Genomic DNA, 109870 nt, shown 5'->3' with positions numbered 1-109870 from the left:
GGCAGCTCCCTGATGCCGGGTTCGACCGGCGTATAGGTCCACTGGAAGTCGTCCACCCACAACGGATCGCCACCCGCGCGCTTGTTGGCACTGGCACCGATGGTCATGAAGGCCGCACCCGGCGGTACCGTGGCGGTGACCGAGGACTTGTGCCAGGCACCACCGGAACCGCTGTCCACCACATTGCCCGACGACCAGGACGAGCCCAGGCCACCCGGCAGCATGTTGCCGGCGGCGTCGTACCACACGATCAGCACTTGCGCGGAGGCATCGCCGGCATCGGAGGCGCCTTGCTGCACCATCACGCTGGCAGTGACGCTCTTGCCCGGCACGACCGGCACGCGCTGCTGGTTGGTGATGCTCTTGGGGCCGCTGTTGGAACCATTGAACTGCGCGCTGAAGGTGCCGGTAAAAGCATCGCCGTTAGAGCCTTCCCGACCAATCGTCCAGCCTTCGCCCAGGTCCCAGTTGGTGCTGCCCTGCTCCATGCCGGCATTGACCGGCGCCGGGTTGGGGATAGGACCGATGGTCCACTGGAAATCGTCCATCCATAGCGAATTGGCGTTGACGCGTTTGTTGGCGCTGCCGCCGATGGACATGGAGACTGCGCCCGGCGGCACGGTCGTGGTCACCTGCGATTTGCCCCACCCGCCATCTGAGCCACTACTGATGAGGTTTCCGGAGCTCCACGATTTGCCCTCACCGCCTGGCAGCATGTTGCCCGCAGCGTCGTACCAGATCACCAACACGCGTGCCGTTGCGGCGCCAGCACTTGAAGCACCTTGCTGGACCATCGCGCTGGCAGTAATCGTCCGACCCGCCGTTACTTCAACCCGCTTGTTATTGGTGATGCTTTGCGGTCCCTTGTTGGAGCCCTTGAACTCGGCACCCCACGTACCGGTGGTTGCGGCACCGCCAACGCCCCGCTGGCTGATGACCCAGCCTTCGCCTGACGTCCAGCCGCGATTGCCATCCTCGAAGCTCGCATTGGACGGCTGCTCGCCCGCTGGATTGAAGGCACTGCCCATTTCGACCAAGCGGCGGTTGCCCACCGCATCGTAGGAATAGCGCACGTCCAGCAGACGGCGCTGCGCAACCAGATCGTCCTGGGTCACACGCTCGATGCGATTGTGCGCGTCGTAGCTGGTGCGTGTGGAGACCTGCAACAACTGATTGTTGGCGTCGTAGCTGGTAGTTTCTTCCAGCGTGCGGTTGCCGTTAGCGTCGTATTCGTAACGGGTGGCATTGACCCTTCGCATACCGGTGGCAGGGTCGCGAGAGGTGCTTGGCTCTTCGACACGTGCAACAAGACCGTCAGCGTTGTAGAAGTAGCTGCGCTGGCTTTCTATGTAATTGGGCGCAGGTGGTTCCGGCTCACCGGGATCACCGGGAAACTCAGGTTCCTGTTCCATCTGCGCAGAGCCGCCTGCTGCCCTAAAAAACTCTCTTGGCCTATCGCTGATCGACACCGACAGTAGCTGGCCCGAGTTCCAATCGTACGTATAGTCGTAATCCAGCCCGCTCAGATCATTGTGGTCGATGACGCGATTGAACGCGTCGTACTCCCAGGTCTTCTCATCGACGTAGACCTGCTGGCCATCACGATCGATCTTCCAGTCCCAACCCTCTTGGCCGGTCTCACGATTAGCGCGTGCAAGTGCGTTGCGCTCCAGAATCTTGTTGCCGCGCAAGTCGTAGGCGTATTCCATCACCACGCCGGTAGCGCTCTCCGAGCGGATCATCCGGCCCTGACTATCGTAGGAGGCCTTGGCGACCTTGCCATTGCTGTCGATGCTGACCAGGCGATTGCCGTCCTGGTCCAGTACATAACGCTCCATCTCCTGCCAGCTGCGGCTGCCATCGGCTTTATTGCCATTGTCTGCCCACACCGATACCACCCGGCCCGCAGCATCCACCTGCTTGAGCGTCAGGGTGCCATCTGCGTCGGACGACAACGTCTGGCGACCCAGCGCGTCGTAGCGATAACGCTTGATGCCGCCGGTGGCATCTTCTTCACTCGTCATCCGGCCGCGGATGTCGTAGGCATAACGACGGCCGTTGCCGTTGGCATCCCGCGTTCCCACCAGCTGGCCCATAGCGTCGTAGAACCAGCGCATCACCGGGCGCTCAAACGTGGTCACGCCGCTGGCAGAAACCACCTTGACCTCCGGTGCAGTCTGCGAGATCAGCTGATTGGCGTCGTTGTATGCAAATGAAGTTTCATTGCCCTTGGGATCCCTTACCCAGGTCTGGTTGCCCCAGCGGTCGTAAGTGTGCTGCGTAACCGTGTCAGTCGCGTTGCCGTCCTGGCCATACGCCATACGCGTGCGCCTGACCACTCGGCCAAGGAGATCAAGCTCAAGCGAGTTCTGTACATACCAGCCATTCCAGGACTCGCCGTTGGAGCCACCAACCTGATGCGACTCGGAGATCTGGCGATTGCCAGAGTCGTAAGTAAAGTTTCGCTCTATGCCGTCGGCATTCGTCCGAATAACGTTGCCGTGGTTATCGTATTGGTAGTGGATCGTTTGATCCACCTCGGCGCCGGTCGTAAGGGTATCTTTAACCTCGATCTCGCCAAACGCGTTGTAGATCACGCGCTCGCTGGCCTCGACTACCTCGCCCATGCTTTGGTTGTTGGCGAAGCTCTCGCGGAATGACTGTTTGCCTAACTGGCGACCGATGTGGTCATAACTGTAGCGCGTGCTGAACCATGCCCACTCGCCAAGCTCGGCCGCCGCCTTCCAGGTGTAACTAAACTTGCCGCTCTCGGACTGCGAGAACGTTGCATAGTTGACCTTGCGTCGCTCTTCCAGAACACGGTCGGCTGCATCGAACGTACGCGTCAGCTCGTTGCCGAGCACATCGCGCTGCCAGACATTGCGGCCCTGCCAATCGTAGCGGAAGGTTTGGGTGACCCAATTTGTACCGTCGGCGCCACTTGATTGCTCGACCAGGTTGCCGAACGCGTCATAGCGCATGGTCGTGGTGGGAACGACCGTCTGATACAACTTGGCATCGTCGATCCCGGCGAAATCACCGCTCGCCAGCAAGCCCGTCGCAGCGGCGCTTACGACAGCACGGTCGCCTTCACGTGTGGCTACCATGCGACCGAGCGCATCGTAAGCCATGTTGACGGTCTGGTTACTAATGCGCGATTGGGTTAAACGACCTTCGGCGTCGTAGATGTAGGTGTTGGTAAGCGGACCGACACTTGCGGCACCGAATCTATCCTGTGCGCGGCGCGTCACCGTCTCGGACGTCTTGCGTCCCAAAGCGTCGTAGACATAAGTCGTACTGCGATCTCTGTCCGAAAGCTGGACTCCACTCAGATCTTCAGGGTCGGCCTCGATTATCGGATTGGCATACTCCGTCTGCTTGGCAAGTTGACCCGTCGCCGTGTACTCGTAGGTCGTGACGTAGCCTTCCGGATCCGTCCTCATTACTTCACGGCCATTGTCGTCGTACACGTGGTACGTCATCGCATAGGTGCCGTAGCCGAGGTCGGTATAGCGGCCCCAGTGATCCCGATCCAGCAGAACAGCTTCTCTCTTAAGATTCCCAAAAGCATCGTAATAGAACGTCGTGCGTGACGTCGCGTTCCAATTCAGATCCTCCTCGACAGGCTCCTGACCCCAGAACGTGGCCTGCACTTCACCGGATGCTCTTGTCAGTGTTGGCTGTACAACAGGAATCGTGCCGACGCTTGATTTACGGCCGGCCCGATCATAGAACGTATAAATCGTGCGATCGTCGCTTGAATTCATCCAGTGCAGATAACGGCCAATGGATTCCGGATTTGGGTCCGGCATATCGGTCGATATGTCTGCCTTGTAGGCATGACGCGTGAGTCGCGATTGATCTCCGAAAGCATTGTATCCGTAGCTAATGACATAGCCTTCCGAATCTACATCGTAGGCCAGCCTCCCCTGCGTGTCGTAGGACTTATAACTGTATCTTCCACGAACATCCTTCTGCATGACCGCATTGCCGAAGGCATCATAGGTAATCTCGACGGTGGCACTATCGCCAGACGCCACCAGTTCACCATTGGCATTCAAACGACCTGCATCCGGGAAGATAGTGCGGACCTGATGGCCGCGATTGTCGTACTCGTAGCGCGTGACACGCGGGTGGCCACCATCGGCATCCTCGATCATCGAGGTGACATTGCCCTGCGCATCGTAGGTGTACCGCGTGACGAGGCTACGCTGCACGCTGGTCACAGTTCCGGATGCATCAGTCGTAGCGACTGCGACCGAGGGGCTGAATTGGGCAGTCTTGTTGCCGGCAGCGTCGTAGGTGTAGTTCCATGCCGCGCCATTGCGATCCTGGTGACGAATCACACGCCCTGCGCCGTCATAACTGAAGAACTCGACCTTGCCCAAGCGATCAGCTTGTGAGATCACACGGCCAGCAGCATCGTAGCGGAACGATCCACCTTGATAGTTAGTGGCATTGGCGACGCCGGCCTCGACCTCAGCCAACGTGGCCGGCGCGGTAGCCAGCAAGGTTGCATAGCTGCGCTTGTCGATCACGCGCCCCATCGCATCGTACTTTTGCTCAGTGACCGCACCACCGGCGTCGATGGCAAAGCGTTGCCTGCCTGCCGCGTCGTAGTAATAGTCGCGACGACGGATCAGGCTATCTCGGTTTTCTGATGGCCTGAGCTCGGCCAGCTCTCTTTCCAGCAGCTGCACGACGCTTAATCCAAGCCTGCCAAGCTCGCCTGGGGACTGGATGCCTATACCATAAACAGTTTCAGACGATAGCTCGCCTGTAGCCGTATAAGAATAAGACTTTACCGAAATCCTTCCATTGTCTCGATAACCAAATCGATATTCACTAATCGTCTGGAGCTCATAAGTGACGCGACCAGCTCCATCGCGAATATAGCCAACTTCGCGATAGTCGTAATCCTGTGAATTCGCAATACCGAGCTTCTGCAGCCAACTTAAATCATCGGCTTCAAAATTACCAGCATCCAGCCTTTGTCGTACGTTTTGATCCCAATTATCACTTCTATACTGATCCAGATCTATTCTCTGTGAATAATCTCTGCGGCCAGAAAGAAGCCCAGAAGAGTTGTAGAAGAATTCTGTAACGACACCAGACCCATCCACTGTCGCAGCAAGTGCACCGCTGAGATAATAGGCCTTCCACTGTACAAGGTCTCGACTTTCATCCATATCCACCGGCAGCGCGTCCAGGCTCGACTCGCCTCGCTCGAGTGCCAGCCTTGTGCTCCCATCAAGGACTATCGGCAGTGCATGCCGAGTCGTTTTAACCTGGCGACCCTTCGCATCATAGGTGTACGAGGTGGCAGCACCTGCGCCATCGATCGTGAGCGAAACTTGCCCGGCCGCATTGAAGACCATGTATTGCTGCTGGTCCAGCGCATCGTTACGTACAACAAGCGCCTGCAGTTGTGCGCTTGTCGCCTGCAGTGTCGTGCTGCTCAACGCGATCGGCGCAACATACGTCCGGGTTGCCACGATGCGGCCCGCCACATCGTAGCGGCTCTCGGTGACAGCGCCGACACCATCGATCTGGAATCGCAACCGATTGGCTTCGTCGTAGGTGTAGCGCGTCAGGCTGCCGCTGGCGTCCTGACGTGCGACAAGATTGCTGTTGGCATCGTAGGTATAGGTCGTCGTCAACGCGAGCTTGGTCGGGTCGACAACCTCTCTAACGCGTCTGCCGGCGGCGTCGTAGGTATACAAGGTGGTCCGTGCCGCGGTCGTGCCTGCAGCCTCGACGATGGAGATCTGCCGGCCGAGTTCGTCCCACGCGTAGGTGGTCTTGATCGCAAGACCACCCGGATCGACGATCGATTCCAGCAATTGACCTGAAAGGTCGTAGCGGAAATCGGTGACCGTTCCCCTGGCATCCACCACGCGCAGCTGGCGCCCAAGCGCATCGTAGGTGTAGCGGGTGGAAGGACTACTCGCCAGGATCTCGTAAGCGCCTGTCTCTGGATTGTAGCCCCAGTTCGGTTCGATGCTCGCGGTCTGTCTGCCAGCATCGTCATAGACGTAGTTGAAGAGTTGCCCAGTTTCATTGCTGGAGATAAGTCGCCCAGCATCGTCATACTGGCGGTTCTTGTTGACTGCACCGTCTCTCCAGAACACTAGCCTGCCGTTTGCGTCGTATTCGTAACTCGCCGGCTTGGCTCCTTCTACTTGCCGCAGCTCACCGAACTTGGTGTAACGCGATCGAGTCACCACACCCAATGTGGAAGTTGTTTTTACTTCCAACTCCGCATCGTCGTAGCTGAAACGTGTGGTATTTCCGGTTGCGTCGCTGATTTCCAACGCACGTGCGAATGCGTCATAACGGGTGGCCGTGGTCTCGTCGCGCCCTTCCACACGGCGCGAAGTTTGAATGAGCCGTCCGTTGTTGTCGTAGGCAAACGTGCTGACGCCCCCGCGTGTATCGGTCTGGCTGACCGTGCGCCCGAAAGCATCGTAGCGAACGCTCTGAGTCAGATTGAGCCGTCGTGTCCCTGCGTCCTGTACGGTCTGCAACTGCAAGCCGCGACGATCGTAGCTGTAGGTCGTGACCGTGCCGCGTTGCGTACCGGCGGCACGTTCGAGTCGTTCGACCTCACCGAACACGTTATACGTCTGCAGTCTACGAACGCCGAGCGTATCGGTGGCAGTTATCACCTGCCCGTTCGCGTTGTAGGTGAATTGCTGGCGTGCGTCGTTTGCGGCTATGAAAGACAAGGTGCCAAGCGCGTCCTGCAGGCTCTGACGGCTATCGGGCACCGCCAGCTGCAAACGGCCGACGTAACGGATCTGCTCGGTCTGGTCACCAAAGACGTTATAACGCCATTCGGTGACTTCAGCTTGCGCGTTCTTGACGCCTTCCGCGCTGGACATGCCCTGCGCGCTGTAGCGTAGACGCCCTTCGGCGTCATGGATGAACCAGGTCGCCACTCCATTGGGGTTCGTACTGCGAATCATGCGCCCCAACGCGTCGTATTCGTAGCGCGTCGCGTAGCGGGCGATCAGCGCCTGCCGCTCTTCGTTGCTTTCGGCCCAGCGCACTTCCTCCGAACCGGCGCCATCCAACTCGGCAACCAACTCGCCGAAGGTGTTGTAAAAACGGGTGTTCTCCCGCGCAACGGAATTCTCGCCCCATTGATCTACGTAACGATCTTCGCTGACGCGATGGATCATTCGTCCAGCGGAGTCGTAGACGTAACGCGTCACCAATCCACTGGTGGAAACCTCTGTTTCCAGCTGACCCAATCCATTGAACTGACGGCGCTGCTGGCGGTAGGCGGATTCGTCGGCCACCGCAGCAACCTGCTGGCGAATGCTCGCCCAGTCGCCTTCGCGTGCCGATGCGGCAACTTGCTTGTAGTACGACAAGGTGGCACGGCTGTTGCCATCCTCGTCGAACACGTATTCGGTGACGTAGCCTTCCGGATCGAGCTGGCCGACCAGATTGCCGCGCCGGTCGTAGAACAAGCGCGTGGTTTGGTCCGCGTCTGCCGCAGCTGGACGCAGCTGCTGCAGCGTACCGACTGCCCGCAGCGTGGATGTGGTCGCGGTTGCGTAGGCCGTGGTGCGGATCAGCCGGCCAGCCTTGTCGTAGCCGCGTTCGACCAGGAAGCCTTCTGCATCCAGGGTCGCTGTGAGCAGGCCCGAGCCATCGTAAAAGTTACGTGTGACCCGTGCAGTGGCCCCAGTGCCGATAGTGGCGGTGATCAGGCGCCCGGCGCCATCGTACGCATAGCGAGTCACCGTACCGACTGCACTGGTTTCGGTCAGTACCCGGCCGGCGTCGTCGTAGCTACGTCGGGTGACACGATCGTTGGCGCTGTCTGTCTGCAGCCCGATCTGCGAGACCAGGGTGGGGACCACTGCTCCGTCTACCAGCCAGTTGGCGGTCGTGACGCGATTTGCATACGTCGTGGTGGCGATTACTCGATCTGCGCCGTCGTAGCTGTAGCCGATGACAGTACCCGTGGCATCGACCTGCGCCGCTAGTCGGCCCTTTTCGTCGTAGAACTGATAGACGCGCCCACCCAATGCGTCTTCGGATGCGCGCAGCAGGCCTGCAGCGTCATAGACGTAGCGTTGCGTGCGGGCGGAGCCAACGGCCGTGGGGTCTTCCAACGTCGTCGTCGTGGTCCGCCCAGCGCTGTCTCGCACCTGGATCTGCGTGGCGCCCGCAGTCTGCGTGATAGCGATGCGTCCCACGCTATCCAGATACTGGTACGTGGTTGTGCGGGTTGGCGGCGGGGCGACTGGCGGATCGACTGGATCTGTAGGATCTGTAGGATCTGTAGGATCTGTGGGATCAACTGGGTCTGTGGGATCCGTGGGATCGACAGGGTCTACAGGGTCTACAGGGTCAATCGGAGCAGGCGAGCCAGCGCCCGCCCCAGGGCTCTGCACAACGCCCAGCAAGCGGCCCATGCCATCGTAGGAATAGTCCACGATCTCGCTCAGCACCGGCGCTTCGACGGTGCCGCGCACGGTGGCCTTGCGCAACAGCAACCCCTGCCCGTCGTAGGTCGACACTGTCGTGAGCGTAGACTGATCGCGCACGCCCGCACCGCTGGCGTCGACTTGCGCGAAGGCAATCGTCAAGGCAAGACGTCCATTGGGGTCGTAGCTGTATTCGACCAGCGAACTGTCTGCCAGTAACGGCGCAGACCAGGACTGCAAGGCAGCTTCGGTATAGGTCGTGCCGGCGTAGCCTGCATTCGCAAAACTGCGCGTGTTGGCCAACTGGCCGACGCCTGTGCCGCTGCTCGCATACTCCAATGCGCTCACACGGCCTTCGGCATCGACGACATAACGCAGGCGATTCTGGCTGTCGTAGACGTAGCGTGTCCGTAGCGCGCCCGCTACCGGAGGCTCTGCCGTACTGAAATTGGTAGTCCCGGCGAGATAGCGGGTTTCGGAAAGCAACTGGTTTTGCGCTGAATACGCGCGAACGGTGACCTCACCTGCCTTGTTGGTCTGACGGAGCAGATTGCCGCTGCCATCGTAAACATAGGTGAGCTGACTCAGTACTACGCTACCGCGCGCTTGCGTGGTCGAGAGCAGGTTGCCCGCAGCGTCATAGGTGTAACTGGTCACATCGCGCTGACCGCTGATCGGCGGGGCGAGAACTTCCAGCAATTGGCCTGCGGTGTCGAACCGATAGCTCCACGTGCGACCAGCCGCATCGGTTACATCGGTCTGCCGCGGGTTAGCCACGTACGCAAACGTGTATGTCTGCGCTTGCGCTCCTTCGCCATATGCGACGCTGGCGAGGCGACCATCGCTCTGATAGCCGTAGCGGGTAACGGTGCCATCACTCTGACGCACCGACGCGATACGCAAACTGGTCGCGTCGACGTAGCTGTATTCGGTACGAAAGAGCAGGCCATCATTGGCCGCGCGGTCAGCAGTATTCCAGACGTTGTCTGTGTCGTCCTCGGGGGTGAGATCAGTGACCACGGCGGTCAACCGCCCCTGGGCGTCGTATTCATAGGCAATCTGGTGCTGGATAACGCCTATCTGGCGTGTGCCGACCGAGGCGAGCCGGCCCTGCGCATCGTAGGAGAACACGATTGCATCGCCACTGCTGCTGCCGTCGGCCTGGACGACTGCGCCAACGCGACCATCGACGTTGTAGATCACGTCGAACGCTGCGGACGCACCTCCGTCCGTCGTTCCGCCAATGATGCGAAGTAGTCGCCCTTGTGCGATTGCATCGGCATGATCGGCGAAAACTTCCTGGCGACGCGTACTGCCCTCTGTCAGGGTCCAGGTCTTGGACTCGGCATCCCAGGACAGGGTGTCGTGGGCACCTGCGCCGGCGGTGGAGAGGTAGCCGCCGGTAGCGGTGTTGTACTGGAATTCGCTAGTGCTGCCGTCACCTTGTTGCAAGCGCACACGCGAGCCGGCGGTATTGAGCGTACCGACTAGACTGACCTTGCGTTCGAACCCTGTCAGCCAGCCGTCGGCTCCGACATCCGACAACTGCCCCAGGCTGTTATAGGTGCGGTTTAATCCGACCGACAGGCCGCGGAAGTTCAAGTGTTCGTCAGCGGCCTGGAGTACCAGGTTGCCCTGCGCCACGTTGACGTATTGACGGTCGCGTCCTTGACCTAGCGAGGCGGTACCACCGGTTGTCGCCCCGAGGGCAGCCAGAGAGCTATCGAACAGCCCCAGCCCATTGCCCGTAAACACTGCCACCATGCCCTTAGCTCCTAATGGATTGTCGGTCGGCGTTCTTCCGCCGTTACTCCCATACAATCCCGGGGCACAGAAATAAGTTTAGGGCTGGTGCCGATTTATCCTTGTAATCGCTGAGGCAACGGCGAAGACCCATTCATGCCCGCCGCCCAGCGCTCGAAGGACGCGACGACCGCATCGAGCGACACGGCGTCCATTCCATTGGCCTCCACGCACAAACTATTGTCCCAGTAAGGACCGGCCTCGCTCAGTCGGGTTCGACCATGCAATCCGATGACAGGCACACGCATTGCGTCGCAGAAATACAGCTGACCACTGTCTACGGTCACCACGAGTCCGGGACGTCGAAGCAAGGCCGGCCAATTCTCCGGCGTGTCCATCCCCACCAGATTGGCGTGCGAATCGCCTGCAATGTAATCAGCCAATGCCTGCGACTGAGGCGGACCAGATACCGCAACGGAAAACCCGCTATCTGCGATGTAGCCCGCAAGGGCACGCCAGCGCTCGGGGGCCCAGCGCTTCGGTGCAAAGTCCGCCCAAGGGCTCAACATGACCCACGGCCCTCCCGGCATCAGATGCGAGATCCACGGCCCATCATCGGTAGGAATGTCCATCCTGACGGGCTTTGCATCCTCGGACAGGCTTTGAAGCCAGACGTTGGTGGGATGTACGTTCGCTCGCCAATGTGGCTTGAGTACGCGGCCGCCATCAACGTGAAACCGAAATTGAATCGGCAGTCGTCGCAGCGCGCGGTAGTAGGTCGGGCGCAGCCCGACGACCGCGACGGGTGATTGCTGGAGCGCAGCACCAATTGCCGGGAGTGCCATCAATAAGTCACCGGTGTGCGCACCCTCCATCGGGAAGACAATGGCATCAGACGACTCTCGCGCAAGGGGCGGTCCGGCGGCAGCGCGGTCATTCATGCCACCTCACCCCTTACGCTGCAACGAGCGAACCAAGCCGGCAAACTGCTGGGCATCCGGATCAGCCGCATGCAGTGCCGCTTCGATCCGCTGCAGGATAGCGCTCCACTCCGGATGCTCACGGAAGGTTTGCCCAAATTCCCATAGCAACACCTGCCGTATCAGAATGGGCCGCACGCGACGCACCGCCGCCAAGTCATCACTGGGAACCTCACGCACGAGTTCAACGAGTTGTCGTTCCAGCTGCGCGGTCGTCTTGGCATGACTGGCACCGGCCACTTCTGCACTGCGAGTGGCTGAACCAACAGAAGCGACCCTCCCGCGCCCACGCACCGTATCGCCACGGATCGCAGCGATCAGTGCGGCAGTGGGCGAGAGAGAACCTAGCTCCATGTATCAGTTGTAGCGGCTGTAGTTGGACAGCAGCATGGATGCACCGGCTAGCGAATCACCGACATCCGACTGCAAGGGCTCAGGTGCGTGCCCGTCATCGGACAATTTGATCACCAAGGCCTGCATATCCGCTTGCAGAGCAGCGAGCGGCTGCTCCCTTGCCAATCCCGTCCGCAACTGTGAGATCGCCAGAGCGACCTGCTGATTTGCAATGGAGATCAGGCCATCGGCGTAACTGCCGATCGCGTTATCGGTGAACTCCGATAGCGGCAGAAGCGTTTGAATTGCCTCGCTGTTGCGTGAAGTGACAAGCAGCAGCTGACCCAACTGAAAACGCGCCATGATCAACTCTGGAGACAATTGCAACGCATGCTTGAATGCTTGTTCAGCGAGAGTCATCTCCCCTGACTGCGCGTGCTGCGCGCCCAACAGGTAATGCGCCTCAGCGCAGTTGGGGGCTTGATCAAGCAGCATGTTGAGCAACGCGACAGATTTCGCGTCATCGGCGTCAAGCATCGACTGAGCCGCCCGCGCAAGAAGTTCGCCTGTGTCCTGCTTTGTCATGATGTTCCCGCAGTCGAAGTATGGGTCTTGGGTATGCCTATCCCATCAAGGCGTAAAGAGTTTAGCTCTGGCGGAATGCCGTTTGAGAGACAAACCTTCATCACAGTTCAATTGCGACTAATACGCACAAGCGTTGACCACAAGAAAGCGCAGCTGAATCTGGCGCGATGATTCATTCACTGCTCAGTCCAAAATTCATGTCGCGTTCCATCGAATAACGGAGAATTTACATCTCGGCAGCGAACGGCATTCGCCTCAGCGCCGGCCCAAACCATAAGTACAGGTATTGATCATGAAGACTTCACTGCTGGCCCTCGGCCTCCTCGCAGCCCTGCCGTTTGCGGCCTCCGCTGCTGAAAACCTCTCCTACAATTTTGTCGAAGGCGACTACGTGCGCACTCCGACCGAAGGTCGCGATGCAGATGGTTGGGGCCTGAAGGCTTCTTACGCCGTTGCTCCGAATTTCCACGTGTTCGGCGATTACAGCAAGCAGAACGCTGACGACAACGACAGCGTGTTCGAAAGCTCCAACTCCGACTTCCAGCAGTGGGGCGTCGGTGTCGGTTACAACCACGAGATCGCCACCAGCACCGACTTCGTTGCTCGCGTTGCTTACCGCAAGCTGGACCTGGACAGCCCGAACATCAGCTTCGACGGCTACAGCGTAGAAGCCGGTCTGCGTAACGCGTTCGGCGAGCACTTCGAAGTCTATGCCCTGGCTGGCTACGAAGACTTCTCCAAGAAGCGCGGCATCGACATCGGCGACAACTTCTACGGCCGCCTTGGCGCCCAGGTGAAGTTGAACCAGAACTGGGGCATCAACGGCGACATCCGTATGGATGGCGACGGCAACAAGGAATGGTCGGTTGGTCCGCGCTTCAGCTGGTAAGCCGTACGTTTGACTGCAACGCGACTCTCTCTCCCGCGTTGCATTGGAAGCCCGGTCCCCCGACCGGGCTTCTTTCTTTTGCGCGATTGGTCGATGGCGACGCAGCGTCGCGTGGTTGTTTCGCACACGTGCGCACGCAGCGCTTCTGGACGAAGCACTGGAGTCGCCTCGCACTCGAGTTACCGCGAAGCAGTGATGCGTCTGATATGCACCAACAAAAAGCCCGGCAGTGCCGGGCTTTTTGTTGTCTTCGTTGCATCACGCGATACGCATTGCCGCCCGATCAGGTGAACAACGCCTGCGGATACTCGGGCTTGCGCTCGCGCGCCAGCAGTTCCTTCAACGCTGCTTCCGGTGTGATTTCGCCATGCAGCACCGCGCGTACGGCATTGGAGATTGGCAACTCGATACCGTGCTGTTCGGCCTGGCGCATGACTTCGTCTGCAGTCTGCACCGACTCGACCACCTGGCCGATCTCGCGGATCGCATCGTTCAAGCTCTGCCCGCGCCCCAGCGCCAACCCCAGCCGCCGGTTACGCGACAGATCGCCGGTGCAGGTGAGCACCAGATCGCCCAACCCGGCCAACCCCATCAACGTTTCCGGGCGCGCACCGATCACTGCAGCCAGGCGCAACATCTCGTTCAAGCCGCGCGTGATCAGACCCGCACGCGCGTTGAGGCCAAGCTGCATGCCGTCGGCAACACCAGTGGCCACGGCCAGCACGTTTTTCATTGCGCCACCCAGCTCGGCGCCCACCATGTCATCGCCGGTGTAGGCGCGGAAGGTGGGGCCGTGCATCGCATCGGCCACGACTTGGGCAAACGCCGCATCGTCGCCGTGCACGGTGACGGCAGTAGGCAAGCCGAGGGTGACTTCCTTGGCGAAGGACGGCCCGGTCACCACGGCCAGCGCAACGCTGGGACCGAGCAGATCGCGCGCCACTTCATGCAGAAAGCGCCCGGAACCGGGTTCGAAGCCCTTGGTCGCCCATGCCACCCCGGCGTTGACCGGACGCAACGGAGCGATCAAACGAATCGTTTCGGTGAATGCATGCGAGGGCACCACGACCAGAATCCAGCTTGCATCGGCCATGGCGGCCTGCAGGTCGGTGGTGACGCGCAACGTCTCCGGCAACGGAATGCCCGGCAGATAACGCACGTTCTCGTGGGTGCGATCGATGGCATCCACCATCGCCGCATCGCGTCCCCAGAGCACGGTCGAGTGACCGTGTCTGGCGAGAAGCGCGGCCAGGGCCGTGCCCCAGGAACCGGCGCCGAGAACGGCGATCTTGTGGGTCGAATCGCTCATCGGCGCAGACAGTGCTTAGGCGTTGCCAGCCGGCTCGGAATCGGCCAGCGAGGTGCCTTCGCCCTGCGACCGCTGACGCAGGGTTTCTGCGTACAGGGCTTCGAAGTTGATCGGCTGCAGGTAGAACGGCGGGAAGCCGCCGGCCTGGATCAGATCGCTGACCAGGGTGCGCACGTACGGGAACAGGATGTTCGGGCACTGCGTGCCCAGCAGTACGTCGATCGCCTGCGGCTCCAGGCCGACCAGGCCAAACACGCCGGCCTGCTGCACTTCGGCCACGTAGGCGGTCTTGCCACCGGCGGTGCAGGTCAGGGTCACGGCCAACACGACTTCGAAGGCGTTGTCGTTGAGGCGCTGGACCTTCTGATTGAGGTTCAGCTGCAGCTCGGGCTGGTTGGCGTCATTGAAGACGGCCGGCGCGTTCGGCGATTCGAAAGAAACGTCCTTGACGTAAATCTTTTCGATGGTGAAAGCGGGGCCAGCAGCGGCGTCGGCCGGCGCAGCGGCGCCGTTGAGGATTTCGTCGGACATTCCTAACTCCAAAAGCGGTTCGGTGGATGCAGCATTGAGTGATGCAGACGTGAAAACGCGAGTATCTCACGCAAGCAATGGGGGCTTGCGAGCTGCCGCACAAGGCGGATCAGCGGCCCTTGATCAGTGGCAATTCGGCCATTTGCCAGGCAGCGACGCCACCTTCGAGCCAGTACACCTTCTCGAAGCCGGCTTTCTTCAGCGTCTTGGCCGCACCTGCAGAGGTGTTGCCGCTACGGCAGACCACCACCACCGGCGATGCCTTGGCGTTGGCAAGCAGCTTGCTGGCCGGGTCGAACTTGGCCAGGGCCACGTTGCGGCTGCCGGCGATGTGGCCCTTTTCGAAATCGGCGGTGGGCGACAGGTCGATCACCAGCGCGTCTTCGCTGTTGATCAAACGGGTCAGCTCGGCCGGCTTGAGTGCGCGATACCCGCGGAACAGGCGCGCAACCTCGGTGACGATCAGGGCGATGGTCAGGCCCACCAGGGCCAGCGACAACATGGGGTTGCGGCCGACAAAGGCCTGCAGCTCTTCGAAATTCACGGGGTCAGGGTCAGTCGAGCGGGCGGGAATTGTCGCACAGCTGGCACGCGCGACGGCCAGCGAGGCAGCAGCCGGGCTACTGGCCCTTCCACAGATCGGGCAGGCCGCTGGCCAGCCACCAGCGCTTTTGTTCGGGATTCCAGTGCCAGATCTCGATGCTGCGCACCAGCCGTTCGGCCTGGGTATTGCGGTTGATCACGCGCAGCTCGACCTCACGGCGCAGGTCGCCATTGGGCTCTTCGCCCACGCGCAACTCGCGGTAGCCGGAAATCTGCACCTGCTCATAGCGTGAGCGTTCCAGGTCGCTGAGCGGATGGGCCTGGGCGTAGGTCGGTTCGACAAACCCCTGCGCGGCATCGAAATCGCTCCAGCGCACCGCCGCCGTATAGGCAGCCTGGGTGGTTTCCAGCGCGCGCCCCTGGGCGCGACTGCCGGCAGTGGCCACCCCGCTCAGCATCGCCAGCCCCAGCAGGACGACTGCTCCCATCAGTGCACGCATACGTATTCCCCCCTTGATCCAGCCAGCATCCTACCGTTTTGGAAACGCCACGAAGCGCCCGCTCAACGTGGCCGCCGCTGCGCCCGAGCCCAGCGCGATCTGCGCGCGCATGCCGATACGGGCCTTGCCGCGCTGACGGAAGGTCGCCAGAAAGGCGTCCCAGCCACCCAATTCGGCGGGCTCGGCATCGGCCACCAGGTCTTCGTACACCGGCGCGACATAGCGCAGCTGGCTGTCGGCGACATACACGTCGGCTTCGTGGCCGGCCAATTGCAGTTGCAGCGTCAGCCACCCCCAGCTGGCCAGCGTCATCAACGAGGCCAGGCTGCCGCCGAACGCATTGGCCTTGTCGTTGACGTTGGCCTGCAACGGCGCGCGCAGGCGCAGCGCCCCATCGTGCAAGCCATCCACGGCAATGCCCATCGACAACACCGGCGGCATGGCGATGAACTGCTGCTGCAGCGACTGCAGGGCGGAGACGAGCGTGCACGAAGGAGTCATTGGAAAGGCTGGCAGACGACGAAGGGCGGCATCATGCCGCAATGTCCGGCGAGCGTCTTGTGCATGTGGATGACATGCGGTACCGCATGGTGAACGCGTGCAGCATCAGGCTGTTGCACGCCTTGGTTTTCCGTCAACAAGCCGGCAAGCACGTCGGCATCAAGCGCTGTGGACTGTGCATGCAATTGCGGCGTGCGAGCGCGCAAGTGCGAGACCTGCGATCAGCCCATGGCGCCACGGTGGCGATCGCCGTTTTACGGCGCGAACACGACCTTGCGATAGCCCTGCGCCACGCGCAGCAGCGTCGTCGCCTTGGCCTTCCAGTGCGCGCTGCGTTGCTTTTGCGCCCGTGTCAGCGGCGCATCGATGGTGCTGGTGAACACGATCTGCTCCGGCGCTGCGTGGAAGAACTTGTCCTGGATACAGGCTGCCGGCGACAGCTGATAGGTGGACAGCTGCTGCGCCACCGGCGATTCGTTCCAGCCGAACAAAAAGATATCGGCCATGGTGTGCCAGCGCGCGTCGGCGGCCAGCAGCAGTCGCGCCGCCTCGCGGCTGATGATCAGCGCGCCGGCGCACACCGGCCAGCAATGCTGGTAGGTCGATGGGCGCACCAGGCGCAGCTGGCGCCCGGCAATGTCGGCGACCTTGGCATCGAGCTTGATCCGGTTGTAGGACGGCTCCAGGCGCACGATGCTGCTGCCCGACGGGAGCCACTCGGTGCTGCGCAACAGCGCTGGCAGCGCATCGGACAGGTGCATGTCGTCTTCGAAGATGGCGGTGTACGCAGCGTCGGACTCGGCCGCGATACGCCAGGCCGCCTGATGGCTCAGGAAGCAGCCGATGTTGGACGCGGTCCATTGGCGCGGGCCGGTGCTGAACGCATCGCCGGAGTTTTCCAACGGGCGCTCACGCACGAAGTCGGCGATCTGCTCCGGCGTGAGCGTGGCGCCGTCGATGGCGGGGAGGCGCTCGAACGGGATCCCCAATGCCTGAAACCGCGCCGCCATGGCCTGCAGGCGATCGCCGCTGCGCTGCATGTTGATGAGGTAGGACTTGATCACGGTGCCACTCCAGCTCGATTGTCGTGGCGGATCGTGAGCGGACGCGCTGATTGGATCACCCCCGAGTACGAGGTTGTGGCCGCATAAACGCAGGTATCCCGCCGAGCGGGCACGCGTGGCCCGGCAAGGTGCGAGAAGGGTGAGCGACGAAAACGACCGCTCGCGACCACCACACGGGCGCGGCTGGTGCCCGGAATCGGCACGCCCCAATCCTCCGATAAGGTTTCTGTGCCCTGCCCCCCCTGACAGCGGCTCGCGCCGTGCTTGTTGGCCGCTCTGCATCGTCGTGCGCGCCAACGCAGCACGCGCACCACCCCGAGACGGCATGGCTCTCGCATAATCGCCAGATGACCCGCCCTCCCCCGCTCGCCGATCCCTGGACCCTGCTCTCGCTGCGTCCCAGCGGCGAGCACGCGCCATTGCGGCGGGCGGTGGCACGGTATGGCGGGCGGCTGCTTGCCCTGTCGCCGTGGCGCCTGCAGACCAACGACACCGCGCAGGCGCGCGCCGCCTTGCAGCGCGCGCTGGAGGCGCCCATCGCGGTGTTCACCAGCCCGGCAGCCGTGCGCGCCGCGCATCAGCTGCGGCCCTTGCAGCGGCCGGTGCAGGCGCAGTGGGTCAGCGTGGGCGAAGGCACCGCGCGTGCGCTGCACGCCTGTGGCATCGACGCGGTTGTGCGCCCTGCGCGCATGGACAGCGAAGGCCTGCTCGCCTTGCCGCTGTTCGCAGCGCCGTTGCAGAGCGTCGGCCTGATCACCGCGCCGGGTGGACGCGGCATGTTGGCGCCTGCGCTGGAACACCGCGGTGCGCGCATCCTGCGTGCCGATGTGTATCAACGCGTGCCGCTGCGCTTGCGCCCGTCGGCGCTGCACGCCTTGACCGACGCACTGCCGCGCAGCGTCCTGGCCATGAGCAGTGCCGAGGCGCTGACGCTGGTGCTGCAGCAGTTGCCCACCGCGCTGAGCGAGGCGGTGCGGCAACGCCCGCTGGTTGCCTCCAGCGAACGTCTGTGCGACGCCGCGCAAACGGCAGGCTTCTGCAACGTCGTCCGCGCGGCAGGTCCATTGCCGGAGCAACTGGTCGCTGCCGCTGCAGCGATCGTGACACCATCGCGACCTTGCTGAACTGCGAACTCAAGCACAGCTTGCGGCGCTCTGCCGGCGCACGCCATGCTGTGCCAGATGACTGCGGCGCCTGCGCCGGTCGTGACCGCCCGAGGATGTCCGAATGACCGAAATGCCCGCCACCACGCGACGGTTTCCCTGGGCCTGGCTGCTGCTTGTGCTGGCCATTGCCGCCGTGGGCGTGGCGCTGTTTCTCGGCTGGCGTGCGTGGCAGAGCTATCACGACGCGCAACTGCAGGCCGCGCAGGCGCAGCAGCAACGCTGGGACGGCACCCAGCAATTGCTGGAAACACTGCGCCGCGATCAACGCCTGGCCAATGAGCGCCTGCAGGATGCGGCCGCCACCAATCGCGTGCTGCGCGATGAAATGCTGGGCCTGAGCCAGCGCAGCGCCTTGCTCGAAGACACCGTGCAAAAGCTTGCCGACCCGAACCGGCATGGCGCACAGGCGCTGCGGCTGGATGAAGTGGAACTGTTGCTGCGGCTCGGACAGCAGCGGCTGAGCATTGCCGGCGACGCCGATGGCGCCCGTCGCGCCTACGCGCTGGCCAACGGCGCACTCAACGGGATCGACGATCCGGGCTATCTCAATCTGCGTCAGGCACTGGTGCAGGAGCGCGATGCGCTGGACCGCCTCGGCGCCGGCCCGCAGGCCCAGGCGGCGCAGGCGCTCGATCGGTTGGCCATCGATCTGCAGCGCCTGCCGGAACAATCCGCACAAACCACCGAAGCGGCGCGGCCGTGGTGGCAAAAAGTGCTCGCACCGCTGGTGGACATTCGCCCCAGCCGTGGCGATGCCTTGCTGACCGCCGGCGACCGCAACGCCGCCAGCGATGCCTTGCAGATCGAAATCAGCCTCGCCCGCGCCGCTGCAGAACGTGGCGATCCGCAAGGCTTTGCACAATCGCTGCGCCGCGTGGAGACCTGGACCACCCGGTTGTGGCCGGACTCGCCGCAACGCCGTCAGATGCGTGCGCACCTGCGCACGCTGCAACAAGCGCCACTGCGTCCGCGACTGCCGGAACTGGGCACCACCCTGCTGCAACTGCAGGCCATGCGTGAAGGGAGATCCACCCAATGAAAGTGTTGCGTACCGTCTTGATCCTGTTAGTTGCCGTGGCACTGGGCGTGCTCGGTGCGCAGTGGTTGTCGCATCAGAACAGCTACGACCTGGGTAACGTGGTGGTCAGCGTAGGTGGCAACGACTACCGCGCCGCAATGCCGCAGGCGGTGCTGATCCTAATCATCGCGCTGCTGGTGATCTGGCTGCTGTGGACGCTCATCAGCCTGCCGTTCCGCGTATGGGGCAAGTACCGCCGCAAGAAGGGCCGCGCGCGCCTGATCGAAGGCCTGCGCGCCGCCGACCACGGCCAGTGGCAACGCGCCGAGCGCCTGCTGGTCACTGCCAGCGAAGACGACGAGGTCAGCGGCATTGCGCTCGCCAGCGCGGTGCGCGTGGCCGATGCACGCGGCGACGAGGCATCGGCCACTGCGCTCGCACAGCAGTTGGCCGAGCGCGATCCCACCGCGTACGCGCTGTTGCAGGGTGAGCGACATCTGGCGCGGCAACGGCCGGTCGAGGCGATCAACGCGCTCGATGCTGCCAATGCCCAACCGCTGCCGGCACGCGGCCTGTTGCTGCGCACGCATGCGCTGACCCAGATCGGCCGGGCCGATGAAGCCTACGGCCAGCTCGGTGCCTTGCGTCAGCAAGCGGTGCTGGCACCGGAGGCTTACAGCGCGCTGGAGGCCACACTGGCCGAACAGACCCTGTTGCAGGCCGGCGATGCCAATGCGCTGGCCGAGCGCTGGGAGGCACTGCCCAAGCCGCTGCGCACCTACCCGGCCGTGGTCGGTGCATACGCGCAACGTGCCGCGGTGCTGCATTGGGACGATGCCGCCGTACACAGCCTGGAACAGGCGCTGGATACGCAATGGGACGAATCGCTGGTGCGCCTGTACGGCGTGCTGCCGCTGGAAAAATACGATTCGCGTCGGGCCAGTGCGCAGCGCTGGCTGACCCAGTCTCCGGACAGCCCGGGCCTGCTGTTGACGCTGGCGCGGCTGGCACGCCATCAGCAGCAGTGGTCGCAGGCCGAAGAGTTCCTGCACCGCGCGCTTGCCAATGGCGCCGGCAGCGAGGCCTGGGAAGAGTTGGGCCATGGATTTGCCGCCGCCGGCGACCTGCTCTCTGCGCAGCATTGCTACGCCAATGCATTGCGCGCCGCACGCGGCGAGCCGGTGCATGAAGGCATGCCGCAGCAGTCGCTGCGCGGGCCGATCGTGTCAGCAAGTCCGGCGCCTGCGGCCGACCCACTCGCACCGGACGATCGCATTCTGTAATCGCTGCGGTTGTTCGATCTTGCAGCGGCGCACCCCACAGGTGCGCCGCGTTGCATCAACGCTGGCGCGATGCCTGTGGCGGTGGCGGCAAATCGCTCAGGAATGCATCGCAGGCACCCAGATACCGTGCCTGCGCATGGTCGACCTGCGTCGGCGACAACACGCGCGAGCCCAGGCGGCCGATCAACAACATCGCCGCCATCACGCCGGCACCGATCACACAGCGGAACTGGCTATCGATCAACAGCCCGCACATCAGCAACGCCAACACCGATGCCATCGCCACCGCGACGTAGCGGGCGCGGCGGCGCTCGTGTTGCGCGCACAAGGTGAGCACGTGCGTGCTGCGTTTGCGTAGCGCAATGGCCAGGATCACGTACGGCAGCACGCCCAGCAGCAGCGCGGCGTAGATCACCGGGTGGTGCCAATGAAAGATGTAGCGACGTGGCGGCATGTCGGCCGGCGCATTGCACTTGACGCACCGCGGCGGCAGATTGGCGCCCGCCGTACACACCAGCACATCGCCCTCGCGCCACATATCGCCGTTCGCCGGCGGCAGAGACAGGCTGGGCGGCTCGCGAAACGCGTCATTCGACATCCATGCGTCCTTGCTGGCTGAGGATCTGGGATTGGGGATTGGGGAGTAGAGATTCGCAAAAACAGGATTCCGCTTCTGATGTTGCCAATCCCTAATCGCGAATGCCAAATCCCACGCTGCGCAGCAGCGTCAACGCTCGACGATCGCCACCACGCCCATGCCGCCGGCGGTGCAGATCGAAATCAGCGCGCGGCCGCCGCCGCGTTCTTCCAGTTGCTTGGCGGCGGTGGCCACCACGCGCGCGCCGGTGGCGGCGAACGGGTGGCCGGTGGCCAGCGACGAACCCAGCGGGTTGATCTTGTCCGGGTCGATGCGACCCAGCGGTGCGTCCAGCCCCAGACGCGTGCGGCAGTAATCCTCGCTCTCCCACGCGCGCAGCGTGCACAGCACCTGCGCGGCAAAGGCTTCGTGGATTTCGTAGATGTCGAAGTCCTGCAGGGTCAGGCCCTGGCGCGCCAGCATCTGCGGTACCGCGATGGTCGGCGCCATCAGCAGGCCTTCACCATGCACGAAATCCACTGCCGCCACCTGCGCATCGCGCAGATACGCCATCGGCGTGTGGCCATGCGCCAGCGCCCAGGCCTCGCTGGACAGCAGCACTGCGGCGGCGCCATCGGTCAGCGGGGTGGAATTGGCGGCAGTCAAGGTGCCACGGCCGGAGGTCTTGTCGAACGCCGGGCGCAAGGTCGCCAGCTTTTCCAGCGAGGTGTCGGCGCGCAGGATGTTGTCGCGCGAGACCCCTCGGAACGGGGCGATCAGCGAATCGAAGAAGCCGCGCTCATACGCAGCCGCCAGCTTGTGGTGCGAGGCCACTGCCCATTCGTCTTGCGAATCGCGCGAGATGTTCCACTCCTTGGCCATGTCCTCGCAGTGGGCGCCCATGCTCTTGCCGGTGCGCGGCTCGGCCACACCGGGGAAGTCCGGCTTGAGTTCGCTCAACTTGAAGCCGCGCAGCAACGCCTTGAGTTTGTCGCCGGTGGCCTTGGCGCGGTTGGCGGCCATCAGGCGTGCGCGCAATTTCTTGCCATAGACGATCGGCACTTCGGAGGTGGTGTCCGAGCCGCCGCCAATGCCCGAATCGATCTGCCCCAGCGCGATCTTGTTGGCGATGGTGATCACCGAATCCAGGCTGGTGCCGCAGGCGCGCTGCAAGGTGATGCCCGGCGTCAGCGGCGACAGACCCGACGACAGCGCAGCCTCGCGGGCCAGGTTCCAGTCCGAGGAGTGCTTGATCACCGCCCCCATCGCTACTTCGCCCAATTGCTGCCCATGCAGGCCGAAGCGCTCGACCAGCGCGCCCAGCGTGCGCACCGACATGCCCAGGTTGCCCACGTCCGCGTAAGCGGTGTTCTGACGACAGAACGGGATACGAACGCCGCCCAGAATGGCGACGGGACGGGCTGCGGGCATCGGTTGACCTGGCATGGAGGACTCGGGGACATGGCCTGCACAGGGCCGGCAGGCATAATGGCCGCAGTGTAGCTTCGACCCCGTGATGGGCCAACCGCGAATCATGAGCAAGACCGAACACGGTGTGACCGCCATGGGTGTGATGGCGCTGGAATTGACGGGCGGCACCGCCCCCGAGCGCGGCGCCCTGGCGCCCGAGCAGGCCGGCATGCTGGCCGAACGCATCGGCCGCGACCTGGCGCAATGGATCCCTGAGATCCGCGCGCTGGAACTGAGCGTGGCGATGGCGCATTTCGACCCGGCCGAAGTGCTGCGGCCGGGCTGGCCGCTGCATCGCCGGCTGGAGGAACTGCATGCCCGCGCGCCGGGCCGCGACCAGGGCCCGCGGGTGCTGGCCTTCGGTGCCGATGCGCAGGGCGAGATTCCCTTGCCGTTCCAGGCCGATGCCCAGTTGACAGGTGGCGGCCTGCGCGTCCTGCCGTTCCTGCTGTCGGGCGACCCTGACATCGTGGCGAGCGTGGCCGATGCGATGGAAGAAGTGCTGCTGGCCCAGGGCATGGCCCAGGCCGACACCGCGCTGCTGGCGCAGGAAAGCTTCGGCGCGCGCATCGAGCACGCCCGCTATCTCACCGCGCACGATCTGGCGGCAATGATTTCGATGCAGTACGACAACCAGGGCCTGGCACCGCTGTGGCCGCTGATCGAAGCCGCCCTGCTCGCCCCCGACAGCGAAGAATGGCTGCAGCAATCGCCCGAGCCGGTGTTGCGCTACGTCGATGGCGAAGTGCGCATCGCATTGTTCGACCCGGCCGGCTGGTGCGATTACTACACGCACGACCGCGAGAATTGCGAGCGCCTGCGCGGCGTCTATGAGCAATTCCTCTCGCGTCAGCGGCAGATGGCTGCCGTACTGGAAGCGCACGGATTGCCGGTGCTGTATGTGCATGTGGAGCCGGGTCAGGACCCGCGCCAGGGCTTGTCTGCATAAGCGAGACGCGTCGGTGTCCGCCGCGCCTGCCTTGCAGGGCGTGTTGGAGACCGGCGTGTATGCGCTAGACCTGAAGCGTGCCTGCACGTTTTATACGCGTGTACCTGGCCTGCACCCGATGCACGCATGCCAGCATACGCGATTGCGCCGAGGCAAGTGTTGCTCCTGATTCTTGTAGGGAAGTACCTCGAACACGGCTACATGACCCGGTGGGACGATTCCCCCGCACAACAGTAGCGGATGCGCGCACTATCACTGGCGATCGCTAGCGATGCACTGACCGGTTGGGAAGCGCCTTTGCAGGCATGCGACGCGCAGACCGAAGGCCGCACGCGGTGGCCGGCAACGTATTTACTTCCGCGATACCGATGCGCACTTGCTGGGTGGCGACTCAGAGTCTTTGGCCAAATTACTGAGCGCGGTCGACAAAGCCACTCACAGCAACACGCACCGCTCGTGCTCGGATCGGCTCATGATTCATACGCGCTGATTACGACTGCGCCATCTACCCAGCTGAAGATTACTTGCTACGGATTGGCTGCCCCGAGCGCGTATGCGTGCATACGGTCGGCAGCGCAGCAGTTGGCGCACTGATGCGTCAACTGCAGTATTTAGCGCTCTATCGATGCACGGTCCAACCATGCACGCTCCGCTCTGAGCAACGTTGCCGCGTCGTAGCAGCATCAGCGTCTGCAAGACCATGAGCGGGATGCCGCCTTCGCGTTGCCAACACACCATTCTGACCGGCGAGATAACGCGCCGACGCCTGACACATAGCTGCTTACCGCGGCCGTTGTGCATTACAGAACAAAAGACGCGACGGCCATCGAATGCCGCCGCGTCCATGCGCTTACTTGGTTGCAGCCTGCGCGTTGTCGGTGGTGATCACGCCGCAGGCCAGACGGCCGCCGGCATTGCCGGTGGGCTGGGTTTTGTAGTCGTCGGCATCGGCGTGCACGATCACCGCGTGACCTGCGATGTCGAACTGATCGGCCTTGCCCAGGTTGACGTTGCTGGAAACCGGGCCGTCGATGCTGGCATTGCCCTGCGCATCGGACTTGATGTTGGGCATGTCGCCGCCGTGATGCGGGTCGGCACTGACGTTGCCGTGATCGGACTGGGCCGGGTTGAAATGGCCGCCGGCGCTGCTGCCGTCCGGGGCGCTGCAATCGCCCTTTTCGTGGATATGGAAGCCGTGTTCGGTGTTGGGCGTGAGCCCACTGAGTTGGCCGGTCACGCGCAGCACGCCATCGACGGTCTTGAAGGTCACCGTGCCTTTGACGTCATTGCCCTTGGTCGGCTTGAGCTCGGCGGTGGCCGTGGTGGTGGCGGCCGCCCCGGTCACCATGGCGGCGGCATGCTCGCCACTGTGCGCCGCGTCGGCCGGGGTGCTGGCCGTCGGTGCGGGGGTGGGCTCGGCCGGTGCGGGCTCGTCGCGCTTACACGCGGTCAACACCAGGGCGGTCGCCAAGAACAGGGTTGTGGGAAGAATGCGCATGGGAAAGCTCCTGTAGAGACCGCAGCTGCGGCCATTGATGCCCCAACTCAGGGCTGCGAAGGGGGTGTGCGCCACTGGGTGACGCGAATGACGCCGCAGGCCAGGCGTGCACCCGCATTGCCGCTGGGCTGGCTGCGATAGTCGTCGGCGTCGGCATGCACGATCAGCGCCTTGCCGATCACATCGCTGGGCGCGCCATCGCCCAGGCTGATGCCGGCCAGGATCATGTCCAGATGCGCGACGCCCTCGGCGTCGGCACGCAGGTTGTCCATATCGCCTAGATGATGGGTGCCGCTGCCGGCGCGGCCGTGCGAGGCGCCGGTCGGATTGAAATGCGCGCCCGCACTGCTGGCATCGGCCGCGCTGCAATCGCCGCGTTCGTGCACGTGGAAACCGGCCACGCCACCTGGGCGCAGGCCACCGACCGTGCCGGTGATGCGGATGCCCTGCAGCGCCGGCACCAGCACGACCCGGCCGCTGACCAGGCTGCCCGATGCCGAAGCCAGCGCGGCTTCGGCCTGCTGCACCGGACGCGCGGGCACCACGCGCGCCGCTGGCGGCGGTGGCGGGGGAGGCGGCGGCGTGCTGCTGCAGGCGGCCAGCGCCAGAGCGGTAAGGGCAACGATCGTGGACGACCGATAACGCATCGAGCTGTTCTCCTGATCAGGCTGGAAACCTATGCGGGCGCATGTTCACGTGTCATGAAATGCGTCTGGGGCAGCGCAGGAGTTTACGGGGTTGGTGTGGATGGTCGGGTTGTCTGCACGCCCGCTGTGCGGGGAGCCTTGCGCTGCTTCGACGATGGCCTAGGCCGATCAGGGGCCACCACGGGTTCATCGCTGGCCAGGGGGATGCGGTGTCATGTGGATGGTGAAACACGTGCAGTGAGGGTGCTCGATGTGTGGTGATGCGCGTCAATCTCGTTGCGTGCTCGTTGCGTGCACTACGTGATTCACGCGTTTCGTGCGCGAGCTGATTCAAAGGAGCGACGCAGGCGGCTGCACTTTTATCGGCTTGGGTGCCCTCACCCCACCCCCCACTCCGCTCCACGCGCCGCGCAAGCCGTGCCTTCTCGCCCCGCAGGCGGGAGAGGGGCTTCATCGCAGCAATCAGCAGGATTCACCGCAGTGCTCGAGGCATTTCATCGCAATGATCGGCAGGGCTCGCCGCAGCGATCACCTGCCTGCCTTCTCCCGCTTGCGGGGGAAGGTGCCCGAAGGGCGGATGGGGGCAGCGTTCGCCGCCGAGTGACCAGAACCCTTGCGCTCACGTAAGCGCAAAAACGCCCAAGCAACCACCCAAGCACGATCCCGACCCCGCCCGGCCTAGCCGCCGGACTGCTCAGCGGCGCTTGCGGCCCGGGCCGAGTTTGCGGGTGACGGTGTTGCGGCCCAGGCCGAGGCGTGCGGCAGCTTCGGCACGGCGGCCCTGGGTGAGTTGCAGGGCGGCTTCGAGCAGGGTCTTGTCCAGGCGTTCGCGCGCTTCGGCGTGTACGCCCTGGGCGCCTTCGCTGAGGCGTTGCGCGGCCCAGCTGGACAGCATGTCGTCCCATTGCCCGACGCTGCTACGGCCGGTGCGCTGGCGGCCGCGCGCCAGCGCTGCATCCACGTCGACCACATCGATGATGTCGGCGGTGGCCAGGGCGGCCAGGCGCCAGCAGACGTTTTCCAGTTCGCGTACGTTGCCGGGCCAGTCGTATTGGCGCAGGTCTTCCAGTGCGGCCGACGATAGCCGCTTGGGCAGCATGTCGAGCTTGCGGCCGGCCATGGCCAGGAAATTTTCCGCCAGTTGCGCGATGTCGCCGCGACGCTCGCGCAGCGGTGGCAGCTGCAGGCGCACCACATCCAGGCGATGCAGCAAATCGGCACGGAAGCGGCCTTGTTCGACCAACGCTTCCAGATCCTGGTGGGTGGCGGCGATCACGCGTACATCGACACGGATCAACTCGCGCCCACCGACGCGAAAGAATTCGTTCTCTGCCAGCACGCGCAGCAGGCGCGTCTGCAACGGCAGCGGCATGTCGCCGATTTCGTCCAGAAACAAGGTGCCGCCATCGGCTTGTTCGAAGCGGCCGATGTGCCGTTTGGTGGCGCCGGTGAAGGCGCCGGTTTCGTGGCCGAACAACTCGCTTTCCAGCAACTCGGCAGGAATGGCGGCGGTGTTGAGCGCGACGAAGGGTTTGCGTGCGCGCGGCGATTCGTTGTGCAGCGCGCGCGCGACCAACTCCTTGCCGGTGCCGGTTTCGCCGTTGATCAGCACCGACAACGGCGCTTGTGCCAGCCGGCCGATCGCGCGGAACAAGGCCTGCATCGCCGGGGTGTCGCCGATCAGCGCGGCCGAGCCTTCAGCCAGCGGGGTGCCAATGATCTTGTCGACACCGGCATCGGCGTCGGGCAGCGCGCGTGCGGCCAGCGCCACCGCATCGTCCAGATCGAACGGCTTGGACAGGAACTCGTGCGCACCACCGCGAAAGGCGCCGGCGGTGCTGGCGACATCGGTATAGGCCGACATCACGATCACCGGCAGCTGCGGGTGCTTGGATTTGAGCTTGTCGAGCAGGCTCAGGCCGTCTTCGCCGGGCATGCGCACGTCGGTGAACAACAGGTCCGGCATCGGTCGCATCGACAGCGCCTGCAGCGCCGCGGCGGCGCTGTCGAAGCCATCCACCGCGTAACCGGCATCGCGCAAGGCCGTGGACAGCACGAAGCGGACCGAACGGTCGTCGTCGACCACCCAGATGTGGTGGGATGCGGCGGCGGCCTCAGCCATGCAGATGCTCCTTGTCGTGATCGCCGACCAGCTCGGGCAGCAGCAGTGTGAAAACGGTATGGCCCGGACGCGAGCGGTAGGTCAGGGTGCCGTGGTGCTCGCGCGAGACCTGCTGGGCCAGCGCCAGTCCCAGCCCGCTGCCCTCGGCACGGCCGCTGACCAGCGGCAGGAACAGGTGCTCGGCCAGTTCTTCCGGCACGCCGCCGCCGTCGTCGATGATTTCCAGCCGCAGCGACATCGCGTGCACGCGGTCGCGGATGCGCTGGCCGTGCTCGACGCGGGTACGCAGGGTGACGCGGGTGGCGCCAGCCTGAAACGCGTTACGGACCAGATTCCAGACCGCCTGGGTGAGCCGGTCCACATCGCCCAGGATGTCGGGAATGCTGGGGTCGTAATCGCGCTGCACCTGCACCGACCAGCCGCCCTCGGCTTCGGCCAGGCGCAGCACGCGTTCGAGCACCACGTGGATGTTGAGGCCCTCGTGCGGGCGCAGCGGCGACGGCGAGAGCAGGCGTTCGAGCAAGGTGTTGAGGCGTTCGATTTCGGTGCCGATCAGCTCGATCAGCTCGCGCTCGTCTTCATCGCGGCCTGCCGAGCGGCGCGCCAGCAATTGCGCGGCGCCCTTCAAGCCGGCCAGCGGGTTACGCAATTCGTGCGCCAGGCCCTTGAGCGCGGCGCTCAAGGCATTGGGCAACGCGTGGGTGGGGTCCAGCGCGGGGAATTCGTCGACCGGGTGCGTTTCCAACAGCCAGCCGCCGTCGTCCAGCCGCGACAGCCAGCCTTCGGCAAAGCGTGGCGCGTCGTTGGGCAGACCCAGCGCCAGCCGATGCAGGCGCAGCACATCGCGTTCGTCGTTGAGCAGGAAGCGCGCGAGTGCGTCGCCCTGCACTTCCAGTGCAGCCAGCGGCTGGTCGACCAGCCGCCGCGCGCTGACGCCGAGCCAGCGCGCGAATGCCGGGTTAACCCCGAGTACGCGGCCGTCGCGGTCGGCCCAGGCCACCGGGGTGCCCAGGCTGTCGAGCGACGGTGTGGAGGTCGTCATCCGCATTGCACCAATTTAGTGCAAACAGCATCGGCGTGCGCGAATGGCGCGCCGAACGCAGCCTGCATCGAAGCATCTGAGGCCGGGTGGCAGTGGAATGCACCGACCCGGCGCGCATCCGCGCCGACGGTGACGGGCGTGAGGCTGGTCATGCAGGCACCTCGGCAATGGATCCGCGCCGGCAGCGGCCGCGGTAGAAACCGACCCGGCGCGGGCAGCGCCGGCCGGGTCGTTGCGCCACCCGCGGAGATCTCGCCGCGGGTGTGCATGCTCAGGACTCGTATGCGGCTTCGCCGTGCGAGGTGATGTCCAGCCCCTCGCGCTCGGCTTCTTCGGTGACACGCAGGCCGAAGACCAGCTTGGCGACCAGGAATCCGACCACCGACACCACGCCGATCCACACCACGGTGATGCCCACGCCCAGGGCCTGGATACCGACCTGATGCAGCATGTCGTAATCGCCGCCCTTCTGGCCGCCCAGCGAGGCCGCCGAGAACACGCCGGTCAGGATCGCGCCGATGATGCCGCCCAGGCCATGCACGCCGAACACGTCCAGGCTGTCGTCGGCACCCAGCAGGCGCTTCAGACCGGTGACGCCCCACACGCACAGCACGCCAGCCGCCAGGCCGATCACGATGGCGCCGAACGGACCCACGGTGCCGCAGGCCGGGGTGATGCCGACCAGACCGGCAACCATGCCCGACGCCACACCCAGGGCGGACGACTTGCCCTTGATGATCTTCTCGGTGAGCGACCAGCCCAGGATGGCGGCCGCGGTGGCCAGCAAGGTGTTGAGGAAGGCCAGCGCCGCACCGGCATTGGCTTCCAGGTTGGAGCCGGCATTGAAGCCGAACCAGCCCACCCACAGCAGCGAGGCGCCAACGAAGGTCAGGGTCACGTTGTGCGGCTTTATCGCCTCACGTCCCAACCCGGCGCGCTTGCCGACGAAGTAGGCACCCACCAGACCGGCGATACCGGCATTGATGTGCACCACGGTGCCGCCGGCAAAATCCAGCGCGCCCAGCCCGAACAGATAGCCACCGGTCGCCCAGACCATGTGCGCCAGCGGCAGATAGCCGAAGGTGAACCAGATCACCGAGAACAGCAGCACCGCGGCGAACTTGGCGCGTTCGGCAAAGGCACCGACGATCAGCGCGCCGGTGATGCCGGCAAAGGTCGCCTGGAAGCCGATAAACACGTATTCCGGCAGGCTCACACCCTTGGTGAAGGTGGCCGACAGGCTCTCGATGGTCACGCCCTTGAGCAGCGCCTTGTCCAGATTGCCGATCCACGGGCCTTCGCCGGAAAACGCCAGGCTGTAGCCGTAGAGCACCCACAGGATGGTCAGCAGCGAGAACACCGTTGCGACCTGGATCAGCACCGACAACACGTTCTTGGCGCGCACCATGCCGCCGTAGAACAACGCCAGGCCCGGCACCACCATCAGCAACACCAGCAGCGTGGAGGTCAGCATCCAGGCGACGTCGCCCTTGTCGACCACCGGCGCGACTTCGGCGGCAGCGGCCGGCGCGGCGGCCGGCTGCGCAGACGGCAGCGGTTCGGTGGTGACCGGTTCGGTCGGCAACGGGGTGACCTGCGGGGTGGATTGCGCCTGGGCGCTGCCCATGCCGCCCACCACCAGCGCGCTGAACAGCATCAGCATGCACACGCTGTAGAACCGGGCTTTCCACCCGGCAAAAAGAGCTGTCTTCATACGACCTCCAGAGGTGGGGGACTCAGAGCGCATCGGCGCCGATTTCGCCGGTGCGGATCCGCACCACTTGCTCGATCGCAGTCACAAAGATCTTGCCGTCGCCGATCTTGCCGGTGCCGGCCGCGTTCTGGATCGCCTCGACCACAGCGTCCAGCCGATCGTCGGTCACCACCGTCTCGATCTTGATCTTGGGCAAAAAGTCCACGACGTACTCGGCGCCGCGATACAGCTCGGTGTGGCCTTTCTGACGCCCGAAGCCCTTGACCTCGGTGACGGTGATACCCGACACGCCAGCGGCGGACAGGGCCTCGCGGACCTCGTCGAGCTTGAACGGCCGGATGATGGCGGTGATCAATTTCATGCGCATACCCCGAAAGGTGGAAGGAACCGGCCGGCATTGCGCCGCCCGGCGGTGTCAGTCACCTGGATGCCAACCCCGGCATCCAATCGTTCGCGGATCGCGCAGACCCCGACGGATGCCATGCATCCGCCTCGTGGGAGAGGTCAGGCCCGCGCGCCGCGAACTGTGTGCTCTCTCGTACCCCTCGGCTCCATGGCGGTGCCAGGGAGCCATCGAACATGTGCGGCGATGGCGGAGGTGGGAGGGGGGGCCTCCGCCATCACCGCGGTGGAACTCAGTTGCCGTAGTACAGCTGGTATTCCAGCGGATGCGTTGCCGCACGGAACTTGGTGACTTCCTGCATCTTCAGCGCGATGTAGCCGTCGATGAAGTCGTCGCTCATCACGCCACCGGCCTTGAGGAACTCGCGGTCCTTGTCCAGCGCTTCCAGTGCCTGATCCAGGCTGGAGCAGACCTGCGGGATCAACTTCTCTTCTTCCGGCGGCAGGTCGTACAGATCCTTGTCGCTCGGAGCGCCCGGGTCGATCTGGTTCTTGATGCCGTCCAGGCCGGCCATCATCAGCGCGGTGAAGGTCAGGTAGCCGGACTGCAACGGATCGGGGAAGCGCATTTCGATACGGCGCGCCTTGGGGTTGGTGACCCACGGAATGCGGCACGAGGCCGAGCGATTCCGCGCCGAATAAGCCAGCATCACCGGCGCTTCGTAACCCGGCACGAGACGCTTGTAACTGTTGGTGCCGGAGTTGGCGAATGCATTGATCGCGCGGGCGTGCTTGAAGATGCCGCCGATGTACCACAGCGCCATCTGCGACAGGCCGCCGTAGCCGTCGCCGGCGAACAGGTTGGTGCCGCCCTTGGTCAGCGACTGGTGCACGTGCATGCCGGAGCCGTTGTCGCCGACGATCGGCTTGGGCATGAAGGTGGCGGTCTTGCCGTTGCGGTAAGCGACGTTCTTGATGATGTACTTCATCGTCAGCAGTTCGTCGGCCTTCTGCACCAGCGAGCTGAACTTGGTGCCGATCTCGCACTGGCCGGCGGTGGCCACTTCGTGATGGTGCACTTCGGTTTCGATACCGACCTGTTCCAGCGTCTTGATCATTTCCGCACGCAGGTCGTGCAGCGTATCGGTCGGCGGCACCGGGAAGTAGCCACCCTTCACGCCCGGACGATAGCCGCTGTTGCCGCCGTCATACTTGGCGCCGGTGTTCCAGGCGGCCTCTTCGGAACCCACCTGGAAGAAGGTGTGGCCCATGTCGTTGGCGAAGCGGACCGAATCGAAGATGAAGAATTCCGGCTCAGGGCCGAAGAAGGCCTGGTCGGCGGTGCCGGAGGACTTCAGGTAGGCCTCGGCGCGCTTTGCGATGCCGCGCGGGTCGCGCTCATAGCTCTGCATAGTGGCCGGATCGAGGATGTCGCAGGTCAGCACGATGGTCGGATCGGCGAAGAACGGATCCAGATACGCGGTGCCGGCGTCGGGCAGCAACACCATGTCCGACTCGTTGATGCCCTTCCAACCCGCGATCGAGCTGCCATCGAACATCTTGCCTTCTTCGAACAACGCCGGCTCGATGATATTGGCCGGAAAGGTGATGTGCTGCTGTACACCACGCATATCGACGAAGCGCAGGTCGACAAACTCGACCTTGTTGTCCTTGATCAGCTTTTCAACGTTTTCCACGGACATCGGAAGAAACCTCGGATTGGAGTGAAGTGGATCGTGGGCGGTACTACAGCAGGGACCATGCCAAACCACCGACGTTCACAAGTCGTTGATTTTGCTCGCATCACTTGAGACCGCTACACGTGCGATAGCACCTTATTGGTGCTATCTCTATTGATGGTGCACCGATATGGTGCATGTCGCAATGCACTATCCTGACGCCTCCCCCAATCCTCCCCTCTCGTCCGATGTCCGATCTGATTTCCGCCCTGCTCTTGGGCATTCTCGAAGGCTTGACTGAATTTCTGCCGATCTCCAGCACCGGCCACCTATTGATCGCCGAACAATGGCTCGGACGCCGTTCTGACTTCTTCAATATCGTCATCCAGGCCGGCGCGATCCTGGCCATCTGCCTGGCGTTGCGGCAGAAGCTGTGGAGCCTGGCCACCGGGCTGGGCGAGCGTGCCAACCGCGACTATGTGCTCAAGATCGGCGTGGCCTTCATGGTCACTGCCGTGGTCGGGTTGATCGTGCGCAAGGCCGGTTGGCAGTTGCCGGAAACCGTGCATCCGGTGGCCTGGGCGCTGCTGATCGGCGGCCTGTGGATGCTGGTGGCCGAGCACTTTGCCGGCAAGTTGCCGGAGCGCGACGTGGTGACCTGGAAAGTCGCCATCGCCGTGGGCCTGGCGCAGGTGGTGGCCGGCGTGTTCCCCGGCACCTCGCGCTCGGCCTCGGCGATCTTCCTGGCCATGTTGCTGGGCCTGAGCAAGCGCTCGGCGGCAGCGGACTTCGTGTTCATGGTCGGCATTCCGACCATGTTCGCGGCCAGCGGTTACGCGCTGTTGGAGATGTACAAGGAAGGCGGATTCGGCAGCGAGAACTGGACCGATGTGGCAGTGGCCTTCGTGGCAGCGACCATCACCGGTTTTGTGGTGGTGAAGTGGCTGCTGGGCTACATCAAGAAGCACCGCTTCACGGTGTTTGCGGTGTACCGCATCGTGCTCGGCGCGGCCCTGCTGTTGTGGTTGCCGGCCGCGGCCTGAGCCGCCAAGCGCGCAGGCCCTGCCCGTCGCCGATTGTTACCGGCCTGCCACCGGCGGGCCGGCAGCAGTTGTCGCTGGCGCCCCGTCCAAGCCGCCCTGCCGGCGGCGGGCGGCGATCACTCGCCAAGGCAACCGATGGCGCGTTTGTGCAGACGCGCATCGGCGGCACGTTGCCGGGCAGTGACGCCGGTCATTGCCCTGGCCGCACGCTGGCGGTATCACTGAGGCCTTGACCACCGGGAGCCGCCGATGCGTGCCGTGTTCTTTGCGCCAGCCCTGCTGGCGGCAGGCGTGACGGCCTGCGGCTCGGGCGCGACCCCCGCTGTGCCCGGTGCCGACGGTTCCGGATCGGGCGCGACTGCCGCTTCGACCGCAGCGACAACCCCCGTCAGCGACAACGCGCCATTGCGGGCCGCCCTGCAAGCACAACACTGGCAGCTGCAGCAGGCCAGCGATGCGCACGGCACCGCCCTGCGCAGCCTGTTTGTGGCCGGTAGCGCGCCGTTGCAGCTGGATTTCGGCGATCAACGCATCCAGGTCAGCCAGACCTGCAACGCGCTGGGCGCTAATTACAGCGTGGCCGCGGCACAGCTGCAGATCGGCCGGGTGGTATCGAGCAAACGTCTGTGCGCGCAGCCGCAAAAGATGACGCAGGAACGCGCTGCCAGCGAGCTGTTGTCCGGCCGTTTTGCGGTGGTGCTGGACACGGCGCAAGCCGCACCGCGGCTGACCCTGACCCGCAGCGACGGCACCCGCCTGTTGTTCGCCGGCGCGCCCACGGCAGATACCCGCTACGGCGGGCCCGGGCAGACGCTGTTGATCGAAGTGGCGGCCGATACGGTGCCATGCGCCTCCGACCCGTCGCGCGCCTGCCTGCAGTTGCGCGAGCGCGCCGATGGACAGCCTGCGACCGCGTCCTGGCAAACCTTCGACGGCAGGATCGAAGGCTTCGAACACGAAGCCGGCATCCGCACCCTGCTGCGCGTCACCCGCTATCCGGCTGCGGCCGAGACGGACGGTGCGCCGGTGTATGTGCTGGATCAGATGATTGAGGCGAGCGGCTAGCGCGGTGGGTTGGGAATTGGGAATTGGGAATTGGGAATCGGAAATCGGAAATCGTCGCGCGTTGCACGATTGCTGATGCGATTGGCGCATCGACAGCGTTGACGCGCTCTGCGCTGCAACGCGACTGACGGTTGGCCAGCTGAGTGCCGTCACAGCAGCGGCCCGGTCATCGTCGCCTGGTGCAGCCGCTATGCCGGATTCGCTCTTTGGCTTCTGCGTCGCACGGCATCAAGACTCGGTAGTCGGCACCCCGGCCCTCCGCAAAGAACTTACGGGCTGAGCACATCCGCGCGTACCACGCGTGTGTGGGGATCGGCTTCCATCCAGGATGATGCTCAGCCGCCACTCAACGCATGCATCAGATCAATGCGCGTTTTTGTGGCGCTTGACGGGCATCTACGCACCTCTTCCCGGAGCGCTCTGCTACGACGGAAATCGATCTTTGCGCGCTTCCATGCGGGCCTTGAGCAGCCGCACGCCGGCCGGATCGCCCGGACACAACGTGCGGATGCGGCGCTTGCAGCTTCCTTGATGGTCGGTACCGCGATGACCGCACGGCCTGGCGGCCATGCGGTCGTGCCGATCTGCGCTCAGCGCAGCGACGGGTTCAGCGTGTAAGTGCCGTGCAGCGTAGCTTCGGCCAGAACGTGACCCTGGATGGCCGACAGCACATCGGCTGCAGTGAAGGTGGCGGGCAGACTGAGCGTGGCCACATCCAGCGCGAACACGCGGAAGAAATAGCGGTGCAGGCGCAGGTCGTTGAACGGCGGATACGGGCCGTCATAGCCCAGATAGTCGCCGGCCATGTCGGGGTTGCCGGCAAACCATTGGGTATAGGAGTTCAGGCCCTGGCGTGCGCCGGCCGGGCCGGCCGGCTGCTGCTTGCCCTTGGCCACAAAGCCGTCGCTGCAGCTGCCTGCCACGATCTCGTGCACGTCGGCGGGAATATCGGCCATCGCCCAATGCACGAAATCGGCGCGTGGCTGCTCGACCGGGATCTGCACATCCTCGCGCCCCACCGTTTCCGGCACCGTCGGCACATCCGGGTCCAGACACAGCAGCGCGAACGAACGCGTTCCTGTCGGAACATCGCTCCAGGCCAGGTGCGGGTTGCGGTTGGGCGCGAAGCCGTCCGGTGTGCCGGCGGCAAATTCCACCGCGATGGGCTTGCCGTTTTCGATGCTGTTGCTGGTCAGACGCATGCAAAGTCTCCGTGGATCGAAGCCCTCAGCCTGCCTGGATTGGCACGGCAGCGGAAGCGGTCGCAATGGAACCTTGTGTGGCGCGGTTGGGTGCATGCGTTGCGAAACAGTTGACCGTGCAGCGAGTCGTGCGGCCTGGGCTAGCACTGCCGGCCACCCGCATGTCACTCCACTGCCGCGGATCGCATGCATCGTTGATCGCGCACATGTGATCTGTAGCCCGCCGTCCACGCGCACCGCGACATCCGGACATTCGTAGGAGCGGACCTGGCCGCGACAGGCTTCACCGGTATCGGTAACGCCTCATCGCGGCCGGGTCCGCTCCTACGACAGCACTGCGGCTTGGAGATGTAAGCGGCAGGCGGTGTGCTGGTCAGTGCTCAAGATCTTCCGTCGATGCCATGGCGAGCGGCGCGGCCGCGGCGAGCACCACACCAGCCGTACCTATGTCACCGCTATAGCGCGGATCGCTGCCATCGTTATCCGTAGCCCGCTTTATCTGCCGCCCGCGTCCACGCGCACCGCGACATCCGGACATCCGGACATCCGTAGGAGCGGACCTGGCCGCGATGGGCTTCACCGGTATCGGTAACGCCTCGTCGCGGCCGGGTCCGCTCCTACGACAGCACTACGGCTGCGAGATGTAAGCGGCAGGTGGTGCGCTGGTCAGTGCTCAAGATCCTCCGTCGATGCCATGGCGAGCGGCGCGGCCGCGGCGAGCACCACACCAGCCATACCTATGGCACCGCTACTGTCACCGCTACAGCGCGGATCGCTGCCATCGTTATCCGTAGCCCGCTTTATCCGCCGCCCGCGTCCACGCGCACCGCGACATCCGGACATCCGTAGGAGCGGACCTGGCCGCGATGGGCTTCACCGGTATCGGTAACGCCTCATCGCGGCCGGGTCCGCTCCTACGACAGCACTGTGGCTGCGGGATGTAAGCGGCAGGCGGTGTGTCAGTCCTGCGGATACCCGAAGCGCACTGCGATCAAGGTGAGCAGGTCGAACTGGGCGCCGAGTACGCCGCGATAACTGCGCCAGCGACCGGACGCCAGGCGTGCCGGGCCGCGCGGTTCGACCAGCGGGAAGTTCAGTCCGAACGCCTGCTCCAGCGCCGTGGAAATGCCCTGCGGGTCGCTTTCGATGCCATCCAGGCGGATGATCCGGTGCGGGTACAGATCGCGTTCGTGCAGCACGGCCAGCTGTTCCAGCGCCGCCAACAACCAGTCGGTGGCCTGCTGCGGCGACTGCACGGCCAGCGGCGCGGATGCGCCGGCCGAGAGCCAGTCCAGCAGCATGTCGCGCGGGTCGCGCAGCGCGATTGCCAGGCGCCCCTCGGGCAGATGCGGGCGTAGCGCGGTGAGCAGGGTGTTGTCCCACCACAGCAGCCAGTCGATGACATTGCCATCGTCGATGCCGCGGCGCAGCAGCTGCGCTTTCCAGCCTTCCACCAAGGCCATCGGTGCCAGTTCGCCGGATGCCAATTGCTCGACGCTGCGGTAGCTCTGCAACGCATCGGACGGCGGCGTGGCGCCGTAACGGTCGCCGCGCACCAGCGGGGTGGCGGCGTCCATCACCGCGATCAGGCGTTCGACATGCGAGCCCGGGGTGCCCCAGACAAACAGCGGACGCGCGGTAACGGTGTCGGGAATGCTGCCCAACGCCGGCCACTGCATCGGCTGTTTGGCAGCCTGCGGCGGCAACGGCAGGCGGTGTTGGGCCTGTTCGCGATGGAACTGCATCCAGGTGGCCAACGCGGCGTCGGGCTGGCCGGCGCGGTCTTGCACATTACCCAACCACGGCCGCAGCACGGTCTGCTGCGGTGCGGGCAACGACTCGATCAAGGATTCGACACAGGCGATCGCCGCCGGCGGGTCGCGCTCCAGCAGCGCTTCGACGATGCGCTGTTCGCCGCTGATGCGGCCCGGCTCCACCGCCACGATCTGCCGCGCCACCATTTCCGCGTCCTCGGCGTGGCCCTGCATGTCGTGCACGCGCATCAACGCTTCCAGCGCGGGGAGGTGCTCGGGCATGCCCAGCAGCCAGCGCTCGATCACCGCCTGCGCCTGCGGCCCGCCGACCGGCTCCACCGCCAGCCGCGCCAGCCATAGATCGTGCGCATTGCTGGAGGTGGCCAGCGCCGCATCCAGGGTGTCGCGCGCATCGTCCACCGCGCCCAGACGCTCCCAGGCGGTGAGCAAGGCATGCAAGGTGCGGCGGTCGGCCGGCCAGTGGGCCAGCGCCAGGCGCAGATGCGCGGCCGCCTGATCGGGGCGACCGGCCTGCAATTCCATCTCGCCGGCCAGCCGGCGCATCGCCGGGATGTCGCCATCGGGCTGGGCCAGCACGCCCTGCATCGCAGTCAGCGCATCGTCCAGGCGGCCCTGGCGCTGGGCCAGCTGGGCGATGAAGGCGCGCAGCGCGGTGCCCGGCGGATTGAGCTCCACCACGCGCTCGAACGCGCGCTCGGCAAACGCAAAATGTTCCTTCTGCAGATACGCAAAGCCCAGCGCGAACATCACCCGTGGGTCGTCCGGCAGCTGCTCGGCGGCGCGCGTCAGCAGCGACAGCGCGCGGTCGCTCTGGCCGCGACGCATCTCCACCACGCCATCGACCGCCAGCAGCTGCGGGTGGTCCGGCGCCAGGCGTGCGGCGGTACGGCTCAGTCGCTCGGCGTCGTCCAGATCGCCGCGCCCCACCGCCAGGTGCGCCTGCATCACGTAGGCGTTGAACTGATTGGGGTCCAGCGCGGTACTGCGCGACAACGCGGCATCGGCCGCCGACAAATTGCGCGTGGCCAGCAGCAGCCCGGCGTGCAGCAGGTGCAGATCGGCGTCTTCCGGGGTCAGCGTCAGCGCGGTTTCGATGCTGGCCAGCGCCAGCGCCGGTTGGCCTTGCTGTTGCAAGGACAGCCCGAGCCAGCGGTGCGCGGCAGCGTTATCGGGCGCGGTGGTCGCCCACTCGCGGGCCAGCGCCACCGCATCGTCGGCCGCATTGCGGCGCAGGGCTTGAAGAATGGCGTCTTGCATGGCGGCGGCGTGTCCCGGACAAACCGCTATTGTAACGATGCGCGCTGCGGCGGCTTGGTGTGCGACGGACGCTGCGATCTATCGCCACGCCCGCGTTGTGACTGCCCAGCGTTCAAGTGGAAGTTCAACGCCTGTGCAAGGCCCTGCATCCAGCGCCATTGCGGTTCTCAAAACGATTTATCGCGCGGGTCGGGCGTTGAGACGCGTGCCGACATCCGGCGCAGCACGCTTGCGCCATAGGCCACGCAGAGCATCCCAAGGACCAGATGCCCCGTGTACCAGATCGCAGCTTGGGGACCAACGGAGGCCGGCCCTAGTCGTGGACGGAACAGGATCTCACCTGTCGGCAGAGACGCGTAGAGCCTGATCGAGCTGAAGTAGGCCATCAGACCGCCTGTAACCGCTGATAAAACCGCGACCAGTGCATCGAGAAACGGATGTCTTTTCAGCATGACTGTAGGAGTAGCCAACAAAACTCCTGTGCGGCCGCCAGGAGGACGCGGCCGGCGCTCGGTACGGCATGGACCACGCAGACACGCCGGTTCTGAGCGCGCCGTCCGCAGCCACCTGACGACTGCTCGCTACGGTTTGTTAGTCGCCCTAAAGAGCAGCGGCCAGCCGCTCGGCCACCCAGCGTTCGGCAAAGCCGTCGCCGCGGGCATTTTCCAGAAAGCCGCAATGGCCGCCCCAGCGCGCGATTTCCAGATGCGCGTGCGGCGGCAATTGCCAGCCGGCGAAGTCCTCGAACGGAATCACCGGGTCGTCTTCGGCCATCAGGATGTCCGAGGGCACCTGCAGGCCGGCCAGGCGCTCGCCGGCGATCGAATAGCTGTCGAAATACGCTTCCAGCGAGCCGTGGCCGGTGTGCTGCACCGCCAGCCAGGCCATCAGCTCGCGCATGTCCAGCGCCAGGGTGGCGTCGTCGTAGCCGTGCTGGTCCGGAAACAGCTTGCGCTTGCGCAGCAGCGATTCGCGCCATTTGCGGCGGAAGTACCAGTCGTAGAACTGCGGGCCTTTTTCCAGCTGGGTCATGGTGGCGGCCGGGTCCAGCAATGGACACACCGCGGCCACCCGTGCCAGCGGCAGGCCCGCTGCCGGTGCCCGCAACGCTAGCCGCAACGCGAAGTTGCCGCCCAGCGAATACCCCGCCGCCAGCAGCTGCGGCGCGGGAAATCGCCGCCACAGATCGCCGGCCGCGTTGACCACCTCGTCGATGCGATCGGAGTGAAACAGGTCCACATTGAGATGGTGGGTGCCGCCGTGATCGCGAAAATTCAGCCGGAATACCTGGTAGCCCAGGCCGAGCAGGCGCGCGGCGGTCAGCCGCATGTAGTTGGAATCGGCGCTGCCTTCCCAGCCGTGCAGCAACAGCACGGTGCCACGCACCGGCGTATTGCCGGGCGGTACGCTCATCCAGCCCTGCAACCGCACGCCGTCGCCGCCGTCGAGAATATGTTCGCTGGTGACCGCGCCGCTGGCGCTCAGCAACTGACGGCTGCGCAACCGGCGCAAGCCGCTGCTGGCCAGCACCGATTGCACATGCGGATTGCGCAGCCAGCGCGGCGGCTGAAAGTCGGAGGCGTTCATGCGCTCATCGGGCCAGGCACGAAAGCGCTGGCCGCAGGGTGGATGAGCGCGCGCATCGCCGGCTCAGGACTCCATCGCGGCGATGATGCGTTGACGCGAGGTGTCGGCCAGGCGGCGACGTCCTTCGATATCGAACGCGCCGATCGGCTCCAGGAAATGGATTTCAGCCAGGCGCGACGGCTCGCCCAGCAGGCGCACGATGTTGGCGAAGAAACTTTCGCGCTCGCCAAACGCCACCACCGCCTGCGCAGCGCCACGGGTGCCATAGCGCAGCGCCACCGGCTGCACCGGCACGCCGGCTTCCACCGCCGCCTGGAAGATGCGCGCGTGGAACGGGCCCACTTCGGTACCGCCGCGGGTGCGCCCTTCCGGGAACACACCTACCGGCTTGCCGCTGCGCAAACGCTGCAGCATTTCCAGCAGCACCCCACCCAACGATTCGGTGTTGCCGCGTTGATGAAAGATGGTCTGGCCCTTGGCCGCCAGCCAGCCCACCAGCGGCCAGCCAGCGATTTCGCGCTTGGCCACAAAGCCCATCACGCGCTGGCTGTGCAGCATGGAGATGTCGACCCAGCTGACGTGGTTGGCCACGAACAGGGTGGCGCCCGACAGCGGCGTGCCGAAGCGACGCAGACGAAAACCGAAAATGCGCATCAAGTTGCCCTGCCACCAGCGGATCATCAGCTCGTCCAGGGTGTCCTCAGCGCCGGTACGCATGCGCGCCAGCGGCGGCGTCACCACGCACAGCATGGTGATCGGCAGGAACACAGACAGATGCAACAGCAGCAGCGGCACCCGATACAGGTACCGGAACCAACGCAGCGGGCCGCCAGCGTCGCGCGTGGCGTCCAGGGATGACTCGCTCATTCGACGAACGGGACCGGTAACGGGGGAAGGAGGCACGACTATTGTGACAGCAGCTCGGCCGCGGCGCAGTGCCGGCAGCGGATGGCGCTGTTCCACCCATGCAGCTGCCAGGCGTGCTCAGCCACTGGTGCGCGCCACCACGGCCAGGGTCAGGCGCGAGACGCAGACGCGCTTGCCGGCCGGATTTTCGATGACGATGTCCCAGACATGGGTGCTGCGCCCCACATGCACCGCGCGCGCGGTGCCGGTGACCAGGCCCTCGGTGGAGGCGCGCAGATGGTTGGCGTTGATCTCCAGCCCCACGCACATCTGGGTGGTCATCTCCACGCACAGATTGCCGGCACTGCTGCCCAGGGTTTCGGCCAGCACCACCGAGGCGCCGCCATGCAGCAGGCCAAACGGCTGCTTGGTGCGCGTGTCCACCGGCATGGTGGCGCGCAGCCAATCGTCACCGGCCTCGGTGAACACGATGCCCAGATGTTCGATCAGGGTATTTCGGCTGGAGGCGTTGAGGACAGCAAGATCGACGGGAGCGCGGAAGGTCATGGGCTGGGATTTGGGATTTGGGATTTGGGGGGAATCGGGAATCGGGAATCGGGAATCGGGAATCGCAACAGCATCTGCGAGATTGCGACTGGTGCAACGCCTGCCGCTGTCTGGTGGATTCAAGGCTACTGCAATCGTCGGTGTCGCTGCTTGCCCCGGAGTGGCGGGACGAGTCGCGCGGCGCGGCTGCCAGCGTGGTCCGACGCCATGCCGACAGCGCGCCGCTTGCCGCCGTCGAACCATTGCCGCCTTGGAGCGGCTGACAAACCGCAGCGAGCAGTCGTCAAGGCGTGGACGGCGCGCTCAGAGCCGGAGTGTACGCGTGGTACGTGCCCACACCGAGCGCAGGCCGCGCCCACCTGGCGGTGAGCACAGTCGTTCTGTTGGCTGTTCTTAGCTGTCGATCAAAGAATCGGCACCAGGCCGGCGCCGAATGCGGTCAGCATGCGTACCAGCAACCATTTGGGGCCGACGTTGACCTCGGGGAAGTCGCCCACTGCCACATAGCACTGCCGGAACTGCGGGTCCTGCCGCTTAAGCGGGAACGGGCAGCCCGGGCCGGGCTGGAACTCGTAATTGGTCGCGTAGCGCCACGGCCAGAAGTCCAGCACCGGCAAGGCTTCGGAGACCTTGCCCACGCTGTAGTTCAATCCGCTCAACACCGGCGGCTTTTCGCGCGAAGCCACCGTCCAGGCGTTTTCCGGGCTCATATCGCGCTCGATGCTGGCCGCCAGCGCCTGCGCAAAGCGCGGATCGTCGATCACCACCGCCGCTTCGGTGTTGTAGTTCTCGCTGCGCGGATCGAAGTTGTGCGTGCCGATTACGCCGATGCGCCGATCCACCACCAGCGATTTGGCGTGCAGGCCCATGCGCGCACCGGCGCGGGTCACCGGCAGCGGTTTGTTGACCGCACGCGTTCCCAGAAACGAGGGCCGGGTTTCGGTGCGCAGCACACGGCGATCGACTTCGCTGCCGCCAGGCGTACGGCCGGCGCCACTGCTGCCACTGCTGCCACTGCTGCCACTGCTGCCACGAATCACGCTGCCGCCAGTACTGCGGGTATCTGCACCGCTGCTGCCACGCACCGCATTGCCGGCCGCACTGCCGCCGATCAGGCGATTGTCGCGACTGTCTTCGTTGATGTCGGAGGCAGGATTGAGCGGGTCCGGCACCAGGTTGGCGTAGTCCACCGGCGCATCCAGCGGAAACGGCTTGAACTCGTACACGTTGAAACCCAGCTCGCGCATGTTGCGGCGTTTGAACTTGTACGACAGCGCATACACGATGGGGTTGTCGGTGGCCGCCAGGCTATTGGTCGACACCACGATGCGCGGCGGCTGCGGGCGTTTGCGCAGCTCCCGGAAGATCGCCTGGGCCTCGTCGGACAACACCAGATACGGCGTTTGCAGCAGCACTTCCTGCTGTGCGCCGGCGATCAGGCTATCCAGCTCCGGTGCCGTCGACACTACTTTGGAGGCATGTTCCTTGCGATGCTTTTGCGGCAGATCGGCCACGTAGAGCACACGCTGCACCGACATCGCCGGGGTGACGAAGGCATCGCGCACGAACTGCGGATCGCGCGCTTCCTGATCCACCCGCGCCACCCGATCCGGGCGGCGGAATTGTGCAGGCGGCATCTGCGGTGCGCCCTGTTCCAGCAGCAGCTTGCCCACATCGTTCAGACGCTCGGCCGGGACGCTGCGCCGCGCGCGCCAGAATGCATCGAAGTTGGCCGCCATCGCGCGCACTTCCGGGCCGGCCAGAATCACGTCGCGGTCGCGGAAGTTGTATTCGCTGTCCCAGTCGTAATAGTCGTCCTGGTAATTGCGCCCGCCGACCACCCCGAGTACGTCGTCCACCACCAGCAGCTTGTTGTGCATGCGCTGGTTGAAGCGCCGGAAACAGCACACCACGCTACCGGCGTAATCGAAGTAGTTGAGTTTGACCTTGCCGAAGGTGGGGTTGTAGATGCGCAGCTGCAGGTTTTCGTGGGTGCTGGCGAGCGCACCGAGAATCTGCAGGTCGGCGATTGCCGACAACTGATCGATCAATATGCGGACCTTGACCCCACGCTGCGCCGCATCGGTCAGCGCGTCCAGAATCATGCGCGCACTGTCGTCCTTGTCGAAAATGTAGGTCTGCAGGTCGATAGTGCGGGTTGCACTGCGAATCAGGTTGAGCCGCGCCACCAGCGATTCTTCGCCGTGGTCGACGATGGTGGCGTAATGTCGCGGCGCGGCCGGCGTGGACGCAGTGATGGCGTCGCCACCCAGGGTGCGCAGCGGCGAGGGCTGGGCGCAGTGATTGGCCTGGGTGCAGCTCACCACGGTGCTGCGTGCCGCAGCGGCAACGCCAGCGGCACGGTTGCGTTCGATTTGCGACAGGCCGGCGCATCCGGTGCCGAGCAACAGGGTTGCCAGCACGAGGACCCTCAACAGGAACCTCACGGGCGCCGCGCCTCCTGCAACCGCCCACGCAGAATGAACGTCACCCTGTCGCCCAGGGCCATCTGCCACGCATTCATTCCGTAACGTCCACGCAGGACCGTACCTCGACTGATCACGTCGCAATCATAGCCCGGCCGCGCGCATTCAGCCGGTGCCACATGCAGGGTCTCGATGTGGGTGATTCCGCGGATGGTCAGGTTGCCGGTGATGTCGCCCCCTCCCCTGACCACCTCTTCGGCATACGGCAGCGACTCGAATTCCACCACCGGGTAGCGCGCCACGTCGAAGAAATCCTCGCCCCGCATCCAGCTGGTGTAGCGGTCCTTGCCCGGAATCTCCACCTGGGTAGCGTCCAGCCGGAAGCGCACCTGCATGCGCCGATCTGGCAACTCCACCAGCTCACCGCGAAACCGCGGGAAAAACCCCTCCATCTTCATGCCGAAACGGGTTTTGATCTCGAACCCGAAGCGCGATTGCGCCGGGTCGATGGCGTGCACTTTCTGCTGTGCAAGGCAGGGAAACGTGACCCAGAGCGCGAGCCAGGCAAACCAGCGCAGCGACGATGACACAGATCAAGGCCACCAGAAGGCGGTCAAACGGGCGATCCCCGGCTCGATGGTGGCGTCCAGTGGCAGGGCCAGCAAGACGATCGACGCGGTCGGCATGCCGCGATAGTCGCCGGTCTGCCCGCTATGCATCAGCGCGGCCAGCCGCTCCAGGCCCGGGTTGTGGCCGACCAGCAGCAGGCGCTCGGCCTCGCGGTGTTCGTCCACCAGGCTAGCCAGGGTGCCGGGGGTGGCCTCGTAGATGCGTTCGTCCAGCCGTTGTTCGATGTAACCGGTGAGCTCGAGCACCGCCTCCAGCGTCTCGCGGGAGCGCCGGGCCGGCGAGCACAGCACGCGGTCGGGGACCAGCCGCTGTTCGCGCAGCCAGCGCCCGGCAGACTCCGCTTCGGCGATGCCGTGCGGGGACAGCGGGCGGTCGAAATCGGCCTGGCCGGTATCGGCCGGCTCTGCATGGGCGTGTCGCAACAAGATCAATTCGCGCATAGGAACTTTCCGGTTCTAGGACTTCTTGAGCCACTTCAACAGCGGCTCCCAGTCCTGTTGATGGTCGCGCACCTGCGCCGAGCGGTAATCGAACAAGCTGCGCCCCAGCCCGGCCATGACCACGTAGGCCTGGGTGTCGCGCAATTGGGTCACCAGCGGATATGGCCAGGTCCCGATCATCTCGGCGGCCTGCTGCGAGGTCTGGGTCCAGGGTCGGGCGCGGTTGAGCACCAGGCCGACGGGGAGCTTGCGCTGGTGCACGCGCGGCACCTTGGCCAGCGTGTTGAGAAAGCCCACCACCGCTTCGATGTCCAGTGCCGAGGACAGCACCGGCACCACGATGGCGTCGACGTGGTCCAGGAACCCGCTCAAGTCGTCGGCCATCGCACCGGCCGGCGCGTCGATGATCAGCTGGTCGGTGCCATCGGGGACCGCCGCCTGCCAGTTGCGGCGCTTGGTGGCGTCGATCGGCAGCACCGCACTTTCGAGGCTGGCGCGTCGCTGCGCCCAGCGCGTGGACGAACCTTGCGGATCGGCGTCTGCCAGCACGGTGCGCTGGCCCTGCAGGGCCGCATATGCGGCCAGGTTGGTGGCGATCGTGGTCTTGCCGACGCCGCCTTTGGAAGCGGCCACCAGGACTGTCTTCATGCACGCCTCGCTTCCGGGAGCAAGCCGGCAGCGTACACCGCGGCAAGGTGAGGAAGTAGTCGAAACGCGTTAAACGCGATGCGTGCGTTTGTCATCGCAGTGCAGCATCGGCGCACGGTTCAGCCGCGCACGTTTGCGGCGCACCTTAGCGTCTCAGCGAATTGCGGCGACGGGATGCCAGTCCGCCGGCGGCAAAGCGGCAATGCCGCTGCGTTGCAAGGACGCGCGCAATGAGGGGATTTCACCTTGCGTCAACGTGATCTCGACCTCAGCAGCGGCCGTGGCAAAACTGGGCGTGCGGCGCTGTTGATGCTGCTGCAACCACCGCAACTCGCGTACCCGCGCGTGCCAATACGCAGCATCGCGGCCGGTGCTCAGGTCTGCCATGCGCTCGGAGCCGATCAACGCCGTTACCAGCATTGCGTCGTCGTTGCCCAGGTTGCCGAGGATGGCCATGCACTCATCGCGCAATGCAGGTGTGGCGATGGGCGGGGTGCATCGGCGCGTGACCTCGGCCAGCGACGGAATCACGTGCGCCGCCCAGGCGCCCATCACGTAGCCCATCGCCATCTCCGCACCAGTAGACGGCAGATCTTGTGCCTGCAGTTGCGCGCGCAGCTGCACCGAGTGCAATTGCGGCCATTGCATCCCGGCATAGGCGGCGTGCAAGGCCTGCCCCAGCGCAACGGCGCCGCTGTCGAAATGGTCTGCACGTGCGGCGGCCTGCCAGGCGGATTCGGCGGCGAGCCGATCGCCACGTCGCTGCGCGGCGCTGAAGGCCCGCAGCGGCGCATCGGCGTTGCCGGCATCGGCCTGTTCCAGAAAATCCACTGCGCCGGCTGGGTCGCAGCGCAGCTCCGCCGGGCAGCCGTTGGCCTCTACGCGCGCGACCAGCAGATCGCGGGGCCGTGCATCCAGCGCTCCTTGCAGCACTGCCCGCTGGGCTGGCGCATAGCCGGTGGTGGCGGACTGCGCATCAGCCTGCGCGTCATCGCTGAGCCATAGCAGGCCTGCAACATAACGCTGACGCGGCTGTTGGCTGGCGGCCAGGGTCTGCAGCCGCGCCTGCATGGCCTGGCCAACTTGCTGCGCCCACTGCTGCACCTCGGGTGCATTGGCGGGGTCGGGCGTGGCAGGCGCTGTTGCCGCAGAGGCCGACAGGCTGGTGCCAAGGCACAGCAGCGCAACTGCGATCTGACGATATCCCTGCATGTGCTTGCCTTCCGTGTGAGCGCGGCGCCATGCCGCGGAACAGCATTTCATGCGGCTGAGGGCGTATCAAGCCACCAGGCGCGCCAGCAACCAGGACCAGGCAGGCAAGGTCAGCAGCGAGAGCAGGATGCTGTAGCCGACCATGGCGGCTGCCAGCCTGGGGGCCAGCCGATGCGAGATGGCCAGCGCGGCGGCGGTGATCATGGTGGGCATGGCCGATTCGAGCACGTTGGTCTGCAGCATCAGCCCGCGCAGGCCGAGCGCCCAGGACAGCGGCAGCGCCAGGATCGGCATCACCGCCAGCTTGAAGATCAGCCCCACCGCCAGCGGCTTGAGTTCGTCGGCGGGCAGACGCAACTGCAGCGAAAAGCCCACCGCCAGCATCACCAGCGGCAACATCGCATCGGCCAGGCTCTTGAGGCCTGCGCCGATCCAGGCCGGTGGCTGCGCGGGCATCAGCGTCAGCGCGAGCAGCAGGGCCCACAACGGCGGGAACTTGAGGACACGGGTCAGTATGATTTTTGCGGTGGGCGGCGTATCGCCGCTGTAGCGCGCCAGCACGTACAGGCCGAAGGTGGACAGCAGCACGAAGGTGCCGAACTGGTCGTACACCACCGCGTACGGCAGGGCGTGGTCGCCCAACAGCGCGCGCACCATCGGAAACCCGATGAAGCTGGAGTTGGTGAACACCACGCACATCAGCAGCGCGGCGTACTCGGCACGGCCGAAGCGCAACACGCGGCTGCAGCCCCACAGCAGCGGCACGATGATCGCGGTCAGCAGCCATGGTGTGGCGATCACCCCAGCGAGCGAGGCGTCCAGGTGCAGGCGCGGCACGTAGGTCAGCACCGAGGCTGGCAGACAGATGTACAACACGATGCGGTTGAGCACGTCGGCGCTGTTGTCCGGCAGCACCTTGAGCCGCGCGAACACCAGGCCAAGCCCCAGCATCGCCAGGATCAACGCAAATGCATCCACCGCCATGGCTGATCGTGTCTGTTGGAGAGCGATGCACAGAATCGCACAGCGCCGGGTCCAGGCATTGGGGATTGGCGTCGCGCTCAGGCGAGGAACGCGTCGGCCAGATGGCCAGGCCCTTTACGGCGCAACAGATCGAAGCCGGAACAAGCGGTCGCGCGCGCCATCGAATCCCTGCACGAAGAACGCGTCGCCATCGGTGCGCAGCGAGACTTCCATCGTTTGCCTATCCCGAAGCCAGTCTGTCGAGGGCGCGGTGCCCTCGCCGCTCGCGGGACACGTTGTGAACCCATCGCTGGGAGCTCGATGGCGGCATTCATGCCGTCATCGAGCCCGCAATCGGCGAGGACACCGCACCAGGCAGGTTGCTGGCTGCTTTATTGAAACCCCTGCATACCGACCACCTGGACGGGTCCTTGCCCGCTCACCGTCGCGGGACCTTAAGCGGTATGGCTGCCGCGTAAGGGCTGACTAGGACGGCCTTGCAGCGTGTCCCGCGATGGTGGGCGGGCACGGACCCTGCAGCAAACCTGCAGACCACTGCACGGCATGCGCTGCAGGCGATCCCTGCAGCGCGGTGCGTCGCTTACGGAAACGCCGGCGGGCTTGCCTGCCATGCCGCAAAGACCTCCGCCAGGCTGGTGCGCTCTGCGTCGCGCCAATCCGGCAGCAGGCTGGCGTAATTGGCGGTGCTGCTCCAGCGATCGGGCCAGGTGCGCACGGCGGCGGCATACCACTCGGTAGCCTCCTGCTTGCGTCCGGCCCGCCACAACGTCAGTGCGGCGGTGATGGGCAACCATTCCGGCGTGGCCGGGCGGCCATTGGCCAGGTTGGCCCACTGCTGCAGCGCCTTGTCGGGCTTGTCGGCGCGCACCAGGTCCCAGCCGTAGTTCCAGCTGATGGCCCGATATTGCTGGCTGCCATTGGAGACCAATGCCAATGCCCCCTGGTACAGCTCATCGCCCAGTTGCGTCCGTCCGCCGGCATAGGCCAGCGAGGCCAGCTGAGCGCGCGGTTCGGCGGCGCGTGCGTCACGCTGCACCATCGCTGCCAGACGGTCGACCACGGCATCGCCCTGCCCCGGTACCGCGACCACGGCCTTGGTGGTGCTGCGGTCTTCGTCGAAATAGAACTCCTTGGGCTTGGGCAGGCTCTGCGCCTGCGCCAGCGACCACACGCCTCCGAGCAGGACCAAGGCGGCCCATGCGTATTTCCTTTTCACTGTATTTTCCCCTGAAACAGCAAACGACCCTTCCCGTCCCCATCCTACCCGCAGCGCGACGGCTGTGCATCCGCATGCGAACGGGCGCGTGAAGGCTGACTGTTACACTTTGCGCCGCCGTTTTGGAATCCGTCGGGCGGGTCATTGGTTTCAAATGACACGCACCGGGTCCCAGCCACCCTTTCCGGGCACGCCATGACCAGTACCGCTGCACTCTCTTCTCCCGACTCTGCCAACACGCCGGAGCTCGGCCGGGTGGATGCGGACTACACGCTGGACCACAAATACACGCGCACCGATGGGCGCATCTATCTGTCCGGCGTGCAGGCCCTGGTGCGGCTGCCGTTGCTGCAACGCCTGCGCGACGACGCGGCCGGCCTGGACACCGCCGGCTTCATCAGCGGCTATCGCGGCAGCCCCTTGGGCGGGCTGGATCTGGAACTGTGGCGCGCGCGCAAGCATCTGGATGCCGCCAGGGTGACCTTCACCCCAGGCCTCAACGAGGACCTGGCCGCCACCATGGTGTGGGGCACCCAGCAGACCAACCTGTTCCCCGGCGCCAAGGTGCAGGGCGTGTACGGCATGTGGTACGGCAAGGGCCCGGGCGTGGACCGCAGCGGCGATGTGTTCAAGCACGGCAATGCTGCCGGCACTTCGCCGTTTGGCGGCGTGCTGGCGCTGGCCGCCGACGACCATGCCTGCCGCAGCTCGACGCTGCCGCATGGGTCGGAAGACGAATTCGTCAGCGCGATGATGCCCATCCTCAACCCGGCCGGGGTGCAGGACATCCTGGACATGGGTTTGCTGGGCTGGGCGATGAGCCGCTACACCGGGCGCTGGATCGGCTTCAAGACCATCGCCGAGACCGTGGAATCGTCCGCGTCGGTGCAGGTGGACCCGTTCGCGCGCAGCATCGTGCTGCCGGAGGATTTCGCGCTACCGCCGGGCGGTTTGAGCATCCGTTGGCCGGACCCGCCGGTGGATCAGGAAATGCGTCTGCATCGCTATGCGGTGGCGGCGGCGCAGGCATTCGCACGGGCAAACCAGATCGACCGGATCGTGCTGGATTCGCCGCGTGCGCGGCTGGGCATCGTCACCACCGGCAAGAGCTATCTGGACGTATTGCAGGCGCTGGAATACCTGGGCCTGGATGCGCAGGCCTGCGCGCAGATCGGTATCCGCGTGTACAAGGTCGGCATGACCTGGCCGCTGGAGCCGGTGGGCATCAGCGCGTTCGCGCAGGGGCTCGACGACATTGTGGTGGTGGAAGAAAAGAAGGCCTTCATCGAGCGCCAGATGAAGGAGCTGTTCTACAACTGGCCGGCCAATGCCGGTGCGCGGCCGAGCATCGTCGGCAAGTACGACGAACACGGTGCATGGATTTTGCCGTCGACCGGCGAGCTGACCCCGGCCACGATCGCCGCGGTGATCGGCAAGCGCATCCAGCGGTTTTTCACTGCCGATTCGATCGAGCAGCGGTTGCGCTGGATGGAGACCAAGGAAGCGGAAATGGCCTTGCCGCGCGCGCAGTTCCCGCGCGTGCCGCATTACTGCTCGGGCTGCCCGCACAACACCTCCACGGTGGTGCCGGAAGGCTCGCGCGCGCTGGGCGGCATCGGGTGCCATTACATGGTGACCTGGATGAACCGCTCCACCGACACCTTCACCCACATGGGCGGCGAAGGCGTGACGTGGTCGGGGCAAGCGCCGTTTACCGATACCCCGCACGTGTTTCAGAACCTGGGCGATGGCACGTATTTCCATAGTGGCTCGTTGGCGATTCGCCAATCGGTCGCCACCGGCGTCAACATCACCTACAAGATTCTCTACAACGATGCGGTGGCCATGACCGGCGGCCAGCCGGTGGACGGCACGCTCACCGTGCCCGACATCGCCCATCAGCTGCGCGCCGAAGGCATCCATGAGATTGCGATCGTCAGCGACGACATCGGCAAGTGGACGCGGCGGCGCGATCTGTTTCCCGCTGATGTGGCATTTCATGATCGTGGCGAGCTGGATGCGGTGCAACAGCACCTGCGCACGGTCAAGGGTGTGTCGATCCTGATCTTCGATCAGACCTGCGCCACCGAAAAACGCCGACGCCGCAAGCGCGGCAAGCTGGTCGACCCGCCCAAGCGCGTCATGATCAATTCGCTGGTCTGCGAAGGCTGCGGCGATTGCGGCGAGAAAAGTTTTTGCGTGTCGGTGCTGCCCAAGGAAACCGAATTCGGGCGCAAGCGGCAGATCGACCAATCCAATTGCAACAAGGATTACTCCTGCGTCTCCGGGTTCTGCCCGAGCTTTGTCACCGTGCATGGCGGCGCGCCGCGCAAGGGCAAACAACGCGATGCCAGCGCATTGCTGGATAACCTGCCCGCACCGCCGCAACGCACCACGCTGGAACAACCCTGGAACATCCTGATCACCGGCGTCGGCGGCACTGGCGTGGTGACCATCGGTGCGCTGCTGGGCATGGCCGGGCATCTGGAAGGCAAGGGCGCCACGGTGCTGGACCAGACCGGCCTGGCGCAAAAAGGTGGCGCGGTCACCACGCATATCCGCATCGCGCGCACGCCCGGCGACATCCATGCGGTGCGCATTGCCGCCGGCGAAGCGGACCTGGTGGTGGGCTGCGACATGGTGGTGGTCAACGATTATTGGGCGCTGTCCAAGGTGCGCGATGGCCGCACCCAGGTGGTGCTGAACACCTATGAAGCGATGCCGGGCAGCTTCACCACGCAGCCGGACCTGCAGTTCCCGGCTGCCGAGATCATTGCCGGTGTGCGTACCGCGCTTGGCGGACAGGAGCCGTTATTGCTGGACGCCACGCAACTGGCCACTGCATTGCTGGGCGATGCGATCGCCAGCAATCTGTTCGTGTTGGGCTATGCCTGGCAGCACGGGTTGGTGCCGTTGTCGCATGCGGCATTGATGCGCGCGATCGAACTCAATGGCGCGGCGGTGGCGATGAATCAGCAGGCCTTCGCCTGGGGCCGGCTGGCGGCGGTGGATCTGCCAGCGGTGCAACGCGCTGCAGGTCTGGCCAACGCTGACGCGTCTGCACATCGACAAGGTGACACGCCCGCCGCGCGTGCGCCCGGCAGCTGGGAAGACCACACTCTCAGCGGACAGAACGCACCGCGTGCGTTGGCGCAAACCGATGGCAGCACACTGCATGGCGATGTGGATGCACCGGTGCATCCACTCGACGATGAGCAGCTGGCGCCGTCGCTGGACGAAGCGATTACCCGCCGCATCGCGTTTCTCACCGACTACCAGGACGCTGCCTACGCGCAGCGTTATCGCGCGCTGGTGGAACGCGTGCGTGCACGCGAGGCCCAACGCGCCCCCGGCAGCAGTGCATTGACCGAAGCCGTGGCGCGCTACGCCTTCAAGCTGATGGCCTACAAGGACGAATACGAAGTGGCGCGGCTGTATACGCGTGGCGATTTCCAGCGCCGGCTGCAGCAGCAGTTCGAAGGCGACTACACGGTGCGCTTCCACCTGGCACCGCCGCTGCTGGCCAAGAAGGATGCACACGGCCATTTGATCAAGCGCGAATACGGGCCGTGGATGTTCAGCGCTTTCAAGCTGCTGGCACGGCTGAAATTCCTGCGCGGGGGCAAGCTCGATGTGTTCGGCTACACCGCCGAGCGGCGCAGCGAGCGCCAGCTGATTGTCGATTACCTCGCCACCGTGGACGGGCTGCTGGACAGCGTGGATGCCGACAACGTGGGACTCGCCGCGCAGATCGCCAGCATTCCCGAACACATCCGCGGCTATGGGCACGTCAAGGAGGGGCATCTGCGTGAGGCCAAGGCGCGCGAAGCGGCCTTGCTGGCGCAGTGGCGCAATCCGAAGGTGCTGCATGTGGTGCAGGCAGCTTGATGTCGCCGAGCGGTGACACTTCGCCAATGTAAGCGATCGACGACAACCAGCTGGAGACGACTGGGTGCTTGAGCGCGAATCGGCCTGTCGATGTAAGCGATCGACGACATTGCGCCAATGTCGTCGATCGCTTACATTGCAGCCATGGATACTGTCCGCACGCCTTCCGATATCGGCAACATCGTCCGCGCCAGGCGTAAGCGCTTAGGCTGGGATCAGGCTCGCTTGGCCAACGAAATCGGCGTAAGCCGGCAATGGGTCGTCGATATCGAGAAAGGCAAGCCGCGCGCGGAGCTGCAATTGATCCTGAGAGCACTGCAGGCGTTGGGACTGGAGTTGATGCTGGGCCCAGGCGTTGCTCAGGCTCCGCAAGCGCGCGTGCCCGATCGCGGCACCGTGACGCCGATCAATCTCGACGCGATCGTTGAACATAACCGGTCCAATCCACCAGTGGGAACCGACGTTCTCAATGCGTTCAACAACACCCTCCTCAAGAACCAATTCTCGTCGCTCGATAGGCTGAAAAATGCAGGCTTACTCAGACCATTCTCGGCATTGGATGCTCTAAAACAGTCTCCGGCGCAGGCAGCCTTAGCAGCAGCGCTGAATCAGTATCCCTCAATGATCAATGCACCGAATGAAAGACATGTAGTGAATGAAGTCTTGCAGAACCAGGTCTCCGCACTTGATCGTTCGAAGGTTGGCAAGGCAGCGAAAATTTCCAAAGTCATATCAGCATCTTCTAAAAAGAAGGGCGATCCGTGAGACTGATCGCACTGATCGAAAACCAGGTGATCGGCTATCTGGCGCCCGACCCGCATGGGCATCCACGGTTCACCTACACGCCGGACTGGCAGCATTCGAAAAGTGCGATACCGCTGTCGTTGAACCTTCCCCTGAGCAAGGAGGATCACCGCACCGAGGCGGTCAGTGCGGTACTATGGGGCTTGTTGCCAGACAACGAAGCCACCTTGCAACGCTGGGCCTCCAGGTTCCAGGTCTCTCCGCGCAACCCGCTCGCCCTGTTGTCGCACGTCGGCGAGGATTGCGCTGGTGCGGTGCAGTTCGTCACCGAAGCCCGGCTTGAGGATGTGCTGTCCGGCGCCAGCGACGCCATCGAACCGCTCACCGATGGCGAACTGGAGGCACGCTTGAGCAGGCTGCGCCAGGACATCGGCGCGGCGCGCCAAGTCGATGACGTCGGGCAGTTCAGCCTGGCCGGCGCGCAGGCCAAGATCGCGTTGCTGCACGACGGGCAGCAGTGGGCCATCCCGGCCGGACGCATCCCGACCACGCATATCCTCAAACCACCGAGCGGCGAATACGACGGGTTCGTCGAGAACGAGCTGTTCTGCCTGCGCCTGGCGCGCAGCATCGGCCTGCCGACCGCCGCCGCCCAGGCGCTGCGCTTCGGCGATGAAACCGCCATTTGCGTCGAACGTTACGACCGCATCGCCAGCGACGGCAGGCTGCTGCGCGTACACCAGGAAGACGTCTGCCAAGCGCTGGGAGTGATGCCGCAGATCAAGTACCAGAACCAGGGTGGCCCGGGACCGGCTGCGCTGTCGCAACTGTTGTGGACGCACTCCTCGCAGCCGCGGCAGGACATCGAAACCTTGTTCCAGGCGTTGGTCTTCAACCACCTGATCGGCGGCACCGATGCGCACGCGAAGAACTATTCGCTGCTGCTCGGCCAACACCGGCAGGTCCGGCTGGCACCGTTGTATGACATCTCCAGCGCCCTGCCGTATCCGCAGCTGCAACAGCGCAAAATCAAGATGGCAATGAAGGTCGGCAGCCACTATCGCTGGTGGGACATTGGTCCAGGCGACTGGCGGCAACTGGCCGAAACGCTGCGCCTGGACGGCATGACCTGCCTCGCCTGGATGGAAATGGCCGCAAGCGATCTGCCCGATCAGGCGCGTGATCTTGCTGTCGTGCTTCGGCAGGAAGGCGTCGCGCATCCGGTTCTAGATGCGCTGGTGGATGCCATCGCCGCTTCGTGCCACCGCATGCGCACACTGTTGCAATCGAACTGATCGATGGTTGGAACCGTATCGCCAGGCCGCACTCGGCCATGGTGGCGATCCGGTTCGCTCACACCGGGCGCAGCAGGCGCAGCCCGAACCAATCCTTCGCATCGTTCCAGCCGTGCGTGACCTTGAGCCCGGCGGCTGCGGCCAGTTCGGCAAAACGCGCATCGGTGTATTTGTAGCTGTATTCGACCTGCATGGCTTCGCCTTCGGCAAATGCGAATTCCTTTCCGCCCACGTGCACGCGTTGGTCGCGCTGACTGATCAAAAAGGTTTCGATGCGGCCGCGTTCGCGCACATACACCGCGTGGTGGCGGAAGCCTTCCAGATCGAAGTCGCTGCTGATCTCGCGATTGAGCCGCGCCAACAGGTTCAACGTGAACTCGGCAGTGACGCCGGCCGCATCGTTGTAAGCGGCTTCGATCAGGCTGGCGTCCTTGTCCAGATCGATGCCGATCAAGGCGCAGCCATCGCTGCCCATGGTCTGGCGCATCGCATCCATCAAGGCGACGGCGGCGGTGTCGGTGAAGTTGCCTAGCGTCGAGCCGGGGAAGAACACCACGTGACGGCGCGAAGGGCGCTGCGCATCTGGAAGGCGCAACGGTTTGGTGAAGTCGGTGCAGACCGGAAGCATCTGAATCTGCGGAAATTGCTGGGTCAACCGAGCCGTGCTCTCCAGCAATGCGGTACGCGAGATTTCCAACGGCGTGTACGCCACCACATCGCGCAGGCCTTGCAGCAGCAGCTCGGTCTTGCGGCCACTGCCGCTGCCGTATTCGACCACATGCACGTCGGGACCGATCGCCTGCGCGATCGAGGACATGCTGGCTTCCAGCAACGTCAATTCTGTGCCGGTGAGGTAATACTCGGGCTGCCGGGTGATGGCTTCGAACAGCTGCGAGCCGCGGGCGTCGTAGAAATACTTGGACGGCAGCGTCTTGGGTGTTTGCGACAGGCCCGCCAGTGCGTCGGCGGTGATGTCGTCCGGCTGCGGACGCAGATCGGTCAGCGCGGCATGGGCGCGTTGCATGGCATGGGCGGCGGCGTTCAAGGCAGGTCCTTGGCAAGACGCACGCCGGCAAACTGCCAACGCGCATCGGAGGGGAAAAAGTTGCGGTAACTGGCGCGCAGGTGGCTGGCCGGCGTGGCGCAGCTGCCACCGCGCAGCACCCATTGCGCATTCATGAATTTGCCGTTGTATTCGCCCAACGAACCGGGCCACGGCGCAAAACCCGGATACGGCAGATAGGCACTGCCGGTCCACTCCCACACATCGCCAAACAGCTGCTGCATGCCGGTGTCCACGGCCTGCGCAGCGCGTGGATGCAGTGCGTCGGTATCGACAAAGTTGCCCTGCACCGGCACCCCAGCGGCCGCTTGTTCCCACTCGGCTTCGGTGGGCAAACGCGCACCGGCCCAGCGTGCGAACGCATCGGCTTCGAACAGGCTCAGGTGACAGACCGGCGCGTGCGCATCGCGCGTGCGCCAACCATCCAGGGTGAATTCGCGTCCATCTGCATCCCAGTACAGCGGATGCTGCCAACCCTGCGCCTGCACCATCGCCCAGCCATCGCTGAGCCAGGCACCGGCGCTGCGGTAACCGCCGGCGTCGATGAACTCCTGGAACTCGGCATTGGTGACGACACGGTTGGCCAAGGCATGCGCAGCGATCAGCACGCGGTGACGCGGTGACTCGTTGTCGTAGGCAAACGTGTCGCACTGCGGCCATGCGGCTGCACCGATCTCCGCAAGCTGTTCGTCACGCGTATGCCAACGCAGTGCACTCGGCAATGCAGCTTCGGGTGCGGGCGCATCGCGGTAGGCCGGCTGCAGCGGATTGCTCCACAGCGCGTGCTTGATGTCGGTCAGCAATAATTCCTGGTGCTGCTGCTCGTGCTGGATACCGAGTTGCACGATGGTGCAGGCCTGCGCGTCGAGCGCGCCATCTTGCAAGCGCTGCTGCATGTGGGTGTCGACGGCCGCGCGGTAGTCGCGCACCTGCTGCAGCGATGGCCGCGACAACACGCCGCGACGTGTACGCGCATGCATCGGGCCAACACTTTGATAGTAACTATTGAACAAGAAATCCCACGCCGGGTCGAAGACGCGGTACGCAGGGTCGGCCTGCAGCACGAAGCGTTCAAAAAACCAGGTGGTATGCGCCAGATGCCATTTGCTGGGGCTGGCATCGGGCATGCTCTGCACCATCGCGTCTTCCGCGCTCAGGGGTGCGGCAAGACGGTCGCTCAGCGCGCGGGTCTGCGCGTAGCGTTGCAGCAGCGTCAACTGCTGTTGCTGGCGGTCGACCACCAGGGGTGAGAGTGCAGACATCGCCATATGCTTGGGGAGCGTCCGTGAACGCGCCGTGTCGGCGGCATGGCAGCCAGCGGTAAGCTGTTGGCATGCCATCGTCTTCGCTGCCCAGTTCGCTCCCCACCCCTGTCGCCTGGGAACACCGGCACCGCGCATTTGCGCTACCCGATGAGGTCATCTATCTGGACGCTGCCTCGCGCGGGCCGTTGCTGACTGTGGTGCAGGCCGTGGCGCATCAGGCGGTCGATGCGATGGCCACGCCGTGGCGGTTGCCATTCGATGCATGGCTGCGCGACATCGAGCATCTACGCCGCTTGGCCGCCGGTCTGTTCGACAACGATGTCGATGCGGTGGCGATGTTGCCGTCGGCCGCGCATGGGCTGGCCACGGCTGCACGCAATCTGCCACTGCATGGCGGCGACGCGGTGCTGCTGCTGGACGGGCAATTCCCGTCCAACCTGCTGATCTGGCAACGGCGCTGCGCCGAGGTAGGCGCACACATTGTGGCGGTGCCGACCACTGCCGGCACAGTGCTGACCGATGCGGTGCTGGAGGCGGTTGAACAGACGCCTGCGCTGCGCATCGTGAGCCTGCCGCATGCGTACTGGCTGGACGGTCGGCAGCTGGACCTGGACCGGATCAGCGCGGCGGTGCACGCGCGCGGTGCGGCGCTGGTGCTGGATCTGAGCCAAAGCCTGGGCGTCATGCCGACCGACCTGCCGCGCTGGAAGCCGGAATTCGTGGTCAGTGTCGGCCATAAATGGTTGCTGGGGCCGATGGGCCTGGCCTGGCTGTGGGTGGCGCCGCAGTGGCGCACGCAGGGCGTGCCGATCGAAGAACACTGGATCGGCCGGGATGCCGGCGGCAGCTGGGAGTTTCCGGTGGCGCAGGCGCCGGAGTATCGCGAAGGGGCACGGCGGTTCGATGCCGGCGGCGTTACCGACCCGTTGCGGATTGCGATGGCAACGGCCGCCCTGCAGCAAGTGACGGCCTGGCAACCCGCACGTATCGCTGCTGCGCTGGGCGCACTGACCGCGCAGTGGGATGCGGCGTTATCCGCGCGCGGGCTCGGTAGCTGGTGCACCCCCGGCCATGCGCCGCATCTGACCGCGTTGCAGCCGCCGGCCACCCAGTTGGATGCGGTAGCAAAGACGCTCGGCGAGCAGGGCGCGATCTGCACGCGGCGGCATGGACGTTTACGTATCGCACCGCACCTGAGTGTTGCCGACGATGCCCTCCTACGCTTGATTGCTGCGCTGCCAGGGCAGTGACGCGGTACGCCAGCGCATGTAGGAGCAGACCTGGCCGCGATGGGGCGTTTGTCCGAGTAAGGCGGGGTCGCGGCCGGGTCCGCTCCTACGGGTTCATGGGGGATTGGTTGTCTGCGGTTGAATCGCTGCACCACCGCGCTGGCTGAGTCGCAAGTAGTGCGTGCGTGTCGCCGAAGATTCGCTATGACACTTGATTGCTGCGCCGCTAGGCCAGTGACGCAGTGCGCGTAGGAGCGGACCTGGCCGCGACGGGGCGTTTTCCGAGTAAGGCGGTGTCGCGGCCAGGTCCGCTCCTACGGGTTGATGGGGGATTATTTGTCCGCTGCTCAACCGCGCTGACTGAGCCGCAGGCCGAGTGGAGTTGCCCAACGCTCCAGCCCTTCGAATGCCGCCTGTACCAGCAGGGCGAGGATGGCAGCGGGGATCGCGCCTTCCAGAATCAAGCCGATGTCGTCGAGACGGATGCCGGTGAGAATTGGCTGGCCATACCCACCGGCACCGATCAGCGCACCCAAGGTGGCGGTGCCCACGTTGATGACCGCAGCGGTCTGGATACCGGCCACGATGGTGCGGCGGGCCAGCGGCAATTCCACGCGCCACAATCGCGTCCAGGCCGGCAACCCGATCGCCTCGGCGGTCTGGCGTAGCTCGCGCGGAATCGACGTGAGCCCGGCATAGGTATTGCGCACGATCGGCAGCAGGCTATACAGGAACAACGCGGCAATCGCCGGCTTTGCGCCGATGCCGAACAACGGAATCATGAAGACGAACACGGCCAACGAGGGCAGCGTCTGCAACACACCGGTCAACGACAACACCACCTGGCCCAGCCGCGGCCGCCGCGCTGCGAGCACGCCCAAGGGCAGCGCGATCAGCAACGCGAAACCCAGCGAGATGCCGACCAGTGCCAGATGCTCGCGGGTGTGGCGCAGCAACCGGCCGATGCGCGAATCCGCCTGCGCCGTGGCCGCAACGCCCAGCCATTGCACGGCCACCGCCGCCTCGGACTGCCGCTGCAGTTTCACCTGCGCATTGAGCCGCTGCATGGTGGCTTCGTCGATCCGTCCCTGCAGACCTTGCAAAGCCTTGAGCATCGCCGGTGCGCGCTGCGCCAGGTCCTTGCGATACAAAAACACCGCTTGATACTCGGGGAAATACTGGCGGTCGTCGCGCAGCACTTGCAGCTGGTAATACGGAATCTCCGCATCGGTGCTGTATAGATCGGTGACCTCGATCGCCCCGCTTTGCAGCGCACGATAGGCCAGATCGTGATCCAGCCCGGTGGCGGTTTGCGGCAAGCCGTACGCCGTACGCACGCCGGGCCAGCCGTCGGCGCGCTGCATGAATTCATTGCTCAAACCGATCTTCAGTGCCGGGTGGCGGGCCAGATCCGAGAGCGATGCGATGCCCAGCGCCTGCGCACGCGCGCGGCGCATACCAAATGCATAGGTGTCCTGAAACCCCAGCGACTCGGTCATCGCCAGACCGCGTGCGTCCAGCGCGGCGCGCAGCTCGGCATGGCTGGCCTTGGGCAACTGCAGCAGTTCCTGCGCCAGGGTGCCGGTGTATTCGGCGTAGGCATCGATCTGGCCGGTTTCCAGCGCGCGCCACAGGATGCGCGTGCCGCCGAGCTGGGCGCGGTGTTGCACGTCCACGCCATCGCGCCGACCGGCCGCAGTGGCGATTTCGCCCAGGATCACTGCCTCGGTGAAGTTCTTCGAGCCGATGGTCACCGGCGCGGCCTGTGCGCCGAGGCTGCAGATCAGCAGCAGCATTGCCGCAAAGAGGCGCGCCATCATGCGGCGTCGCCGATGCTGCGTTGTGCAGTGAGAAACCGCTGCACGAACGCGTCGGCCGGCTGCTCAAGCAGCTCACGCGCACTGCCCTGCTGCACCACGCGGCCAGCGCGCATCAGCACCAGGGTGTCGGCCAGATACGCCGCTTCGGCGACATCGTGGGTGACCAGCACCACGGTCTTGCCAAGCTGCGCAAACAGCTCGCGCATCTGCGCCTGCAGGTCGTAGCGCACGATCGGGTCGAGCGCGCCCAGCGGTTCGTCCAGCAGCAGCGCGGGTGGGTCCAGCATCAAGGCGCGGATCAGCCCCACGCGTTGGCGCTGCCCACCGGAGAGTTCGGCCGGATAGCGCGCCAACAACTCCGGTGGCAGCTGGCACAACGTGCACAGGCTATCCAGGCGCGCATCGATGCGTTGCTGCGTCCAGCCCAGGGTCTGCGCCAGCAGCACCACATTGCTGCGCGCGTCCAGGTGGGGAAACAGCCCACCTTCCTGGATGACATAGCCAATGCGTTGGCGTTGCGCCTGCAGACTGGCGCGCGCCAATGGCACACCATCGACAGCGACCGTGCCGCTGTCAGGCCATTCCAGCCCCACCAGCATGCGCAACACGGTGGACTTGCCTGCGCCGCTGGGGCCGATCAACGCCGTCGTGACGCCGCTGGCAAAGCCCAGCGTGACCGTGTCGAGTGCGATGGCCTGGCCGTAGCGGCGGCTGACCTGGTCGAGAGTGAACATGCGCGCGAGCTTGCCGAACGCGACGTCAGGCACGCGCGAAGGTGCGCATCAGCGCGGCGGCGCCAGCAGTTCGCGCGCGCTCAGAGTGCCATCGCCGTTGGCGTCCTGACGTGCGAAGCGCTCGATCAAGGTGGCGCGATGCGCAGCGCGGGTGATCGGCTTGCCGCGCCGGCCCGGCAGTTCGTCGCCTTGCAGCACACCGTCGTGATCGACATCGCGCTGATCGAAGGCGTAGCTCATCCAGGCCAGATATTCATCGCGGCTGACACGGCCATCGCCATCGGTGTCCATGCGCTTGAGATAGTCCTGGCTGTCCTGCACCTGGGCATGCGCCGCAGACGCGCACGCACAGACGATGCAGACCATCAGCAGCGCGCGCGTCACCGAACGTTTCCAGCCGCGTGCGCCCACCGCAGCACGCGTGCCGCTGCGCTTATGCGCCACTCAGCGCATAGCCCTTGAGCCGCGCCGCGTACGCCTGCAGCGCGGCGTTGCCACTGGCTTCGGCCTCATGGCACCACTGCTGCAACTGCTTGAGACGCTCGGACGCATCATGGCTACGCGCTTCCAGCACCGCGGTCAGGCGCGCGCGGTACTCGACCAACGTGCGCATGCGCGGACGTTGCGCCACCCAGGCCTGCAACTGCGCGCGCGCATCCGGCTTGAGCCAGCGCCCGTCATCGACCAGGCCCTTGCGCAAGCGCCGCGGCAGCAACTCACGCAACTTGGCGCCGGTGGCGGCGGCTTCCTCGCGCAACGCCGGCTTGAGCACGTTGCGCTGGTAATCGGTCATGGCCTGGAAGCGATGCGATAACAGCGCTTTCAGCGTATCGGCATCGGGCACGGCGATATTGGGGCGGATATCCAGCGACGGCGCAACACGCAGCACCTTGGCCAGACCCATGGCCTGCAGTCCGCGAATCGCGATCCAGCCGATATCCAGTTCCCAACGCCGCATCGAAAACCGTGCCGAACTCGGGAACGCGTGATGGTTGTTGTGCAGTTCTTCGCCACCGATCCACAGCGCCCACGGGGTGAGGTTGGTGGAGGTGTCGGCGGATTCGAAATTGCGATAGCCCCACCAATGGCCCAGGCCATTGACCACACCCGCCGCCCAGAACGGAATCCACGCCATCTGGATCGCCCATAGCGCAATGCCGGGCAGGCCAAACAACACGCCGTTGAGCACCAGCAGTGCGATCGGCCCGGCATTGGCGTGCGGGGTGTACAGATGCCGCTCGATCCAGTCGCTGGGCGCGCCCTTGCCGTACTGCTCGATGTCGGCGCGTTGTGCGCGCGCTTCGCGATACAGCTCCACGCCGCGCCAGAACACCTGCTTGATGCCCTTGGTCTGCGGGCTGTGCGGGTCTTCGTCGGTTTCGACCTTGGCGTGATGCTTGCGATGGATAGCCACCCATTCGCGGGTGATCATCGAGGTGGTGAGCCAGGTCCAGAAGCGGAAGAAGTGCGCCACCACCGGATGGAAATCCACACCGCGGTGCGCCTGACTACGATGCAGGTACAAGGTCACCGCAAAGATGGTGAGCTGGGTGAACACCAGCAGCACCGCGAGCATGCCCCACACACCCAGCCCGGCTACGCCGGCGGTCAGGAAGTCGATGATCGGATCGGACAGCATCGGCAGTTCCACGGCGGCGGTTTCTCGTTGGTCGATGCAGACATGATGGGGGCGATCGCGGCAAACTTCACCCTTCGGATGCGTAGGGTGACGCCTGCCTTGCTAAAGCGGTTCACACGTATCTTCTCCCTTACTGCCTGATGTCTTGCGTATGACTGTTTCCACCGATGTTGCCGATACGTTTGCCGATGCGCCTGCGCTGATCGAACTCGACCAGGCAAGTGTGATGCGCGGCCAGATCCGTGTGCTGCATGCGTTGCGTTTGCGGATCGCGCTTGGCCAGCACACTGCCATCCTCGGCCCCAACGGCTGCGGCAAATCCTCGTTCATCAAGCTCATCACGCGCGAGCTGTATCCACTGGCGCGTGGCGATGGCCAGCCCGCGGTGAAGGTGCTGGGGCAGGCGCGCTGGCAGGTGGAGCGGTTGCGCTCGCAGCTGGGGATCGTCAGCGGCGATTTGAGCGTCAATCTGGCCGACATGCCGGGGCTGGATGTCGAAAGCGCTGTGCTGTCCGGCTTCTTCGCCAGCTACGTGGTGCCGCCGCATCACGAGGTCAGCGACGACATGCGCGCGCGGGCACGTGAGGCCTTGGCGCTGGCACGTGCCTTGCCGTTGCTGGATCGACCGTTTGCCGAGTTGTCGGCCGGCGAGACCCGCCGCGTGCTGATCGCGCGCGCCCTGGTCAACCGCCCGCAGGCGCTGTTGCTGGACGAGCCGTCCACCGGCCTGGACCTGGTGGCGCGCCAATACATGCTCGACACCTTGCGCGACCTTGCCCGGCAAGGCATCACGCTGGTGCTGGTGACTCACCACATCGAAGAGATCGTGCCGGAAATCGCGCGGGTGATTCTGCTGCGCGCCGGCACGGTGATCGCCGATGGTCCGCGCGAAGCGCTGCTGAGCGATGCCAGCCTGTCGGCAGCGTTCGACGGCCCGGTGCGCGTACACCGCGACGGCGAGCGCTATTGGGCGACGGTGGGGGAATAAGAGCAGCTCACAAGACGTGGCGAGCCGTCGTCAGGTAGGTGCGGACGGCACACTCAGAACCGGAGTGCACGCGTGGACCATGCCGCACCGAGCACCGGCCGCGCCCGCTTGGCGCTGAGTGAGCACAGTCTTTTTGGGAGCTGTCCTAAGCCGGCGGCGCCAATGCTGCAGTCAACGTGACACCGTTGCCGGATGCAGGCGCTCGCCACGCTGCGGCCTACTTCAGCGCAACCGCCTGACCGCGACCGGCTCGGCGGCGTGCAGGTCTAGCTGGCCAGCCTGCGGCGTCTAGCGTCGCAACCACGCCTGACCGCCTTGCACGGTATGACCTTGGACACGGGACGCGGTGCCGGCTGCTGCAGCTAGACTCGCCGCACACACCGACAGGAGTCTTCCCGATGGCCCAGTGGTATTTCCATATTCCCGGACAGGCCGACCGTATCGGCCCGCTCGACGATGCCAGCGCCCGCGCGCATGCCCAGCGCCAACCCGACGCGCTGGCCTGGCGCGATGGACTCGATGGCTGGACGCCGGCCCGTCAGCTGGCCGAGCTGCAGGGCGGTGGCAGCGCACCGCCTCCGCTTGGCAACATTGCCAGCGCCGGGCGCGCCGATGAAATCGACTACCGCATCGTCGGCAACGACATGCAATTTGTCGAAGTGGAACTGGACCCGGGCGAGAGCGCCATCGCCGAGGCAGGTGCGCTGATGTACAAGGATTCGGCGGTGCAGATGGACACTGTGTTCGGCGACGGCTCGCATGATGGTCAGGGCGGCAGCAGCGGCGGGCTGATGGGCAAATTGCTCTCGGCCGGCAAACGCGTGGTCACCGGCGAAAGCATGTTCACCACCGTGTTCACCCACGCCGGCAGCGGCAAGGCCAAGGTGGCCTTCGCCGCGCCCTACCCCGGCACGGTGCTGGCGCTGCGGCTGTCCGAGCACGGCGGGCGCCTGATCTGCCAGAAAGACAGCTTCCTGGCCGGTGCGCGCGGGGTGTCGTTGGGCATCGCCTTCCAGAAGAAGATCCTCACCGGCCTGTTCGGCGGCGAGGGCTTCATCATGCAAAAACTCGAAGGCGACGGCTGGGTGTTCGTGCACGCCGGCGGCACCGTGGTCGAACGCGACCTCGGCCCTGGCGAGCGCATCGACGTGGACACCGGCTGCGTGGTCGCCTATCACGCCGGCGTGGACATGGACGTGCGTCGCGTGGCCGGATTGAAGAGCATGTTCTTCGGCGGCGAAGGTGTGTTCCTGGCCACCCTCACCGGCCCCGGCAAGGTCTGGCTGCAATCGCTGCCGTTCTCGCGCATGGCCGGTCGCATGCTGCAGGCCGCCCCGCAAGCCGGCGGTCAGCAACGCGGCGAAGGCTCGGTGCTCGGCGGGCTAGGAAGGCTGTTGGATGGCGATAACCGGTTTTGATTGGGTGACGCGGCAGCTGAGTGCGGTGGTCAGGTGCAAGCGCACCTCGGTTCGACTGCGCTTGGTGCGGGCTGGGTGATTCGGCGATCGCTTTCGAGCGGTTACCCAAACGTAGCGAGCAGTCGTCGGGTGGGTGCGGACGGCGCGGAGCAAACGGTGTGTACGCGTGGTACATGCCCGCACCGAGTACCGCCCGCGCCCGCCTGGCGGCGAGCACCGTCCTTTGTTTGCTGTCCTTAGGCCAAGGCGGACCAAGGGCGATCTAACTGCGGGGCGAGACCGCACTGCTTGCGCGCGTACGTGGAAGCGCCCGCGCTGCCGGCGCGGGTCTGCGCGCGGAATGCGAGTGGGGTGAACGGATGAGCAGGGCGATTCCTGTGCACTGTCACCGCGCAGTGCGGCGCCCTCATCCGCCCGGTGCGCGTCTCTTCTCCCGGTGGGAGAAGGGACACGCACCGGGCGATTGGTGTCATGACGACGGTCCGAGCGCAGCCGGCGACTGTCCTTGCGGAGCCAACGCGCCTGTTAGCGTGAGCGATGAGGTCTACACCCGCAGCGGTCGTCTCGGCGCGCGTGTATTCTCCCTCGCCTTTCCCATCGACGTTTTTGCCATGACTGCGCTCCGCCGCTCCCGCTCGCTTGCCCTGTTGTCCATGCTCGGTCTGCTCTCGGCCTGCGGTGGCGAGCCACGCCCGGCAACGCCTGCGCCGGTGGTCCAGGCGCCTTCGGCCGCTACGGCCAAACCGGTGAAGATCGGCATCGCGCTTGGCGGCGGCGCAGTCAAAGGCTTTGCGCATATCGGCGTGATCAAGATGCTCGAAGCCAACGGGTTTGCGCCTGTGGTGGTGTCCGGCACCAGCGCCGGCAGCGTGGTCGGCGCGCTGTATGCCAGCGGTATGGACGCGTTCGAAATGCAGGAAAAAGCGGTGGCGCTCGACCAGACCAGCATCCGCGATGTGCGGCTGTTCTCCGGTGGCCTGGTGCAGGGCCAGAAGCTGCAGGACTACGTCAACGAGCAACTCGGCGGCAAGCCTATCGAGAAGTTGCGCAAGCCGTTTGCGGTGGTGGCCACGCGCCTGGAAGACGGCGAGCGCACCGTGTTCGTGCGCGGTAACGCCGGCCAGGCGGTGCGTGCGTCCAGCAGCATTCCCGGCGTGTTCGAGCCGGTGACCATCGGCAAATACCATTTCGTCGACGGCGGCGTGGTCAGCCCGGTGCCCGTGGATGCCGCGCGTCAGCTCGGCGCCGAGTTCGTGGTGGCGGTGGATATTTCCAGCAAGGCCAGCGGCAAGAATCCGGGCGATCTGCTGGGCACGGTGAACCAGTCGATCTCGATCATGGGCCAGCGTCTGGGCGAAGCCGAGCTAAAGCGCGCAGACGTGGTGGTGCGCCCCAAGGTCAACGATATCGGCTCGGCCGATTTCAATCAGCGCAGTGTCGCCATCCTGGAAGGCGAACGCGCCGCAATGGCCGTGATGCCGCAGATCCGCGCCAAGATCGCGCAGCTGCAGGCCGCGCGTAGCAGTGCCACGCGTAACGCCGCCGACCAGGCTGCAGCGGCAAAACAACAGGCCTACCAACGCTGCCTGGAACAACGGTCGCGCTGGCAGAAACTGCGCGGCAAGGACGAGGAGTGCGTGGCGCCGTAAAGCGGTTGTGGTGCGGCGGGATGTCCGCTGCGCTCGATGCGTTGTTGGATTGGAGGTACAGAGTGATCGCGGGGCTTGCTGGTGGCAGGCAGGTGCTGCGGTTTTACTGCTCACTGTAAGCCGCGATCCGCGAGGTCAAGGAAGAAACCGCGCGTCTGCATGTCGCGGGGTGCGTGCGACGGTGAGTTGCATGTGCTCGCTTGGGCGCGGATGAGCGGGTTCTTCGTTGTTGTGTAAAACGTTTTTGCGCGCCGGCGCTATCGGGACGGCGTCGCGGCCAGGTCCGCTCCTACGAAGTGCCGCATCTTGCTGGCTTGATGTAACGCGTTCGGCGCGTTTTTCGCTCGCATGGTCTACGGCGTTATCTGCCTGCCATTTGCACGCTGTTGCGCGAGGTGTTGATTCAGGCGAACTAGCTTTTTCGCCTTGGTCGATGCCTGCTGCGTAAGCACTGGCGCTGTGTCGGGACGGCGGCGCGGCCGGGGCCGCTCCTACGAAGTGCCGCATCTCGCTGGCTTGATGTAACGCGTTCGGCGCGTTTTCCGCTCGTATGGTTTACGGCGTTATCTGCCTGCCATTTGCACACTGTTGCGCGAGGTGTTGATCCAGGCGGGCGAGCTTTTCGCCTTGGTCAATGCCTGCTGCGGAAGCGCTGATGCTGTCTCGGGACGGCGTCGCGGCCGGGGCCGCTCCTACGCAACGGCAGATACTTTGGATTCCGCTTTAGGACCTTGTTTGCGATGCCGGCCGATCACCGTGGTGCATGCACCGCGCGGTGATCGGCCGGCATCGTCGTTTCCTTAGTAGCGCCAGCGCAGGGACACGCTGACAAAGCGCGGTTCGCCGTAGTTCTGGTAATCCAGGTTGGCCCAGTAGGTCTTGTCGAACGCGTTGCGTACCGCCAGCGTGGCGGTCCACTGGTCGCTGATACGGTAGTTGGCGTTGAAGTGCACCAACGCATACGGGTTCTGCACCACGGTGACCGGCGTAGTGGCGCCGCTGCCATCGCCGGTGGGGCGCGCGATGTTGAAGCCGCGCACCGCGCTTTGCCAACTCACGCCACCACCGATGCTCAGACGATCCCACGCGCCGGGCAGGCGTACCTGAGTGGACAGCTGCAGATAGTCTTCGGGCAGGTTGGCGTAGATCGCATCGGTGGGTGCGCGCGTGACCTTGACGTGGGTGTAGCCGGCATTGACCGTCCAACCCGGCAGCATCTCGCCGTTGATATCCATCTCCCAACCGCGGCTCTTGGTGCCGTCCACGCCGATAAACGCGGAGGTTCCATCGGGCAACGACGATTCGGGCTGGGTCATGTCGCGCACCGCGTAGTTGTCCTGCTTTGCTTCGAACACGGCGGCCGTGGCCATGGCGCGGCCGTCGAGTAATTGCGCCTTGATGCCGGCCTCCAGATTGGAGCCTTCCACCGGTGCGAGCAGGTTGTTGTCCTTGTCGCGGTAGTTCTGCGGATTGAAGATTTCGGTGTAGCTGGCGTACACCGACACGTCCGGCACGATGTCGTACACCAGGCCCACGTACGGGGTGACTTCATCGCTCACCTTGTAGCGGCCGGTGGTACCGGTGTAGCCGCCGCTGACGTTGAAGGCCTGGGTGCGCGTTTGCCAGGTGCTCAGGCGCGCGCCGGCGATCAGCGACAGTGGGTCGGCCAGGCGCAGGCGTGTGGAGGCGTACACGCCGCGCTGGGTGGTGCGTGCTTCACGGCGCGCGCCGGTGCGGCTGTAGCTCACCTCGGGTGCATCGCCATCCCAGTTGCGGATGTCGGGAATCCGATAGCAGCGCTCAGACCCACCGCTTTCGTTGATGCACGATCCCCAGCCGCTGGGGTACTGCTGCGCGATGCCGTAGGTGGTCGATTGCAGATCCTGCCAGCTGCCACCCAGCACCACGTCGTGCCGGCGGCCGAACAACGAGAACCCGCCCGACAGATACACATCCACGCCATCGCGGGTGTCGCTGGTTTCGCCAACGCCGGTGCGCAGGAACACGCCGCTGCCATCGGCGGCCGGATAGCCGGTGCCGTACACGCGAATGCTTTGCACATCGCCCTTGGTATGCGCGTAGTTGACGCGCAGCAGCCAATCTTCGCCGAAGCGTTGTTCCAGATTGGCGAAGGCGGTGCTGGTTTCGCGCTGCCAGCGCGTCCATTCCGGTGCCATGTTGGTCGAGCGCGACAGGTTGGCCAGCGTGCCATCGCCCGCAAAGAACGGCACCGTGCCCCAGGTCGAACCGACCGGGCTGTTGTCCTGACGTTGATAGCCAACGGTGAGTGTGGTGCTGTCGGTCAGATCGCCTTCCAGCACCGCCATGCCGGACATTTTGTTGTCGTGGTAGCGGTCGTAGTAGTAGTCACGGTCCTGCCAGGCCGCGACCACGCGGCTGCGGAAGCGGCCGTCGTCGGTGAGCGGCGCATTGACGTCGGCCTGGGTGCGGCGGAAATCCCAGGTGCCGGCGCTTGCAGCAACCGAGGCGTCAAACGTCTTGCCCGGGCGCTTGCGCAACAGGTTCACGGTGGCCGAGGGAATGCCCGCACCGGTCAGCAGGCCGTTGGCGCCGCGGATCACTTCGATGCGGTCATAAAACACCGTGTCGTATTCCTGATTGGTCGCGCCGCTATAGGTGGGCAAGCCATCGACCTGGAAGTCGGTGATCTGGAAACCGCGCGCAAAATACAGCGGGCGCTGGGTGTCGTAGAACGACACGTTGACGCCGGTGACGTTGCGCATCACGTCATCGATGCTGAAAAGCGACTCGTCTTCCAGGCGCTGCAATCCGATCACGCTTACCGACTGCGGCGTCTCCTGCAGGGTCAGCGGCAGGCGCGTAGTGGTGGCCGGCTGCGCGCGGCTCACCGTGCCGTTGACGGTGACCTGGTCCAGCGTCTTGGCATCGGCCAGGTCGGCTGCGTGCGCAGCGGCAGGCCAGGTCAACGCGCACAGCAGGGCAACAGACAGGGTGGTCAGTGGGTGGGTCAGTGCAGGCATCGGTCTCTCATCGATCGTGGGCGCACGCTAGGGCGTGGCGACAGGAAGCAGGCAGGCGTCGGCGTGCTGCTCGGGCGACGAGCTGGCTGGCCTGGCAAGGCTGGCGGATCGACGAACAGGACATGGCCGGAGCCGGCCAGACGTTATGTAAATGTAAATCGTTATCGTTTGCTGAGCAAGTGCGGTCTGCCCTGGATTGCCTGCTCCTGCCGGCGCGATCTGCGCAACGGTGCCCGCCGCCGGACATCGCAGGTCAGCCAGATTCGTTGATCGCAATAGATTGTCCGCGCGATCGGGGGCGCCCTATTCCGCCGGCACAACGCGTTTCGCATCCAGGCCAGGCGACTGACGCCTCAGGCCAGATGCGACAGCGGCAGGCCTTCGGGCGCCTTGACCGTGCGCAGGACGAAACTGGAATTGACGTCGGACACGCCGGTGGCATTGAGTAGCCGATCCAGCAGAAACCGCGAAAAATGCTCCAGATCGCGCACCTGCACTTGCAACAGGTAATCCATGTCGCCGGTCAGCGCCCAGCACGCCACCACTTCGTCCCAACCGCGCACGCCGTCGGCGAACAGCTCGATATCGGCCTGACCGTGCTGCTCCAACTGCACCCGCACAAAAGCCTGCAGACCCAGCCCCAGCGCGCGCGCATCCAGGCGCGCACCGTAGCCGGCGATGATGCCGGCCGCCTCCAGCCGTTGCGTGCGCCGCAGGCAGGCCGACGCGGACAGGTTCACCTGCACGGCGAGCTCGGCGTTGCTGGTACGCCCCTGCGTCTGCAGCAAGGCGAGCAACCGCAGATCGGTGCGGTCCAAGGCGATTGGTTGGTCCATATGTTGCGCAGCAGCAGATCTAGACGCATGAATCTTGCGCGTAAGTGCTGGCACTGCGCAAGATTCGCAATCCTGTTGCGCAGCGATCCGGCTAAGGTGAAGCCTTAGTCGCTACGGAAGTCTTGTCGCATGAACACTGCCCCGCGCCGCGTCGAAAACCAGCTCACCGACAAGGGTTATGTGCCGGTCTACACCACGGCCGTGGTCGACCAGCCGTGGGACGGCTATAGCAGCGACGACCATGCCACCTGGGGCACGCTGTACCGCCGCCAGCGTGCGTTGCTGGTGGGCCGCGCCTGCGATGAGTTCCTGCAGGCGCAGGACGCTATGGGCATGGACGACAGCCAGATCCCGCGCTTCGACGCGCTCAACGCGGTGCTGCAGGCAGCTACCGGCTGGACGTTGGTCGGCGTGGAAGGCCTGCTGCCGGAACTGGACTTTTTCGATCACCTGGCCAACAAGCGTTTTCCGGTGACCTGGTGGATCCGCCGTCCCGATCAGATCGATTACATCGCCGAGCCGGACCTGTTTCATGACCTGTTCGGGCATGTGCCGCTGCTGATGAATCCGTTGTTTGCCGACTTCATGCAGGCCTATGGCCGTGGCGGGGTCAAGGCGCACGGCATTGGCCCGGACGCGCTGCAGAACCTCACCCGGCTGTATTGGTATACGGTGGAATTCGGCCTGATCAACACGCCGCAAGGCTTGCGTATCTATGGCGCCGGCATCGTGTCGTCGAAAGGCGAATCGCTGTATTCGCTGGACTCGCCCGCGCCCAATCGCATCGGCTTCGATCTGCAGCGCATCATGCGCACGCGCTACCGCATCGACAGTTTTCAGAAGACCTATTTCGTCATCGACAGCTTTGCGCAGTTGATGGACGCGACCAGCCCGGACTTCACGCCGATCTACGCGGCACTGGCGCAACAGGCGCAGGTGCCGGCCGGCGATGTGCTGAGCAGCGATCAGGTGATTCAGCGCGGCAGTGGCGAAGGCTGGAGCCGCGACGGCGACGTGTAAAGCAGCCACGTTGGCGCTGCGCTGCCCGCCGCGGTGCAACGCAGCGGTCCAACGCGGTTAACGCCGCGAAGGACTCTAGGTACGTTTGACCTGCGCTGCGTGTCTGACACCGTGAGGTGCGAGACTGAAAGCGACGCGCCGTGGTGCGTGGCTGCATTGCGCTGCCCTGTCGCGCCTCGGCCAGACGGCCGCGTCACCCTGGCAAGGTGATGCGACGCACGTGCAGTTCGCGCTGCGGGACAACGCAGTGCGCAGCGACTCGACACCGTTGCCGGTGCGGACTATGGTCGAGACTCCCCACATCGCATTCGCTCAATGGACCTGACGCATCTGCGCATCCGGCGCTTGGAGCTGGACGACACCCGCCTGCTGTTCACCCTGGCCAACGGCATCCGCATCGACGAGCCCATCCAGGCGCATCGGTTGTTGCTCAAGGCCACGCCACCACAGCGCGCGCACTGGCAGATCACCGAGGACGGCCATGGCGTGAATTGGCCTGCGGTGGCGCCGCCCACAGCGGAGGGGCTGATCAACATGCCCGAGCTGCTGTGGCGCCGTCGCGCCGCACGCGCACAGGCAAAACTGGCAACGTTGCGCGGACGTCTGGACGCGCTATCGCCGGGCGAACGCGAGCTGGTCGCGCTCGCCCGGCTGGATGCGGACATGACCGAAAGCGGCTACGCCCGCTACTTCGACCGCTGGGATGCGGCCACCCGCAGCGACGCAGTGCGCGGTCTGGCAGCCATGGGCGCAGCGCAAACCCGGCAGGCCATCGAAGGCCTGGGCGCAGTGTTCGAACGGTTGGAAGAAGACCCCGACCTGCTCAGCATCGAAGACATCCTGGACGCCATGAACGAGGCCGACCGCCAACGCGTGCAGGGCTGGGAAGAGGTCTATTACCGCCGCTCCGGCGACCTGGCACGGCTGGGCCTGGTGCATTACGGGGTGGATAAGGCCTGAGCCTTCATCCATGCGCCGCGCGCCGTGTGCGACGGGCATGCAGGGTGACGCAGACGGACACGCCGCGATCGCTGCGTGCGAGGGCAATCCCGTCGCGCATGTGGGCAACCTCAGCAACGCAGTGATCCGGCAGCGACAGCGACACGTGCGCAACTGCGCACCGGATGGCTGGGTGCCTATCCGCAGACAGGCACGCCTGCGCGCATCAGCGCCGACTCACAGCCGGCATTGCGCATCGTCCACCCCAGGCACGCGCTCCCATTGCCAGGCGTCTACCTGCTCGCCGCGTGGCAGATAGTCCACATCGAACTCCTTGCCGTCGCGGCGCAAGCGCAACTGCAGATGCTCGGTTTGATTGCCCTGGATGCCGTCCTGCGGCACCGGACGCACGATCTCATCGCCATTACGCACTCCTGCCTGCGCGGCCGCCGACGCTGCCATCAGCCCGCGCACGATACGCTTGGGTTCGGCCAGCACCGCCGGCTCGAATCCCAACACATATCGCCGCAGTGGCTTGCTGGTCCTGCGAAAGCACGGCCCGAACGCGTCCGACGCCGGCAACGGCGGCGTGCCGGCCAGGAAGGCATGAAAGTCCTGCACCGCCGCCTCGCCCAGCTCCGCCTTCAGCAAGGCCTCCCAATCGGCCTGCGTTGCCTCGCGCTGCTGCCCGATCGCCAGCAGCTCACGCAGCAGGTCATCCAGCGAACGCTGGCCCTGCGATCGCTTGCGTAGCGCATCGTTCACCGTGGCCAGATACAACATGCCGCGGTCGTAGGCGAGCATGCGGATGCGGGTGTCCTTCCAGAATCCCTCATCGATGCGTGCGTTGGGCAGATTTCCCAGCGCATTGGTGTAGTAACGCGCTGCGGTCGTGTTGAGCGAATCCAGAAACTGCTGCGGGGTGAGCAAACCGAATCGCAGCGGCAGCAGCGCCTGGTAGAACACCGCCGAGCCTTCGGTGAACCAGGTCGTGGACTCGGGCCCGTGCTCGGAAAGGCGCGGCTGATAGGTATGGAACATTTCGTGCGACAAGGTGATCTTGATCAGGTCCACATCGGCACCGTCCCCTGCGCCATAGGTGGTGACGAAGGACTGGTTCAATGCGGTCCCGCCGCCCGCGTTGACCGGGTTGTAGCGCAGGAAGATCGTGTAGGGCCTGGACTCGGGCTGCGGAAACGCCAGCTCGAACTGCTCGTGCAGCTTGCCCACCCACGCGGATAACGCATTCGCATCGAAGGGCGGTTGCCCCTGCCAGGCGACCGAAAACCCGTCCGCACGCGGCACGCTCGGCCAGCGTCCGACCTGCCCGGCCATGAAGAACACGAAAGGCAAACTGTCGTTGTCGATCTGCGCGACCTGCACCGTCCCTTCGCCGAACGAGCTCACCCCCTTGGCGCCATCGGGCAGCTGCGACAGATCCCAGCGAATGGTCAACGCGTACGTTTGTGTCTGCGGCGGCAGCACCAGAAACATGCTCGACACTGCAGAAAACGCATGCGCATCGTTACGGAACGAAATGGGCGGCGCCGGGCCGCGTGGCGGCCGGGTCGCATTGGCCGGGACACGGTAGTGCAGGCTGAGCGGGCCGCCGAGCGCGCGTGGCGCAGTCCAGACGCGCAACGGGCCTTGATCGCCGCGCTCCTGCGCGGTGGCCGCGCGCCCGGCGAGCTGCACCGTCCCTTGCGCATCGGTGGCTTCGATCGAGACGATGTGCTCGGCAGCGCTATCCACGTTTCCCTCTTGCATCGGCAGCTGCGCCACGATGCCGCCGCGAGCCACGGTCAGCGTGGCCAGGCGCAGACGCACCTCTAGCGTGTCCACCTCGCCCTTGGTTGCATGCGGTGCAAGCTCCAGGTCCAGCGCAATCGGAGCAGGGACGGCCGATGCCGGGCTGGCCAGTGCGCCAGGTGCCAGCGCGATGAGCACACACAGAAGCAACCAGGGAGTTTTCATGCGCGCCGAGCAGTGTGGGATCGCCAATCATGCCGCCGGTCGAGGCCGCCTGCCAGCATGCCGAAGGTCATGCGGCGCAATGCACGGCGATGGCTGCAGGACTGGATCGAATGCCAGCGGGGTTGTAGCGCTGGGTCGGCGGAGCATTGCTTGGGTGGCGCGTCTGCGGCGCCCATACCTGCGCTGCATCGCGCCGACGGTTCACCCTGCCGGCGCTGGCAGGTAGGCCAACAACAGCACCAATGGTGCATCGCCCGTCTGCTGCAATGCATGGGTGCTGCCCGGGCGCGTCAGCAGTGCATCGCCCGCCGCGACGTCGTATTGCTTGCCATCCAGCGCGTACAGACCACGCCCGCTGACGATGTAGTAGATCTCGTCCTTGTCGTGCAGGTGCAAGCCGATGCCGGCACCTTTGTGCAGCACGCGTTTGCGCAGCACGAACTTGAGTTCCGGTGCGTCTGCGAAAAAGGGATACGCCGTGGTGGGGCCGGCGCCGCCGTGCGGGCCGGGTTGTTCGCGGGCGAGATCGCGCTCGTGCACAACCAGCGATGGATGCGCCTGTGCGGCGCGTTGCGCAGCGGTATCGGGGGCTGCGCCGCAATCGGCGTCGCGACGCAGCTGGGGTTTTAACTCAGGCTGTAGCTGCACCCAGCCGTGCACGACCAGGCAGGCCACTGCGGTAGCGCCGGCGTGGCTGAAATGTGTGCCATCTGCCTTGTTCTGCTCGGGCACGAACAGGAAATACGGCTTGGCGGCTTGCTCGCCGAGTGCGCGAATCCAGTCGCTGGAACTGGCGTTGAGATCGATCAGGCCAACATGTTGGTCGGCGGCCAGTTGCTGCATGGCCAGGGTGTAGCGGCCATGCGTATCGAGCAATGCGCCGAAGTCGTAGAGCAGGCGTGCGGCCGGGGTGATCAGGATCGGCGTGGCGCCCTTCTCGCGCGCGGTGGCGATGTATTGGCGCAGGAACCGCACGTAGTCGCCTTGCGGCTCGGTATAGCGTGAGGGGTCTTCGCGTTTGGCATCGTTGTGCCCGAACTGGATCAGCAGGATGTCGCCACGTTGCAGCTGCTTGGCGATGGCGTCCAGGCGCCCTTCGGCGATGAAACTGCGGGTACTGCGGCCGCCTTTGGCGTGGTTGTGCACCTGCCACTGGGCGGGGTCGAACCACGCTTGCAACATCTGGCCCCAGCCGGCTTGCGGTGCGCGATCGGCGCCGTACTCGGCCGCGGTGGAATCGCCGGCGATAAAGATGCGATGGGGCGCAGCGTGGGCGTGGGCGATGCCGGTGCAGAGCAGCAGCATGGCGATGAGCAGTCGACGCATGAGGGGCTCCTGGTGAGTGCGGTGTTTGGTGCTGTTGTTGTTGTTGTTGTTGTTGTTGTTGTTGTTGTTGTTGTTGCTGTTGTTGTTGCTTTTGGATCTGGTCTTGCTGCTATCTGCAGTGCGGTACCGACGTATGACTGCACGCTTGATGCATGATTTCGATGCGACTTGCATCCGTACTTCGCGCGTTGGCTGGATCCAGATCGGGTGACGTGATGCTTCGGTGGGTCATCGTCAACATCGGCAGTTGCTGGTTATTGAGCGAGTTCGATGCCTGCGCTTGACTGCCGGTTGGCTGCCTTCCGCCCTAACCGCGCCCCGACCCGCGCTTGCGGCACGCGCGCCTATGGCGCGTAAGCCGTGCCTTCTCGCCTCGGTGGGAGAGGGGCTCGATGCACGCGCGCTTTCGATCAAATGCACGAATGCTTTTGGACGAATGCACACTGTTTTTGCTCGCATCCACGCACGCGCTATGTTCGCAACGGATGCACTCACGCTTTTGGGCGCCAGCATCGGAGTCAGTCACAGCAGGGCGTGCAGTGACTGTCACCCACTGCTTGTCTCAGCAGTGGGCGACGCCGTGCGATGCCTGACGCATCAGCGATGTCTTAAGCACTCACCTTGCGGCGCAGGCCTGCTCCCGGTGCAGGAACACAGGCATGCGCATGCGGCTGCACTCAGGCAGCAGCGGCTTCGCTCTTGCCCAGCAGGCCGGCGACGAAGTTGCGAATCTCCGCATCCTGCGCATTGTCGAAGAAGCACTGCTGGAAGCGCTCGCCGCCGATGGCCTGCTTGATCAGTTCCGGGTCGATGGCGCGCAGGCCGTCGAGGTAGGACTTGGCAGTGGCCTGCTTGACCTGGGTCAGGATGCCGGCATTGGCGGCCTGCGATTCGCGACGCTCGGCCGGGTAGCCTAGACCGCGCTCGCCGCTGAAGGCCTTTTCGAAGATGTAGCGCACGTTGATTTCCGCGCCCCAGCCGTAGCCCTTGGCGAATGCCAGCGACAGTGCGTTGCCGTTGTTGACCTGCGCAAACAGGTAGGCGTCGGTCGGCTCGATGCAGTAGCCGCAGAACACGCCCGGGTGAGCGTTGAGCGACATCAGCGCGCCCTGGCCGGTGCCGCAGCCGGCGACGACAAAGTCGACCGCCTTCGAGTTCAGCAGCAGGCTGGCGACGATGCCCAGATGGATGTAGGTCAGGCGGTGATCGTTGTCGCCGTCCATACCGACGTTGAACACGTTGTGGCCTTGTTCGCCGGCGACGTCGTTGAGCTGCTGCAGGATCACCGGGTTCTTGGCGGCCTGACTAAACTCATTCATGAGTGCAATTTTCATGGGAATGCTCCGATTGGTTGGGGAAGAGTGGTTCGAAAAAGGATGGAGGCTAGGGACTGCCGCGAGGTACTTTCGATTGCGGTCCCATCTGGGGCTTTCGGCGCGAAACGAACAAGCAGTGACCAAGACTCCGCGCACCCCTTGATGACGGTCCCGGACGAGTTGCTGCCCTCATCCGCCCTGCGGGCACCTTCTCCCGCTCGCGGGAGAAGGACGTGGTATCGCGGGACACCAGGGGCGGCTGCGCGCGTCTGACAGTGCGCGCCATCGCCATGCGATCTGGATCAGCGCGCCAGCCAGCCGCCATCGACCGGGATGATGGCGCCGTTGACGTAGTCCGAGGCGCTGCTGGCCAGGAACACCGCGGTGCCGCCGAGATCGGCCGGCACGCCCCAGCGCGCGGCCGGGATGCGATCCAGGATCGACTTGTTGCGGTCTTCGTCGGCACGTAGTTGCGCGGTGTTATCGGTGGCCATGTAGCCCGGCGCGATGGCGTTGGTGGTCACGCCCTTGCTTGCCCATTCGTTGGCGAGCAGGCGGGTGATGCCGGCGATGCCCGACTTGCTGGCGGTGTACGAGGGCACGCGGATGCCGCCCTGGAACGACAGCATCGAGGCGATGTTGATGATCTTGCCGCGGCCCTGGGCGATGAAGTGACGGCCGGCCGCCTGCGCCATGAAGAACGCCGACTTCAGGTTGACGTTGAGCACGTCGTCCCAATCCTGCTCGCTGAAATCGACCGCGTCGGTGCGACGGATCAGGCCGGCGTTGTTGACCAGGATGTCCAACCCGCCCAGGCCGGCGATGGTGGCGTCGACGATGCGCTGCACCGGCTCGATGCTGATCAGGTTGGCTTCGATGGCGATAAAACGGCGGCCCAGCGCCTTGACCTTTTCTTCGGTCTCGGTGGGCGCCTGGATGCCGGCGGCGGCGATGTCCGCGCCCGCTTCGGCCAATGCCAGCGCGATGCCCTGGCCCAAGCCGGTGTTGGCACCGGTGACCAATGCGACCTTGCCTTCGAGACTGAACGGATTGCTCATTACCTTATCGCTCCTGCTGGGTGTGCCACGTTGTGATGAGTGAGCCGCGCAGTGCGCGGCAGAGTGCGTGCGTTGTTTGAAATGCTGCGTCACCAACGCCTCAGGTGGAGCGCGCTGACGTTGCTGGTGCGCGCCTGGATCGCAGGCGTCACTAGAGCGAACAATGGATCGAAACCGGGCTTACTTGAGCTGGCAAATGTCCAGCACATGCATGTCGGTGTAATCCAGGTTTTCGCCGCCCATCGCCCAGATGAAGGCGTAGTTGCTGGTGCCGGCGCCCATGTGGATGGACCACGGCGGCGACACCACCGCTTCGTTGTTCTGGATCACGATGTGACGCTGCGCTTCGGGCTCGCCCATGAAGTGATACACGCGGTCGTTGGCGCCGAGGTCAAAATAGAAGTACACCTCGCTGCGACGGTCGTGCAGATGCGGCGGCATGGTGTTCCAGACGCTGCCCGGCTTGAGCACGGTCAGGCCCAGCAGCAGCTGCGAGGACTGGCAGGTGGCCGGCACGATGTACTGGTAAATGGTGCGCTCGTTGCTGGTTTCCAGCGCGCCACGGTCCAGCGCCACTGCATCCTTGATCGACAGCTGCTTGGTCTCGAAGCGCGCATGCGCCGGTGTCGAGGCCAGATAGAACTTGGCCGGGTTGGCGGCATCGTCCGAGGCGAAGCTGACATCGGTGCTGCCCATCGCCACGTACAGGCCGTCCTTGGGACCGAGCGTGTAGGCGGTGCCATCCACGGTCACGGTGCCGCTACCGGCGCCGACGTTGATGACGCCCAGTTCGCGGCGCTCCAGGAACGGGTGACCGGCGGCGGAGGCCGGCTCGGTCTGCTTGGGCAGTTCCAGCGCGGTGCCCAGCGGTGCGGCGCCACCGAGCACGAAGCGCTCGTAATGGGTGTATTTGAGCGTCACCGCACCATCGACGAACAGGCCGTCGAGCAGATACAGCTCGCGCAGGTCGTCGTTGCTGGCGCCCTTGATGGCATCCGGGTGGGTGGCGTAGTGGGTCTTGCAGTACAGGGACATGCGCGATCTCCGTGGCAAGCGGGGGGAAGAGGGCTTGCTCCGTGGGTAGTCTACCGGCTCTGGTTAACCGGTGTCATTGCGCAGTGCACGATAGTGGGATGGGTGGGTCTGAGGGACTGCCTGCTACCTTCTCCCACCGGGAGAAGGCGGCGCGTAGCGCCGGATGAGGGTGCAAGGCGGCGCGCAGTGTTGGGGGCGCGGCTTGAGTGGTAAGTGGTGTCTTACCGCGCTTGCGGCGCGGGCGCTCCATGACACGCAGGCGGGAGAGGGGCTTTGATCCCTTCTCCCACCGGGAGAAGGTGGCGCGTAGCGCCGGATGAGGGCGCGAGGCGACGCGCAGTCTTGGGGGCCGCGGCTTGAGGCCTACCGCGTTTTCAGCGCATGCCTCCGTTGTTCTCAGATGCCTGCCTGCCGCCGTTCCCTCACCCCAACCCCCGCTCCGCTCCGCGCCCCGGCCCGCGCTTGCAGCGCGGTCGCTCCAAGGCACGCGCGCCCGTGGCGCGCAAGCCGTGCCTTCTCGCCCCGCACGCAGGAGAGGGGCGTCGGGAGAGGGGCTTCACCGCAACGATCGGCGCACTACCTTCCCCCGCCTGCGGGGGAAGGTGCCCGAAGGGCGGATGGGGGCCAGCCGTTGGCAAGACAGCTGTTCTCACCTTGACCGGCACAACATCCTGCAAGGTGGAGCGGAAGGCCCGCGCCGCGTGGGATCCCAGCGCGCGGTGCTCAATCTTCCGGCGGTTGGCAGGAGTCGCGCACGATCAGATGCGGGCGCACGCTGGCGGTGGGCAATTGCGGGGCGTTGTCGGGCTGGATCAGCATGGCCGCGGCGGTGCGGCCGGTGTCGCGGGTGTGGCGACGCACCGAGGTCAGCGGTGGCCACAGGCGCGAAGCCAGCGAGCTGTCGTCGTAGCCGATCACCGAGAGCTGGCGCGGGATGTTGATGCCGGCGCGCAGCGCGACCTTGTAGATACCGGCGGCCATTTCGTCGTTACCGGTGAAGATGGCGGTGGGGCGCTTTTTCCCCAGCAGCAGCTTTTCGGCGGCGGCCACGCCGGATTCGAAGGTGTAGCCGGCTTCGACGATACGCTCGGACGGCAGTTCGATGCCGCGCCGGGTCAGCGCGTCGGCAAATCCCGAGGTGCGTTCGATCGACGAACGATAGGCGCTGGGGCCGGTGACCAGGGCGATATCGCGGTGACCGAGCGAGAGCAGGTAGTCGGCCGCCTCGGCGGCGCCATCGCGGTCGTGGGTGATCACCGTTTGCGAGGTGGTATCCAGCGCGACCGAGGCGATGCGGGTGTAGCGGCAGCCGATCTCGGCCAGCATATCGGCCAGCGCCTGATCTTCGGACGCGCGCGGCACCAGGATCACCCCGTGCAGCTTCTGCGCCTGGGCGAAACGACGCACGCCTTCGATGTAGCCGGGGCTACGGCTGTCGCAAGGGTGCACCACCAGCTCGAAACTGGAGCCGCGCAGCGCGTCCAGCGCGCCGTACTGCATGTCCACGATGTATTGCGCGGTGGGATTGTCGTAGACCATGCCGATCAGGAACGAGCGCCGGAACGCCAGCCCGCGCGCGAGCGGGTCGGGCGAGTAGCCAACCTCGCGCATCAACGCCTCGACCTTCTCGCGGGTGTCCTGCCGCACCAGCGGCGAGTTGTTGATGATCCGCGAAACGGTCTTCTTGGACACGCCCGACATCCGTGCGATGTCGTTGATCGTGGCTACCTTGCCCTTCGGCAGGCCGGGCATTCCCTCTTCAGGCATCTTGCGGGCGGGCATAGCGGTCAACCAGTGAAGTTGATTGGATTCTACCGGCCAGACGGCCGGCAGACCTGAGCGAAGCCTGCCGCCACCCCGGACCCGCCGCGCCAGGCACACCGCAGCGGCCATCGCGGCGGCATGCCCGGCGATGCAGAACGGTCAGTCCAGGGCGCGGTAGCGGAAGTTGCGGAACTCCACCTGGCCCGGGCCGGCGGCATACAGCGCCGGCTTCAATGCCAGGAACTTGCCGGCCACGTTGTGGTGGTAGCCGGACACTTCCATCTGCACCGGGTACTTGGTCCACGTCTTGCCGTCGGTGCTGCTGTGAATGGTGACGATGTGGCGGTTGTTGGTGACCCGCAGCCACAAGGTGCCACCGGTAGCACTGGGGGCCAGCGTGCCGGGGCGTTCTTCGCCGTAGCGGTGCATGACGAAGTTTTCGCCATTGCTGCCCACGCCGGCGTAGAGCTTGTCGCTGTAGAACAGCAGCGCCCCGCCCTGCCCGCCCGGTGCCACGGTCATCTGCACTTCGAACTGGTAGGCCTGGTCGGTGGCGATCACCGTCAGCGGCGAGGCGTTGCGCGGAGCGGTGCCCTTGCCCTGCAGGCGCAACACGCCATCGCCCACCTGCAGGCGCTTGGCTTCGTCGGCCGCCGGGTTGAAGAACGCCCACTGCGGGCCGAGCGTCTTGGCGCGGAAATCGTCCGACAGCGCCAGGCCGTGGGTCAGCGCCTGGCCGCTGGGTTTCTTCATCGGGGTGCCCAGATCGCCGCCCTTGGCGACGAACCAGCCGTCCGGGGTCCATTCGATCGGGTCCAGCAAGGCTTGCCGGCCCAACGTCCAGAAGCCGTGTTCGTAGCCGTGGTAGAGCATCCACCAACGCTTGTCGGTGCCCTCCACCAGGGTGGCGTGCCCACGCGACCACCACGGCTCGTCGGCGCTCTTGGTGCGGGTGATCGGGTTGTTGGGCGCGTTCTGCCACGGACCATGGATGGAACGCGAGCGCGCGGTGATCACCATGTGCCCGGTCGGCGGGCCGGCGGTGCCGCCCACGGCGGTGGTCATGTAGTACCAGCCGTTGTGGCGGGTGATCTTGGGGCCTTCCTGCGCGTAGCCTTCCACGTCCCAGCTTTCCGGGTACTTCCAGCCGTCGTAGACGTGCTTGGGCGTGCCGACCACGGTCAGGCCGTCGTCGGACAGCTGCACGTAATCGCCGCCGCTGAGGAACAGATACCGCTTGCCGTCTTCGCCCACCGCATGACCGGGGTCGATGTACTTGCCCAGGCCGATGTCGACTGGCTTGCTCCACGGGCCCTTGATGTCATCGGCCCACACCACGAAGTTGCTGCGCTCGCCCTGGTCGCCGCGACGGGCCGGGAAATAGATGTAATAGCGCTTGCCATGCTTGATCAGGTCCGGCGCCCAGATCGCACCGACGTTCTGGGTGATGGCGTGGCCCAGCGGCTGCCAGTTGACCAGATCGCGCGAATGCCAGATCGGCAGACCGGGATACGCGTCGAACGAGGACAGCGTGAGGTAATAATCGTCGCCATCCTTGAGCACCGACGGGTCGGGGTGATCGCCGGCCAGCACGGGGTTGAGGAAGGTGCCATTGCCTTGGTCGGCAATGCGCTGATGTTCGATACCGCGCTTCCAGTCGGCGGCCATGCTCAGGCCGGTGCACAGCACCAGCCCGGCGGCCAGCAGCCAACGCAAGCGCGCGGATGTCATACGGTGACGCATGCTTTCTCCTTGTCCCCGTCGCGCGGGGCGGTGCAGGGCCGGCGCCTAGATCGCCGGCTGCTGGATGAAGGCGGGAGACTCCCGCCAGCACCGACGCGCTTACGCGCGCAGTGCCCTCGGCAACCAGAGCGACAGCTCCGGGAAAAACGCCACGATCAACAGCACGCACAGCGCCGCCAGCCAGAACGGCCAGATGGTGCGCATGCTTTGGGCGATGGTGATCTGCCCGATGGAGGTGCCGATAAACAGCACCGACCCGATCGGCGGGGTGATCAGGCCAATACCGCCGGCCAGCACCATCACCAGACCGAAATGGATCGGGTCGATGCCGTAGGCCTTGACCACCGGCAGGAAGATCGGCGTGCAGATCAGGATCTTCGGCGCCAGGTCCATGAACATGCCCAGCAGCAGCAACATCACCACGATCATCAGCAGCACGGTGTTCTTGCCGTCGGCCACCGACTGCAGCAGTTTTACCGCCGCTGCCGGCACCTGCAGATACGCCAGCAACCAGCCGAACACCGCCGCTGTGGCGATCACGAACAGGATCACGCCAGTGGTCCGCGCAGCATGCGTGACGGCGGCGAAGAACTCGGCCCAGCGCAGCTGGCGATACAGCAATGCAGTGACGATCAACGCGTAGACCACAGCGATCGCGGCGCTTTCCACCGCGGTAAAGATGCCGGCGCGGATTCCGATGAAGATCAACGCCACCAGGCCCAGGCCCGGCAATGCACCGAACAGGCGCAAGGCCACCGCACGCCAGCCGGGGAACGGCTCGGTGCCGTAGCCGCGATGGCGCGCCACCACATAGCCGGTGACCATCATTGCCGCGGTCATCAGCAGCGCGGGGAAGATGCCGGCCGCAAACAGATCGGCAATCGACAGGCCGCCACCGGCTGCCGCCGAGAACAGGATCAGGTTGTGCGAGGGCGGCACCAACAGCGCCACCAACGCGGCGGTCATGCTCACGTTCACCGCGTAATCGCGGTCGTAACCGCGTTTGATCATCTGCGGAATCATGGTGCCGCCCACCGCCGACACGTCGGCGATGGCAGAGCCGGACACACCACCGAAGAACAGCGACGACAGCACGCTGACCTGACCCAGGCCGCCGCGCACGCGCCCGACCAACGAGGACGCCAGCGCGATCAAACGTTCGGAAATCCCGCCGCGCAGCATCAGCTCGCCGGCAAAGATAAACAGCGGAATCGCGATCAGCGATGCCGAGCCGCTGCCTGCAGAAATCTGCTGCACCAGCACCACCGTGGGCAGGTCCAGATACAGCAACGTGGCCAGTGCGGCCGCACCCAGTGCATAGGCGACCGGCACGCCGATCAGCAGCAGCACCACGAAGGTTCCCAACAACATGGCGATGCCCATCAGCGCACTCCTCCGGTGTGGATCGGGCGCAGCACACGCCACAACTTGTACAAGGCAAACACCACCATCAGCGCACCGCCAATGGACAACGGCAGGTAGTTGATGCTCTGCGGCATCTGCGCGCCGGCCATCTTGATGTCCAGGCCATCGATCAGCAGCGCCGCACTCCACCACGCCAGCACGGCGCCGATGGACATGATCATCAACGGGCGAATCAGATCGAACAGTTTGCGCACCAGCGGTGGCACATGGTCGCCCAGCAGGTAGAAGCCGAAGTGGCGATTGGTGTGCACACCGGCGGCGGCCGCCAGGCTCAGCGCGGTGCTCAGCAGCAACAGCGTCACCGGCTCGGTCCAGCTCGGGGAATTGTTGAGCACATAGCGGGTGAATACCTGCCAGCCCTGCACGACCACCAGGCCAAGCAGCGCCAGCGACGCCACGCCAATGGCAATATCGGAAACGCGGTCCAGCGCGCGCTGCAACGGCGCGGCCGGGACGGCGACGGTCTCGGGTACGGTCATCGGGATACCTCTATGCGAAATCGCGGATGCGGCGGTACAGCGCTTCGATCTCCGGCTGCTTGCGGTATTCGGCCAGCAGTGGGGCGGCGGCGGCGCGGAACGCCGGCATGTCAACCTGGTTGAGCTTCACGCCGTAATCGATCACCTGCTTGCGTGCGACCACCTCCGAGGCATCCCAGAGGTTGCGCATCACCGGCACCGACGCGCGCGCCAGTTCCACCACCAGGCCGCGATCGGCCGGGCTGAGCGATTCGAAGCTCTTGCGCGACATCACCAGAATGTCCGGCGCGTAGGAATGCTCGCTCTGCGACCAGTAGTGCGCCGCTTCGAAATGACGGCTGGACTGGAAGCTGCGCATGTTGTTTTCCGCACCATCGATCATGTGCGTTTCCATCGCCGAAAACGTCTCGCCCAACGACATCGGCGTGGGGTTGGCGCCCAGCATGCGCATCAGCTTGAGAAAGATATCCGACGAGGCCACACGCAATTTCAGGCCCTTGAGATCTTCCGGGCGATGCAGCGGATGCTTGGTGTTGTAGAAGCAGCGCGCGCCCGAATCGTAGATCGCAAGACCCACCAGATCGCGCTGTTCGAAGCTGCGCAGAACGCTGTCGCCGACATGGCCGTCGATGGCGCGGCGCAGATGCGGCACCGAGTCGAACACGTACGGCAGGCACAGCGCCTGGGTCAGCGGAAAAGCGTTGTTCAACGCACCCGAATACACGCGGGTGATGTCGATGGCGCCGAAGCGCGCCATGTCGATCGCCTCCGACTCGCGGCCCAGCTGGCCGGAGTGGTACTGGCGCAGTTTGAGCCGGCCATTGGTGCGCGCTTCGAGCTGTTTGCCGAACCACCGCACCGCCTCCACGGTGGGGTAATCGCCGACATGGACGTCGGTGGCGGTGAGCAACTGCCCGCCGGGAATCGGTGTGGTGGCGCCAGCGCCCAGCCAAGGAGCGGCTGCGGCGGCGCCAAACCCGGCACCGAGGAAATGTCTGCGTGTGATCATTGGCGCCCTCCCAAGCGTCTGGTCACGGGGTCCACCGTTAGTTGGCGGACACAGCCGTACAGGAAATGTCGCCGATGCCGGCGAAGCGAATCAGGGCACGCTGTCCCACTTCGATGTCATGGATACCGGTGGCATTGCCCGTGGCAATGAGATCACCGCGCTTGAGCGGACGTCCGCGCTGAGCCGAACGGCTGAGCGCAAATGCGTAGGCCGCGCGCAATCCGCCGGGCAGCGTGGTGGCGCCGCCAGTGCCGACGACCTGGTCGTCGATCAGGGTTTCGGCGCTCAGCGTGGCTTCGTCGCGGGCCAGCCAATCGGTCACTTCCGGGCCCAGAATCAGCCCGTTGTTGTTGCCGAAATCGGAAATCACCACACGCGGGCCCAGCTTGTTGATGGTCGCCAGCGGGCTGCTGGCAATCTCCACGCCAATGAACAGCGTGGCTGGCAACTGTGCAGCCTGCTCCGGGGTGAAGTGGCTCTGCTCGGCCGGCGCGTCGGCATCCAGACGCAGCACGTACTCGGCCTCGACCGCACCGAAGCCGCCTTCGTAGATCGGAAACTCGGTTGTTCCACCGGTAGCATTCCAGAGCTTCTTCGAGAAGATCGGGCCGAGCAGACGCTCATCGCCGGAGGCATCGCGGCGTTCTGCAGCGATATAGCCCACTTTCCAGCCGACCACATGGTCGTGCCACTGGCTGATGGCGATGTCCTGCACCTGGTAGGCGGTGACCAGATCGTCGGGGATTTGCCCGGGAAAGTCGGGAAGCGAGGCCCCTGCACGGCGTGCCTCCACAAAGCGCTGGGCGATGTCGGACAGCGTGGATGTGGACGTTGGCGGGGTGGCGGCGTCGTTGCTCAAGGGTGACTCCCTGATAGGTGTTTTGTTGCACTGCCAATCGACAGCGGCACGGTGTGCTGTATATGGTAAACCGGTGTCATTGGCAATGTGCAGTGCGACATTGTGACCGCGATACCGAAGTGGCCCTGGGAGGGGTAGATGCAGCAGACACGCCAAAAACCTAGTGGAAACCGGGCATTGCAGGCCCTGCGCCGCTGCCTGACAGTGACCGTCGCCGCTCTGGCACTGGCCAGTGTGCCGGCCTGGTCGGCAGAACGCGCCAGCGCCGATACCGCCGCCGAACAGGCCAGCCGGATCGCCCTCTGGCCGCAGCCAATGGCACCGGGAGACACGCCGTTGCCGCAGCCGCAGCGCATCGTGGACCGCAGCAGCGATGCCGCCCCGCCCGACCGCTATATCCAGAACATCGGCCAGCCCTATCTGGTGGTCTACCGCCCCAAGCGGCCCAACGGCACCGCGCTGTTGGTCACGCCCGGCGGCGGCTATCAGCGCATCGTGCTGGACAACGAAGGTAGCGCGCTGGTGCCCAGCTTCGTCGACCAGGCCGGCATCACCTTGTTCGTGCTGCGCTACCGGCTGCCCGGCGAAGGCCACCCGAATGGCGCCGACGTGCCGCTGGCCGATGCGCAACGCGCGCTGCGGCTGATCCGCGCCAATGCGGGCCGCTACGGCATCGATGCGCAGCGGGTCGGGGTGATGGGGTTTTCGGCCGGCGGCCACGTCGCCGCCAGCCTGGACACGCGGTATGCCGCGCAGGTGTACCCGGCGCAGGACGCCGCCGATGCGCTGAGCGCGCGGCCGGACTTCGCGTTGCTGATCTACCCGGTGATCGACATGGACAGCGCCAATGCGCACATGGGCTCGCGCGAGCGCTTGCTCGGCAAGACGCCCAGCGCTGCGCAGGTGAGTGCGTATTCGCCGCAGTTGCACGTGGACGCGCGCACCCCGCCGACATTCTTGCTGCACGCGCAGGACGACACCGTGGTGTCGGTGCGTAACAGCTTGCTGATGCACGACGCATTGCTGCGCGCCGGCGTGCCCAGCGAGCTGCATGTTTTTCCGCAGGGCGGGCATGGCTTCGGCACCGCGGCCACCACCGGGTTGACGGTGGCGGCGTGGCCGCAGCTGGCGCAGGCGTGGATTGCGCACGTCAGCAAGCCACCGGCTGCGGCGCAGGACGCGGCGCGATGACGGCGCCATCCACGCCCGACGTGCGTCGACGCACGCTGCTGCGCAGTGGATTGCTCGTCAGTGCTGCCGTCGCGTTACCCGGTGTCGTCAGTGCCGTAGCGCCACCGCCGCGCGATGACAGCGCACCGCTGGCACAGGTGCGTAGCGGTGCACTGCGCGGGTATCGCGAGCAGGGCATCTGCGTGTTCAAGGGCATCCCGTACGGCGGCGACACCGCGGCGCGGCGCTTCCAGGCGCCCGTGCCGGAGACAGCGTGGACCGGCGTGCGCGATGCCACCGGCTTCGGCGCCGCCGCCCCGCAACCCAAGGCCAGCGAACCCACCAGCGAGGACTGCCTGTTCCTCAATGTCTGGACGCCCGGCCTGCGCGATGGCGGCAGGCGGCCGATCCTGTTCTATATCCATGGCGGCGGCTACACCACCGGCTCCGGCAGCGACCCGCTGTACGACGGCGTGCGGCTGTGCCGGCGCGGCGATGTGGTGGTGGTCACCGTCAACCACCGGCTCAACCTGTTCGGCTATCTGTCGCTGGCGCAGCTGGGCGATGCCAGCGTTGCCGATTCCGGGAATGCCGGGCAGCTGGATCTGATCCAGGCGCTGCACTGGGTGCGCCAGCACGCGGCCGAATTCGGCGGCGATGCCGGCAATGTCACCGTGTTCGGTCAATCCGGCGGCGGCGCCAAGATCGCCACGCTGATGGCCATGCCCGCCGCGCGCGGCCTGTTCCATCGCGCCTGGACCATGAGCGGGCAGCAGGTCACCGCGGCCGGGCCGCGCGCGGCCACCCAGCGCGCGCAATTGCTGCTGGAGGCGCTGAAGATTGCGCCGGCCGATCTCGCACGCCTGCGCAGCGTGCCGGTGGCGCAGCTGCTGGCCGCCGCGCAGGTGCGCGACCCGTCGCGGGTGGAAAACAGCGCGTTGTATTTCGGCCCGGTGCTGGATGCGCGCAACCTGCCGGTGCATCCGTTCTGGCCCACCGCACCGTTGCAGTCGGCGACGATTCCGATGGTGATCGGCAATACCCGCGACGAGACGCGCGCGTTTCTCGGCAACGATGCGGCCAACTTTGCACTCACCTGGGACACGCTGCCGGCCAAGCTGGAAGCGCAGCAATACGTGGACCTGTTGCCGCAGGTGGTGATCGCCGAATACCGCCGCCTGTATCCGCATTACTCGCCATCGGAGGTGTTCTTTGCCGCCACTACCGCCGGGCGCTCGTGGCGCGGCGCAGTGGAAGAAGCCGAAGCGCGCGCACGCCAGGGCGCACCGACCTGGGTGTATCAACTGGACTGGGGCTCGCCGCTGGACGGCGGCAAGTTCGGCGCCTTCCACACGCTGGATATTCCGCTGGTGTTCGACACCATCGGCCAGCCCGGTTCGCGCACCGGCGACAGCGCCGATGCGCAGCGCATGGCCGACCAGATGAGCGCTGCGTTGATCGCGTTCGCGCGGCATGGCGACCCCACGCATCGCGGCGCCCCGCGCTGGCGGCAGTATTCGTTGCAGCGCCGCGAGACGTTGCTGTTCGATGTGCCGAGCCGGATGGAAAACGACCCGCGCGGTGGCGAACGTCGGCTGTATCAGCAAGCGCCGTTTATTCAACGTGGCACGTTCTGAGCGCTTGTTCTATTGAGCGACGAACAGCACGTGGCAGGCAGTCGCCATTCGGGCTCTTATGGCGCTCTCGGTACACCGGGATCCGAGCGATACAGACCGACGCGGGCACCGGCCGCACGCTTGCTGCGATCGCGCAGCAGCATTTAGAGCGGCCAATCAATCGTAGCGAGCAGGTGTCAGGTGGGTGTGGACGGCGCGGAGGAACCGGAGTGTCCGCGTGGCAATCCGCACCGCGCACCAGCTCCGCCCACCTGGCGGTGAGCACAGTCGGTTTGTCAGCTGCACTTATTCGATCTGAGGTGATCCATGCGTAGGTATTCCGTTGCTCCATCCATGCTGCTGACTGCGCTGGCAGTTGCCTGCCTTGCGTTCGCTGATGCCACCGCTGCCGCCGTGGTCGACACGTCGCTCGCCTCCACGGCATCCGCCACCAACAGCGCAAACAGCAGCGCACCGGCCGCGACACGGCCGCTTGCCGCCAGCAAGATCGTGCTGGTGGGCGATTCCACCACCGCCGTGCAAGGCGGCTGGGGCCCGAGCTTCTGCGCGCAGCATGTGACCTCGTTCCTGAGCTGCCTCAACCTGGCACGCGGGGGACGCAGCACCTCCAACTATCGCGCCGAAGGCTCGTGGGACATCGCGCTGAAGGAGCTGCGCAGCGGCGGCTATCAACAGGTAATCGTGTTGATCCAGTTCGGTCACAACGATCAGCCCGGCAAGCCGGGGCGCTCCACCGACTTGGCCAGCGAATTCCCGGCCAACCTGCGCCGCTACGTGGCCGAAGCGCGCGCCGCCGGCGCGGTGCCGGTGCTGGTGACGCCGCTGACGCGGCGGCAGTTCGAGGCCGGCCAGTTGGTGGATGATCTGGGCCCCTGGGCGCAGGCCACGCGTGCGGTCGCGCGCGAACTGAAGGTGCCATTGGTGGATCTGCATGCGCGCAGCCGCGCCCTGGTGCAGGGCATGGGGCCGGTGCTGGCGATGCGGCTGGCGCAGCGCCCCGCCGAGCCGGCGCAGATCGTCGCCGCGCAATCGGGCACCACCATCGGCAAAACACCGGCGCAGACGGTTGCGCCATCTCCGGCGTCTGCGTCTGCGTCAACCTCAGCGTCAGCGTCGAAGAACACAGCCACGATCAACCCCGCTGCCACGGCCCAGGACAACGCCAGCGCCGAGCCGATGGGCCAGGCCAAGCTCGCGTTCGACTACACCCATCTCGGCCCGGACGGCGAGGAGTTGTTCGCCGCCATCGTGGCCGACGAGTTGGCGCAGCAGCTGCCTGCGCTGCGGCCGTTGTTGATTCCCTAGAGCGTGTCACGCAGTTGCCGACCGAGCGGCAACGCGGTAGTTGCAGACGAAATGGATAATTCGCATGCGATTGTCATGCGAATGTAAGGAAGTGTGATGGTGGTTCGTCGGGTCTAGTACGACTGCAACCGCACCTAGGTCAGCGGATGGTCCACGCGCGGCAAGGTTCCACTTCTCACTCGGGGCAAGACTCATGCGATCAGGTGTTCCCGTCGTACCTTACGTGGCCTGTGCCACGTGTGTGGCCGTCATGGTGGTGTCGGGCGCCGCAGCGGCCCAGTCGCACACCTTCGAGGTGGCGGCCCAGCCGGCGCAAAGCGGCATCCGCGCCTTCGGCCAACAAGCCGATGCACAGATCCTGATCAGCGAAAAAACCGCCGCAGCGGTCGACACCGCAGAAGTGAAAGGCACTTACGAGGTCGAGCATGGACTGGACGTACTGCTGAGCGGCACCCGTCTCAGCTGGCAGCGCACCGGCCCCAACAGCTTCTCGATCGTGGAAAGGAAGTTCCGCGAAGACACCGTCGCCCTGCCCGAAATTACGGTGCAAGGACGCCGGGAGTGGACGCTCAACACGGGCATCAGCCGCTCCGAGGATGACAGTCAGCCCTTCGTGGTGATCGATGGCGAGACCATCCGACGCTCCGGTGCCCCCAATCTCGAAACGTTTCTGCGTAACCAGCTCAGCGTCAATGCATCGCCAGGCACCTCCGACCAGGGAGGCGCATTTGAGACCCGTAACGTCAGCTCTATCAATCTGCGTGGACTGGGCGAACGCGAAACGCTGATCCTGGTCGACGGGCGCCGCATCGCCGGCACCACCAACAGCGACGGCAGCCTGGGTCAGCCGTCGCTGTCCGGCATTCCGATGGCGGCGATCGAGCGAATCGAGGTCCTGGCGTCCTCTGCTTCCGGCATCTACGGCAACGGTGCCACTGGCGGGGCGATCAACATCATCATGCGCCGCGATTACGCCGGCAGCGAACTGTCCAGCACCTACAACAACACGTTCGACGGCGGCGGATCAGGCCGGCGCTTCGATCTGACCGGCGGCCGCTCGCTGCAGGATGGACGCACCAACATCACCTTCAATGCAAGCTGGTCCACCGCCAGCCCGATCATGAATCGCGACCGCTCTGCGCTATTGCTGGACAGCAAACGCCGCGGACTTGCCAACAATCCCAACTACTACAGGTTCGCTTCGCCGCTGGGCAACACACCCAATATCCGCTCAACCGACACGCGCAACCCGCTGCAGCTGGATCCGGAATACGGCGGCGCCACCCTCCCCTCGTTCTATACCCACGTGCCAGATGGCTATCGCGGTTTGGCCCAGGACGGGGTGAACCCGCTGATTGCCAACGCCGGCACCTATCAACTCGACTTGTCCACGACCGACGCACGCGACGGTGGCCAGCGCGAACTAATCTTCGGCACCGAACAACAGGCCGCCTCGATTGCGCTGCGTCATGACGTCACCGATTGGTTGAAGCTCTACGCGGAGGCCAGCATGACCCGTGCGGTCAGCAAGGCACGCCGCAACTCGATTCCCAACGATCTGGTACTGGCCGCCGATGCGCCAAACAATCCGTTCGCGCAGGATGTCACGGTCACGGTGCCGTTTTCCGGGGGAAACTCCGTGGTCAACGAGAACATCGCGCAGACCTACCGCGGTGTGTTCGGCGCCATCATGCAGCTGCCCGCCAGCTGGCAGGCGGTGATCGATGTCTCGCGCAGCCAGAGCCGCTTGCGCAACGACGACTTCCCTACCGAGGTCGCCCAGGACACCCTCAACACGTTCCGCAACGGCGAACAGGACATCCTGCGCGACGTGCGGCTTGCGCCCAATTTCAACTATGCCTACGAAAACGTGCCTTACGGATCCAGGCAGACGCCCACGCGCAACGACCTGACGGTCGCCTCGTTACGCCTGGCAGGCCCGATCCCGTTCAAGTTGCCGGGCGGCGAACCGACCGCCACGGTCAGCCTGGAGCGCACGCTGCAGAAGCAGGCCGAAAGCATGAACGCACAAAACAGTGCCACCCAGTCGTTGGTCAATATCTCGGCGCCCGGCCGCGAGCAGGTCGACTCGGCCTATGCCGAAATCAACCTGCCGCTGATTGGCAGCGACAACAAGATCCCGCTGGTACGCGAGCTGTTGTTGACCATCGCCGGCAGGTACGAGCGCTCCGAAGAGACCGGCTCACCCAATGCCAACTGCCTGTTCATAGACGGGCCGCTGCCGAGCCTGGACATTCGCTCGCTGTGTCCGCCGTCGCAGCCAGCCTCCAGTGCACGCAATGCCCATTTCAATCCAACCTACAGCGCGCGCTGGCGGATCATCGACAGCATCACCCTGCGCGGCTCCTATGCAACCGGCTATCTGACTCCCAAGCTCAACGAACTGCTCAAGATCAGCAATCCGTTGCTGGTCGTCAGTGCCACCGATCCGCAGCGTGGCAATGAGCAGATCGGATTGCCGAGCCCGCTCTTTCCTGGTTCCTACTACCTCACCGGCTTCAGTGGCGGCAATCCCGATGCCCGGCCGGAAACATCCAAGACCTTCACTGCGGGCATCATCGTGGAGCCCACGTTTGCAGACGGGCTGCGCATGTCGCTGGACTGGACCCGGATCACCAAACGCGACAACTACTACGACCCACTCGAACTGCTGACCCCGGATGGCAACCCGCAGGTGCAGCGTTCCTTCGAAAGCTTCCTGAGCCGCTACCCTGGTCGCGTCACCCGTGGGCCAGCATCGGACGGCTACGCAGTCGGGCCGATCGAGACAATCGACGCTTCGCTGGCCAATCTGGTTGGCTCGGCCAGCGAGTCCTACGATCTTGCGGCCAGTTATTCGCATGATCTGTTCGGCGGCCAGATCGGTGTCGGCCTCAACGCGACCTATGTGGATAGCTTGACCCAACAGAAGGTGCCCGGCGGTGCCAATACCAACTATGCCGGCGTCATCGGTGCCGACTTCTTGTCGCGCCTGAGCGGCATTGGTGGGCTCAGGTGGAAAGGATCCGGCCGAGTGGAGTGGACCGGTACGCATCTGGGACTGTCCTGGCAAGCCAGATACTTCGACTCCTACCATCTCAACGAAACCAGGACGGTTGAATTCAGTCAGGGTGCGGCCAAGATCCCCAAACAGATCTACCACGACGTCTCCGGATCCTATGCATTTGCTGACGGCACCACGCTGCGTCTGGGCATCAACAATGTCCTCAACAAGCGTCCGCCGGTCGATTCGGTTTCGCCAGCACGGTATTACAGCACCTTCGGCGACCCGCGGTTGGCAAGCTATTATCTGACGCTGATCAAGAGTTTCTGACGCGGCAAGATTCATCAGGGGACGGGCCGCGCAGGATTCGACCTGGGGCCATTCGAGCGTATCGGCAGGTCATGCAGTGCGGAGAGTGTCGTAGACGAAACCCGTCCAATGAACGAACGCCGGTCGACGAGCGAGATCGAACGCACGCGGTTAACGCGCTGGGTGGCGAGGGAGATCGTGCCCCACGAGGCGGCGATCCGCAGCTGGCTGCGCCAGCGTGGTCTGAGCCCGGAGGATGTCGACGATCTCGTGCAGGAGGCATATGCCAAACTGGCCGGTCTGCGTCATGCCGAGCAGATCGACAGTCCGGGGGCTTATTTCTTTCAGACGGTGCGTTACCTGATGATCGATCAGATTCGGCGCGCGCGCGTCGTGCGCATCGATGCGGTCGGACAGATTGCCGACCTGCCATGCCATGTCGACGAACTGGATCCCGAGCGCGTTACCAACGACAGACATGAGCTTGATCGTGTGCTCCGATTGATCGAAGCCCTGCCCGAGCGTTGCCGGGCAATCATCAAGATGCGCAAGATTCAGGGCTTGTCACAGCGCGACATCGCCGCCCAGTTGGGAGTCAGCGAAAGCATCGTGGAAAATGACGCGGTCAAGGGCATGTTGCTGCTGACGCGGGCGCTGCAGAGCGACCCCGAACAGACGCAGCCGGTACGAAGGTGGCGAAAATGAGCACCCGTCAAAACGCGCAGGAGATCGAACAGCAGGCCATGCATTGGGTGCTGCGCCTGGATCGCGAGGGGCGTACGCCGGCAGTGTGCGAGGAACTGGAGCAATGGCTGGGGGGGGATGTCCGCCGCCGCGGCGCCTTGCTCAAGGCCGAGGCAACCTGGTGCACGCTGGACGCACTGGCAGAAACCAGCGATGCCGCTTTCCGCCACGTGCCATCGCCTGCACCGAAGTCCGTTCCGTCGCGGGCGCCACGCCGTGCGCGCTGGCCCATGGTCGTCGGTGCATGCGCGGCAGTCGCCATCGCCGTTGTTGGTCTGTCGGTCCTGCTCCCGCGCGGTGAGCAGTACCAGACGGCCATTGGCGAAGTCCGCCGGGTGCCGCTGGCCGACCGCTCGACCATGGCCATCAACACCGCCAGCAAGGTCAGGGTCGCCTATATCCAGGAACTGCGCGCCATCTCGCTAGAGCAGGGCGAAGCCTGGTTTCGGGTCGCAAAGAACAAGCAACGTCCGTTCGTGGTGTCGGCAGGGCCGGTCCGGGTCGAAGCAGTCGGCACCGCGTTTTCGGTGCGGCGGCACAGCGACGGTGCCGATGTCATGGTGACCGAGGGCGTCGTGCGCGTGTGGGTGGTGGGCGCCGAACCGCGCGCGGTGGCATTGTCCGCCGGCTCGGCGTTGTTCATCGCCGATACCGCCGTTATTCGACAGGAGCCAGAGATCGCCGCGCCGGTCATCGAGCGCAAGCTGGCGTGGCGTGCAGGCAGGCTGGATCTATCGGGAGAGACGCTGGCCGAAGCGGTTGCCGAATTCAATCGTTACAGTCCGACCCCGATTGTCGTCGCGCAACCGCAGGTCGCGCAAAAACGTCTGTTCGGCGTGTTTCGTCTGGACGATCCGGAAGGCTTCGCCCGCACGGCAGCCATCACGCTGGGCGCGTCGATCAAGCGCCGCGACCACACCATCGTCATCACCGACGGCCGCGAAGTCGACCAACCGAACGTCCAGTAGTGCACCGGCTTGGCGTGAGAGACGGCACGGTCGCAGCGCCCGGATCGCGCTGATGCATTGGTGCGATCGCCACACGCTGGCGCAACGGCCAACTCCTGCGCGCATCGCACAGGCCGCCTCGGCGGCCCATCCACTGTCTCGCACCGCCATGCAATGACGGTGACGGTGACGGTGACGGTCATCGCAACAGGCAACAGGACGCTCGCCGACGTGTCGTGGTGAATGGTGAGCATAGGTCGGCGCCGTCGATTCGACCTGCCAGCTGTGGTCGGTTCGCATGCACACCAACACCGCCACCCACCCATCGCTGCCCTGCGTGGGATGCCATGGCCTCGCCGTTCGGGGCATGCACTGACTGCTGCGGTGATCGCCGGCCGAGTCGGGCGGCGATCACCGGTGCGCATCAAGGTTGCGCAGCGACGTCCGAATCGGCAGGCACCAGTTTGATCGGCAGGCCGAGCGTTTCCAACTGCGGCTTGACCTTGGCCGCGTCGGCGACCACGACCCAGACCAGCTTGGACGGATCGACCACCGCACCGATTGCCCCACGGGCATCGGCGAGTGTGAGCGCGCGGTAGCGGCTTGTCTGACGGTTGTCGTAATCGTCGGGGCGCTGGAAGATGTCGTTGGAACGCATCGCATCGAGAATCGACTTGGAGGTTGCGAACTCGCCCGGTAGCGCATGCACGCGGCTGTCCACTGCCAACTCGAACTCGGCCTGGGTCATCGGCTGACTGCCCACGTAAGCCTGGATGATCTCGCGGATGGTGCTGATCGAGGCGCCGGTCTTGTCCGACTGCACCGGAGCGACGACGGAATAGCTGATCGAATGCGCCGGCGTGCGAAAGCCTGCACGGACGCCGTACGTCCAGTTCTTGCGCTCGCGCAGGTCTGCATTGAGGCGGCTGAGGATGCCGCCACCCAGGCCATCGTTGGCCACTTCCAATGCGGTGAGCTCGTCGGTCCCCTTCAAGGCGGTGTACTGCCCGGCCAGAATCATCGCTTGCGCCGAGTCCGGGCGATCGATCAGCACAATCTGCGGCGCGGCAGGGCGTGGCGCTGCCGAGAAATCCTTCACTCCAGCCGTCCCGGTCGACCGCCAGTCGCCGAGGCTACGCTCGAGCATCGGCTGGATCTCGGCAAGCGGGCGGGCGCTGACCACAAACACTTTGGCCTTGTCAGGCCGAAACCAGGCACGCTGAAATGCAAGCAGATCACTGCGGCGCAATGCGGCAAGCACCTTTGCATCTCCGGTTCCCTTGTCTTTGGCGTAGGGCGATGCCGGGTTGATCAGTTGCAGCATTGCGGCGCTGCCAAGCGACTGTGGGTCGGTGGCTTCCTGCGCGATGCCAGCCAGCAAGGTTCTGCGCTGCAGTTCGATTTCGGCCGGGACAAGCGCGGGATTGCGGGTCATGTCCGACAGCAGGTCGATCGCCGGTGCCAAATTGCCGCCAGGCGCAACCACCGTCAGACTGGTCCGGTCTCTGGAGCTGCCGGTCGCGATTTGCGCACCCAACCGTTCCAGAGCGCTGGCAAATTCTTTCTGGCTGCGCGTACCGGTCCCCTGCTGCAACAGCGACAGCAGCAGATTCTGGGTACCGATTGCATCCTGCGGGTCGGCCGCAATGCCTGCATCCAGTTCGATGGAGGCATAGCTCATCGGGCTGGAGCTGCGTTGCGCGTAGATCACTTCGATCCCGTTGGACAGTCGCGCGTGTTCGACCTTGGGAAAGGCCAGGTCGGTGAAGGTGCCGATCGCCGGTAACGGACCACGCGTGCCGACCACCGCTGCAGCATCTGCGGTCTTTTTCGGTGCAGGCGCGCGCTCGCTGGCCTGCGACTCTTCGTAGCCCACGCGTGGACCCGGTGCCAACGTCAATGCGTAGACCGGGCGAGCCAGCCATTGCGCTGCCGCAGCGCGCACCTGCGCTGGCGTCTGCGCGGCAAGCGCAACGGCGCGCTCTTTCAGATAGCCCGGCCCCTGATCCAGCAGGCTGCCGTCGGCCAGCGCGTAGCCACGACTGGAGACCGAATCCAGCCCGCTGATGGCGCTGGTGAGATCCATCGTGACGTAGCGCTGCAGCGCATCGACGCTGGGGCCGTCGCGCAGGAACGCAGCAACCACCTCATCCAGGCGTCGGCCTGCGCGTACCGGATCGACACCCTCAGCCACTTCGCCGGAGACGACGAACATGCCGCCTTGATCGTACAAATTGACGCTTGCAGCGGCACCGGTGAACAATTTTTCGCCACGGACCAGAACCTCCTGCAGCGGCGATGTCGCGAGCGCTCCCATCACGCCGGCAGCGGCCTCTAACGGGATCGAACGTGGATCGTTGCGTCCCGGAATCGTCCACACGCGGATGATCGAGGTGGCCGAGACCCGATCTGTCATGGTCTCGTCCAGACGTTTGGGCAACGATGGAATCGGCGCGACCGGCCGCTGCGCGCGCGGGCCGGAAGGAATGTCGCCGAAGTACTTGACCATCAACTGGCGCGCGGTGGCCGTATCGATATCGCCGGCCAGCGTGACCGTGGCGTTGTTGGGGCCGTAGTGGTTGCGAAACCATGCCTTGACGTCGTCGAGGGTGGCCGCATCCAGATCGGCCATCGAGCCGATGACGCTGTGACCATAGGGATGCCCGCCCGGAAACAGCCGCTCGGTCAGGCGATACTCGACCAAGCCACCGGGTTCGTTGTCGCCCTGGCGCTTCTCGTTCTTGACCACGCCACGCTGTTCATCGAGCCTGACCTGGGAGATCGCGCCGAGCAGATGTCCCATGCGATCGCTCTCCATGAACAACGCCCGTTCTAGCGCGGGCGTGGGCACGGTTTCGTAATAGCTGGTTTTGTCGCTCTGGGTCATGCCGTTCTGGGCGGTGGCACCGGCCACCTTGAGCGGAGCGAAGAAATCGCCAGGCGCGTTTTCGCTGCCGCTGAACATCAGGTGTTCGAACAAGTGCGCAAAGCCGCTGCGACCGGCCGGCTCATGCTTGGCGCCAACGTCGTAGATGACGTTGACCGAGACCAGCTTGACGCTACGGTCGGTGTGCACGATCACCCGCAAGCCGTTGTCCAGGGTGAACGTTTCGAAGGGAATGTCCGCCGAGCGCACCAGCGCTGCGAGCGACGTCGGCGTAGGTGGCGCAGCAACCGCGCATTGGGCGATACCGAACGCAATCACCGCAATGCCGGCGACGACGCAGGTTGTGACGTTTCTTGGGTTCATTGTGCAAGGATTCCCATGGCAAAAAGCGACGCTGCGTCGGACGACGCAGACGGCAACATTGCTTGTTAGACGAACCGTCGGGCCGCTTCCTTATCCGGCACGCAGGCAACACACAGCGTCCCGTCTCGCCAGGATCGCCGCAGGCTGACGTCGTTACAGCGCATCGGCGCAGTGCAGGCCCGGCGTGTCTTCTCACCCGGGCCTGCACGCATCACGGCGCTGTTGCGGCGGCAGCGGGGATGACCGTCACCGGAAGCCCGAGTTGGGCAAGCTGCGGCTCGACCTTGGCCGCGTCGCCGAGCACGACCCAGACGAACCTGTCCGGATCAATCGACTGCTGCAGCGCCGCCTGCGCCGTCTCGCGGTCCAGGCGGCGATAGCGCTCGACCAGCGTCGCTTGATATGCGTCGGCGCGGCCGAGCAAGCGATTCTCACGAATGGCATCCAGATAACTTTGTGCATCGCCATAGGCCACCGACAACTTCCTGATCTGGCCCTCGATGACAAAGTCGAATTCTTCGCGCGTCATTGGGCGTTTGCCCAGAAACTCGGACATCTCCCGGCGAATCGTGGCGATCGTCTCGCCGGTCTTGTCCTGTTGCACAGGCGCATTGACCAGGTAGCGGGTCGCCATCTTGAGGGTATCGAAGCGGCCATCGACGCCATAGCTCCACCCTTTGGTTTCGCGCAGCTCGGTATTCAAGCGGCTCGAGAAACTCGCTCCGAGCGCGATGTTGGCCAGCGTGGCGTCGGACACACGCCCGCGATTGCGCGTCTCCACCTCCTGCCCGGCCAGGATCATCGACTGATCCGAATCCGGATTGTCGATCAGCACGATGCGCGGCGACGCCGCCTTGGCAGGTCCGGGCAGGTCCTTGCGCCCCGGTGCGCCCTGCGACCGCCAATCGCCGAAGCTGCGCTCGAGCAGCTGCTGCACGACCTCCGCTGGCAGATCGCTGCTGACGAAGATGCTGGTCTTGTCTGGCCGGAACCAGGCGTGGTGGAAGGCGATCAGATCCTCGCGACTGATCGCCTTCACCGCGTCCGCATCTTGCGGCCCCTGGTGACGGGTATAAGGCGAGTCGGCATCGATCAGCTGCAGCAGGGTGCGTCCCACTTGCATGGAGCCGTCCGTGTCGGCAGCAGCGATGCCGGCAATCATCTCGTCGCGCTGCTCCTGGATCCGGTTCGGGTCGAACGCGGGGAAGCGCAGCATGTCCGCCAGCAGCGTCAGCGCCGGCCGCAGGTTGGCGCTGGGCACCGACAGCTTGGCGGTGGTGCGGTCAGGGTCGGATTCCAGACTGGTAGATGCGCCAAGTCGGTCGCGCTGGATCGCAAGCGCATCGGCATTGCGCTTGGTGGTGCCCTTGTCCAACAAACCCAGCACCATGGCGTGAGTGCCAGGCCGCTGCAGCGGATCGGCCACGACGCCGGCATCGACATCGATGGTGATCTGGGTGAACGGCACATCGCCGCTGCGCAGATACATCACCTCGATGCCGTTGCTCAGGCGCAGCTGCTGCGCCTGCGGAAAAGCGATGGCGCCGAACACACCCACTGGCGGCAGGCCACCGCGGGTCCCGGCAACCACCGGGTCGACAGGGGCGGCCACACTGCGTGCGGAAGGCACGGCGGCAGCCGCGAACGCCGCCGGCGCCCCTGGCAGGATCGTCAACGCGTACGCCGGCCGGCTGAGCCAGGTGGCTGCCGCTGCCTGCACGCGCTCTGGCGTTTGTGCGGCCAACGTCTGCAACTCAGTCTTGTAGAAGTCCGGCCCCTTGCCCAACCGCAGCCCTTCGTTCACCACAGCGAGCTTGCTGGAGGGCGTCTGCAGCGCGGCGAGCTGCTGTGCGAGCTGGCGGGTGACATAGAGGTCTATGTCGTCGGCCGACACAGGGGTGGTCAGCATGCTGGCGATGGCCGCATCCAGCTGGCGGCTTGCCAGCACCGGATCCACCCCGGCCGCCACGCTGCCATCGATCATGACGATCCCCGAATGCACCGAGGTGTCCAGCGTGACCGCAAGCGCGCTGAAACTCTTTTCCTGCTGTACCAGCCGTTGCTTGAGGTAGGACGATCCCATTTGCGCCATCGTGGCCACCGCCACCTTGAGTGATGCAGCCACCGGATCGGCCTCGCCAGGAACGGCCCAGGCGCGGTAGAGGTGCGGTGTGGACACCCGATCCGTCAACGTGTCTTCCAGCCGCCTGGGCAAGGTCGGTACCGGAGCGACCGGTGGCAGATTGGACGGGCCGGCCGGGATCGCGCCGAAATATTTCTCGACCAACCGCTTGGCGGTGTCAATGTCGATATCGCCGTCCATCGACAGGACCGCGTTATTGGGCCCGTAGTGGGCACGGAACCAGACCTTGACGTCATCCAATGTTGCCGCGTCCAGGTCAGCCATCGAGCCGAAGACCTCGTGCGCAGCGGGATGTCCCGGCGGATACAACCGCTCGCGCACGCGGTAGCGCACGATCGCCAGCGGCTTGCTGTCGGCCTGCCGCTTTTCGTTTTGCACCACGCCGCGCTGCTCGTCGAGCTTGGTTTGGGTGAGTGCACCGAGCAGATACCCCATGCGGTCGCTTTCCAGAAATAGCGCCTGCTCCAACCCGGGCGTGGGCAGGCTTTCGTAATAGCTGGTGCGATCAGGCATCGTGACGCCATTGAGTTCGGCACCCAGCCGCTGCAAGGGCAGTGCGTAGTCACCCGGCGCATTCTCGCTGCCGTTGAACATCAGATGCTCGAACAGGTGCGCGAATCCGGTTCGACCCGCAGGCTCGGACGTAGAGCCGACGTTGTAGTCGACGGTCAGCGTGACCATCTTGGCGCGGTGATCGGAATGCACGAAGACGCGCAAGCCGTTCTGCAGCGTGAAACTCTGGTACGGAATATGGATCGCGCGCACGAGCTCCGCCAACGGCGCAGGTTCCTCCGAAGCCACACGTTCCGCATTGGTCGCCGTGGTCGCCGCTGGCAATGCGCTTGCTACTGCGCTGACGACGCTCGATACCAATGCCAACCCAAGCAGGCCAACGTACAAGCGAGCGGAAAAAGTCCTTTTTGTCGCAGACGTCCTCATAGCGATGCCCCTGGTCGTGCCACTTGATGGACCGGTGCCGAAGCTCCTGCAGGCTGCATGGAATGCGATTGCGCGGCACCGGACGCCTGCTCGGCAAGCACGATCGAGTAGGTCCCTGGCCCGGTCTTGAGCCAGCGCAACCCGCTGTGGCGCAACAGGACCGTCAATGCCGACTCGATCGGGTAGGCCCCTTTCAGGCTACTGGTACGGCGTGCGGCAACCGCGTCCTGCGAAACCAGAATTTGCACTGTCGTGGCCTGCCGTGAGAAAGCAGCGATCCCGCTGGCGGCAGTTTGCGCGGGAACATCGAAGCGCCAGATCTCTGCCGGCCCAGTCGCTGCCGCCGTCAGCAGCAATGACAGCAGCGGCACTGCGCACACTTTCTTCCAGCACATGTCGTTCCCTTGCAAAGCGGCCCGCGCGGCATGCCTGGACCTCATGACTCAAGGACGAAGCACAGCGACGCTTCCTTATTTGCACATCCTGCAGGCAACCGGTACGGCTGCACACGCAACGATGCAGCCACTGCTGACGTGCCCTGAGCGGTGCGGTGCGGTGTCGATTGGCTCCGCGCCTGCGCCTGCTCGGCGGTGCGTGCGCCAGGAATCACTGCCGACATCACCTGCGGTGCGGCGGCGGCTATCGACAGGTGCTTGTGTTGATCCAGTAACGCCACTGCCACAGCGCAGGACAACGCCGCCGCCGAGCCGATGGGCCAAGTCAAGCTCGCATTCGACTACACCCATCTCGGCCCGGACGGCGCGGAGTTGTTCGCCGCCATCGTGGCCGACGAGTTGTCGCAGCAGTTGCCTGCGCTGCGGCCGCTGTTGATTCCCTAGGACCACAAACCAGCGAGGGCGACCCGGCATCTGCACACCGATGCTCTACCCGGCATGGCGCTCAGCCGGTACGCCGTTCGCGAAACCAGTACAGCGCCAAGCCGAGCCCCCCGCCGATCAGACCTCCCACCACGATGCCATGGGCAAACCCCTGGCCGTTGAAGTGAGCCACCAGCGCCCCGATCGCCATGCACGGCAGCGAGATTCCCGCCACCCCGCGGCGCCGCGCAAGGCGGCATGCCTGCGCGGCACGTTTGCGTTCGCGCTGCAGCCGCGCGCGTGTCTCCGGCAGCATGATGGCTTCGGCGATGGCATCGGCTTGCGTGCGATCCATGTGGCGCGTGTCCTAAGAGTCGATCATGACGCCCGCCGCGATGGCGGACTCTTCCGTGAAAGTATCGGTGGCTCCGAATGGCTGCACAAGCAAAAACGAGAGCAAGGTGCACATGGCGATCGATACGCTGGCGCAGCGATCAAGATTGCTTTTGTAGATCAGGGCTATACCGGCCAGGAGCGGGCACAGAATGCGGCAACACTCTCTCGACAGTCATAACACGCTCCAGAAAAGATCTGAGCAACGCTCCCGTGAGCTTTCAGCCGACAACCGAGATAATCTGCATCAAGCACAGTGTTGGTTTGTCAGCAAGTCGATGGCAGAGGCTTCTGATCGCAGCGCCTGCTAGGGTTTCACGTGGAAAACCGATGATTCTTCTTCGGAAAATCCATCTTCGCCGTCAATCCTCTCCGGCCAGGGGATGGATCCCACACCTGCGGTGCTACGGAAAACCAGAGAAACGCTGGTACACCCAGTAAATCCTTGATGTCTCGGTGTCATAGGCCATGACGTTAATTGCATTCAAAGAAGATGGCAAGTCCGGACCAGCATAATCCGCTGGGTTCGACACCCGGGCGAAGAAAAAGCGTGAGGAATTCATTTCAGGGGGTTTTGGACATCCCTGCAAGTGATCTAATGGCATTTCAAATTTAAATAGATCAAATTCGTCATACTTGTCAGGGCCTCGGTACCAAATTCCGCGCGCCGCGTGACTTTCCCAGAACGTTTCTGGAATACTCGCCACATCGACAGCGTAGAAGTAGTACATGTCTCCGAAAAAATAATCGGTTTCCCCGCAGACTTGCGGTATCCCGCGCAAAGACGTGACCTGCCCGAGTCCACTGCGCTGCAACTGTTCGTGCATGCTGACGATGGTATCAAGGCGTTGCTGTAGTCCTAATACCATCCACAGATGCGCGCCCGCTGCTGCGACGATCCCACATGCCAGCACAAGACGCTTCAATAGTTTGATCAGAATGCGCATCGATCATCCCGAGAGCCGATGGTATTACCATCGCATGGCGGCGCCCGCCACGCTAGCAGCCGCGCTTTTGAGCGGCGTTGAATTGGCTGGGCGGTTGCGCTTGCGTCGCAGACCATTGTTTGCGCCTGCGCAAGCTCATCATCTTCGGATAGCACGGCAGCAGACCGGTTGAGCATGCGCGTGCTGCCATAGCTCGCCAATCCGTCACTCGTTGCAGTCGCCCATGGAATCAATGCGGCTCGAACACCTGCAATGCCGCGCGTGGCGGTCCATTACCCAACCACAACGTTGCCACACTGATCGGCAACCTGAAATGACGCGGACCGGCACTGCCCGGATTGATATACAGCACGCCATCGCGCGTCTGGATCGAGGGTTTGTGCGAATGCCCGCTGATGACGATATCTGCCGCCACGCCCGGTGCCAGCGTTTTCAGATGCCGATGGTATGAAACCTGCACCCTCTCGCTGAATAGAACTGAAGGTGCAAGAGCCCAAGCACTCCGATCGCATCGCAGGGGTGCGCCCATGCGATGGCCGCGCACTACTGACCACCCGGTGTTCCGCGCACCGTTACCTTGCCTGGCATCGGTGCACGCGGCTGGCAGCAGACATACTCTTTGACTGTGGCGGCTTTGACTGTGGCGGCTTCGACACAGGCGGATCGCACGACGGCAGACCGCTGAAATACGCTCGCACCGCCATCGCTCGACAGTTCACCGTATCTGCCCGTTGCCAGCGGAATCACCGCAATTCCAGCAATTGCAGTGTTGCACGCGGTGGTCCGTCGCCCAACCACAGGGTTGCAACGCTGATCGGCAAACTGAAACGACGTGGGCCTGCACTGCCCGGATTGACGTACAACACGCCATTGCGGCTGTGCACCGACGGCATGTGCGAATGACCGCTGATGACGACCTCTGCCGCCACGTCCGCCGCCAGTGTTTTCAGATCGTGCAGCACATGGATGCGCACGCCGGCGATCACCAGATCCAGCGTCTGCGGCAAGACGGCCGCCCAGGGTTTGTCATCGATATTGCCGGCGATCGCGTGCACTGGCGCCAGCGCCTGCAATGCGGCTAGGACGTCGGGTTTGCCCACGTCACCGGCATGAATGAGTGCAGCGCATCCGGCAAGTGCCGTGACCGCTTCCGGCCTGAGCAGGCCGTGCGTGTCGGACACCAATCCGATGCGTAACGGGGTAGGCATTGTCGATGTCTCAACCAGCAGGCAGCGAAGTGTTTTGCGCGGATGGTGGCATCGCCACACGGCACCTCAGCAGGCTGTCTTCGGCATGGCCCAGCCAGCCCATCGATCCGGCAGCGCCGGGCTTGCTGCCCGGCGCCGTGCAGTTAACTCACCCGTGCGGCGTGAGCACGATGACGCCCAGCGGCGGTAACAGCAGCGGCAACGACTGGGCGTGGCCGTGCATGGATTGTTGCTCAGCGGTCACGCTGCCACCGTTGCCCAGATTGGCACCGCCGTAGATGCCGGCATCGCTGTTGAACACTTCGCGCCATTGGCCGCCCTGCGGCACGCCGATGCGATAACCGTGCTGCACCACCGGGGTGAAGTTGATCACCACCAGCACCGGCGCATCGCCGCGTTTGCCCTTGCGCAGGAACGCGAGCACGCTGTTGGCCGCGTCATCGCCGACGACCCAGGCAAACCCGGATGGATCGTCGTCGTATGCGTGCAATGCCGGGTATTGCACATACAGCCGATTCAAATCGCGCACCAGTGTTTGCACACCGCGATGGCGCGGGTCGTCGAGCAAGTGCCACGGAATGCCGCCGTCGTGATTCCATTCGGTGGGCTGGCCGAACTCGCAGCCCATGAACAGCAACTTGCGCCCGGGGTGGGTGAACATGAAACCCAGATACGCACGCAGATTGGCAAACCGCTGCCAGTCGTCGCCCGGCATGCGGCCCAGCAACGAGCCCTTGCCGTGCACCACTTCGTCATGCGAGATCGGCAACACGAAGCGCTCCGAATACGCATAGACCATGCTGAAAGTCAGCTCACCGTGGTGGTAGCGGCGGTAGATCGGGTCCAGCCCCGCGTAATGCAGGGTGTCGTGCATCCAGCCCATGTTCCACTTGTAGTGAAAGCCCAGGCCGCCATGCGCGACATCGGCGGTGACGCCGGGAAACGCGGTGGATTCTTCGGCAATCATCACCGCGCCCGGGGTGTGCTCGCGCACCACTTCGTTGAGCCGGCGCAGGAACGCGATGGTTTCGTAATTCTCGCGTCCGCCGTGGATATTGGGCACCCACTCGCCTGCATTGCGGCTGTAGTCGCGATACAGCATCGAGGCCACCGCATCCACGCGCAGGCCATCGACGTGGAAGCGCTGCAGGAACTCCAGCGCGCTGGCGATCAAAAACCCGGACACCTCGCGGCGGCCGTGGTTGTAGATCAGCGTATTCCAGTCGCGATGGAAGCCTTCGCGCGGGTCGGCGTGTTCGTACAGCGCGGTGCCGTCGAAATGCGCCAGGCCGTGCGCGTCGGTGGGAAAGTGCGCCGGCACCCAATCGACGATGACGCCGATACCTTCGCGGTGGCAGCGATCGACAAAGCGCGCAAAGCCATCGGGCGAGCCAAAGCGCGCGGTCGGTGCGAACAAGCCCAGGGGTTGATAGCCCCATGAGCCGCCGAACGGATGCTCGGTCACCGGCATCAGTTCGACGTGGGTGAAGCCCATATCGGCCACATATGGGATCAGCCGGTCGGCCAGACCATCCCAGTCCAGATCCACGCCCTCTTCGCGCAGCCAGGAACCGGCATGGATCTCGTAGACGCTCATCGGCGCGTCGTGCGCCTGGCGGCGCGCACGCGTGGCCATCCAGCCGTCGTCGCTCCACTGGTGCGGCGTAGGGTCGGCCACGATCGAAGCGGTGCCGGGTGCAAGCTCGGCGCGACGCGCGACCGGGTCGGCCTTGGCCGGCAGCTCGTGGCCGTGCGGGCCGCGCAGCTGATATTTGTAATGCGCGCCAGGGCCGACATCGGGCACGAACAGCTCCCACACGCCGGATTGGTGACGCAGCCGCATCGGGTGACGGCGCGCGTCCCAACTATTGAAGTCGCCCACCACCGCCACGCGCGAGGCATTGGGTGCCCACACCGCAAAGCGCGTGCCGCGCACGCCGTCCACCTCGACCACGTTCGCGCCCAGCGCATCGGCCAGCTGCAGATGGTGGCCTTCGCTGATCAGGTGCAGGTCGAAGTCGCTGAGCTGCGGCCCGAACGCGTACGGGTCAGCCGTCTCCTGCTCGCCGCCGGGCCAGCCGATGCGCAGCCGATACGCGCCTTGTGCAGGCAACTCACCGGCAAACAGGCCCGCTTCCGGGCCGGCCTCCAGGGCAATCGTCTGCCCGTCGTCGAGCACGGCGCTGACATGGCCGGCGCCCGGCAGATAGGTGCGCAGCAAGCGCCCTGCGTCGGTCGGGTGCGCGCCCAACACGGCGAACGCATCGCCGTGGCGCGCTTCGGCCAGGGCGCGTACCACGCCGGGGTCCCATCGATTGGTCACTGCTGTCATCCCTCCACTCATCATGTGTCTCCTGCACCGGCGCGTGCGCGTTGCAGGATGCGTCGCAAGCCTTCAATCGGCACCATCAACCAGCCCGGGCGATTGGCCGCTTCGTAACGCACTTCGTAACAGGCCTTCTCCACCAGGAACAGCAAGGTGGCTGCGTTGAACGCCGCCGGCGCAATCCACGGATGGGCGCTGGCGTCGAGCACGGCATGGTAAGCGTCCAGGAAGGCTTGCGTGGAGCGGCGGCGGAACTGCGCCAGAAATTCATCAAGATGCGTGTCCACACCGACGCCTGCGCGTGCGGCAGTACCTTCTTCGCCACGCGCCGAAACCTCGCTGGCGTAATCGAGCGAGCGCAGGAAACCGGCTACATCGCGCAACGGGCTGGCCTTGGCGCGACGCTCGGCCAGCGGCTTGGCCGGCTCGCCTTCGAAGTCGATCAACACCACATCATCGAAGGCCACCAGGATCTGGCCCAGGTGGAAATCGCCATGCACGCGGGTCAGCAGCGAATCGGCCAGCACGCTCGGCGCCTTGGCCAGCAAGCTGTCCAGCTGCGGGCGCTCGGCGAGCACCGCTTCCAGTGCCTCGCGCTCGGTCGCGTCCTCGCTCCCCGACAAGCGTGCGTTGACCATCTCCCACATCTCTTCGACCTGCCGCGCCACACCGGCCACCACGTCGTTGGCCGTCGGCAGATCGATCCGCTGCGGTGCGAAGTCCGCATCGTCGGTAGCGCGTGACAGGGCTTCGTGCAACTCGGCCAGGCGCTTGCCAACCACGGCCGCAAACGCGTCGTAGCCAGCGATGGCTTCGGCGCGCGACTCGTCGGTTTGCGCGGTGGCGTATTCGTCGAAGCTGCGCGCCAGATGGTCCAGCGTCCAGCGCCAGGCATCGCCCTGATTGCGGATAAAGCCCTGCAGCAGCGCGATGGTGGTGATGGTGCCCTGCCCGTCGACGCGGCTGACGCTGCCCAGCAGCGGCGCTGCATTGGCGTAGCCCAGCTCGGTCAGGCGGCGGCCGATTTCGATTTCTGGGTTCGCACCGATTGCCACATGCCGCAGCAGCTTGAATACCGCCTTGTCGGCGACCACCAGCGAGCTGTTGCTCTGTTCGGCCGACAACCAACGGATGTCCGGATCCGCCGGGATCTCCAGCTTGGTCAGCGCCGGCGTCGCTTCAAAGCGCACCTGGCCTTGCTGCGAAGGATCATCGCCATCGCAGAAGTCCAGCGTCGCATTGGTCCGCAAGGCATCGATCACGCCGCGCACCATCGGCTTGAGCGCAAACGCATCGGTGAGATAGCCCACCTCGCGCCCTTGGCGCACGCGCGCCAGGGCCAGCTGTTCGGCCAGGGTGCTGGGCTGGTCGCGCTCCCACACGATG

The 109870-nt window shown here is 64.9% G+C and carries 84 protein-coding genes, 5 other RNA genes and 3 pseudogenes (1 of these 92 running past the window's edge); 26 read left to right on the top strand and 66 right to left on the bottom strand.

Annotation, left to right across the window (positions count from 1 at the left end; genetic code table 11):
• From VC212_RS19780 to VC212_RS19765, 4 genes are all read right to left on the bottom strand, one after another.
• Positions 1-10208: LysM domain protein (locus tag VC212_RS19780; RefSeq protein WP_323526688.1), on the bottom strand; the 10208-nt coding region annotated here is incomplete at its 3' end.
• A 95-nt stretch (positions 10209-10303) separates the two neighbouring features.
• Complete coding sequence (locus tag VC212_RS19775) at positions 10304-11128, bottom strand: glycosyltransferase family 9 protein (RefSeq protein ID WP_323526687.1); 825 nt, start codon at positions 11126-11128, stop codon at positions 10304-10306.
• Between the two features lie 6 nt (positions 11129-11134).
• On the bottom strand, positions 11135-11521 hold the full coding sequence (locus tag VC212_RS19770) for a hypothetical protein (RefSeq protein ID WP_323526686.1): 387 nt from the start codon (positions 11519-11521) through the stop codon (positions 11135-11137).
• Positions 11522-11524: 3 nt separating this feature from the next.
• Positions 11525-12085, bottom strand: a complete 561-nt coding sequence (locus VC212_RS19765) for a hypothetical protein (protein ID WP_323526684.1) — start codon at positions 12083-12085, stop codon at positions 11525-11527.
• Positions 12086-12377: 292 nt separating this feature from the next.
• On the opposite strand from VC212_RS19765, the gene VC212_RS19760 reads away from it, so the two are divergent.
• The gene (locus VC212_RS19760) at positions 12378-12974 is read left to right on the top strand and encodes a diffusible signal factor-reguated Ax21 faimly virulence factor (protein WP_104611926.1); all 597 of its coding nucleotides are present in this window, start codon (positions 12378-12380) and stop codon (positions 12972-12974) included.
• A 283-nt stretch (positions 12975-13257) separates the two neighbouring features.
• Here the strand turns inward: VC212_RS19760 and VC212_RS19755 are convergent, their stop codons facing one another.
• From VC212_RS19755 to VC212_RS19725, 7 genes are all read right to left on the bottom strand, one after another.
• Positions 13258-14283: an NAD(P)H-dependent glycerol-3-phosphate dehydrogenase gene (locus tag VC212_RS19755; RefSeq protein ID WP_323526682.1), complete on the bottom strand. Its 1026-nt coding sequence runs from the start codon at positions 14281-14283 to the stop codon at positions 13258-13260.
• Between the two features lie 15 nt (positions 14284-14298).
• On the bottom strand, positions 14299-14814 hold the full coding sequence (gene secB / locus VC212_RS19750; protein WP_055853720.1) for a protein-export chaperone SecB: 516 nt from the start codon (positions 14812-14814) through the stop codon (positions 14299-14301).
• 109 nt (positions 14815-14923) lie between these two features.
• Positions 14924-15358, bottom strand: coding sequence for a rhodanese-like domain-containing protein (locus VC212_RS19745; RefSeq protein ID WP_115526724.1), 435 nt, complete (start codon positions 15356-15358; stop codon positions 14924-14926).
• Positions 15359-15434: 76 nt separating this feature from the next.
• Positions 15435-15857 carry a hypothetical protein gene (locus tag VC212_RS19740; protein ID WP_055853724.1) on the bottom strand — a complete coding sequence of 141 codons (423 nt, stop codon included), beginning with the start codon at positions 15855-15857 and terminating at the stop codon, positions 15435-15437.
• Between the two features lie 30 nt (positions 15858-15887).
• A complete protein-coding gene (locus tag VC212_RS19735) occupies positions 15888-16358 on the bottom strand; it encodes a YiiD C-terminal domain-containing protein (RefSeq protein ID WP_055853726.1) in 471 nt (156 codons plus the stop codon).
• Positions 16355-16564 (bottom strand): hypothetical protein, encoded by a 210-nt coding sequence (locus tag VC212_RS19730; RefSeq protein ID WP_323526680.1) that lies wholly within the window; start codon positions 16562-16564, stop codon positions 16355-16357. Before VC212_RS19730 ends, VC212_RS19735 begins: the two co-directional genes overlap by 4 nt.
• A 48-nt stretch (positions 16565-16612) precedes the next feature.
• Positions 16613-17422 (bottom strand): glycosyltransferase family 25 protein, encoded by an 810-nt coding sequence (locus tag VC212_RS19725; protein WP_323526678.1) that lies wholly within the window; start codon positions 17420-17422, stop codon positions 16613-16615.
• 260 nt (positions 17423-17682) lie between these two features.
• Between VC212_RS19725 and VC212_RS19720 the strand changes: the two genes are divergently transcribed.
• The 3 genes from VC212_RS19720 to VC212_RS19710 all read left to right on the top strand — a co-directional run bounded on the left by VC212_RS19720 (position 17683) and on the right by VC212_RS19710 (position 20889).
• Positions 17683-18546, top strand: a complete 864-nt coding sequence (locus VC212_RS19720) for a uroporphyrinogen-III synthase (protein ID WP_323526676.1) — start codon at positions 17683-17685, stop codon at positions 18544-18546.
• 103 nt (positions 18547-18649) lie between these two features.
• Positions 18650-19627 carry a uroporphyrinogen-III C-methyltransferase gene (locus tag VC212_RS19715; RefSeq protein ID WP_323526674.1) on the top strand — a complete coding sequence of 326 codons (978 nt, stop codon included), beginning with the start codon at positions 18650-18652 and terminating at the stop codon, positions 19625-19627.
• Positions 19624-20889, top strand: coding sequence for a heme biosynthesis HemY N-terminal domain-containing protein (locus VC212_RS19710; protein WP_323526673.1), 1266 nt, complete (start codon positions 19624-19626; stop codon positions 20887-20889). Before VC212_RS19715 ends, VC212_RS19710 begins: the two co-directional genes overlap by 4 nt.
• Before the next feature lie 55 nt (positions 20890-20944).
• On the opposite strand, the gene VC212_RS19705 is transcribed toward VC212_RS19710, so the two are convergent.
• Positions 20945-21487 (bottom strand): hypothetical protein, encoded by a 543-nt coding sequence (locus VC212_RS19705; RefSeq protein ID WP_323526671.1) that lies wholly within the window; start codon positions 21485-21487, stop codon positions 20945-20947.
• 129 nt (positions 21488-21616) lie between these two features.
• Complete coding sequence (locus VC212_RS19700) at positions 21617-22912, bottom strand: acetyl-CoA C-acetyltransferase (RefSeq protein ID WP_115526719.1); 1296 nt, start codon at positions 22910-22912, stop codon at positions 21617-21619.
• Between the two features lie 88 nt (positions 22913-23000).
• Between VC212_RS19700 and VC212_RS19695 the strand changes: the two genes are divergently transcribed.
• Both VC212_RS19695 and VC212_RS19690 read left to right on the top strand, forming a co-directional pair.
• Complete coding sequence (locus tag VC212_RS19695) at positions 23001-23885, top strand: hypothetical protein (RefSeq protein ID WP_323526669.1); 885 nt, start codon at positions 23001-23003, stop codon at positions 23883-23885.
• A gap of 40 nt (positions 23886-23925) precedes the next feature.
• Positions 23926-24301 (top strand): annotated as a pseudogene (locus tag VC212_RS19690) (glyoxalase).
• 434 nt (positions 24302-24735) lie between these two features.
• Here the strand turns inward: VC212_RS19690 and VC212_RS19685 are convergent.
• From VC212_RS19685 to glnA, 7 genes are all read right to left on the bottom strand, one after another.
• Positions 24736-25383 carry a superoxide dismutase family protein gene (locus tag VC212_RS19685; RefSeq protein ID WP_055853744.1) on the bottom strand — a complete coding sequence of 216 codons (648 nt, stop codon included), beginning with the start codon at positions 25381-25383 and terminating at the stop codon, positions 24736-24738.
• Between the two features lie 47 nt (positions 25384-25430).
• Positions 25431-26030, bottom strand: a complete 600-nt coding sequence (locus tag VC212_RS19680; protein WP_161962977.1) for a superoxide dismutase family protein — start codon at positions 26028-26030, stop codon at positions 25431-25433.
• Positions 26031-26724: 694 nt separating this feature from the next.
• Complete coding sequence (gene ntrC / locus VC212_RS19675) at positions 26725-28152, bottom strand: nitrogen regulation protein NR(I) (RefSeq protein WP_323517837.1); 1428 nt, start codon at positions 28150-28152, stop codon at positions 26725-26727.
• Complete coding sequence (locus tag VC212_RS19670; RefSeq protein WP_055853749.1) at positions 28145-29200, bottom strand: ATP-binding protein; 1056 nt, start codon at positions 29198-29200, stop codon at positions 28145-28147. The genes ntrC and VC212_RS19670 overlap by 8 nt, the downstream gene beginning before the upstream one ends.
• 265 nt (positions 29201-29465) lie before the next feature.
• Positions 29466-30908, bottom strand: coding sequence for an ammonium transporter (locus VC212_RS19665; RefSeq protein WP_115558749.1), 1443 nt, complete (start codon positions 30906-30908; stop codon positions 29466-29468).
• Positions 30909-30930: 22 nt separating this feature from the next.
• Positions 30931-31269: a P-II family nitrogen regulator gene (locus tag VC212_RS19660; RefSeq protein WP_002808480.1), complete on the bottom strand. Its 339-nt coding sequence runs from the start codon at positions 31267-31269 to the stop codon at positions 30931-30933.
• A gap of 274 nt (positions 31270-31543) precedes the next feature.
• Complete coding sequence (gene glnA / locus VC212_RS19655; protein ID WP_055853753.1) at positions 31544-32953, bottom strand: type I glutamate--ammonia ligase; 1410 nt, start codon at positions 32951-32953, stop codon at positions 31544-31546.
• A 224-nt stretch (positions 32954-33177) separates the two neighbouring features.
• Here glnA and VC212_RS19650 point away from each other — a divergent pair, with 224 nt between their 5' ends.
• Together VC212_RS19650 and VC212_RS19645 are read left to right on the top strand one after the other, a co-directional pair.
• Entirely contained in the window at positions 33178-33972 is a 795-nt protein-coding gene (locus tag VC212_RS19650) for an undecaprenyl-diphosphate phosphatase (RefSeq protein ID WP_055853755.1), read from the top strand.
• A gap of 249 nt (positions 33973-34221) precedes the next feature.
• The gene (locus tag VC212_RS19645) at positions 34222-35037 is read left to right on the top strand and encodes an META and DUF4377 domain-containing protein (protein ID WP_323526667.1); all 816 of its coding nucleotides are present in this window, start codon (positions 34222-34224) and stop codon (positions 35035-35037) included.
• Positions 35038-35627: 590 nt separating this feature from the next.
• On the opposite strand, the gene VC212_RS19640 is transcribed toward VC212_RS19645, so the two are convergent.
• The 3 genes from VC212_RS19640 to VC212_RS19630 all read right to left on the bottom strand — a co-directional run bounded on the left by VC212_RS19640 (position 35628) and on the right by VC212_RS19630 (position 39723).
• Positions 35628-36239, bottom strand: coding sequence for a YbhB/YbcL family Raf kinase inhibitor-like protein (locus VC212_RS19640; RefSeq protein ID WP_323526665.1), 612 nt, complete (start codon positions 36237-36239; stop codon positions 35628-35630).
• 959 nt (positions 36240-37198) lie between these two features.
• The gene (locus VC212_RS19635; RefSeq protein ID WP_323526663.1) at positions 37199-39271 is read right to left on the bottom strand and encodes a tetratricopeptide repeat protein; all 2073 of its coding nucleotides are present in this window, start codon (positions 39269-39271) and stop codon (positions 37199-37201) included.
• Positions 39272-39438: 167 nt separating this feature from the next.
• Positions 39439-39723, bottom strand: coding sequence for a hypothetical protein (locus VC212_RS19630; RefSeq protein WP_323526696.1), 285 nt, complete (start codon positions 39721-39723; stop codon positions 39439-39441).
• Between the two features lie 68 nt (positions 39724-39791).
• Between VC212_RS19630 and VC212_RS19625 the strand changes: the two genes are divergently transcribed.
• Positions 39792-39868, top strand: a non-coding RNA gene (locus VC212_RS19625) — sX9 sRNA.
• Positions 39869-39871: 3 nt separating this feature from the next.
• Here the strand turns inward: VC212_RS19625 and VC212_RS19620 are convergent.
• The 11 genes from VC212_RS19620 to VC212_RS19570 all read right to left on the bottom strand — a co-directional run bounded on the left by VC212_RS19620 (position 39872) and on the right by VC212_RS19570 (position 49827).
• Positions 39872-40858 carry an alpha/beta fold hydrolase gene (locus VC212_RS19620; RefSeq protein ID WP_323526661.1) on the bottom strand — a complete coding sequence of 329 codons (987 nt, stop codon included), beginning with the start codon at positions 40856-40858 and terminating at the stop codon, positions 39872-39874.
• Positions 40859-40921: 63 nt separating this feature from the next.
• On the bottom strand, positions 40922-41821 hold the full coding sequence (locus VC212_RS19615; protein WP_323526659.1) for a lysophospholipid acyltransferase family protein: 900 nt from the start codon (positions 41819-41821) through the stop codon (positions 40922-40924).
• Positions 41822-41842: 21 nt separating this feature from the next.
• Positions 41843-42271, bottom strand: a complete 429-nt coding sequence (locus VC212_RS19610) for a hotdog fold thioesterase (RefSeq protein WP_055853774.1) — start codon at positions 42269-42271, stop codon at positions 41843-41845.
• Between the two features lie 257 nt (positions 42272-42528).
• Positions 42529-42602, bottom strand: a non-coding RNA gene (locus tag VC212_RS19605) — sX9 sRNA.
• 73 nt (positions 42603-42675) lie between these two features.
• Positions 42676-44718 carry a phospholipase D family protein gene (locus tag VC212_RS19600; RefSeq protein WP_323526656.1) on the bottom strand — a complete coding sequence of 681 codons (2043 nt, stop codon included), beginning with the start codon at positions 44716-44718 and terminating at the stop codon, positions 42676-42678.
• Positions 44715-45287: a YceI family protein gene (locus VC212_RS19595; RefSeq protein ID WP_115514961.1), complete on the bottom strand. Its 573-nt coding sequence runs from the start codon at positions 45285-45287 to the stop codon at positions 44715-44717. Before VC212_RS19595 ends, VC212_RS19600 begins: the two co-directional genes overlap by 4 nt.
• A 3-nt stretch (positions 45288-45290) precedes the next feature.
• Positions 45291-45767, bottom strand: a complete 477-nt coding sequence (locus VC212_RS19590) for a histidine phosphatase family protein (RefSeq protein ID WP_055853785.1) — start codon at positions 45765-45767, stop codon at positions 45291-45293.
• 15 nt (positions 45768-45782) lie between these two features.
• Positions 45783-46415, bottom strand: a complete 633-nt coding sequence (locus tag VC212_RS19585; RefSeq protein WP_055853787.1) for a ParA family protein — start codon at positions 46413-46415, stop codon at positions 45783-45785.
• Between the two features lie 153 nt (positions 46416-46568).
• Complete coding sequence (locus VC212_RS19580) at positions 46569-47627, bottom strand: hypothetical protein (RefSeq protein ID WP_323526654.1); 1059 nt, start codon at positions 47625-47627, stop codon at positions 46569-46571.
• 66 nt (positions 47628-47693) lie between these two features.
• Positions 47694-48611: an AEC family transporter gene (locus VC212_RS19575; protein WP_323526652.1), complete on the bottom strand. Its 918-nt coding sequence runs from the start codon at positions 48609-48611 to the stop codon at positions 47694-47696.
• Positions 48612-49191: 580 nt separating this feature from the next.
• Positions 49192-49827, bottom strand: a complete 636-nt coding sequence (locus tag VC212_RS19570; RefSeq protein WP_323526650.1) for a tetratricopeptide repeat protein — start codon at positions 49825-49827, stop codon at positions 49192-49194.
• A 195-nt stretch (positions 49828-50022) separates the two neighbouring features.
• Here VC212_RS19570 and VC212_RS19565 point away from each other — a divergent pair, with 195 nt between their 5' ends.
• From VC212_RS19565 to VC212_RS19555, 3 genes are all read left to right on the top strand, one after another.
• Positions 50023-53715: an indolepyruvate ferredoxin oxidoreductase family protein gene (locus tag VC212_RS19565; protein WP_323526648.1), complete on the top strand. Its 3693-nt coding sequence runs from the start codon at positions 50023-50025 to the stop codon at positions 53713-53715.
• A 117-nt stretch (positions 53716-53832) separates the two neighbouring features.
• The gene (locus VC212_RS19560) at positions 53833-54480 is read left to right on the top strand and encodes a helix-turn-helix transcriptional regulator (RefSeq protein ID WP_323526646.1); all 648 of its coding nucleotides are present in this window, start codon (positions 53833-53835) and stop codon (positions 54478-54480) included.
• A complete protein-coding gene (locus tag VC212_RS19555) occupies positions 54477-55754 on the top strand; it encodes a type II toxin-antitoxin system HipA family toxin (protein ID WP_323526644.1) in 1278 nt (425 codons plus the stop codon). The genes VC212_RS19560 and VC212_RS19555 overlap by 4 nt, the downstream gene beginning before the upstream one ends.
• A gap of 58 nt (positions 55755-55812) precedes the next feature.
• Here the strand turns inward: VC212_RS19555 and egtD are convergent, their stop codons facing one another.
• Positions 55813-56799 (bottom strand): L-histidine N(alpha)-methyltransferase, encoded by a 987-nt coding sequence (gene egtD / locus VC212_RS19550; RefSeq protein WP_323526641.1) that lies wholly within the window; start codon positions 56797-56799, stop codon positions 55813-55815.
• Positions 56796-58085: an ergothioneine biosynthesis protein EgtB gene (egtB, locus tag VC212_RS19545; RefSeq protein ID WP_323526636.1), complete on the bottom strand. Its 1290-nt coding sequence runs from the start codon at positions 58083-58085 to the stop codon at positions 56796-56798. Before egtB ends, egtD begins: the two co-directional genes overlap by 4 nt.
• A gap of 65 nt (positions 58086-58150) precedes the next feature.
• On the opposite strand from egtB, the gene VC212_RS19540 reads away from it, so the two are divergent.
• Positions 58151-59332, top strand: coding sequence for an aminotransferase class V-fold PLP-dependent enzyme (locus VC212_RS19540; RefSeq protein ID WP_323526635.1), 1182 nt, complete (start codon positions 58151-58153; stop codon positions 59330-59332).
• 326 nt (positions 59333-59658) lie between these two features.
• Here the strand turns inward: VC212_RS19540 and VC212_RS19535 are convergent, their stop codons facing one another.
• The 4 genes from VC212_RS19535 to VC212_RS19520 all read right to left on the bottom strand — a co-directional run bounded on the left by VC212_RS19535 (position 59659) and on the right by VC212_RS19520 (position 63504).
• Positions 59659-61131: a glycine betaine ABC transporter substrate-binding protein gene (locus VC212_RS19535; protein WP_323526634.1), complete on the bottom strand. Its 1473-nt coding sequence runs from the start codon at positions 61129-61131 to the stop codon at positions 59659-59661.
• Positions 61128-61865, bottom strand: coding sequence for an ATP-binding cassette domain-containing protein (locus tag VC212_RS19530; protein WP_323526632.1), 738 nt, complete (start codon positions 61863-61865; stop codon positions 61128-61130). The genes VC212_RS19535 and VC212_RS19530 overlap by 4 nt, the downstream gene beginning before the upstream one ends.
• Positions 61866-61913: 48 nt before the next feature.
• Positions 61914-62231, bottom strand: coding sequence for a calcium-dependent protein kinase 21 (locus VC212_RS19525; protein ID WP_323526695.1), 318 nt, complete (start codon positions 62229-62231; stop codon positions 61914-61916).
• 67 nt (positions 62232-62298) lie between these two features.
• Entirely contained in the window at positions 62299-63504 is a 1206-nt protein-coding gene (locus tag VC212_RS19520; RefSeq protein WP_055854001.1) for a fatty acid desaturase, read from the bottom strand.
• A 151-nt stretch (positions 63505-63655) separates the two neighbouring features.
• On the opposite strand from VC212_RS19520, the gene VC212_RS19515 reads away from it, so the two are divergent.
• Positions 63656-64492, top strand: a complete 837-nt coding sequence (locus tag VC212_RS19515) for an ATP-binding cassette domain-containing protein (protein ID WP_323526628.1) — start codon at positions 63656-63658, stop codon at positions 64490-64492.
• Between the two features lie 4 nt (positions 64493-64496).
• On the opposite strand, the gene VC212_RS19510 is transcribed toward VC212_RS19515, so the two are convergent.
• A non-coding RNA gene (locus VC212_RS19510) (sX9 sRNA) lies at positions 64497-64573 on the bottom strand.
• A gap of 317 nt (positions 64574-64890) precedes the next feature.
• On the opposite strand from VC212_RS19510, the gene VC212_RS19505 reads away from it, so the two are divergent.
• Positions 64891-65910: a TIGR00266 family protein gene (locus tag VC212_RS19505; RefSeq protein WP_323526626.1), complete on the top strand. Its 1020-nt coding sequence runs from the start codon at positions 64891-64893 to the stop codon at positions 65908-65910.
• A 99-nt stretch (positions 65911-66009) separates the two neighbouring features.
• Here VC212_RS19505 and VC212_RS19500 read toward each other — a convergent pair.
• Positions 66010-66085, bottom strand: a non-coding RNA gene (locus VC212_RS19500) — sX9 sRNA.
• A gap of 436 nt (positions 66086-66521) precedes the next feature.
• On the opposite strand from VC212_RS19500, the gene VC212_RS19495 reads away from it, so the two are divergent.
• Positions 66522-67559: a patatin-like phospholipase family protein gene (locus VC212_RS19495; protein ID WP_323526622.1), complete on the top strand. Its 1038-nt coding sequence runs from the start codon at positions 66522-66524 to the stop codon at positions 67557-67559.
• 800 nt (positions 67560-68359) lie between these two features.
• Here VC212_RS19495 and VC212_RS19490 read toward each other — a convergent pair.
• Together VC212_RS19490 and VC212_RS19485 are read right to left on the bottom strand one after the other, a co-directional pair.
• A complete protein-coding gene (locus VC212_RS19490) occupies positions 68360-70561 on the bottom strand; it encodes a TonB-dependent siderophore receptor (RefSeq protein WP_323526621.1) in 2202 nt (733 codons plus the stop codon).
• A 353-nt stretch (positions 70562-70914) separates the two neighbouring features.
• Entirely contained in the window at positions 70915-71397 is a 483-nt protein-coding gene (locus tag VC212_RS19485) for an Lrp/AsnC family transcriptional regulator (protein WP_055853825.1), read from the bottom strand.
• Positions 71398-71526: 129 nt separating this feature from the next.
• Between VC212_RS19485 and phhA the strand changes: the two genes are divergently transcribed.
• The gene (gene phhA / locus VC212_RS19480; RefSeq protein ID WP_055853828.1) at positions 71527-72417 is read left to right on the top strand and encodes a phenylalanine 4-monooxygenase; all 891 of its coding nucleotides are present in this window, start codon (positions 71527-71529) and stop codon (positions 72415-72417) included.
• Between the two features lie 315 nt (positions 72418-72732).
• Complete coding sequence (locus tag VC212_RS19475; RefSeq protein WP_055853834.1) at positions 72733-73377, top strand: DUF4375 domain-containing protein; 645 nt, start codon at positions 72733-72735, stop codon at positions 73375-73377.
• A gap of 216 nt (positions 73378-73593) precedes the next feature.
• On the opposite strand, the gene VC212_RS19470 is transcribed toward VC212_RS19475, so the two are convergent.
• Positions 73594-75330, bottom strand: a complete 1737-nt coding sequence (locus tag VC212_RS19470; protein ID WP_323526619.1) for a peptidase M61 — start codon at positions 75328-75330, stop codon at positions 73594-73596.
• A gap of 201 nt (positions 75331-75531) precedes the next feature.
• Positions 75532-76656: a GDSL-type esterase/lipase family protein gene (locus VC212_RS19465; RefSeq protein WP_323526618.1), complete on the bottom strand. Its 1125-nt coding sequence runs from the start codon at positions 76654-76656 to the stop codon at positions 75532-75534.
• A gap of 12 nt (positions 76657-76668) precedes the next feature.
• On the opposite strand from VC212_RS19465, the gene VC212_RS19460 reads away from it, so the two are divergent.
• Entirely contained in the window at positions 76669-76812 is a 144-nt protein-coding gene (locus VC212_RS19460; RefSeq protein WP_323526614.1) for a hypothetical protein, read from the top strand.
• A 521-nt stretch (positions 76813-77333) separates the two neighbouring features.
• Here the strand turns inward: VC212_RS19460 and VC212_RS19455 are convergent.
• The 9 genes from VC212_RS19455 to VC212_RS19415 form a co-directional block, all read right to left on the bottom strand.
• A complete protein-coding gene (locus VC212_RS19455) occupies positions 77334-77990 on the bottom strand; it encodes an RpiB/LacA/LacB family sugar-phosphate isomerase (RefSeq protein ID WP_115552550.1) in 657 nt (218 codons plus the stop codon).
• 284 nt (positions 77991-78274) lie between these two features.
• Entirely contained in the window at positions 78275-79030 is a 756-nt protein-coding gene (gene kduD, locus VC212_RS19450; protein WP_055853846.1) for a 2-dehydro-3-deoxy-D-gluconate 5-dehydrogenase KduD, read from the bottom strand.
• A gap of 180 nt (positions 79031-79210) precedes the next feature.
• Positions 79211-80065 carry a 5-dehydro-4-deoxy-D-glucuronate isomerase gene (gene kduI / locus VC212_RS19445; RefSeq protein WP_055853850.1) on the bottom strand — a complete coding sequence of 285 codons (855 nt, stop codon included), beginning with the start codon at positions 80063-80065 and terminating at the stop codon, positions 79211-79213.
• A 723-nt stretch (positions 80066-80788) separates the two neighbouring features.
• Positions 80789-81847 carry a LacI family DNA-binding transcriptional regulator gene (locus tag VC212_RS19440; RefSeq protein WP_055853853.1) on the bottom strand — a complete coding sequence of 353 codons (1059 nt, stop codon included), beginning with the start codon at positions 81845-81847 and terminating at the stop codon, positions 80789-80791.
• Positions 81848-81988: 141 nt separating this feature from the next.
• Positions 81989-83572 (bottom strand): family 43 glycosylhydrolase, encoded by a 1584-nt coding sequence (locus VC212_RS19435; RefSeq protein WP_323526612.1) that lies wholly within the window; start codon positions 83570-83572, stop codon positions 81989-81991.
• 99 nt (positions 83573-83671) lie between these two features.
• Positions 83672-84955 carry a TRAP transporter large permease gene (locus tag VC212_RS19430; RefSeq protein ID WP_055853858.1) on the bottom strand — a complete coding sequence of 428 codons (1284 nt, stop codon included), beginning with the start codon at positions 84953-84955 and terminating at the stop codon, positions 83672-83674.
• Positions 84955-85476, bottom strand: a complete 522-nt coding sequence (locus tag VC212_RS19425) for a TRAP transporter small permease subunit (RefSeq protein ID WP_323526611.1) — start codon at positions 85474-85476, stop codon at positions 84955-84957. Before VC212_RS19425 ends, VC212_RS19430 begins: the two co-directional genes overlap by 1 nt.
• 10 nt (positions 85477-85486) lie before the next feature.
• A complete protein-coding gene (locus VC212_RS19420) occupies positions 85487-86485 on the bottom strand; it encodes a TRAP transporter substrate-binding protein (protein WP_115526688.1) in 999 nt (332 codons plus the stop codon).
• Positions 86486-86522: 37 nt separating this feature from the next.
• Positions 86523-87344: a 2-keto-4-pentenoate hydratase gene (locus tag VC212_RS19415; protein ID WP_323526610.1), complete on the bottom strand. Its 822-nt coding sequence runs from the start codon at positions 87342-87344 to the stop codon at positions 86523-86525.
• Between the two features lie 138 nt (positions 87345-87482).
• Here VC212_RS19415 and VC212_RS19410 point away from each other — a divergent pair, with 138 nt between their 5' ends.
• Complete coding sequence (locus VC212_RS19410) at positions 87483-88535, top strand: alpha/beta hydrolase (RefSeq protein ID WP_323526609.1); 1053 nt, start codon at positions 87483-87485, stop codon at positions 88533-88535.
• Entirely contained in the window at positions 88532-90151 is a 1620-nt protein-coding gene (locus VC212_RS19405) for a carboxylesterase/lipase family protein (protein ID WP_323526608.1), read from the top strand. The genes VC212_RS19410 and VC212_RS19405 overlap by 4 nt, the downstream gene beginning before the upstream one ends.
• Positions 90152-90301: 150 nt before the next feature.
• Here the strand turns inward: VC212_RS19405 and VC212_RS19400 are convergent.
• Positions 90302-90376, bottom strand: a non-coding RNA gene (locus VC212_RS19400) — sX9 sRNA.
• A gap of 81 nt (positions 90377-90457) precedes the next feature.
• On the opposite strand from VC212_RS19400, the gene VC212_RS19395 reads away from it, so the two are divergent.
• The 4 genes from VC212_RS19395 to VC212_RS19380 all read left to right on the top strand — a co-directional run bounded on the left by VC212_RS19395 (position 90458) and on the right by VC212_RS19380 (position 96481).
• Positions 90458-91456: a rhamnogalacturonan acetylesterase gene (locus tag VC212_RS19395; protein ID WP_323526606.1), complete on the top strand. Its 999-nt coding sequence runs from the start codon at positions 90458-90460 to the stop codon at positions 91454-91456.
• Between the two features lie 250 nt (positions 91457-91706).
• Positions 91707-94790, top strand: coding sequence for a TonB-dependent receptor (locus VC212_RS19390; protein ID WP_323526604.1), 3084 nt, complete (start codon positions 91707-91709; stop codon positions 94788-94790).
• Positions 94791-94898: 108 nt separating this feature from the next.
• Positions 94899-95474 (top strand): RNA polymerase sigma factor, encoded by a 576-nt coding sequence (locus tag VC212_RS19385; RefSeq protein ID WP_055853873.1) that lies wholly within the window; start codon positions 94899-94901, stop codon positions 95472-95474.
• Entirely contained in the window at positions 95471-96481 is a 1011-nt protein-coding gene (locus tag VC212_RS19380) for a FecR domain-containing protein (RefSeq protein WP_323526603.1), read from the top strand. The genes VC212_RS19385 and VC212_RS19380 overlap by 4 nt, the downstream gene beginning before the upstream one ends.
• A gap of 403 nt (positions 96482-96884) precedes the next feature.
• Here VC212_RS19380 and VC212_RS19375 read toward each other — a convergent pair whose 3' ends face one another.
• The 4 genes and pseudogenes from VC212_RS19375 to VC212_RS19360 form a co-directional block, all read right to left on the bottom strand.
• The gene (locus tag VC212_RS19375; RefSeq protein ID WP_323526602.1) at positions 96885-99710 is read right to left on the bottom strand and encodes a pitrilysin family protein; all 2826 of its coding nucleotides are present in this window, start codon (positions 99708-99710) and stop codon (positions 96885-96887) included.
• A gap of 211 nt (positions 99711-99921) precedes the next feature.
• Positions 99922-102630, bottom strand: coding sequence for a pitrilysin family protein (locus VC212_RS19370; protein ID WP_323526600.1), 2709 nt, complete (start codon positions 102628-102630; stop codon positions 99922-99924).
• 158 nt (positions 102631-102788) lie between these two features.
• A complete protein-coding gene (locus VC212_RS19365; RefSeq protein ID WP_153066721.1) occupies positions 102789-103163 on the bottom strand; it encodes an STN domain-containing protein in 375 nt (124 codons plus the stop codon).
• Positions 103164-103351: 188 nt separating this feature from the next.
• Positions 103352-103471: pseudogene (locus VC212_RS19360) on the bottom strand (aldo/keto reductase); the annotation flags it as partial.
• Here VC212_RS19360 and VC212_RS19355 point away from each other — a divergent pair.
• A pseudogene (locus tag VC212_RS19355) lies at positions 103470-103631 on the top strand (lysophospholipase); the annotation flags it as partial. The pseudogenes VC212_RS19360 and VC212_RS19355 sit on opposite strands and share 2 nt — an antisense overlap.
• A 61-nt stretch (positions 103632-103692) precedes the next feature.
• Here the strand turns inward: VC212_RS19355 and VC212_RS19350 are convergent.
• The 6 genes from VC212_RS19350 to treS all read right to left on the bottom strand — a co-directional run.
• Entirely contained in the window at positions 103693-103965 is a 273-nt protein-coding gene (locus VC212_RS19350; RefSeq protein WP_323526599.1) for a hypothetical protein, read from the bottom strand.
• A 442-nt stretch (positions 103966-104407) separates the two neighbouring features.
• Positions 104408-104950 (bottom strand): hypothetical protein, encoded by a 543-nt coding sequence (locus VC212_RS19345; protein WP_323526598.1) that lies wholly within the window; start codon positions 104948-104950, stop codon positions 104408-104410.
• A gap of 229 nt (positions 104951-105179) precedes the next feature.
• Entirely contained in the window at positions 105180-105479 is a 300-nt protein-coding gene (locus VC212_RS19340) for a metallophosphoesterase family protein (RefSeq protein WP_323526597.1), read from the bottom strand.
• A 214-nt stretch (positions 105480-105693) separates the two neighbouring features.
• Entirely contained in the window at positions 105694-106158 is a 465-nt protein-coding gene (locus tag VC212_RS19335; protein ID WP_323526596.1) for a metallophosphoesterase family protein, read from the bottom strand.
• Positions 106159-106306: 148 nt separating this feature from the next.
• Positions 106307-108490, bottom strand: coding sequence for a 1,4-alpha-glucan branching protein GlgB (glgB, locus tag VC212_RS19330; RefSeq protein WP_323526595.1), 2184 nt, complete (start codon positions 108488-108490; stop codon positions 106307-106309).
• An 11-nt stretch (positions 108491-108501) separates the two neighbouring features.
• Positions 108502-109870: the end of a maltose alpha-D-glucosyltransferase gene (treS, locus tag VC212_RS19325; RefSeq protein ID WP_323526593.1), read on the bottom strand. 1982 nt of this gene lie beyond the right edge of the window; the window shows 1369 of its 3351 coding nt (coding positions 1983-3351); its start codon lies off the right edge, out of view; its stop codon occupies positions 108502-108504.

The sequence above is a fragment of the Xanthomonas sp. WHRI 8932A genome (assembly GCF_035012785.1).
Classification (GTDB): domain Bacteria; phylum Pseudomonadota; class Gammaproteobacteria; order Xanthomonadales; family Xanthomonadaceae; genus Xanthomonas.
This window is presented reverse-complemented; position numbering and strand designations above follow the sequence as displayed.

What these genes read in the sequence shown, in the direction of transcription:
- VC212_RS19775 (WP_323526687.1), bottom strand. Translation starts at nt 11,128, where the DNA reads ATGAATGACCGCGCTGCCGCCGGACCGCCCCTTGCGCGAGAGTCGTCT.
- VC212_RS19770 (WP_323526686.1), bottom strand. Translation starts at nt 11,521, where the DNA reads ATGGAGCTAGGTTCTCTCTCGCCCACTGCCGCACTGATCGCTGCGATC.
- VC212_RS19765 (WP_323526684.1), bottom strand. Translation starts at nt 12,085, where the DNA reads ATGACAAAGCAGGACACAGGCGAACTTCTTGCGCGGGCGGCTCAGTCG.
- VC212_RS19760 (WP_104611926.1), top strand. Translation starts at nt 12,378, where the DNA reads ATGAAGACTTCACTGCTGGCCCTCGGCCTCCTCGCAGCCCTGCCGTTT.
- VC212_RS19755 (WP_323526682.1), bottom strand. Translation starts at nt 14,283, where the DNA reads ATGAGCGATTCGACCCACAAGATCGCCGTTCTCGGCGCCGGTTCCTGG.
- secB (WP_055853720.1), bottom strand. Translation starts at nt 14,814, where the DNA reads ATGTCCGACGAAATCCTCAACGGCGCCGCTGCGCCGGCCGACGCCGCT.
- VC212_RS19740 (WP_055853724.1), bottom strand. Translation starts at nt 15,857, where the DNA reads ATGCGTGCACTGATGGGAGCAGTCGTCCTGCTGGGGCTGGCGATGCTG.
- VC212_RS19735 (WP_055853726.1), bottom strand. Translation starts at nt 16,358, where the DNA reads ATGACTCCTTCGTGCACGCTCGTCTCCGCCCTGCAGTCGCTGCAGCAG.
- VC212_RS19715 (WP_323526674.1), top strand. Translation starts at nt 18,650, where the DNA reads ATGACCGAAATGCCCGCCACCACGCGACGGTTTCCCTGGGCCTGGCTG.
- VC212_RS19710 (WP_323526673.1), top strand. Translation starts at nt 19,624, where the DNA reads ATGAAAGTGTTGCGTACCGTCTTGATCCTGTTAGTTGCCGTGGCACTG.
- VC212_RS19705 (WP_323526671.1), bottom strand. Translation starts at nt 21,487, where the DNA reads ATGTCGAATGACGCGTTTCGCGAGCCGCCCAGCCTGTCTCTGCCGCCG.
- VC212_RS19700 (WP_115526719.1), bottom strand. Translation starts at nt 22,912, where the DNA reads ATGCCAGGTCAACCGATGCCCGCAGCCCGTCCCGTCGCCATTCTGGGC.
- VC212_RS19695 (WP_323526669.1), top strand. Translation starts at nt 23,001, where the DNA reads ATGAGCAAGACCGAACACGGTGTGACCGCCATGGGTGTGATGGCGCTG.
- VC212_RS19685 (WP_055853744.1), bottom strand. Translation starts at nt 25,383, where the DNA reads ATGCGCATTCTTCCCACAACCCTGTTCTTGGCGACCGCCCTGGTGTTG.
- VC212_RS19680 (WP_161962977.1), bottom strand. Translation starts at nt 26,030, where the DNA reads ATGCGTTATCGGTCGTCCACGATCGTTGCCCTTACCGCTCTGGCGCTG.
- ntrC (WP_323517837.1), bottom strand. Translation starts at nt 28,152, where the DNA reads ATGGCTGAGGCCGCCGCCGCATCCCACCACATCTGGGTGGTCGACGAC.
- VC212_RS19670 (WP_055853749.1), bottom strand. Translation starts at nt 29,200, where the DNA reads ATGCGGATGACGACCTCCACACCGTCGCTCGACAGCCTGGGCACCCCG.
- VC212_RS19665 (WP_115558749.1), bottom strand. Translation starts at nt 30,908, where the DNA reads ATGAAGACAGCTCTTTTTGCCGGGTGGAAAGCCCGGTTCTACAGCGTG.
- VC212_RS19660 (WP_002808480.1), bottom strand. Translation starts at nt 31,269, where the DNA reads ATGAAATTGATCACCGCCATCATCCGGCCGTTCAAGCTCGACGAGGTC.
- glnA (WP_055853753.1), bottom strand. Translation starts at nt 32,953, where the DNA reads ATGTCCGTGGAAAACGTTGAAAAGCTGATCAAGGACAACAAGGTCGAG.
- VC212_RS19650 (WP_055853755.1), top strand. Translation starts at nt 33,178, where the DNA reads ATGTCCGATCTGATTTCCGCCCTGCTCTTGGGCATTCTCGAAGGCTTG.
- VC212_RS19645 (WP_323526667.1), top strand. Translation starts at nt 34,222, where the DNA reads ATGCGTGCCGTGTTCTTTGCGCCAGCCCTGCTGGCGGCAGGCGTGACG.
- VC212_RS19640 (WP_323526665.1), bottom strand. Translation starts at nt 36,239, where the DNA reads ATGCGTCTGACCAGCAACAGCATCGAAAACGGCAAGCCCATCGCGGTG.
- VC212_RS19635 (WP_323526663.1), bottom strand. Translation starts at nt 39,271, where the DNA reads ATGCAAGACGCCATTCTTCAAGCCCTGCGCCGCAATGCGGCCGACGAT.
- VC212_RS19630 (WP_323526696.1), bottom strand. Translation starts at nt 39,723, where the DNA reads ATGCTGAAAAGACATCCGTTTCTCGATGCACTGGTCGCGGTTTTATCA.
- VC212_RS19620 (WP_323526661.1), bottom strand. Translation starts at nt 40,858, where the DNA reads ATGAACGCCTCCGACTTTCAGCCGCCGCGCTGGCTGCGCAATCCGCAT.
- VC212_RS19610 (WP_055853774.1), bottom strand. Translation starts at nt 42,271, where the DNA reads ATGACCTTCCGCGCTCCCGTCGATCTTGCTGTCCTCAACGCCTCCAGC.
- VC212_RS19590 (WP_055853785.1), bottom strand. Translation starts at nt 45,767, where the DNA reads ATGCGCGAATTGATCTTGTTGCGACACGCCCATGCAGAGCCGGCCGAT.
- VC212_RS19585 (WP_055853787.1), bottom strand. Translation starts at nt 46,415, where the DNA reads ATGAAGACAGTCCTGGTGGCCGCTTCCAAAGGCGGCGTCGGCAAGACC.
- VC212_RS19580 (WP_323526654.1), bottom strand. Translation starts at nt 47,627, where the DNA reads ATGCAGGGATATCGTCAGATCGCAGTTGCGCTGCTGTGCCTTGGCACC.
- VC212_RS19575 (WP_323526652.1), bottom strand. Translation starts at nt 48,611, where the DNA reads ATGGCGGTGGATGCATTTGCGTTGATCCTGGCGATGCTGGGGCTTGGC.
- VC212_RS19565 (WP_323526648.1), top strand. Translation starts at nt 50,023, where the DNA reads ATGACCAGTACCGCTGCACTCTCTTCTCCCGACTCTGCCAACACGCCG.
- VC212_RS19560 (WP_323526646.1), top strand. Translation starts at nt 53,833, where the DNA reads ATGTCGTCGATCGCTTACATTGCAGCCATGGATACTGTCCGCACGCCT.
- egtB (WP_323526636.1), bottom strand. Translation starts at nt 58,085, where the DNA reads ATGGCGATGTCTGCACTCTCACCCCTGGTGGTCGACCGCCAGCAACAG.
- VC212_RS19540 (WP_323526635.1), top strand. Translation starts at nt 58,151, where the DNA reads ATGCCATCGTCTTCGCTGCCCAGTTCGCTCCCCACCCCTGTCGCCTGG.
- VC212_RS19535 (WP_323526634.1), bottom strand. Translation starts at nt 61,131, where the DNA reads ATGATGGCGCGCCTCTTTGCGGCAATGCTGCTGCTGATCTGCAGCCTC.
- VC212_RS19530 (WP_323526632.1), bottom strand. Translation starts at nt 61,865, where the DNA reads ATGTTCACTCTCGACCAGGTCAGCCGCCGCTACGGCCAGGCCATCGCA.
- VC212_RS19525 (WP_323526695.1), bottom strand. Translation starts at nt 62,231, where the DNA reads ATGGTCTGCATCGTCTGTGCGTGCGCGTCTGCGGCGCATGCCCAGGTG.
- VC212_RS19520 (WP_055854001.1), bottom strand. Translation starts at nt 63,504, where the DNA reads ATGCTGTCCGATCCGATCATCGACTTCCTGACCGCCGGCGTAGCCGGG.
- VC212_RS19515 (WP_323526628.1), top strand. Translation starts at nt 63,656, where the DNA reads ATGACTGTTTCCACCGATGTTGCCGATACGTTTGCCGATGCGCCTGCG.
- VC212_RS19505 (WP_323526626.1), top strand. Translation starts at nt 64,891, where the DNA reads ATGGCCCAGTGGTATTTCCATATTCCCGGACAGGCCGACCGTATCGGC.
- VC212_RS19495 (WP_323526622.1), top strand. Translation starts at nt 66,522, where the DNA reads ATGACTGCGCTCCGCCGCTCCCGCTCGCTTGCCCTGTTGTCCATGCTC.
- VC212_RS19490 (WP_323526621.1), bottom strand. Translation starts at nt 70,561, where the DNA reads ATGCCTGCACTGACCCACCCACTGACCACCCTGTCTGTTGCCCTGCTG.
- VC212_RS19485 (WP_055853825.1), bottom strand. Translation starts at nt 71,397, where the DNA reads ATGGACCAACCAATCGCCTTGGACCGCACCGATCTGCGGTTGCTCGCC.
- phhA (WP_055853828.1), top strand. Translation starts at nt 71,527, where the DNA reads ATGAACACTGCCCCGCGCCGCGTCGAAAACCAGCTCACCGACAAGGGT.
- VC212_RS19475 (WP_055853834.1), top strand. Translation starts at nt 72,733, where the DNA reads ATGGACCTGACGCATCTGCGCATCCGGCGCTTGGAGCTGGACGACACC.
- VC212_RS19470 (WP_323526619.1), bottom strand. Translation starts at nt 75,330, where the DNA reads ATGAAAACTCCCTGGTTGCTTCTGTGTGTGCTCATCGCGCTGGCACCT.
- VC212_RS19465 (WP_323526618.1), bottom strand. Translation starts at nt 76,656, where the DNA reads ATGCGTCGACTGCTCATCGCCATGCTGCTGCTCTGCACCGGCATCGCC.
- VC212_RS19455 (WP_115552550.1), bottom strand. Translation starts at nt 77,990, where the DNA reads ATGAAAATTGCACTCATGAATGAGTTTAGTCAGGCCGCCAAGAACCCG.
- kduD (WP_055853846.1), bottom strand. Translation starts at nt 79,030, where the DNA reads ATGAGCAATCCGTTCAGTCTCGAAGGCAAGGTCGCATTGGTCACCGGT.
- kduI (WP_055853850.1), bottom strand. Translation starts at nt 80,065, where the DNA reads ATGTCCCTGTACTGCAAGACCCACTACGCCACCCACCCGGATGCCATC.
- VC212_RS19440 (WP_055853853.1), bottom strand. Translation starts at nt 81,847, where the DNA reads ATGCCCGCCCGCAAGATGCCTGAAGAGGGAATGCCCGGCCTGCCGAAG.
- VC212_RS19435 (WP_323526612.1), bottom strand. Translation starts at nt 83,572, where the DNA reads ATGCGTCACCGTATGACATCCGCGCGCTTGCGTTGGCTGCTGGCCGCC.
- VC212_RS19430 (WP_055853858.1), bottom strand. Translation starts at nt 84,955, where the DNA reads ATGGGCATCGCCATGTTGTTGGGAACCTTCGTGGTGCTGCTGCTGATC.
- VC212_RS19425 (WP_323526611.1), bottom strand. Translation starts at nt 85,476, where the DNA reads ATGACCGTACCCGAGACCGTCGCCGTCCCGGCCGCGCCGTTGCAGCGC.
- VC212_RS19420 (WP_115526688.1), bottom strand. Translation starts at nt 86,485, where the DNA reads ATGATCACACGCAGACATTTCCTCGGTGCCGGGTTTGGCGCCGCCGCA.
- VC212_RS19410 (WP_323526609.1), top strand. Translation starts at nt 87,483, where the DNA reads ATGCAGCAGACACGCCAAAAACCTAGTGGAAACCGGGCATTGCAGGCC.
- VC212_RS19405 (WP_323526608.1), top strand. Translation starts at nt 88,532, where the DNA reads ATGACGGCGCCATCCACGCCCGACGTGCGTCGACGCACGCTGCTGCGC.
- VC212_RS19395 (WP_323526606.1), top strand. Translation starts at nt 90,458, where the DNA reads ATGCGTAGGTATTCCGTTGCTCCATCCATGCTGCTGACTGCGCTGGCA.
- VC212_RS19390 (WP_323526604.1), top strand. Translation starts at nt 91,707, where the DNA reads ATGGTGGTGTCGGGCGCCGCAGCGGCCCAGTCGCACACCTTCGAGGTG.
- VC212_RS19385 (WP_055853873.1), top strand. Translation starts at nt 94,899, where the DNA reads ATGAACGAACGCCGGTCGACGAGCGAGATCGAACGCACGCGGTTAACG.
- VC212_RS19380 (WP_323526603.1), top strand. Translation starts at nt 95,471, where the DNA reads ATGAGCACCCGTCAAAACGCGCAGGAGATCGAACAGCAGGCCATGCAT.
- VC212_RS19375 (WP_323526602.1), bottom strand. Translation starts at nt 99,710, where the DNA reads ATGAACCCAAGAAACGTCACAACCTGCGTCGTCGCCGGCATTGCGGTG.
- VC212_RS19350 (WP_323526599.1), bottom strand. Translation starts at nt 103,965, where the DNA reads ATGGATCGCACGCAAGCCGATGCCATCGCCGAAGCCATCATGCTGCCG.
- VC212_RS19345 (WP_323526598.1), bottom strand. Translation starts at nt 104,950, where the DNA reads ATGCGCATTCTGATCAAACTATTGAAGCGTCTTGTGCTGGCATGTGGG.
- VC212_RS19340 (WP_323526597.1), bottom strand. Translation starts at nt 105,479, where the DNA reads ATGGGCGCACCCCTGCGATGCGATCGGAGTGCTTGGGCTCTTGCACCT.
- VC212_RS19335 (WP_323526596.1), bottom strand. Translation starts at nt 106,158, where the DNA reads ATGCCTACCCCGTTACGCATCGGATTGGTGTCCGACACGCACGGCCTG.
- glgB (WP_323526595.1), bottom strand. Translation starts at nt 108,490, where the DNA reads ATGACAGCAGTGACCAATCGATGGGACCCCGGCGTGGTACGCGCCCTG.